Origin of the sequence: Pseudomonas sp. OA65 (assembly GCF_017498305.1) — a bacterium.
Taxonomy (GTDB): Bacteria; Pseudomonadota; Gammaproteobacteria; order Pseudomonadales; family Pseudomonadaceae; genus Aquipseudomonas; species Aquipseudomonas zanjanensis.
In genome coordinates this window covers 1-115343 of record NZ_JAGDEZ010000020.1, presented here as the reverse complement: position 1 = coordinate 115343, position 115343 = coordinate 1, and the positions used below count along the sequence as shown (strand labels likewise).

Annotated in this window: 100 protein-coding genes, 4 tRNA genes and 1 riboswitch (1 of these 105 running past the window's edge); of the genes, 65 read left to right on the top strand and 39 right to left on the bottom strand. The window is 59.9% G+C overall.

Going from position 1 to position 115343, the window contains the following annotated elements:
- A protein-coding gene (locus J3361_RS18185; RefSeq protein ID WP_207965734.1) for a TetR/AcrR family transcriptional regulator crosses the window boundary here: on the bottom strand, nucleotides 1-371 show its 5' portion. 238 nt of this gene lie to the left of the window's left edge; the window shows 371 of its 609 coding nt (coding positions 1-371); it begins with the start codon at nucleotides 369-371; the stop codon falls past the left edge of the window.
- 186 nt (nucleotides 372-557) lie between these two features.
- On the opposite strand from J3361_RS18185, the gene J3361_RS18180 reads away from it, so the two are divergent.
- Entirely contained in the window at nucleotides 558-1616 is a 1059-nt protein-coding gene (locus J3361_RS18180) for an MBL fold metallo-hydrolase (RefSeq protein WP_207965733.1), read from the top strand.
- Nucleotides 1617-1648: 32 nt separating this feature from the next.
- On the opposite strand, the gene J3361_RS18175 is transcribed toward J3361_RS18180, so the two are convergent.
- Nucleotides 1649-1966: a helix-turn-helix transcriptional regulator gene (locus tag J3361_RS18175; protein WP_207965732.1), complete on the bottom strand. Its 318-nt coding sequence runs from the start codon at nucleotides 1964-1966 to the stop codon at nucleotides 1649-1651.
- Between the two features lie 82 nt (nucleotides 1967-2048).
- Nucleotides 2049-2825, bottom strand: coding sequence for a helix-turn-helix transcriptional regulator (locus J3361_RS18170; protein ID WP_207965731.1), 777 nt, complete (start codon nucleotides 2823-2825; stop codon nucleotides 2049-2051).
- A 112-nt stretch (nucleotides 2826-2937) separates the two neighbouring features.
- Here J3361_RS18170 and J3361_RS18165 point away from each other — a divergent pair, with 112 nt between their 5' ends.
- A complete protein-coding gene (locus J3361_RS18165; protein ID WP_207965730.1) occupies nucleotides 2938-3753 on the top strand; it encodes a sulfite exporter TauE/SafE family protein in 816 nt (271 codons plus the stop codon).
- Nucleotides 3754-3759: 6 nt separating this feature from the next.
- On the opposite strand, the gene J3361_RS18160 is transcribed toward J3361_RS18165, so the two are convergent.
- From J3361_RS18160 to J3361_RS18145, 4 genes are all read right to left on the bottom strand, one after another.
- Nucleotides 3760-4743: a hypothetical protein gene (locus J3361_RS18160; RefSeq protein WP_207965729.1), complete on the bottom strand. Its 984-nt coding sequence runs from the start codon at nucleotides 4741-4743 to the stop codon at nucleotides 3760-3762.
- 276 nt (nucleotides 4744-5019) lie between these two features.
- Nucleotides 5020-6225 (bottom strand): methylaspartate mutase, encoded by a 1206-nt coding sequence (locus tag J3361_RS18155; protein WP_186710575.1) that lies wholly within the window; start codon nucleotides 6223-6225, stop codon nucleotides 5020-5022.
- Nucleotides 6226-6264: 39 nt separating this feature from the next.
- Nucleotides 6265-6720 carry a methylmalonyl-CoA mutase gene (locus tag J3361_RS18150; protein WP_207965728.1) on the bottom strand — a complete coding sequence of 152 codons (456 nt, stop codon included), beginning with the start codon at nucleotides 6718-6720 and terminating at the stop codon, nucleotides 6265-6267.
- Nucleotides 6721-6734: 14 nt separating this feature from the next.
- A complete protein-coding gene (locus J3361_RS18145) occupies nucleotides 6735-7859 on the bottom strand; it encodes a fatty acid desaturase (RefSeq protein WP_207965727.1) in 1125 nt (374 codons plus the stop codon).
- Nucleotides 7860-7969: 110 nt separating this feature from the next.
- Here J3361_RS18145 and J3361_RS18140 point away from each other — a divergent pair, with 110 nt between their 5' ends.
- Complete coding sequence (locus J3361_RS18140) at nucleotides 7970-8851, top strand: LysR family transcriptional regulator (RefSeq protein ID WP_207965726.1); 882 nt, start codon at nucleotides 7970-7972, stop codon at nucleotides 8849-8851.
- A 20-nt stretch (nucleotides 8852-8871) separates the two neighbouring features.
- Here the strand turns inward: J3361_RS18140 and J3361_RS18135 are convergent, their stop codons facing one another.
- Together J3361_RS18135 and J3361_RS18130 are read right to left on the bottom strand one after the other, a co-directional pair.
- Complete coding sequence (locus J3361_RS18135) at nucleotides 8872-9858, bottom strand: quinone oxidoreductase (RefSeq protein ID WP_243458919.1); 987 nt, start codon at nucleotides 9856-9858, stop codon at nucleotides 8872-8874.
- Nucleotides 9859-9868: 10 nt separating this feature from the next.
- Entirely contained in the window at nucleotides 9869-10489 is a 621-nt protein-coding gene (locus J3361_RS18130; protein WP_207965725.1) for a LysE family translocator, read from the bottom strand.
- A gap of 222 nt (nucleotides 10490-10711) precedes the next feature.
- Between J3361_RS18130 and J3361_RS18125 the strand changes: the two genes are divergently transcribed.
- A complete protein-coding gene (locus J3361_RS18125) occupies nucleotides 10712-10957 on the top strand; it encodes a type II toxin-antitoxin system prevent-host-death family antitoxin (protein WP_207965724.1) in 246 nt (81 codons plus the stop codon).
- On the opposite strand, the gene J3361_RS18120 is transcribed toward J3361_RS18125, so the two are convergent.
- The 5 genes from J3361_RS18120 to J3361_RS18100 all read right to left on the bottom strand — a co-directional run bounded on the left by J3361_RS18120 (nucleotide 10929) and on the right by J3361_RS18100 (nucleotide 14524).
- Nucleotides 10929-11120: a DNA-binding protein gene (locus J3361_RS18120; RefSeq protein WP_207965723.1), complete on the bottom strand. Its 192-nt coding sequence runs from the start codon at nucleotides 11118-11120 to the stop codon at nucleotides 10929-10931. The two genes, J3361_RS18125 and J3361_RS18120, sit on opposite strands and share 29 nt — an antisense overlap.
- A gap of 251 nt (nucleotides 11121-11371) precedes the next feature.
- Nucleotides 11372-11881: a Bro-N domain-containing protein gene (locus J3361_RS18115; protein WP_207965722.1), complete on the bottom strand. Its 510-nt coding sequence runs from the start codon at nucleotides 11879-11881 to the stop codon at nucleotides 11372-11374.
- Between the two features lie 391 nt (nucleotides 11882-12272).
- The gene (locus tag J3361_RS18110) at nucleotides 12273-13523 is read right to left on the bottom strand and encodes a ribonucleotide-diphosphate reductase subunit beta (RefSeq protein ID WP_030142465.1); all 1251 of its coding nucleotides are present in this window, start codon (nucleotides 13521-13523) and stop codon (nucleotides 12273-12275) included.
- A 489-nt stretch (nucleotides 13524-14012) separates the two neighbouring features.
- The gene (locus J3361_RS18105; protein WP_014339815.1) at nucleotides 14013-14228 is read right to left on the bottom strand and encodes a hypothetical protein; all 216 of its coding nucleotides are present in this window, start codon (nucleotides 14226-14228) and stop codon (nucleotides 14013-14015) included.
- A gap of 32 nt (nucleotides 14229-14260) precedes the next feature.
- Nucleotides 14261-14524 (bottom strand): DUF2790 domain-containing protein, encoded by a 264-nt coding sequence (locus J3361_RS18100; RefSeq protein ID WP_025215112.1) that lies wholly within the window; start codon nucleotides 14522-14524, stop codon nucleotides 14261-14263.
- 530 nt (nucleotides 14525-15054) lie between these two features.
- Between J3361_RS18100 and acs the strand changes: the two genes are divergently transcribed.
- The 13 genes from acs (at nucleotide 15055) to astE (ending at nucleotide 30156) form a co-directional block, all read left to right on the top strand.
- Nucleotides 15055-17010: an acetate--CoA ligase gene (gene acs, locus J3361_RS18095; protein ID WP_207965721.1), complete on the top strand. Its 1956-nt coding sequence runs from the start codon at nucleotides 15055-15057 to the stop codon at nucleotides 17008-17010.
- A 691-nt stretch (nucleotides 17011-17701) separates the two neighbouring features.
- Nucleotides 17702-18475 (top strand): ABC transporter substrate-binding protein, encoded by a 774-nt coding sequence (locus J3361_RS18090; protein ID WP_207965720.1) that lies wholly within the window; start codon nucleotides 17702-17704, stop codon nucleotides 18473-18475.
- A 90-nt stretch (nucleotides 18476-18565) separates the two neighbouring features.
- A complete protein-coding gene (locus tag J3361_RS18085) occupies nucleotides 18566-19255 on the top strand; it encodes an ABC transporter permease (protein ID WP_207965719.1) in 690 nt (229 codons plus the stop codon).
- Nucleotides 19252-19950, top strand: a complete 699-nt coding sequence (locus tag J3361_RS18080; RefSeq protein WP_039591857.1) for an ABC transporter permease — start codon at nucleotides 19252-19254, stop codon at nucleotides 19948-19950. The genes J3361_RS18085 and J3361_RS18080 overlap by 4 nt, the downstream gene beginning before the upstream one ends.
- A 56-nt stretch (nucleotides 19951-20006) precedes the next feature.
- The gene (locus tag J3361_RS18075) at nucleotides 20007-20771 is read left to right on the top strand and encodes an ATP-binding cassette domain-containing protein (protein WP_053124413.1); all 765 of its coding nucleotides are present in this window, start codon (nucleotides 20007-20009) and stop codon (nucleotides 20769-20771) included.
- 113 nt (nucleotides 20772-20884) lie between these two features.
- Nucleotides 20885-21865: a GlxA family transcriptional regulator gene (locus tag J3361_RS18070; protein WP_186612268.1), complete on the top strand. Its 981-nt coding sequence runs from the start codon at nucleotides 20885-20887 to the stop codon at nucleotides 21863-21865.
- 353 nt (nucleotides 21866-22218) lie between these two features.
- Nucleotides 22219-23439, top strand: a complete 1221-nt coding sequence (locus tag J3361_RS18065) for an aspartate aminotransferase family protein (RefSeq protein ID WP_207965718.1) — start codon at nucleotides 22219-22221, stop codon at nucleotides 23437-23439.
- Nucleotides 23440-23693: 254 nt separating this feature from the next.
- Nucleotides 23694-24713 (top strand): arginine/ornithine succinyltransferase subunit alpha, encoded by a 1020-nt coding sequence (gene aruF / locus J3361_RS18060; RefSeq protein ID WP_003178851.1) that lies wholly within the window; start codon nucleotides 23694-23696, stop codon nucleotides 24711-24713.
- Nucleotides 24714-24767: 54 nt separating this feature from the next.
- On the top strand, nucleotides 24768-25793 hold the full coding sequence (astA, locus tag J3361_RS18055; RefSeq protein ID WP_207965717.1) for an arginine N-succinyltransferase: 1026 nt from the start codon (nucleotides 24768-24770) through the stop codon (nucleotides 25791-25793).
- The gene (gene astD, locus J3361_RS18050) at nucleotides 25790-27259 is read left to right on the top strand and encodes a succinylglutamate-semialdehyde dehydrogenase (RefSeq protein WP_207965716.1); all 1470 of its coding nucleotides are present in this window, start codon (nucleotides 25790-25792) and stop codon (nucleotides 27257-27259) included. Before astA ends, astD begins: the two co-directional genes overlap by 4 nt.
- Before the next feature lie 173 nt (nucleotides 27260-27432).
- Entirely contained in the window at nucleotides 27433-28779 is a 1347-nt protein-coding gene (gene astB / locus J3361_RS18045; protein WP_207965715.1) for an N-succinylarginine dihydrolase, read from the top strand.
- Nucleotides 28780-28848: 69 nt separating this feature from the next.
- Complete coding sequence (locus tag J3361_RS18040; RefSeq protein WP_207965714.1) at nucleotides 28849-29136, top strand: topoisomerase II; 288 nt, start codon at nucleotides 28849-28851, stop codon at nucleotides 29134-29136.
- 12 nt (nucleotides 29137-29148) lie between these two features.
- Nucleotides 29149-30156 carry a succinylglutamate desuccinylase gene (gene astE, locus J3361_RS18035; RefSeq protein WP_207965713.1) on the top strand — a complete coding sequence of 336 codons (1008 nt, stop codon included), beginning with the start codon at nucleotides 29149-29151 and terminating at the stop codon, nucleotides 30154-30156.
- A gap of 139 nt (nucleotides 30157-30295) precedes the next feature.
- Here astE and J3361_RS18030 read toward each other — a convergent pair whose 3' ends face one another.
- A complete protein-coding gene (locus J3361_RS18030) occupies nucleotides 30296-30805 on the bottom strand; it encodes a 6,7-dimethyl-8-ribityllumazine synthase (protein ID WP_207965712.1) in 510 nt (169 codons plus the stop codon).
- 98 nt (nucleotides 30806-30903) lie between these two features.
- Nucleotides 30904-31072: riboswitch (FMN riboswitch) on the bottom strand.
- Between the two features lie 271 nt (nucleotides 31073-31343).
- Between J3361_RS18030 and ltaE the strand changes: the two genes are divergently transcribed.
- From ltaE to J3361_RS17995, 7 genes are all read left to right on the top strand, one after another.
- A complete protein-coding gene (ltaE, locus tag J3361_RS18025; protein WP_207965711.1) occupies nucleotides 31344-32348 on the top strand; it encodes a low-specificity L-threonine aldolase in 1005 nt (334 codons plus the stop codon).
- 146 nt (nucleotides 32349-32494) lie between these two features.
- The gene (alaS, locus tag J3361_RS18020) at nucleotides 32495-35119 is read left to right on the top strand and encodes an alanine--tRNA ligase (protein WP_207965710.1); all 2625 of its coding nucleotides are present in this window, start codon (nucleotides 32495-32497) and stop codon (nucleotides 35117-35119) included.
- A 90-nt stretch (nucleotides 35120-35209) separates the two neighbouring features.
- The gene (locus J3361_RS18015; RefSeq protein WP_053124398.1) at nucleotides 35210-36451 is read left to right on the top strand and encodes an aspartate kinase; all 1242 of its coding nucleotides are present in this window, start codon (nucleotides 35210-35212) and stop codon (nucleotides 36449-36451) included.
- A 184-nt stretch (nucleotides 36452-36635) separates the two neighbouring features.
- Nucleotides 36636-36824, top strand: coding sequence for a carbon storage regulator CsrA (gene csrA / locus J3361_RS18010; RefSeq protein ID WP_003178872.1), 189 nt, complete (start codon nucleotides 36636-36638; stop codon nucleotides 36822-36824).
- A gap of 62 nt (nucleotides 36825-36886) precedes the next feature.
- A tRNA-Ser gene (locus tag J3361_RS18005) sits at nucleotides 36887-36977 on the top strand.
- A gap of 107 nt (nucleotides 36978-37084) precedes the next feature.
- Nucleotides 37085-37161, top strand: a tRNA-Arg gene (locus tag J3361_RS18000).
- 72 nt (nucleotides 37162-37233) lie between these two features.
- Nucleotides 37234-37310 (top strand) — tRNA-Arg (locus J3361_RS17995).
- A gap of 40 nt (nucleotides 37311-37350) precedes the next feature.
- Here J3361_RS17995 and J3361_RS17990 read toward each other — a convergent pair.
- A complete protein-coding gene (locus J3361_RS17990; protein ID WP_207965709.1) occupies nucleotides 37351-37854 on the bottom strand; it encodes a cell envelope protein SmpA in 504 nt (167 codons plus the stop codon).
- Between the two features lie 322 nt (nucleotides 37855-38176).
- Between J3361_RS17990 and mgtE the strand changes: the two genes are divergently transcribed.
- On the top strand, nucleotides 38177-39619 hold the full coding sequence (gene mgtE / locus J3361_RS17985; protein ID WP_060741018.1) for a magnesium transporter: 1443 nt from the start codon (nucleotides 38177-38179) through the stop codon (nucleotides 39617-39619).
- Nucleotides 39620-40075: 456 nt separating this feature from the next.
- On the opposite strand, the gene J3361_RS17980 is transcribed toward mgtE, so the two are convergent.
- The gene (locus J3361_RS17980; RefSeq protein ID WP_186707061.1) at nucleotides 40076-40402 is read right to left on the bottom strand and encodes an Arc family DNA-binding protein; all 327 of its coding nucleotides are present in this window, start codon (nucleotides 40400-40402) and stop codon (nucleotides 40076-40078) included.
- Nucleotides 40403-40928: 526 nt separating this feature from the next.
- Here J3361_RS17980 and J3361_RS17975 point away from each other — a divergent pair.
- From J3361_RS17975 to J3361_RS17910, 14 genes are all read left to right on the top strand, one after another.
- Nucleotides 40929-41005: transfer RNA gene (locus J3361_RS17975), tRNA-Arg, on the top strand.
- Between the two features lie 455 nt (nucleotides 41006-41460).
- Nucleotides 41461-43122, top strand: coding sequence for a ShlB/FhaC/HecB family hemolysin secretion/activation protein (locus tag J3361_RS17970; RefSeq protein WP_207965708.1), 1662 nt, complete (start codon nucleotides 41461-41463; stop codon nucleotides 43120-43122).
- Between the two features lie 9 nt (nucleotides 43123-43131).
- Entirely contained in the window at nucleotides 43132-43650 is a 519-nt protein-coding gene (locus J3361_RS17965; RefSeq protein WP_207965707.1) for a toxin-activating lysine-acyltransferase, read from the top strand.
- A gap of 45 nt (nucleotides 43651-43695) precedes the next feature.
- On the top strand, nucleotides 43696-52815 hold the full coding sequence (locus tag J3361_RS17960) for a hemagglutinin repeat-containing protein (RefSeq protein WP_207965706.1): 9120 nt from the start codon (nucleotides 43696-43698) through the stop codon (nucleotides 52813-52815).
- On the top strand, nucleotides 52815-53213 hold the full coding sequence (locus J3361_RS17955) for a hypothetical protein (protein WP_207965705.1): 399 nt from the start codon (nucleotides 52815-52817) through the stop codon (nucleotides 53211-53213). Before J3361_RS17960 ends, J3361_RS17955 begins: the two co-directional genes overlap by 1 nt.
- Nucleotides 53214-53464: 251 nt before the next feature.
- Entirely contained in the window at nucleotides 53465-54850 is a 1386-nt protein-coding gene (locus tag J3361_RS17950; RefSeq protein ID WP_207965704.1) for an IS4 family transposase, read from the top strand.
- A 272-nt stretch (nucleotides 54851-55122) separates the two neighbouring features.
- On the top strand, nucleotides 55123-55749 hold the full coding sequence (locus tag J3361_RS17945; protein WP_207965703.1) for a hypothetical protein: 627 nt from the start codon (nucleotides 55123-55125) through the stop codon (nucleotides 55747-55749).
- A 51-nt stretch (nucleotides 55750-55800) separates the two neighbouring features.
- Nucleotides 55801-56415 carry a GAD-like domain-containing protein gene (locus J3361_RS17940; RefSeq protein ID WP_207965702.1) on the top strand — a complete coding sequence of 205 codons (615 nt, stop codon included), beginning with the start codon at nucleotides 55801-55803 and terminating at the stop codon, nucleotides 56413-56415.
- Nucleotides 56416-57117: 702 nt separating this feature from the next.
- Entirely contained in the window at nucleotides 57118-57630 is a 513-nt protein-coding gene (locus J3361_RS17935) for a hypothetical protein (RefSeq protein WP_207965701.1), read from the top strand.
- Between the two features lie 231 nt (nucleotides 57631-57861).
- The gene (locus J3361_RS17930; RefSeq protein ID WP_207965700.1) at nucleotides 57862-58191 is read left to right on the top strand and encodes a hypothetical protein; all 330 of its coding nucleotides are present in this window, start codon (nucleotides 57862-57864) and stop codon (nucleotides 58189-58191) included.
- Nucleotides 58192-58887: 696 nt separating this feature from the next.
- Complete coding sequence (locus J3361_RS17925; protein WP_186707053.1) at nucleotides 58888-60495, top strand: tetratricopeptide repeat-containing response regulator; 1608 nt, start codon at nucleotides 58888-58890, stop codon at nucleotides 60493-60495.
- On the top strand, nucleotides 60488-61180 hold the full coding sequence (locus tag J3361_RS17920; protein ID WP_186728824.1) for a HAMP domain-containing sensor histidine kinase: 693 nt from the start codon (nucleotides 60488-60490) through the stop codon (nucleotides 61178-61180). The genes J3361_RS17925 and J3361_RS17920 overlap by 8 nt, the downstream gene beginning before the upstream one ends.
- A 342-nt stretch (nucleotides 61181-61522) precedes the next feature.
- Nucleotides 61523-62764 carry a glutamine synthetase family protein gene (locus tag J3361_RS17915; RefSeq protein WP_207965738.1) on the top strand — a complete coding sequence of 414 codons (1242 nt, stop codon included), beginning with the start codon at nucleotides 61523-61525 and terminating at the stop codon, nucleotides 62762-62764.
- A gap of 70 nt (nucleotides 62765-62834) precedes the next feature.
- Nucleotides 62835-64190, top strand: a complete 1356-nt coding sequence (locus J3361_RS17910; protein WP_207965699.1) for an MFS transporter — start codon at nucleotides 62835-62837, stop codon at nucleotides 64188-64190.
- 60 nt (nucleotides 64191-64250) lie between these two features.
- On the opposite strand, the gene J3361_RS17905 is transcribed toward J3361_RS17910, so the two are convergent.
- From J3361_RS17905 to flgA, 4 genes are all read right to left on the bottom strand, one after another.
- The gene (locus J3361_RS17905) at nucleotides 64251-64997 is read right to left on the bottom strand and encodes a flagellar brake protein (RefSeq protein WP_207965698.1); all 747 of its coding nucleotides are present in this window, start codon (nucleotides 64995-64997) and stop codon (nucleotides 64251-64253) included.
- Between the two features lie 92 nt (nucleotides 64998-65089).
- Nucleotides 65090-65557 carry a flagellar protein FlgN gene (locus tag J3361_RS17900; protein ID WP_207965697.1) on the bottom strand — a complete coding sequence of 156 codons (468 nt, stop codon included), beginning with the start codon at nucleotides 65555-65557 and terminating at the stop codon, nucleotides 65090-65092.
- A gap of 47 nt (nucleotides 65558-65604) precedes the next feature.
- Nucleotides 65605-65919 carry a flagellar biosynthesis anti-sigma factor FlgM gene (flgM, locus tag J3361_RS17895; protein WP_207965696.1) on the bottom strand — a complete coding sequence of 105 codons (315 nt, stop codon included), beginning with the start codon at nucleotides 65917-65919 and terminating at the stop codon, nucleotides 65605-65607.
- Between the two features lie 171 nt (nucleotides 65920-66090).
- The gene (gene flgA / locus J3361_RS17890; RefSeq protein ID WP_207965695.1) at nucleotides 66091-66855 is read right to left on the bottom strand and encodes a flagellar basal body P-ring formation chaperone FlgA; all 765 of its coding nucleotides are present in this window, start codon (nucleotides 66853-66855) and stop codon (nucleotides 66091-66093) included.
- Nucleotides 66856-66933: 78 nt separating this feature from the next.
- On the opposite strand from flgA, the gene J3361_RS17885 reads away from it, so the two are divergent.
- The 6 genes from J3361_RS17885 to flgE all read left to right on the top strand — a co-directional run bounded on the left by J3361_RS17885 (nucleotide 66934) and on the right by flgE (nucleotide 72035).
- Nucleotides 66934-67860, top strand: a complete 927-nt coding sequence (locus tag J3361_RS17885) for a chemotaxis protein CheV (protein WP_046062536.1) — start codon at nucleotides 66934-66936, stop codon at nucleotides 67858-67860.
- A gap of 58 nt (nucleotides 67861-67918) precedes the next feature.
- Entirely contained in the window at nucleotides 67919-68746 is an 828-nt protein-coding gene (cheR, locus tag J3361_RS17880) for a protein-glutamate O-methyltransferase CheR (RefSeq protein WP_003178919.1), read from the top strand.
- A gap of 351 nt (nucleotides 68747-69097) precedes the next feature.
- Nucleotides 69098-69505 carry a flagellar basal body rod protein FlgB gene (gene flgB, locus J3361_RS17875; RefSeq protein WP_186707045.1) on the top strand — a complete coding sequence of 136 codons (408 nt, stop codon included), beginning with the start codon at nucleotides 69098-69100 and terminating at the stop codon, nucleotides 69503-69505.
- 3 nt (nucleotides 69506-69508) lie between these two features.
- The gene (gene flgC, locus J3361_RS17870; RefSeq protein WP_039591882.1) at nucleotides 69509-69952 is read left to right on the top strand and encodes a flagellar basal body rod protein FlgC; all 444 of its coding nucleotides are present in this window, start codon (nucleotides 69509-69511) and stop codon (nucleotides 69950-69952) included.
- Nucleotides 69953-69967: 15 nt separating this feature from the next.
- Entirely contained in the window at nucleotides 69968-70690 is a 723-nt protein-coding gene (gene flgD / locus J3361_RS17865) for a flagellar hook assembly protein FlgD (protein WP_207965694.1), read from the top strand.
- Between the two features lie 28 nt (nucleotides 70691-70718).
- On the top strand, nucleotides 70719-72035 hold the full coding sequence (flgE, locus tag J3361_RS17860) for a flagellar hook protein FlgE (RefSeq protein ID WP_207965693.1): 1317 nt from the start codon (nucleotides 70719-70721) through the stop codon (nucleotides 72033-72035).
- Between the two features lie 362 nt (nucleotides 72036-72397).
- On the opposite strand, the gene J3361_RS17855 is transcribed toward flgE, so the two are convergent.
- Complete coding sequence (locus J3361_RS17855) at nucleotides 72398-75289, bottom strand: ribonucleoside-diphosphate reductase subunit alpha (protein WP_207965692.1); 2892 nt, start codon at nucleotides 75287-75289, stop codon at nucleotides 72398-72400.
- Nucleotides 75290-76188: 899 nt separating this feature from the next.
- On the opposite strand from J3361_RS17855, the gene J3361_RS17850 reads away from it, so the two are divergent.
- Together J3361_RS17850 and J3361_RS17845 are read left to right on the top strand one after the other, a co-directional pair.
- Nucleotides 76189-76911, top strand: a complete 723-nt coding sequence (locus J3361_RS17850; protein WP_207965691.1) for a response regulator — start codon at nucleotides 76189-76191, stop codon at nucleotides 76909-76911.
- Complete coding sequence (locus J3361_RS17845) at nucleotides 76908-78518, top strand: ATP-binding protein (RefSeq protein WP_207965690.1); 1611 nt, start codon at nucleotides 76908-76910, stop codon at nucleotides 78516-78518. Before J3361_RS17850 ends, J3361_RS17845 begins: the two co-directional genes overlap by 4 nt.
- Before the next feature lie 132 nt (nucleotides 78519-78650).
- Here J3361_RS17845 and J3361_RS17840 read toward each other — a convergent pair whose 3' ends face one another.
- Both J3361_RS17840 and J3361_RS17835 read right to left on the bottom strand, forming a co-directional pair.
- Nucleotides 78651-79376 (bottom strand): 4'-phosphopantetheinyl transferase superfamily protein, encoded by a 726-nt coding sequence (locus J3361_RS17840; protein WP_207965689.1) that lies wholly within the window; start codon nucleotides 79374-79376, stop codon nucleotides 78651-78653.
- Nucleotides 79377-79580: 204 nt separating this feature from the next.
- Nucleotides 79581-80369: a dienelactone hydrolase family protein gene (locus J3361_RS17835; RefSeq protein ID WP_207965688.1), complete on the bottom strand. Its 789-nt coding sequence runs from the start codon at nucleotides 80367-80369 to the stop codon at nucleotides 79581-79583.
- A gap of 145 nt (nucleotides 80370-80514) precedes the next feature.
- Between J3361_RS17835 and J3361_RS17830 the strand changes: the two genes are divergently transcribed.
- From J3361_RS17830 to J3361_RS17820, 3 genes are all read left to right on the top strand, one after another.
- Entirely contained in the window at nucleotides 80515-81114 is a 600-nt protein-coding gene (locus J3361_RS17830; RefSeq protein WP_207965687.1) for a hypothetical protein, read from the top strand.
- A gap of 101 nt (nucleotides 81115-81215) precedes the next feature.
- Complete coding sequence (locus tag J3361_RS17825; protein WP_207965686.1) at nucleotides 81216-81893, top strand: response regulator; 678 nt, start codon at nucleotides 81216-81218, stop codon at nucleotides 81891-81893.
- On the top strand, nucleotides 81890-83236 hold the full coding sequence (locus J3361_RS17820) for an ATP-binding protein (protein WP_207965685.1): 1347 nt from the start codon (nucleotides 81890-81892) through the stop codon (nucleotides 83234-83236). Before J3361_RS17825 ends, J3361_RS17820 begins: the two co-directional genes overlap by 4 nt.
- 164 nt (nucleotides 83237-83400) lie before the next feature.
- Here the strand turns inward: J3361_RS17820 and J3361_RS17815 are convergent, their stop codons facing one another.
- Nucleotides 83401-84399: an AraC family transcriptional regulator gene (locus J3361_RS17815; RefSeq protein WP_207965684.1), complete on the bottom strand. Its 999-nt coding sequence runs from the start codon at nucleotides 84397-84399 to the stop codon at nucleotides 83401-83403.
- A 333-nt stretch (nucleotides 84400-84732) separates the two neighbouring features.
- Here J3361_RS17815 and J3361_RS17810 point away from each other — a divergent pair, with 333 nt between their 5' ends.
- Nucleotides 84733-86064 carry a dicarboxylate/amino acid:cation symporter gene (locus J3361_RS17810; RefSeq protein ID WP_207965683.1) on the top strand — a complete coding sequence of 444 codons (1332 nt, stop codon included), beginning with the start codon at nucleotides 84733-84735 and terminating at the stop codon, nucleotides 86062-86064.
- Between the two features lie 312 nt (nucleotides 86065-86376).
- Complete coding sequence (locus tag J3361_RS17805) at nucleotides 86377-87558, top strand: CaiB/BaiF CoA-transferase family protein (RefSeq protein ID WP_207965682.1); 1182 nt, start codon at nucleotides 86377-86379, stop codon at nucleotides 87556-87558.
- Nucleotides 87559-87679: 121 nt separating this feature from the next.
- On the opposite strand, the gene J3361_RS17800 is transcribed toward J3361_RS17805, so the two are convergent.
- Both J3361_RS17800 and J3361_RS17795 read right to left on the bottom strand, forming a co-directional pair.
- Nucleotides 87680-88174 (bottom strand): SprT family zinc-dependent metalloprotease, encoded by a 495-nt coding sequence (locus J3361_RS17800; RefSeq protein WP_207965681.1) that lies wholly within the window; start codon nucleotides 88172-88174, stop codon nucleotides 87680-87682.
- A 165-nt stretch (nucleotides 88175-88339) separates the two neighbouring features.
- Nucleotides 88340-88942 carry a Yip1 family protein gene (locus tag J3361_RS17795; RefSeq protein WP_039591896.1) on the bottom strand — a complete coding sequence of 201 codons (603 nt, stop codon included), beginning with the start codon at nucleotides 88940-88942 and terminating at the stop codon, nucleotides 88340-88342.
- 318 nt (nucleotides 88943-89260) lie between these two features.
- Between J3361_RS17795 and ttcA the strand changes: the two genes are divergently transcribed.
- Both ttcA and J3361_RS17785 read left to right on the top strand, forming a co-directional pair.
- A complete protein-coding gene (gene ttcA / locus J3361_RS17790) occupies nucleotides 89261-90085 on the top strand; it encodes a tRNA 2-thiocytidine(32) synthetase TtcA (RefSeq protein WP_003178962.1) in 825 nt (274 codons plus the stop codon).
- 67 nt (nucleotides 90086-90152) lie between these two features.
- Nucleotides 90153-90827, top strand: coding sequence for a DNA-3-methyladenine glycosylase I (locus J3361_RS17785; RefSeq protein WP_207965680.1), 675 nt, complete (start codon nucleotides 90153-90155; stop codon nucleotides 90825-90827).
- Between the two features lie 99 nt (nucleotides 90828-90926).
- Here J3361_RS17785 and J3361_RS17780 read toward each other — a convergent pair whose 3' ends face one another.
- The 3 genes from J3361_RS17780 to arsC are packed head-to-tail and all read right to left on the bottom strand — an operon-like array spanning nucleotide 90927 to nucleotide 92300.
- Nucleotides 90927-91352, bottom strand: a complete 426-nt coding sequence (locus J3361_RS17780; protein ID WP_207965679.1) for a DUF2069 domain-containing protein — start codon at nucleotides 91350-91352, stop codon at nucleotides 90927-90929.
- Nucleotides 91345-91950 (bottom strand): NAD(P)H:quinone oxidoreductase, encoded by a 606-nt coding sequence (gene wrbA, locus J3361_RS17775; protein ID WP_207965678.1) that lies wholly within the window; start codon nucleotides 91948-91950, stop codon nucleotides 91345-91347. The genes J3361_RS17780 and wrbA overlap by 8 nt, the downstream gene beginning before the upstream one ends.
- Complete coding sequence (gene arsC / locus J3361_RS17770) at nucleotides 91947-92300, bottom strand: arsenate reductase (glutaredoxin) (protein ID WP_207965677.1); 354 nt, start codon at nucleotides 92298-92300, stop codon at nucleotides 91947-91949. The genes wrbA and arsC overlap by 4 nt, the downstream gene beginning before the upstream one ends.
- A gap of 114 nt (nucleotides 92301-92414) precedes the next feature.
- Here arsC and J3361_RS17765 point away from each other — a divergent pair, with 114 nt between their 5' ends.
- Complete coding sequence (locus tag J3361_RS17765; protein WP_207965676.1) at nucleotides 92415-92882, top strand: TlpA disulfide reductase family protein; 468 nt, start codon at nucleotides 92415-92417, stop codon at nucleotides 92880-92882.
- 227 nt (nucleotides 92883-93109) lie between these two features.
- Here the strand turns inward: J3361_RS17765 and J3361_RS17760 are convergent, their stop codons facing one another.
- The 4 genes from J3361_RS17760 to J3361_RS17745 form a co-directional block, all read right to left on the bottom strand.
- On the bottom strand, nucleotides 93110-93514 hold the full coding sequence (locus tag J3361_RS17760; protein WP_207965675.1) for an META domain-containing protein: 405 nt from the start codon (nucleotides 93512-93514) through the stop codon (nucleotides 93110-93112).
- The gene (locus J3361_RS17755) at nucleotides 93514-93948 is read right to left on the bottom strand and encodes a hypothetical protein (RefSeq protein WP_207965674.1); all 435 of its coding nucleotides are present in this window, start codon (nucleotides 93946-93948) and stop codon (nucleotides 93514-93516) included. The genes J3361_RS17760 and J3361_RS17755 overlap by 1 nt, the downstream gene beginning before the upstream one ends.
- 192 nt (nucleotides 93949-94140) lie before the next feature.
- On the bottom strand, nucleotides 94141-95130 hold the full coding sequence (locus J3361_RS17750; protein ID WP_207965673.1) for a 2-hydroxyacid dehydrogenase: 990 nt from the start codon (nucleotides 95128-95130) through the stop codon (nucleotides 94141-94143).
- 191 nt (nucleotides 95131-95321) lie between these two features.
- Nucleotides 95322-98072: a response regulator gene (locus tag J3361_RS17745; RefSeq protein WP_207965672.1), complete on the bottom strand. Its 2751-nt coding sequence runs from the start codon at nucleotides 98070-98072 to the stop codon at nucleotides 95322-95324.
- Nucleotides 98073-99139: 1067 nt separating this feature from the next.
- On the opposite strand from J3361_RS17745, the gene J3361_RS17740 reads away from it, so the two are divergent.
- Complete coding sequence (locus J3361_RS17740; protein ID WP_207965671.1) at nucleotides 99140-99550, top strand: hypothetical protein; 411 nt, start codon at nucleotides 99140-99142, stop codon at nucleotides 99548-99550.
- A gap of 416 nt (nucleotides 99551-99966) precedes the next feature.
- Here J3361_RS17740 and J3361_RS17735 read toward each other — a convergent pair whose 3' ends face one another.
- The gene (locus J3361_RS17735) at nucleotides 99967-100167 is read right to left on the bottom strand and encodes a LuxR C-terminal-related transcriptional regulator (protein ID WP_207965670.1); all 201 of its coding nucleotides are present in this window, start codon (nucleotides 100165-100167) and stop codon (nucleotides 99967-99969) included.
- 1395 nt (nucleotides 100168-101562) lie between these two features.
- Here J3361_RS17735 and cysM point away from each other — a divergent pair.
- The 5 genes from cysM (at nucleotide 101563) to J3361_RS17710 (ending at nucleotide 107747) form a co-directional block, all read left to right on the top strand.
- Nucleotides 101563-102465 (top strand): cysteine synthase CysM, encoded by a 903-nt coding sequence (cysM, locus tag J3361_RS17730; protein WP_207965669.1) that lies wholly within the window; start codon nucleotides 101563-101565, stop codon nucleotides 102463-102465.
- On the top strand, nucleotides 102465-103835 hold the full coding sequence (rlmD, locus tag J3361_RS17725) for a 23S rRNA (uracil(1939)-C(5))-methyltransferase RlmD (RefSeq protein WP_207965668.1): 1371 nt from the start codon (nucleotides 102465-102467) through the stop codon (nucleotides 103833-103835). Before cysM ends, rlmD begins: the two co-directional genes overlap by 1 nt.
- A gap of 101 nt (nucleotides 103836-103936) precedes the next feature.
- Entirely contained in the window at nucleotides 103937-106183 is a 2247-nt protein-coding gene (relA, locus tag J3361_RS17720; protein ID WP_186707019.1) for a GTP diphosphokinase, read from the top strand.
- Nucleotides 106184-106347: 164 nt separating this feature from the next.
- Nucleotides 106348-107181, top strand: a complete 834-nt coding sequence (gene mazG / locus J3361_RS17715) for a nucleoside triphosphate pyrophosphohydrolase (protein WP_207965667.1) — start codon at nucleotides 106348-106350, stop codon at nucleotides 107179-107181.
- Nucleotides 107182-107207: 26 nt separating this feature from the next.
- A complete protein-coding gene (locus tag J3361_RS17710) occupies nucleotides 107208-107747 on the top strand; it encodes a DUF2058 domain-containing protein (protein WP_207965666.1) in 540 nt (179 codons plus the stop codon).
- A 205-nt stretch (nucleotides 107748-107952) separates the two neighbouring features.
- On the opposite strand, the gene J3361_RS17705 is transcribed toward J3361_RS17710, so the two are convergent.
- The gene (locus J3361_RS17705) at nucleotides 107953-108147 is read right to left on the bottom strand and encodes a hypothetical protein (RefSeq protein ID WP_207965665.1); all 195 of its coding nucleotides are present in this window, start codon (nucleotides 108145-108147) and stop codon (nucleotides 107953-107955) included.
- Between the two features lie 509 nt (nucleotides 108148-108656).
- Between J3361_RS17705 and J3361_RS17700 the strand changes: the two genes are divergently transcribed.
- Nucleotides 108657-109136, top strand: coding sequence for a hypothetical protein (locus J3361_RS17700; RefSeq protein ID WP_207965664.1), 480 nt, complete (start codon nucleotides 108657-108659; stop codon nucleotides 109134-109136).
- A gap of 280 nt (nucleotides 109137-109416) precedes the next feature.
- Here J3361_RS17700 and J3361_RS17695 read toward each other — a convergent pair whose 3' ends face one another.
- From J3361_RS17695 to purM, 3 genes are read right to left on the bottom strand one after another with little or no spacing between them, the layout of a single operon-like run.
- Nucleotides 109417-110130 carry a DUF3108 domain-containing protein gene (locus tag J3361_RS17695; protein WP_053124294.1) on the bottom strand — a complete coding sequence of 238 codons (714 nt, stop codon included), beginning with the start codon at nucleotides 110128-110130 and terminating at the stop codon, nucleotides 109417-109419.
- 8 nt (nucleotides 110131-110138) lie between these two features.
- A complete protein-coding gene (gene purN / locus J3361_RS17690; RefSeq protein ID WP_207965663.1) occupies nucleotides 110139-110789 on the bottom strand; it encodes a phosphoribosylglycinamide formyltransferase in 651 nt (216 codons plus the stop codon).
- Nucleotides 110789-111847 (bottom strand): phosphoribosylformylglycinamidine cyclo-ligase, encoded by a 1059-nt coding sequence (purM, locus tag J3361_RS17685; RefSeq protein ID WP_207965662.1) that lies wholly within the window; start codon nucleotides 111845-111847, stop codon nucleotides 110789-110791. Before purM ends, purN begins: the two co-directional genes overlap by 1 nt.
- A 365-nt stretch (nucleotides 111848-112212) precedes the next feature.
- Here purM and J3361_RS17680 point away from each other — a divergent pair, with 365 nt between their 5' ends.
- The 3 genes from J3361_RS17680 (at nucleotide 112213) to hda (ending at nucleotide 115250) form a co-directional block, all read left to right on the top strand.
- Nucleotides 112213-113271, top strand: a complete 1059-nt coding sequence (locus tag J3361_RS17680) for a DUF2066 domain-containing protein (protein WP_207965661.1) — start codon at nucleotides 112213-112215, stop codon at nucleotides 113269-113271.
- Nucleotides 113272-113302: 31 nt separating this feature from the next.
- Entirely contained in the window at nucleotides 113303-114376 is a 1074-nt protein-coding gene (locus J3361_RS17675; protein WP_207965660.1) for an AI-2E family transporter, read from the top strand.
- 169 nt (nucleotides 114377-114545) lie between these two features.
- Nucleotides 114546-115250, top strand: a complete 705-nt coding sequence (gene hda, locus J3361_RS17670) for a DnaA regulatory inactivator Hda (RefSeq protein WP_003178999.1) — start codon at nucleotides 114546-114548, stop codon at nucleotides 115248-115250.
- Nucleotides 115251-115343: the final 93 nt, after the last annotated feature.

Genomic DNA, 115343 nt, shown 5'->3' with positions numbered 1-115343 from the left:
ATGTCCTGGGCTCGCTCCGGGGAGTGAATGGTGGCGGCGATGGCGATGCGCGCCAGGTCGAGGAAATTTTCATCCGCCAGCATATGCAGTTTGGCTTGCAGCAACGTTTGCAGTTGCTCCCGTAGCGGCGTCTGCGAGCTGTAGGGCATGTCCTGTTCTGCGGTAATGCTGTTCCATAACCGATTCAGAATTTCGGCGAACAACGCTTCCTTGCTCGGGAAATGGTTGTACACCGTGCGCTTCGATACGCCGGCGGTCGCCGCGATCCTGTCCATGCTGGTGATCTCGAAACCGCTGCTACGGAATTCAGCAATCGCGGCCTGGAGGATGGCTTCGCGTTTTCGCTCGGTAAGGCGCTGCGGTACGGTCATGGGCAATTCGTCGGTTGAGAGGGGAGAACTTACACTCGGCAGTTTACTTGCTCCCGGGATTCATGCAATCTGGAAACTACACCGAGTGGTGTAGATTTTCTGACGGCTATGCGTGCATGCAACGGCCATCCAGCGTCCCACAACGACGAAGCGCAATGGCGACGACGTCCTTGGAGTTATCGCACCATGACCATTTCCTCTCAGTCGACCGACAGCCCGCCTGCCCACGATTCATCACGGCAAGAGCAGGGCAAGTATCGCAATCACGCCTTTACGCCGCGAGAAGGCTTTGGTACCACCCTGCGCATCATCTGGAACATGATCTTCCACAAGCCGCATTCCACCCGCCCTGCAGGTGCCATCGACGTTCAGCCGCTGACGCGCGCCGCGCTGCTGGCCGCGCCGAACCACAGCGTCTTTCGTCTTGGCCATTCCACCGTGCTGCTCAAGCTGCGGGATAAATTCTGGGTGACCGACCCGGTGTTCTCCGAGCGCGCCTCACCCGTGCAATGGGCCGGCCCGAAGCGTTTTCATCAGCCGCCCATCAGCCTGGAAGAGTTGCCACCCATCGAAGCGGTGATCCTTTCCCACGATCATTACGACCACCTCGACCATCAGGCCATTCTCAAGCTAGCGACCAAGACCCGCCACTTCCTGGCGCCCTTGGGTGTGGGCGACACCCTGATCAAATGGGGCGTCGACGCCAGCAAGGTACGTCAGCTGGACTGGTGGCAAGGCACCGAGGTGGACGGCATCGAGTTCATCGCCACGCCCTCCCAGCATTTTTCCGGACGCGGCCTGTTCGACAGCAACAGCACTTTGTGGGCGTCGTGGGTGATGATCGACGGCGGCACGCGAATTTTCTTCAGTGGCGACACCGGTTACTTCGAGGGTTTCAAGCGCATCGGCGAACAATACGGTCCCTTCGACCTGACGCTGATGGAAACCGGCGCCTATAACGTTGACTGGCCCCATGTCCACATGCAGCCGGAGCAGACCTTGCAGGCCCATATCGACCTCAAGGGCCGTTGGCTACTGCCAATCCACAACGGCACGTTCGACCTGGCGATGCATGCCTGGTATGAACCCTTCGACCGCATCCTGGCCTTGGCCTGGGAACGCAACGTTTGCATCACCACACCGCAAATGGGCGAAGCTTTCACCCTGACGCAGCCGCAACGTGGCCGCGCCTGGTGGCTGGATGTGGAGCCTTCGGCCTATCAGGACCAGGCCGGTATCGCCTAGGCTTTGTACGACAAGTGCCTGCGCGGCGGGTGTTACTCGATCATTGCGTAATCGGAGCGCCCCATCGGGTCTGGCGTCGCGCCCTTGATGTTCATGCCGCGCCCCGGTGCGAAGCCGGGGAAAAACACCAGGCCCTCGGCCTCCAGGCGGAACGCCAGGGCCAGGCGCGTCACGTCGAGCAATTCGCCACCGGCCTCAAAGCGGCGGATGGCCTGGACCGAGACGCCGGATTGTCGAGACAGCTCCTCGACACTCCAGCCCAGCATGGCTCGCGCCTGTGCACAGTGGGCGGGGGTGAACTGATAGACAGCGATGCGTTCCAGGGTGGTTTTGATTGCGAGAGAGGCCATGGGGTGCTCCAAAGCTGTGGGATTAAAAAGTACTGTGTTTTTGTACAGTCGTTTTGAATCCCGATCAATCTCATTTTTTTGATCAATGACCGGCGGTCTTCGCCAACCAGGCGCTCGGCGCGTGACCCAGTACCCGACGGAACATGGTGGAGAACGCAGCGGGACTGTCGTAGCCAAGATCCAAGGCGATGCGCGTCACCGAATCCCCTTCGGCCAGGCGGGCCAACGCCGACATCACACACGCCTGCTGCCGCCACTGACTGAAACTCAGCGCGGTCTGCCGGCTGAACAGGCGATTGAATGAACGCAGGCTGATATGCAATAGCGCCGCCCATTCCACGGGCGAGGCATGGGCGTCGGGGTGTTCCAGGAACGCCTGGCACAGGCTGAGCAGGCGAGGATCCTTGGGCAGCGGAAGGTGCAGGGGCAGGTGGGTGCTGCGCAGCAACTCGTGTAGTAGCAGATGAATCAACGCCCCGTCCCGACCCGCCTCGTCATAGTCCGGCGCAAGCTCCACGGCCTCCATCAGCAACTGGCGCATCAGCGGCGACACACTGATGACCTGGCACCGCGTGTCCATGGCCGTTACCGCGGCCGGTTCGATGTACAGGCTGCGCGTACTCACGCCCAGCATCAGCACTGCATGATCGACCCCCGGCGGAATCCACACCGCCCGTTGCGGCGGCACCACCCAATTGCCGTCCGCCGTGCTGACCTGCATGACCCCGGTGGCACCGTAGAGCAACTGCGCGCGGCGATGGCGATGCAACGGCAATACTTGCCCGTGAGCGTAATCGGTGCCGATGGCAACGACGGCCCTGGGTGTCGCATCCAATAAATCGATCGAACTGTTGCGCATTGGCAGGGCATCCAGGATTGGCGTAATCGCAAACATTATTGGCCTGTTTGCTGCTGCAGGCCAAGCTTCGCCTCCCTATGGTAGGCGCCTCCCATTCCACGGATGCGCCTCGATGTTTTATGTATTGCTCGCCTGTTTCGGCTGTCTGAGTGGCATCACCGCCGTGTTGTTCGGCTTCGGCGGCGGATTCGTCGTGGTGCCCTTGCTGTACCGCATGTTGATCACCAGCCACGGTGCCGACGACCCTGTCGGCCAATCGGCGATGCACATTGCCGTGACCACCTCGACCTGTGTGATGATCGTCAACGCACTGATCGCCACGGTGAAGCATCACCGCGCCGGCAACCTCATTCGCCATTATGTATGGCCGTTGGGCGGCTTCATCGGCCTGGGTGCGGTCGTCGGAGCTGTTGGCGCCATGTGGGCGAGCAGCGAAGTCATTCGCTATGGGTTCATCGTTTATCTGGGCGTGACCATTCTGGACTGCTTGTTCAGACGCGGTTTTCTGACACAGTCTGACGGTGCAGTCCCACGGCGATTGGGCAGGGCAGAGGTCTCAGCTGGCGGGATCAGCATCGGCGCCATCGCTACTTTCCTGGGCGTGGGCGGCAGCGTCATGACGGTGCCGCTGTTGCGCCGTTGCGGGCTGAACATGTCGCGCGCGACGTCCATGGCTAACCCGTTGAGTTTGCCGGTTGCGGTGGCCGGGACGCTGACTTACATGGCCATGGCCGGGTTTACGGAGTTTGATTTGGGGCCGTGGTTTGTGGGTTACATCGACTTGATGGCCTTCGCTGTGCTCACACTTGGCGCGCTACTGGGTATTCGTCTGGCAACGCCATGGATCGGACGGATACCGGATAAGGTCCATGCGCGGGTGTATGTGGGATTGTTGATGTTGGTGCTGATCGGGATGTGCCTGAGGTAGGGGGCGTTATTGACCCGCCAACCCCGGCGCCTCCCGAATAATAAAGTGATCCAGGTTCTCGATATTGGCACTGAACACCCCGAACGTTTCTTCGGGGTTCTTCTTGCTCGGCACCTGTTTCAACTCCGGCGTGACGCCATAAAAGAAGCAATACAACGGCGCGTCACTGTCGATGGCGTGCTTGATTTCTTCCAGGAACGCCTTGCGCTTGCGGTAGTTATCGATCAGCTTTTTGCTCAGGTAAACGTTGACCGAGTAAGGCTTCTTCTTCGCCTCGTCCGGCTGCTTGAACCAGACCTTTGCTTCGAAGTCGATGCGAAAACTCAGGGTGTAATCCTTGATCTCCTTGATCTTGCCCCAGTAAATCAAGCCCTTGTTGTCCTGCAAGTATTCGATCTTCTTGAAGAACGATCCATAGGGCGCCGTGTGCTCGCCAATCTTCAGCGGCTTGCGCTTGAGCAGGTCCTTGTTATCGAAATTCGAAACGAAACACTCCACCGGATGGGCGAAGACACTGGTCTTGTCCGGTGTCGAGTCCTGGGCGGAATGAGCGCTATCACCGTGGAAAGATACGGAGGGAGGCGTAGGCCGAGTCGCGTCAACGTCCTTCGATGGGTCGGACGGCTTACGCAGGTACTGACGCCGTGTCAGCAACAGCTCCGACGGAAAATGTTCTTCGCGATCATCCTCCGCCTCAATACTATCCGCATCCAGCCCCGGCGTTTTCGGACTGACATAAGGACAGCCCTCGATATGCTGGGTCGTCGGCTGGTTCTTGAAATGCGGCGTGCGGATGTAATTGACGTTCTTGGCATTGAACGTCGTCAGCCGATTTCCCTCATCAAACGCCGCCCGACAGACATCATTGGGGCACTGAAAGCGCTCCTTGGCCGAATCGAATGCCATGGTCTCGTCGAAATTCAGATCCCGAACGTCATAGATCGAAAGCTTGGCATCGAGGCTGAGGCAATAGGCAGTATCGAATTTCATCGGGGCTCGGGTCCGTGAGAGGAAGTGTATTAATACCGAAGGACGCGGCGGGCTGCACCCAAAGTTTCAACCCACCAAAGAACTCCTGTGGGAGCGAGCCTGCTCGCGATTCCCAAAACCAACCCCGCCATCAAGCCTGCCACCCACCTGCGCCCTGACACCAACTGTGGCGAGGGAGCTCGCTCCCGCTGGGCTGCGAAGCGGCCCCCAATTACAGACTCCCCACAAAAAATCGCCCCCAACGCGTAAGCATCAGCGATCTTCAGTCATCCAGCATCAAAGCACGCAGTCATAGGTGCGGATGTTCTGCCTCAGCGCCGCCAGAAACGAGAAGGCATTTTCCACCCGCTCGCCCTGGAAACCGTGGTAATAGTTTTCCGGTGTCAGCACGGTGCCGGCGCCGCGTTTGTTGTCGGGGTGCAGGCAGTAGGGGATCGACAGAAGACCACTGTCGAAGGCCCCGAGCAGGGCTTCGGACAAGTTGCTGTCGTGGGCCAGCGCGCCTTCGATCAGGCGTTTCGCGCTGCGCAGGACACGCTCGTGTTCCTGGGAATCGAACGGAATCTGCGGTAAAACGCCGTCGGTGTTAAGGCAGTAGTCGCAGTACTCCAGCGCCGCGATATTTTCCTCTACCCGAGGGATGCGCCTTGATTCCACCGGAGTCTTGATAATCACACGCTGCACACCCGTGGCGCGAATCATGGCCAGCGCATCGCCAGTGATTCGGCAGAACCCGCCAAGCGAGCGCGGGAAGAAGCCCATGAACACATAACCGACAAAGTGATAGCTGCCCGGTTCAAAATAGTCGGCCGCAAGTTGTTGGAGAGCTGTCACGGCTGCGCGATCCTGCACCGGCGAGGTGCCTTGAGCGTAGGAGAACGACAGCGTCTTGATGCCATGGGCGCGCAAGAACAATCCTTCAAGGATATTGAGCGCCACCAGGACCACCGGGTCGCACATCTGTCCCATCATGCAACCGGCGAAGCTTTCGATGTGACTGTTGTCGACGCCGCTGGACAGTACCTGACAGGCTTTCTCCCAGTGACCGAACGCCTCGCGCAGCGGCGTGCGACTGTACGGCAGGCAATAGGAAATCGGCCCGCCCTCGGTGGTGGGCAGACCGATTTCGACCATTCGCTCGAAGATGTGCAACGGGTCGGGTGAACCATGACGAACCTGCACCGGCAGGCGGTAGCGGGCATCAATCTGATCGATCAAGGCACGGGTCTGTGCCGGCGGATGGTTAACGATCGGATAACCATTGAGCATCGATTCGCTGTCGATGGCCCGTTGCGCTGCTTCAAGATTGTTTACCCGGGTGAACGCATCAAGCGTGATGGTGCACACCGTGTTCGCGCGGCTCGCGGCTGTGGCTTCCAGACCGGCTTGCATCCGGGCCGGGTCACTGAAGCCCATTCGCGGCTGGAGCACCGGGCCATGGGCGTTGAAGCGTTCGAGAACATGGGTGTTGAAATCGATCATCCTGATCTGCCTTTTCTGCGAATCGGTAGGGGCAACGAGTCAGCGAGCGACCCGTTTTTCCAGGTAATGCTCTGGATACAACTGGGCAGACACCAATTCCTGGAAGGCATCGAAGCTGTTGGCCACGCTGTCGTCGAACACCTCATCGAAACCAGCGGCGCGCAGTGTGGCGCTATGTCGGGCAATGGTCTGGGGATCGTTTTCGGTGCAGATCTTGCCGCCGATATACACCCCGTCGGTGTGTTTGGTTTCGCTACGAATACGCAGAGCGAGTTCAGCGCCTTCGATGTAGCCATGGCCATTGACCGTGCTGACGACAACCATGGCACTGGGGTGGCGGTTGAGCCGCGCGATCACCTTATCCATGGGCGTGTTCGGGCCCAGATTCTCGACCTTGTAGCCAATGTCAGTGAGCAGGAACTCCATGAACACCAGATTCCAACTATGGGAGTCCGAAGGCACAGTGGTGAGCAGAGCGGTTTTGCTGAAAGTCATCGTTAAAGTCCCTTTTAAGTTGCTGTCCTGGTTGCGTAGTACGGGAGTGCCCGCTGGAAGTTGCGAAAGTTGGTGGTCACCGAGTTGATGTAGCCCCAGTTGTCGGCATAGTTCGTGGGAAAGGGTTTGGAACCTTCGATCCTGTCGCGTTCGCGGGCAGTAATGTAGTTTGGCCAATCCTTGGATCGTGGGCGGCGGTGATGAAAGTCGTGGCACGGTGTATCGCCGACCATCACAAACACCCGGACAAACAAGTGGAACGCCAGCATCTTGATCAGCCACACGCTGATATGAGTGAGGCGTCGAACAGTTCCCGCACCTTCGGGTATGCGCAGCTCTTCGCCGATAAACACGCCGGTGGTGCTTTCGCAAATGAAGTCGATGCCGCGCCGTTCCAGCACTTCCACGCTGGGCCAGGTGTGCTCGGCCGCCAGGCGAAATGTGGTGCTGATGTGGTAGCCGGCGAAGACCGGAATCACCCACGCCACAATGAACAGATTGACATGACCCAAGGCGGCCGACAGCAGAGCAAGGCCCGCCCAGAAGACCAGCGTCAATGCTGCAACGCGGCGGTTTGCAGCCGTGGCGGTGCCTTTTAATCGGCCCCAGAACGAACGCAGCACGGCCAGTGGCGAGAGCGCGGTGGAGACCAGTTTGGTCCACATGGCGGCGATGCTGTCGGACGGTTTTAACCCCACCACGCTTTGCAGATAAGAGAGGGTGTCATCATCGTCGGTCAACAGCGTCTTCGAACTGTGATGCAGAGCGTGTTCGCTCTTGTAGGTATCGAAGGGTTTGAGCATCAGGACGCCGGAAATGATCCGGCCAACGGTCATATTGGTCTCGCGCGATTCGAAGACCATGTCATGGGCGCAGTTGTGGCAGATCATCACTTGCATCTGCTTGATGCCACCGGTTGCCAGGACAAAGCCCAGCAGCCACAGCGCAATGCTGGCCTGCGAATAACCGATACCGGCCAACAGCGCGCCGCCGGCTATTAATCCCGCCGACACAACGATATGGTGGAACGGCTTCAGAGGACGGACTTTATCGAGGTCTTCGGGGAGAGGCTTGGCTGTCAGCCAACTCAGAAACGGCTGCATGAACCCTGGAAGGGCGCGCATTGAGTTACGTATCATCCATGTTTCCTCTAGGGTTTTGCTCCATGCAAAAACTGTAACGTGGCCTCTGGATATTTCGAATAGAAATAGGTGGAGATCGATTTTCCATTTTTGGGTATGTCATCAACATGGATTGGGATGATCTGAAGGTCTTTATCTTCGTGGCTAAATCGAACAACGTGACCGAGGCTGGAATCTCGCTCAAGGTTTCGGCCTCGACGGTGTCGCGCAAGATCGCAGCGCTTGAGGAATCGCTCGGTACGGTATTGTTTTCGAAGAAAACCAACGGCTACTTCCTGACTGAGGCGGGAAGGGCGTTGCTGCCATTGGCACTGGAAACGGAGGAGCGTTTCAAACTGATCGAGCGGCAGATGTCGCAACCGGGTGATCGGATGGCGGGACAGGTGCGCATTGACTGCCCGGAGCTCATGGGCACGCACTTGATCATTCCGCAACTTGCGGTATTTCACGATCAGCACCCCGAGATCAGCTTCGACTTCATTAACTCGGCGGTGTCGTCGAAACTCACACAAAGCCACAGCGACATCATTATCCGCTTGCGCAGGCCGGAGAACGGTAACTTCACCATGCGCCGGGTCGGGACACTGACGCAGGGGCTTTTCTGCTCCCAGGCGTATGCCGATGCCAACGGCCTGCCGGCCGAACCCGCCGACCTCAAGCACCACAGCCTGATCGGCTGGACCGAAGAAATGTCGTACATGCCGCTCGCCCAATGGTTGAGCGAAATGGCCGGTGACCAGAGGCTGTGGATGCGCGTTTCAAACCTGAATGCGCAGCTCAAGGCGGTCGAAGCCAATCTGGGGATTGCCGCGTTACCCGTCTATGTCGGACATCAGTCCGGTCTGTGCCAGGTGTTGGCTGATCGCCCTGCGCGGAGCTCGGAAATCTGGTTGTTGCGCAATCAGGCTACCCAGGGTGTGAGCCGCGTTGATCGAGTGGTGGAGTATCTGACGGAGCTGTTTCACGGCAAAGCGGTCGGCCTGCACTGACGGCCGCTTTGACCGCGAGGTCATGGCACCAGGATCAATGAACCCTGGGTTTGGCGGTATTGCATGACGCAATGGGTCTGGGCAGCCAGTGCGAGGGGATAATGCGTTATTCGCGGCAAACGAATCGCGCCGCTGGACATGGCTTGCAACACCCGTGCGGCCGCGTGGGTCAATTCAGCGTCGTCGCCGATGTAGTGCTTCAACGACGGCCGCGTCACATGCAGCGAGCCCATTTGCCCAAGGCGGGACAGGTTGAAGTCCGTCACGTCGCCCGACGCATTGCCAAACAGCACGAGATGGCCGCGCGGGCGCAAACTCGCCAATGACAGCTCCAAGGTCTCTTTGCCGACAGAATCGAACACGACATGAGCGCCTTTGCCATCGGTCAATTCATGGATCGATCCAAGTGTGCCTGGCGCTTCGGCGTCGAGGGCCGCCATGCACCCCGCCTCCAGCACCTGGCGGCGTTTGGCTTCGGTCGAAGCGAGACCAATGACGTGCACCCCGCGAGCGACTAGCCAGCTTGTGGCAATGCTGCCCACACCGCCTGCCGCCGCGTGCCATACCACAAAGTCGCCAGGCGCCAGCGGCACGCAGCGATGCGTCAGATATTCGGCCGTCAGCCCTTTGAACATGACGCCTGCCGCGACTTCGCTCGGCACGTCATCGGGCAGGCGTATCGCCCGCGAAGCGCGAACGACCGCGTGACCGGCGTAGCTACCGGTCGAGCTGTCGACGAAGGCCACTCGATCGCCAATGGCCAGGCTTTCCACCTGCGATCCACATTCGACGACACGCCCCGCACCCTCCATGCCCAAGCCTCTGGGGAAGGCTGAGCCATCGTCCAGCGCGCCGGAGCGCCGGTGCAAGTCGATGAAATTCACACCGGCGGCTTCGATGGCCACTGTGATTTCTTCAGGGCCGACGGTCCGCAGCGGGTATTTGCGCAATTCCATGACGTTGGGTGGTCCGGGGGCGGCGAAGACAATTCCGTGGGTCTGGGTCATGGGAGCCTCCTTAAAGCGGACCGATGCGCAGGAAAATCCATACAGCCACCGCTATCAACATCAGGCCAAACGCAGCGTTCTGGAACATCAGCCATTTGGGGCGCGATTGGATCAGCTTCTGCACGGTCGACCCCATCGACACCCAGATGACGTGCGAGAAGAAGTTCAGCGAAATCAGCGCCGCACTGAGGATCAACACGACGGTGCTGCTGGTCTCGCCGGAAGGCATGAACGTGGAAAACATCACCAGCAACATCACGATCCCTTGCACGTTGCCCAGTTGTACAACAATGCCGTCCCGAAATTGCAGGTGCATGGCCTTGTCGGTAGGCGCCTTCAGTGGCCGACGCAGCATGCGCACACCCAGCCACAAGATGTAGAAACTGCCCACCACTTGCAGCGCCCATACCAGCGTCGGATTGTTCGTCAGCGTGTGATAAAGGCCTAAGCCGACCAGCACGGCGATCAGGAAGTAAGTCATGTCGAGCCCAACGATAAACCGCACCGAACGACGCACACCGCTTTGCGCACCCGACGTCGCCACCATCAAGTTGCCAGGGCCTGCGCTCAGGGTCAGCGGCACCATGGTCGATAGCCAAAGCAACCAGTTGATGCTGAAAATTTCTTGCATGTTGTCTTCCTTAATCACAACGCGGACTGAACTCCGGCAAGTCTAATTCGCGGCTGCTTCTAAGGTTATAGCGAAGAGCGCAAGGCGGTTTCTCATAAATGGGGGGAAGCGTGGTGCGGAGGAGGGTGAACTGCTCGCTATCGGGGATGATGGCGGCTTCACCTCTTTGCACGCCGGTAAAGGATGGCGACAATGGCCCAGGCGAATGAGCGGAGACGGTGTATGAGCGAACAGGTTCAAGTAACCCTGCACGAAGCGAAGTCCCAGCTTTTACAACTGGGAGCACGTGCATGGCAGGGCGACAGGGTGGTGATCACCAAGGCCGGCATGCCTTATCTGGATCTGCTGCCCCATGTCGCTACACCGCAGGCGCGCAAGCCAGGACGGTTGAAGGGGAAGATTCGGATGTCGGCGGATTTCGACCGCACACCTGAGGGCATCATCGAGGGGTTTGCGGGTCGGCTCTGAGTGCAGACGAATCTTCCTGAACTGAGATTTCAGCAGATACCTCAGCCATGCAGGCCTCATCAAACTCTCGCATAGTGGCCGTGTCGATAGCGCCGATTTTCAACAGCGCTTCGACCGAGCTATGAATCGACGCGAAGGCCTCACTTTTGATTTCTTTCGTCATTGCATATCCCATATGTCCTTTTTGGCCCAACAGAAGCTGGGCGTTTCCCGCAACGACTATCCCGCACTGCCAAAGCGTGGGAACCCGCCCGCGATCTTCAAAACAACGCAGCAACCAAGCCCTACACCAACCTATGACCTGACACCTGTGGCGAGGGAGCTTGCTCCCGCTGGGCTGCGCAGCAGCCCCAATTCAATATTCCCAACAAAAAACCGCCGCCCGGACAACGGACGACGGCTTCCGATTGAATCTCAATACCCTCGCAAAACCCGAGAAGCTTTCCGCCACCAGGATTCATGCTGACTAAACGGATCATCCACCAGCACCGCCGGCATATCCCGCAAGCGAATCCATGGCTCATCCTGCCAGTGCAGCATGCAGAGCGACATCTTCGGCCAATCCAGCACGCTTAACGTAGGCCGTTCCACCTTATGCGAGTAGCGCTCATCCCGCAGGGTGGGCACTACCTGATGCGTGATCCACTCACGCAGCAATCGATACTCAGGGCAGTAGTGATAAACCAGCAATGCATAGACGCCTGACTCGCTGAGCATCAGGCGCTCTTCGGCCAAGCCGTGGACATGCACGAGCATCATTCGGCGTTGGTCAGGGTCAAGCTTGCGGGTCATGCGCTCATCGAGATGCTTGCTCATCAAACGACCCAAATCGGATGCGCTGAACCAAGCTTGGTTTTCAACCAGGAGGGCATGCAGATGAATGTTATGGCGAGTGAAAACCGCCGGAATGTAAGCGTCAGGCATGATAAGTCTCCGAGTTATACGGAGAGCAGAGCTGCGTTTTTGTGGGCATAGCTACCTCTACGTTTGACGGTTGACGGCGCGAGCCCGACGTAGAGGATTCAAGAAAATCCCAACGAGCTATTTCTCCCACACAGAACTGCAAATGTCCTTGGACAGTACGCGGCTCTATGTTTGGCGATTAGCTACTACGTTGGGCGTTTCTTAGGCACCTGCGATTAAGATAGGTAACGAGGCGATGTAGCGTCAATACGGAACAATTCTGAGTTTTGCGTAGGGGAACGGTAGGATGCCGGCCTCAGAGTTAAACGCGGTTTTTGGTTCTGTAGAACAAAAAAAACCCCGTTTTCACGGGGTTTCTGTTACGCGTGCAGCCTAGGATTTTTCTGTCGAATCAATCCCAGCTCAAAGCCCCACCCGTCTGATACTCAATCACGCGCGTCTCAAAGAAATTCTTCTCTTTCTTCAAGTCCATGATCTCGCTCATCCAAGGGAACGGGTTAGTCGTACCTGGATACTCTTCTTTCAACCCAATCTGCGACAAACGACGGTTAGCGATGAACTTGAGGTAGTCCTCCATCATCGCCGCGTTCATCCCCAATACACCGCGAGGCATGGTGTCGCGGGCGTATTCGATTTCCAGTTGGGTCCCTTGCAGGATCATCTGGGTCGCTTCTTCCTTCATCTCGGCATCCCACAGGTGTGGGTTTTCGATTTTGATCTGGTTGATCACGTCGATGCCGAAGTTCAGGTGCATGGATTCGTCGCGCAGGATGTACTGGAACTGCTCGGCGACGCCGGTCATTTTGTTGCGGCGGCCCATGGAGAGGATCTGGGTGAAGCCGCAGTAGAAGAAGATGCCTTCCAGGACGCAGTAGTAGGCGATCAGGTTGCGCAGCAGCTCTTTGTCGGTGTCCGGGGTGCCGGTTTCGAACTTCGGATCGGAGATCGAACGGGTGTATTTCAGGCCCCAGGCGGCTTTTTTCGCGACCGATGGGATCTCGTGGTACATGTTGAAGATCTCGCCTTCATCCATGGCCAGCGATTCGATGCAGTACTGGTAGGCGTGGGTGTGGATCGCCTCTTCGAACGCCTGGCGCAGGATGTACTGGCGGCACTCCGGGTTGGTGATCAGGCGGTACACGGCCAGGACCAGGTTGTTGGCAACCAGGGAGTCGGCGGTGGAGAAGAAACCCAGGTTGCGCATCACGATGCGGCGCTCGTCGTCGGTCAGGCCTTCCGGGTTTTTCCAGAGGGCGATGTCGGCGGTCATGTTGACTTCTTGCGGCATCCAGTGGTTTGCGCAGCCGTCCAGGTACTTCTGCCAGGCCCAGTCGTATTTGAATGGCACGAGCTGGTTGAGGTCGGCGCGGCAGTTGATCATGCGCTTTTCATCGACGGCGACACGGGCGGAGGCGCCTTCGAGTTCGGCGAGGCCTTCGGCGACGTCGAGTTTGTCGAGGGCGGCCTTGGCGCGAATGATCGCGGCCGAGTCGCTGGCCGTCACGGCCCGGGCTTCGAGGGCGGCGGCACCGCCGGCGCTGTCGAGGCGGTCCATGTTGGCTTCAGAAGCGTGGCCGGCGTTGGCGCCTTTTACAGCGACTTCGCCACTGTCTTCTTTGTCGAATTCGTCCCAGCTCAGCATGACGTGTCGTCTCCTGCGTGAGGGCCAGATGCCCGATGAAGGCCTACTGGCCGCGGTGGATCTTGAAAAATCGTTTGTTGCAGCAGCTGACGCAGGCAATAAACAGAAAAATGTACGGGTCGTTCTGGAGCGGCGGTGAACGCGGGGAGGCGATTGGCCCCTGCGTCGGCTCCAGGCTGGCGTGATCCCCTGTAAGGGAATATTGCAGGCCCGTTTAAGGCGGCATTATAAGGACTTTTTTGCCTACGTGCTGCGGCGAAATAGCTCACAGAAGGGGCGGCGGGTGGGATATCCGCGTGGGAGCGAGGGTTTACAAGGCTTTGGCCACGTAAGATTTTTTTTGCATGGCGCGGATCGCGGTTTTTTTTGATCAAAAAAACAGCGTTTTTTGCGGTTTTGCACTACATGTTGTGTTTGTGGAGGGTTTTCGGCGGTTCTAGACACAACCAGGCCCGGTCGAAACCGGGCCGTGGAAAATGTCAGTAATGATCAACCGATGCGGGCTGAACGGGTGCGATCATAGCCATCGGCGGCAACGGTAGCAGAGCCGGTGCGGTCGTAGCCGTCTTGCGCGACGGTGGCGGAGCCGGTGTGGTCGTAGCCATCTTCAGCGACGGCGCTACCGGTGCGATCAAACCCGTCGGCGGCGAAGGTATTGGCGGCCAGTACGGACAGGGTCAAGGCCAGGATCAGTTTGGTTTTCATGGTGGTTGCTCCAAGTTCCTTTATCAAGTCGGTCAGCCGTTGGAGCAGCCGTTGCCCATGACGCTATAGCGCAGGATGTGGCGCTGGCCCTTGGAGTCGTCGTATTCCATCTTCGCCGGGACCACTTCGCAGACGTTCGGGATGTCGCTCATGGAGATGACTTTGGCGATGTCCAGGTGGGTGGAGTAGGTGTACTCCTCAATGGCCGGTTTTTGCTGTGCAACATCGGTCGGGACCTCGTCTGCCATCGCGGTGGCGCACAGGCTGCCGAGGACCAGAACCCATAAAGCTTTCATCTAATTCACCTTTCTTGAGGTCGAGTGGGGTCACGCAACCTTTTTGGGGTTGCGTGTGGAGCAAGTGTTGGACGTTGGATTAACGGCCTTCGTGGGGGCTGTGTTGCGCTAATCGTGTTTGCCGGTTGGCGAGGTGGATTTTAGAAGGTGAGGGTGGGGGTAAACAGACTCGGTTTTGATAAACACTGTTGGTTGATCTGGTAATAATCGCTAGAGGTGGTGGGGTGTCTGTGGCATCTGTGTTGGATTTACCACCGTCTTCGCGAGCAAGCCCGCTCCCACAGAGGGTCAGTGTTGGACACAAAATAGGTGTTCACTGAAATTCAACTGTGGGAGCGGGCTTGCTCGCGAAGGCGGCGTTACATCAAAGATTGATATTGGCTGACCCACCGTCATCGCGAGCAAGCTCGGCTCCCACTAGTACCGACATTTTGTAGGGACTTGTTACTACCATCGTCGAATGGTTCTATAGGCCCGCCCCGGGCTACAACGGGATCATACAAAAACAACTATTCACCGAGGTAAGAAAGATGAGTGCGGCTTCTGTGTATCCCGTTCGTCCCGAAGTAGCGGCCAATACGCTGACTGACGAGGCGACCTACAAGGCCATGTACCAGCAGTCGGTCGTCAACCCGGACGGCTTCTGGCGCGAGCAGGCCAAGCGCCTCGATTGGATCAAGCCTTTCACCACGGTGAAGCAGACTTCTTTCGACGATCACCATGTCGATATCAAGTGGTTCGCCGACGGCACCTTGAACGTGTCCTACAACTGCCTCGACCGTCACCTGGCCGAGCGCGGCGATCAAATCGCGATTATCTGGGAAGGCGATGACCCGTCCGAGAGCCGCAACATCACCTATCGCGAGCTGCACGAAGAAGTCTGCAAGTTTGCCAACGCCCTACGCGGCCAGGACGTGCACCGCGGCGACGTGGTGACCATCTACATGCCGATGATCCCTGAAGCCGTGGTCGCCATGCTGGCTTGTGCCCGGATCGGTGCGATTCACTCGGTGGTGTTCGGCGGTTTCTCGCCTGAAGCCCTGGCCGGTCGGATCATCGACTGCAAATCCAAAGTGGTGATCACCGCCGACGAAGGCGTTCGCGCCGGCAAGAAGATCCCGCTCAAGGCCAACGTCGATGACGCGCTGACCAACCCGGAAACCAGCAGCATCCAGAAGGTCATCGTGTGCAAACGCACCGGTGGCGGCATCAAGTGGAACCAGCACCGCGACATCTGGTACGAAGATCTGATGAAGGTGGCCGGCACCGTTTGCGCGCCGAAGGAAATGGGCGCCGAGGAAGCGCTGTTCATCCTCTACACCTCCGGCTCCACCGGCAAGCCCAAGGGCGTGCAGCACACCACGGCTGGCTACTTGCTGTACGCGGCGCTGACCCATGAGCGGGTGTTCGACTACAAGCCGGGCGAGGTCTACTGGTGCACCGCCGACGTGGGTTGGGTCACCGGCCACAGTTATATCGTCTACGGCCCGCTGGCCAACGGCGCGACCACACTGCTGTTCGAAGGCGTACCGAACTACCCGGACATCACTCGGGTGGCCAAGGTCGTCGACAAGCACAAGGTCAGCATCCTCTACACCGCGCCGACCGCGATCCGCGCGATGATGGCTTCGGGCACCGCCGCCGTCGAAGGTGCTGACGGCAGCAGCCTGCGCCTGTTGGGTTCGGTGGGCGAGCCGATCAACCCGGAAGCCTGGGACTGGTACTACAAGAACGTCGGCAAGGAGCGTTGCCCGATCGTCGATACCTGGTGGCAGACCGAAACCGGTGGCGTGCTGATCAGCCCGCTACCAGGCGCCACGGCGTTGAAGCCAGGTTCGGCCACGCGTCCGTTCTTCGGCGTGGTACCGGCACTGGTGGATAACCTCGGCAACCTGATCGAAGGCGCGGCCGAAGGCAACCTGGTGATCCTCGATTCGTGGCCAGGCCAGGCGCGTACGCTGTACGGCGACCACGACCGTTTTGTCGACACCTACTTCAAGACCTTCAGTGGTATGTACTTCACCGGTGACGGCGCCCGTCGTGACGAGGATGGCTACTACTGGATCACCGGTCGGGTGGATGACGTGCTCAACGTCTCCGGCCACCGCATGGGCACCGCCGAGATCGAAAGCGCCATGGTCGCCCACCCGAAAGTCGCCGAAGCGGCGGTGGTGGGTGTGCCGCACGACATCAAGGGGCAGGGCATCTATGTCTACGTCACCCTCAATGCCGGCGAAGAAACCAGCGAGGCCCTGCGCCTGGAACTGAAGAACTGGGTGCGCAAGGAGATCGGTCCGATTGCTTCGCCGGACGTGATCCAGTGGGCACCGGGGCTGCCGAAGACCCGCTCCGGCAAGATCATGCGCCGCATCCTGCGCAAGATCGCCACGGCGGAATACGACGGGTTGGGTGATATCTCCACCCTGGCCGACCCGGGTGTGGTGGCGCACCTGATCGAGACGCACAAGACCATGAACGTGGCCTGACGGTAGCCTGTAGCACCAAAAAGCCCCGCCCGGCAGTGCCGAGCGGGGCTTTTTTTCATGCTGAGTGGCATGCACCTCTGTGGCGAGGGGTTGTGGGAGCAAAGCTTGCTCGCGATGCAGGCGCCTCGGTTCTTGAAAGACCGCATTACCTTCATCGCGGGCAAGCCTTGCTCCCACAGCCACCTCGCCACGGGTTGGTGTGTAGCTGGCTTGGTGTTCGAATAAATATCGGCGTTTAAAGTGGGAGATGTCTGAACGTTACCGGTGTTTCGAAATGTGTAACGAAAGGCGCCATAACGGGGCGATGTGAAACGCGAAGCCCCGTCACAGGGCGGTTCCAGGCGTCCCTGAAAATAAGCCGACACGCTGTGCTTGCCGGATTAGAAGGGTTTGCGAATAATGGGCCCGCTATTTGCAGCATAGATCGGTTACCCTTCTTTTGCTCTTGCATGAATTTGCGGGGCTGTCAATGCGCTCGAACAGCTTTCTCGGTGCTTCTGTAATTTGTTGTCGCATTGAAGAAATATCGACTTCGGGCCTGTCGTTAGAATGCCGATCACTCGCTCGTCGTGGCTCGTGTTGGATAAAGCGTGAGCTTCCTAGGACGCAGCACCAACGTTCGTTTCACCCATTCGCATATTGGGCTGTTGCTCACTCTGCCGTTTTTGCCCTTTACCGATGGAGTCCCAAGATGAAGAAACTTGTGCTGCTTGGCGCCCTGGCACTGTCCGTGCTGTCCCTGCCGACCTTCGCTGATGAGAAGCCCCTGAAGATTGGTATCGAAGCGGCTTACCCTCCGTTCGCCTCGAAAGCCCCGGATGGCAGCATCGTCGGTTTTGACTACGACATCGGCAACGCGCTGTGCGAAGAGATGAAGGTCAAGTGCGTGTGGGTCGAGCAAGAGTTCGACGGCCTGATCCCGGCGCTGAAGGTGCGCAAGATCGACGCGATCCTGTCGTCCATGTCGATCACTGAAGATCGCAAGAAGTCGGTTGATTTCACCAACAAGTACTACAACACCCCGGCTCGCCTGGTGATGAAGGCCGGTACCCAGGTCAGCGACGGCCTGGCTGAGCTCAAGGGCAAGAACATTGGCGTGCAGCGCGGTTCGATCCACGAGCGTTTCGCCCGTGAAGTCCTGGCTCCGCTGGGTGCCGAGATCAAGCCATACGGTTCGCAGAACGAGATCTACCTGGATGTGTCCGCCGGTCGTCTCGACGGCACCGTGGCGGACGCTACGCTGTTGGATGACGGCTTCCTCAAGACCGATGCCGGCAAGGGCTTCGCGTTCGTCGGCCCGGCCTTTTCCGACGAGAAATACTTCGGCGACGGTATCGGTATCGCGGTTCGCAAGGGCGATGCCCTGAAAGACAAGATCAATGGCGCGATCACCGCTATTCGCGAGAACGGCAAGTACAAGCAAATCCAGGACAAATACTTCGCTTTCGACATCTACGGCAAGTAACCACGTCTCGCCACTCGTGCGAAATGGCGCAAGCAACAGGATCTCTGCGGTTTGCGCCATTTTTTCATCCCACTTTCGAGGACCTGAATCATGTTGAAAGGCTACGGGGCTGTGATCCTCGATGGCGCATGGTTGACGCTTCAGCTCGCCTTGTCGTCCATGGCCCTGGCCATCGCCCTAGGGCTGATCGGCGTTGCGTTGCGCCTCTCGCCGGTGCGCTGGCTGGCGTGGCTGGGCGACCTGTATGCCACGGTCATCCGAGGTATCCCGGACCTAGTGCTGATCCTGCTGATTTTCTACGGCGGCCAGGACCTGCTCAACCGCGTGGCACCGATGCTCGGCTATGACGACTACATCGACCTGAACCCGCTGGCGGCCGGGATCGGCACCCTGGGCTTCATCTTCGGTGCGTACCTGTCGGAAACCTTTCGCGGTGCGTTCATGGCGATCCCCAAGGGGCAGGCCGAGGCGGGCATGGCGTACGGCATGAATGGGTTCCAGGTGTTCTTCCGGGTGCTGGTGCCACAGATGATTCGCCTGGCGATTCCGGGTTTCACCAATAACTGGCTGGTATTGACCAAGGCCACCGCGCTGATTTCCGTGGTGGGCCTGCAAGACATGATGTTCAAGGCCAAGCAGGCGGCGGATGCCACTCGCGAGCCTTTCACCTTCTTCCTCGCAGTGGCGGCGATGTACCTGGTGATCACCAGTGTCTCGTTGCTGGCGTTGCGTCACCTTGAGAAGCGCTACTCGGTAGGCGTAAGGGCGGCTGATCTATGATCTTCGACTACAACGTCATCTACGAAGCTTTGCCGCTGTATTTCAGTGGCTTGTTGACCACCCTGAAGCTGTTGGCCCTGTCGCTGTTCTTCGGTCTGCTGGCGGCGTTGCCCCTGGGGCTGATGCGGGTGTCCAAGCAGCCGATCGTCAACATGACGGCCTGGCTCTACACCTACGTGATCCGCGGCACGCCGATGCTGGTGCAGTTGTTCCTGATCTACTACGGGTTGGCGCAGTTCGCGGTCGTGCGCGAGAGCTTTCTCTGGCCATGGCTGTCCAGCGCCACGTTCTGTGCGTGCCTGGCGTTCGCCATCAACACCAGTGCCTACACCGCCGAAATCATCGCCGGCAGCTTGCGGGCCACGCCCAACGGCGAGATCGAAGCGGCCAAGGCCATGGGCATGTCGCGCTACAAGCTGTATCGCCGGATCCTGCTGCCATCGGCCCTGCGCCGGGCGCTGCCGCAATACAGCAACGAAGTGATCATGATGCTGCAGACCACCAGCCTGGCCTCCATCGTGACCCTGATCGACATCACCGGCGCCGCGCGCACGGTGAATGCGCAGTACTACTTGCCGTTCGAAGCCTACATCACGGCCGGCGTTTTCTACCTGTGCCTGACCTTCATCCTGGTGCGCCTGTTCAAACTGGCCGAGCGCCGCTGGCTGGGTTACCTGGCCCCGCGCAAGCACTGATAACGCATCGATCCGATCGACTGCTCAACGACTGACGTTTTGTGAGAACCGACCGCATGTACAAGCTTGAAGTCCAAGACCTGCATAAACGCTATGGCAGTCACGAAGTGCTCAAGGGCGTGTCCCTGAAAGCCGCCGCTGGCGATGTGATCAGCATCATCGGCTCCAGTGGCTCCGGCAAGAGTACGTTCCTGCGTTGCATCAACCTGCTTGAGCAGCCCCATGCCGGCAAGATCCTGCTCAACAACGAAGAGTTGAAGCTGGTGGCGGGCAAGGACGGCGCCATGAAGGCCGCAGACCCCAAGCAACTGCAGCGCATGCGTTCGCGGCTGTCGATGGTGTTCCAGCATTTCAACCTGTGGTCCCACATGACCGCGCTGGAAAACATCATGGAAGCGCCGGTGCATGTACTGGGCGTGGCCAAGGCTGAAGCGCGGGAGAAGGCCGAGCACTACCTGAACAAGGTTGGCGTGGCTCATCGCAAGGACGCCTACCCGGGCCATATGTCTGGCGGTGAGCAGCAGCGCGTGGCGATTGCTCGTGCGCTGGCGATGGAGCCTGAAGTGATGCTGTTCGATGAGCCGACCTCGGCGCTCGATCCGGAGCTGGTGGGCGATGTGCTCAAGGTGATGCAGGCCCTGGCCCTGGAAGGCCGGACCATGGTGGTGGTGACCCACGAAATGGGCTTTGCCCGTGAAGTGTCGAACCAATTGGTGTTCCTGCACAAAGGCATCGTCGAAGAGAGCGGCAACCCGCGCGAAGTGCTGGTGAATCCGCAATCCGAGCGCCTGCAACAATTTCTGTCGGGCAGCCTCAAGTAATCGCTCCCGTTACGCACCTGATTTGGGTCATGCTGCGCACCGCGCGCCAGATGGTCTAATTTGGTTGCAGCCGCTTTTGGCTTTAACACTGTTTTCGCTTCGGATCGCCCGCCATGACTGCCCATCGAATAGGTTTCCTGATTTGGCCCAGCACTAAAGCCTTGACGCTGGCGCTGGCCGAGGAGGCCTTGCGTGTCGCCCAGCGGGTGCATCCGGATGTGGTCTATGAGTTGTCGTTCTTGCAGGCCGAACCACCGGCCGACGGCGCCTGGCAATTGCCGGGCGAGCCTTGGGCCGGCAAGCTTGAGGGTTTGCAGAAGCTGTTCCTGCTGGCCGATGAGCCGCCGACCGCGCTGGCCTCGCCCCTGAGCAGCGCCCTCAAGCAACTGGTGCGTGCCGGTTGTGTGATCGGCGGCTTGTCGGCCGGTGTCTATCCCTTGGCGCAATTGGGTTTACTCGACGGTTACCGTGCCGCCGTGCATTGGCGCTGGCAGGACGACTTCTCCGAACGCTTCCCCAAGGTCATCGCCACCAGCCATCTGTTCGACTGGGATCGCGATCGCCTGAGTGCTTGCGGTGGCATGTCGGTGCTGGACCTGTTGCTGGCGGTGCTGGCTCGCGATCACGGCGCGGAACTGGCCGGTGCGGTGTCGGAAGAGTTGGTGGTCGAGCGCATTCGCGAGGGTGGCGAGCGCCAGCGCATCCCGTTGCAGAACCGTCTCGGCTCCAGCCATCCAAAGCTCACCCAGGCGGTGCTGCTGATGGAAGCCAACATCGAAGAGCCGCTGACCACCGACGAAATCGCCCAGCATGTGTGCGTATCCCGCCGACAACTGGAGCGGATCTTCAAGCAATACCTCAATCGCGTGCCCAGCCAGTATTATCTGGAGCTGCGCCTGAACAAGGCTCGGCAGATGCTGATGCAGACCAGCAAGTCCATCATCCAGATCGGCCTGTCCTGCGGTTTCTCCTCGGGGCCACACTTCTCCAGCGCCTACCGCAACTTCTTCGGCGCCACGCCGCGGGAAGACCGCAACCAGCGACGCAGTAGCAGCCCGTTCGAATTGTCCTCGGTGCCGTCCGAACGCGGCTAAGTGGCACAACACGCTTCTGTGGGAGCAAGGCTTGCCCGCGATGCAGGCGATGCGGTCCTTGGTGAACCGAGGCGCCTGTATCGCGAGCAAGCTTTGCTCCCACAGATTAGTCCCCTCGCCACAAGTGTTTTGCATGGCCGAGGGAAATGTGGAAGCCAGCCCCTCAAATACACCGGCAACGTTTAAACTGCGCCTTTGCGACGCTATTTGTCGCATTGCCGTAAACCCGCGCAAAACGTGGGTTGGCGCTATAAGAAGTTGTCGCTTGGCGGCAAGGCCGGGCTGAAAACTGTCCTTACAATCCTTACCAAGCTCGCCAGTTCCAGGCGGGTGTTCCTCATCAGGAGACTCCGATGTCCGTTGAGCAAGCCGCGGTACAACGCGCCGATTTCGACCAGGTTATGGTTCCCAACTATGCACCTGCTGCCTTCATTCCTGTGCGTGGTGCCGGTTCCCGCGTATGGGACCAATCCGGTCGCGAGTTGATCGACTTTGCTGGCGGTATCGCAGTCAACGTACTGGGCCATGCCCATCCGGCGCTGGTCGGTGCACTGACCGAACAGGCCAACAAGCTGTGGCACGTCTCCAACGTCTTTACCAACGAACCGGCCCTGCGCCTGGCTCACAAACTGGTCAACGCGACCTTTGCTGAGCGTGCGTTCTTCTGCAACTCCGGCGCCGAAGCCAACGAGGCCGCCTTCAAGCTGGCCCGTCGCGTTGCGTTCGATCGTTTCGGCAGCGAAAAATACGAAATCATCGCCGCGCTCAATAGCTTCCACGGTCGCACCCTGTTCACCGTCAACGTCGGCGGGCAATCGAAGTACTCCGACGGTTTCGGCCCTAAAATTACCGGCATTACCCACGTTCCTTACAACGACCTGGCGGCTTTGAAAGCCGCCATTTCGGACAAGACTTGCGCCGTGGTGCTGGAGCCGATCCAGGGCGAGGGCGGTGTGCTGCCGGCCGAGCAGGCCTACCTGCAAGGCGCCCGCGACCTGTGCGATGCCCACGATGCGCTGTTGGTATTCGACGAAGTGCAGACCGGCATGGGCCGCAGCGGCCACCTGTTCGCCTACATGCATTACGGCGTGGTCCCGGACATCCTCACCAGCGCCAAGAGCCTGGGCGGTGGTTTCCCGATCGCGGCGATGCTCACCACCGAAGCGCTGGCCAAGCACCTGGTTGTCGGCACCCACGGCACCACCTACGGCGGCAACCCGCTGGCGTGTGCGGTAGCCGAGGCGGTGATCGACGTGGTCAATACCCCTGAAGTGCTCGGTGGCGTCAAGACCAAGCACAACAAATTCAAGGCGCGCCTGGAGCAGATCGGCGAGAAGTACGGCCTGTTCACCCAAGTGCGCGGCCTGGGCTTGCTGATCGGCTGCGTGCTGAACGACGCCTGGAAAGGCAAGGCCAAGGACATCTTCAACGCCGCCGAACAGGAAGGCCTGATGATCCTGCAAGCCGGCCCGGACGTGATTCGCTTCGCCCCGAGCCTGGTGGTGGAAGACGCCGACATCGACGAAGGCCTGGACCGCTTCGAGCGGGCGGCGGCGAAGTTGACGCAAGCCTGAGTTCAGACTTGACCGGCTCCATTGGGGCCGGGCTTTTGTGGGTGCAGGTTTGTGGGAGCAAAGCTTGCTCGCGATGCGGGTGCCTCAGTTCACCAGGGACCGCGTCGCCTGCATCGCGGGCAAGCCTTGCTCCCACAAGCTTTGCTCCTACAAACCTGGTCTCACATTGAGTCAGTGGGGAGCAGGTCCGATTTTTATTCTCTGTGTATCGACGTGACCGTCGAACCATTTATTTCAAGTTAAGGAGTGACACCATGCTGGTGATGCGCCCCGCGCAAATGGCTGATCTGGGCGAGGTACAGCGTCTGGCTGCGGACAGTCCGATCGGTGTCACCTCCTTGCCGGATGACGTTGAACGCCTGAGCGACAAGATCGCCGCCAGCGAAGCCTCGTTTGCCGCCGAAGTCAGCTTCAACGGCGAAGAGAGCTATTTCTTCGTCCTCGAAGACACCGCGACCGGCAAACTGGCGGGCTGTTCGGCTATCGTCGCGTCGGCCGGTTATTCCGAACCGTTCTACAGTTTTCGCAACGAGACCTTCGTTCACGCCTCCCGTGAACTGAAGATCCACAACAAGATCCACGTGCTTTCCCAGTGCCACGACCTGACTGGCAACAGCCTGCTGACCAGTTTCTACGTGGTGCCGGAGCTGGTGGGTTCGCCATGGTCGGAACTCAATTCCCGCGGGCGCCTGCTGTTCGTCGCCAGCCATCCGGAGCGGTTCGCCGATTCGGTGGTGACCGAGATCGTCGGCTACAGCGATGAGAATGGCGACTCGCCGTTCTGGGACGCCATCGGTCGCAACTTCTTCGACCTCAACTACGCCGCCGCCGAGCGCTTGTGCGGGCTGAAAAGCCGTACCTTCCTCGCCGAGCTGATGCCCCATTACCCGATCTACGTACCGCTGTTGCCGGACGCTGCCCAGGAAGCCATGGGCCAGGTCCATCCGCGGGCGCAGATCACCTTCGACATCCTGATGCGCGAGGGTTTCGAGACCGATCACTACATCGACATCTTCGACGGCGGCCCGACCCTGCACGCCCGCGTCTCGGGCATCCGTTCGATCGCCCAGAGCCGCGTGGTGCCGGTCAAGATCGGCGAACCGGTCAAGGGCGCCGGCCGCCAATACCTGGTGGCCAATGCCCAGTTGCAGGATTACCGCGCCGTGCTGCTCGAGCTCGACTACGCGCCAGGCAAGCCTGTAACGCTGGACATGGAAGCGGCCGAGGCCTTGGGCGTTGGCGAGGGTGCCAGCGTGCGCCTGGTGGCGGTTTAACGCTTTACAGTTGAGTTTCGCGGGTGGCGTGAGCGGCCCGTCTGAGGAGATAGCATGATCGTTCGTCCCGTACGCAGCAGCGATTTACCCGCTCTGATCGCCCTGGCCCGCAGCACGGGCACCGGCCTGACTACCTTGCCGGCCAACGAAGAACGCCTGGCCCATCGGGTCGGCTGGGCCGAGAAGACCTTTCGCGGCGAAGCCGGGCGCGGTGACGCGGACTACCTGTTCGTGCTCGAAGACGATGACGGTCGCGTGGTGGGCATCTCTGCCATCGCCGGCGCCGTGGGCCTGCGTGAACCCTGGTACAACTTCCGGGTCGGCCTGACGGTCAGCGCGTCCCAGGAGTTGAATATCTATCGGGAAATTCCGACGCTGTTCCTGGCCAACGACCTGACCGGCAATTCCGAGCTGTGCTCGCTGTTCCTCCACGCCGACTACCGTAGTGGCCTTAACGGCCGGATGCTGGCCAAGGCGCGGCTGTTGTTCATCGCCGAATTCCCGCAGTTGTTCGGCAACAAGATCATCGCCGAGATGCGCGGCATGTCCGACGACAACGGGCGTTCGCCGTTCTGGGAAAGCCTGGGTCGGCATTTCTTCAAGATGGAATTCAGCCAGGCCGATTACCTGACCGGCGTTGGTAACAAGGCGTTTATCGCCGAGCTGATGCCCAAGTTCCCGCTGTACACCTGCTTCCTGTCCGAAGATGCCCGTACCGTGATTGGCCAGGTTCATCCGGACACCGAACCGGCCTTGTCGATGCTCAAGAGCGAAGGTTTCAGCTACCAGGGTTACGTCGACATCTTCGACGCCGGCCCGGCGGTGGAATGCGAAACCGGCAAGATCCGCGCGATTCGCGACAGCCAGGCGCTGGTGCTGGCCATCGGCACGCCGGGGGATGACGCCACGCCGTTCCTCATCCATAACCGCAAGCGCGAAGACTGCCGCATCACCGCGGCACCGGCGCGCTTTGCTGCAGGCACACTGGTGGTCGATCCGCTGACCGCCAAACGTCTTCAACTCAACGCCGGCGACCAGGTGCGTGCCGTGGCGTTGTCTGCTGCCCGGGAGTCGAAATGATGAAGTCGTTGTACATCGCAGGTAGCTGGCTGGAAGGCCAGGGCGACCTCTTCGAGTCGTTGAACCCAGTGACCCAGCAGGTGTTGTGGTCGGGCAACGGTGCCACCGCGGCGCAGGTGGAATCGGCGGTGCAGGCCGCCCGCCAGGCGTTCCCGGACTGGGCCGGTCGCTCGCTGGATGAGCGCATCCAGGTGTTGGAGGCCTTTGCCGCTTCGCTGAAAAGCCATGCTGACGAACTGGCCCGGTGCATCGGTGAAGAAACCGGCAAGCCGTTGTGGGAAGCGGCGACCGAGGTGACCAGTATGGTCAACAAAGTCGCCATTTCGGTGCAGAGCTACCGCGAGCGGACCGGCGAGAAGAGCGGCCCCTTGGGTGACGCCACCGCCGTGCTGCGCCACAAGCCCCACGGTGTGGTGGCGGTGTTCGGCCCTTACAACTTCCCTGGCCATTTGCCCAACGGCCACATCGTGCCTGCGCTGCTGGCCGGCAATAGCGTGTTGTTCAAGCCGAGCGAGCTGACACCGAAAGTCGCCGAGCTGACGGTCAAGTGCTGGGTCGAGGCCGGTCTGCCGGCGGGCGTGCTGAACCTGCTCCAAGGCGCGCGGGAAACCGGTATCGCCCTGGCGGCGAACCCGGGCATCGACGGGCTGTTCTTCACCGGCTCCAGCCGCACCGGCAACTTGCTGCATCAACAATTTTCCGGGCGCCCGGACAAGATCCTGGCGCTGGAAATGGGCGGTAACAACCCACTGGTGGTGGATGAGGTGGCGGACGTCGACGCGGCGGTCTACACCATTATCCAGTCCGCCTTCATTTCCGCCGGGCAGCGTTGCACGTGTGCGCGCCGCCTGCTGGTGCCGGAAGGTGCCTGGGGCGATGCCTTGTTGGCGCGCCTGGTGGCGGTCAGTTCGACCCTTGAAGTGGGTGCCTTCGACCAGCAGCCAGCACCGTTCATGGGTTCGGTGATTTCCCTGGGCGCGGCCAAGGCGCTGATGGATGCGCAAAACCATTTGCTGGGCAAAGGCGCCGTGCCGCTGTTGGCCATGACCCAGCCGCAGGCCCAGGCGGCATTGCTGACGCCGGGTATCCTGGACGTGACGGCTGTGGCCGAGCGTCCTGATGAAGAGCTGTTCGGGCCGTTGCTGCAAGTGATCCGCTATAAGGATTTCCCTGCGGCGATTACCGAAGCCAACAATACCCAATATGGCCTGGCCGCCGGCTTGCTGTCCGATTCCCAAGAGCGTTACCAGCAGTTTTGGCTGCAAAGCCGCGCCGGAATCGTCAACTGGAACAAACAGCTGACCGGCGCCGCCAGCAGCGCGCCGTTCGGTGGTGTCGGTGCCTCGGGCAACCATCGCGCCAGCGCTTATTACGCGGCCGATTATTGCGCGTACCCGGTGGCTTCCCTGGAGACACCAAGCCTTGTGATGCCGGCTGCCTTGACCCCCGGTGTGCGCATGTCTTGAGACCGCCATCGCGGGCAAGCCTTGCTCCCACAGGAGTTATGCAAAACCTGTGAGAGTAGAGCTTGCTCCCACAGGAGTTATGCAAAACCTGTGGGAGCAAGGCTTGCCCGCGATAGCCGCGACTCGGTTGTTATTGATGCCTATAAAAAACAGATTCTCGTGGAGCCTCGCTGATGAAATCCTATGAAGTCAACTTTGACGGTCTAGTGGGGCCGACCCATAACTACGGCGGGCTCTCGTACGGCAACGTCGCGTCCCAGAGCAACAGCCAGCAGTCCTCCAACCCCAAGGAAGCGGCGTTGCAGGGCCTGGCGAAAATGAAAGCGCTGATGGACATGGGTTTCCAGCAAGGCGTGCTGGCGCCGCAGGAGCGCCCGGACGTGGCGGCCCTGCGCCGGCTGGGCTTTGCCGGTAGCGATGCCCAAGTCATCCAGCAGGCCGCGAAAGAAGCGATGCCACTGTTGGTCGCCAGTTGCTCGGCCTCAAGCATGTGGGTGGCCAACGCCGCCACGGTCAGCCCGAGCGCCGACACTGCCGATGGCCGCGTGCATTTCACCGCCGCCAACCTGAACTGCAAATACCACCGCAGCATCGAGCATCCGACCACCAGCCGTGTGCTGGGGGCGATGTTCGCCAACCAGCACCACTTCGCCCACCACGCCGCTTTGCCGGCGGTGGCGCAGTTCGGTGATGAAGGCGCGGCCAACCACACCCGTTTCTGCCGCGCCTACGGCGAGGCCGGTGTCGAATTCTTCGTCTTCGGTCGCAGTGCCTTCGACACCCGTTACCCCGCACCGCAGAAATATCCGGCACGCCAGACCCTCGAAGCGTCCCAGGCGGTTGCGCGCCTGCACGGGCTGCGGGAGGAGGGCGTGGTCTACGCGCAACAGAATCCGTCGGTGATCGACCAAGGCGTGTTCCACAACGACGTGATCGCGGTGGGTAATGGCGAAGTGCTGTTCTATCACGAGGACGCGTTTCTCGAGACCGACAAGATGCTGGCCGAACTGAGCAGCAAACTCGCCAAGGTCGGTGGGAAATTTCAATCGGTGTGCGTACCGCGTTCGGCGGTCACCGTCGATGACGCGGTTCGTTCCTACCTGTTCAATAGCCAGTTGCTGTCGCGTCCAGACGGCTCGATGCTGTTGATCGTGCCCGAAGAATGCCGTAGCAACGAACGCGTCTGGCAATACCTGCAAGGCCTGACGGGCGCTGGCGGGGTCATCCGCGAAGTGAAGGTCTTCGACCTCAAGCAAAGCATGCAGAACGGCGGCGGCCCCGCTTGCCTGAGGTTGCGTGTAGCGCTGAACGAAACCGAACTGGCGGCCGTCAACCCAGGGGTTATCATGACCGCGCCGCTGTACGATTCGCTGACCCAATGGGTCGAGCGGCACTACCGCGACCGCATGACCGAAAATGACCTGGCAGACCCGCAGTTGCTGCTCGAATGCCGCGGGGCACTGGATGAACTGACACAAATCCTTAAACTTGGCGCGGTTTATCCTTTCCAGATCAATTGAAAGCGCGCGCGACCTGACTACAGTCAAAGCAGGGCGCGTTGCCTTATCCCCAGACGAGAATGTAAAGACATGAGCGATACCCTGCAGCTGATCCTTGAAGACACCGACGGCACCCAACTGGAAACCTCCTGCACCCGCGTCGCGGTGATGTGGCAAGGCAAGGAGCTGTGGATCCAGCAGGATGGCCGCGGTCAACTGCTGATCGGCGTCGATGTCGAGGAAGGGGACGAGGAATACGCCAACCTGTTGTTGCGTCCATTGGCGACCAACCTGGTCAGCCTGCAACTGGAAATGGAACCGGCGGACATCGGCGACGATGACCATGTCCATGGCCCGGATTGCGGCCACGACCACTAAGGAACCCGCGCTATGCTCGCCCTCGGCAAACTGCTTGAACTGACCCTCGCCGGCCGTGAACCGGCGGAGAAGACTCAACTGACTGTCGAAGGCGTACGGATGCGCTGGTTGAGCGAGGGCGCGCTGGAGGTCAAGCCGCCCGAAGCCCGGGATAACGGCCTGGACCTGCTGCTGTCGGCCGGTATCCACGGCAACGAAACCGCGCCGATCGAATTGCTCGACCGCCTGCTGCATGACATCGCCCGTGGGGACCTGAAACCCCGGGCACGCATTCTGTTTCTGTTCGGCAACCCCGAGGCCATCCGGCGCGGTGAGCGTTTCGTCGAACAGGACGTCAACCGGCTGTTCAACGGTCGTCATGAATTGAGCGGCGGTCCTGAAGCGTTGCGGGCCTGTGAACTGGAGCGACTGGCCGCCAGTTTCTTCAGTCGGCCGGAGCGCAGTCGCTTGCATTACGACCTGCACACCGCCATTCGCGGCTCGAAAATCGAGCAGTTCGCCCTCTATCCATGGAAAGAAGGTCGCCAGCATTCACGCCGCGAACTGGCGCGCCTGCGTGCCGCGGGCATGGAAGCGGTGCTGCTGCAGAACAAGCCGTCCATCGTGTTCAGTGCCTATACCTACGATCAGCTCGGCGCCGAATCTTTCACCCTGGAGCTGGGCAAGGCCCGGCCATTCGGGCAGAACGACGGGGTCAACGTTAGCCTGCTGGAGACCGGCCTACACCAGATCATCGAAGGCAACGAGCCTGAGCTGGATGAAGGGCTCGACGGTCTTCAATTGTTCAGCGTCGCCCGGGAAATCATCAAGCACAGCGACAGTTTCCGCCTGAACCTGCCGGCGGATATCGAGAACTTCTCCGAGCTTGAAAAAGGTTATGTGCTGGCCGAAGACATCGCCCAGACCCGATGGGTGATCGAAGAGGAGGGTGCGCGGATCATCTTCCCGAATCCCAAGGTCAAGAATGGCTTGCGTGCCGGCATCCTGATCGTGCCGGCGACTGATGAAAGCCTGATCTAAACCGAATCTTGGACTCAATACATGCCCCCCTGTGGGAGCGAGCCTGCTCGCGATAGCGGTCTATCGGTCGACATTGATGGCGACTGATACTCCGTCATCGCGAGCAGGCTCGCTCCCACAGGGGAAACTGTGTCCAGGCTTAGAGCGCCACCGCCCGCTGCTCACTACGACGCAGCGCCCGGGTCTTGTGCAAGGTATCGGCGCAGGTCTTCGCCGCTTCCTGGCCCTTGTGCACGAAATGCTCGAAGAAGAACTTCTGATGCTCTTCCCCGGCATGGAAGTGATGGGGCGTGAGTACGACCGAGAACACCGGCACTTCGGTTTCCAGTTGCACCTGCATCAGGCCACTGATGACCGATTGGGCGACGAACTCGTGACGGTAGATACCACCATCCACCACCAGGCCGGCGGCAACGATGCCGGCGTAGCGGCCTGACTTGGCCAGCAGCTTGGCGTGCAGCGGGATCTCGAAGGCGCCACCGACTTCGAAGAAGTCGATATCACTTTCCTGATAACCCTGGGTGATCATTTCGGCGACGAAGCCTTTACGGCTCTGATCGACGATTTCCTTGTGCCAGCAGGCCTGGATGAACGCGACGCGCTCGCCCGGATGACTTTTGCTTTTGCTGTCGATTGCAGTGGGTTGCATGTTCTGGTTCCTGTTTGTGTGAAAAACAGGGCGTCATGAATCGAAGGGGATTCGAGGGTACGCCGCGCACGGAGTCGCAGTCGGCCCTTGGGTGTCGATCCCGTTCTCTCTTCATCCGGACTATGACCGTCGGCCCCGGAATCACACCGGGTCTGCTGACCTTGCCGCTACACCCCAAAAAGTGGTGTACCACCAAGCGCTCGCGGGCTATGCACGTTGCGTGCAATTACCGCCGGTGGGGAGTTACACCCCGCCCTGAGAACGTTTTTGCCGCCACGCTTTGTGACGGCGGACGATTTTTAACACATAACCCCTTGTTGGAGCGAGCCGTGGGAGCAAAGCTTGCTCGCGATGGCGTCGGGTCAGGCTGTATTGATGTTGACTGACCCACCGCCATCGCGAGCAAGCTTTGCTCCCACAGCGCGCATACAAGGGTTTGCTGCCCTTTCCGTCGACCGGGCTTGATTATTCTTGCCCATGCCCGCAGTAATTGCCCTTCGAAAGGGATTTCCCTCCACTTGAGCCCGAGGCCAGATTCATGAGTGTTATCGATCTTCGCAGCGACACGGTCACCCAACCTACCGCCGGCATGCTGGATGCCATGGCCAGTGCGCCGACCGGCGACGATGTGTATGGCGAAGACCCGACCGTCAATCGCCTCGAGGCTGAACTGGCCGCTCGCCTGGGCTTTGCCGCTGCACTGTTCGTGCCCACGGGCACCATGAGTAACCTGCTGGGGTTGATGGCCCACTGCGAGCGCGGCGATGAATACATCGTCGGCCAGCAGGCCCATACCTACAAATACGAAGGTGGCGGTGCGGCGGTGCTCGGATCGATCCAGCCTCAGCCTCTCGAAGTACAGGCGGACGGTTCCCTGGACCTGGCGCACGTCGCCGCGGCGATCAAGCCCGATGACTTCCACTTTGCCCGCACCCGCCTGCTGGCCTTGGAAAACACCATGCAGGGCAAGGTGCTGCCGCTGGAATACCTGGCTCGGGCCCGGCGTTTCACCCAGGAACATGGCCTGGCGCTGCACCTGGACGGGGCGCGGTTGTACAACGCCGCGGTCAAGTTGAATGTCGATGCCCGGCAGATCACGCAACATTTCGATTCAGTGTCGGTGTGCCTGTCCAAGGGCCTTGGCGCGCCGGTGGGCTCGGTCCTGTGCGGCAGCGTCGAGCTGATCGGCAAGGCGCGCCGGCTGCGCAAGATGGTCGGTGGCGGCATGCGCCAGGCCGGGATTCTCGCGGCGGCGGGGCTGTATGCCCTGGACCATAACGTCCAGCGCCTGGCCGGTGATCACGCCAATGCCCAGCGACTTGCCGAGGGCTTGCGCGCGGCGGGCTACGAGGTCGAGCCGGTGCAGACCAACATGGTCTACGTGCAGATGGGCGAGCGGGCCGAGGCGATCAAGGCGTTTGCCGATGAGCGGGGCGTCAAGCTCAGCGCGGCGCCACGCTTGCGAATGGTGACGCACATGGACGTGAGTGCGGCGCAAATCGACCAGGTGGTCGCCACTTTCGTCGAATTTTCCCGCCAATGACCCGGCAACCGGGCCAATTGACAGTTTCTATTGCATAAACACGCTGTACCCCACGCGCGGGGCCGATATAATGCGGCCCTTTGCCGTTGCTTCGTCTGTTGACGTTTTGCACAGGCCTTTGGCCGCAGCCTCCGTGGAAGAACCTAATGAAAAGCGCAGAAATCCGTGAAGCCTTCCTTCGCTTCTTCGAAGAGCAAGGCCACACTCGAGTAGCCTCCAGCTCTTTGATTCCGGGCAACGACCCGACCCTGCTGTTCACCAACGCGGGGATGAACCAGTTCAAGGACTGCTTCCTGGGCCAGGAAAAACGTGCCTACACCCGTGCAGTGAGCAGCCAGAAGTGCGTGCGTGCCGGCGGCAAGCACAACGACCTGGAAAACGTCGGCTATACCGCACGTCACCACACCTTCTTCGAAATGCTGGGTAACTTCAGCTTCGGTGATTATTTCAAGCGCGACGCCATCACCTTCGCCTGGACCTTCCTGACCTCCGACAAGTGGCTGAACCTGCCCAAGGAGAAGCTCTGGGTAACGGTTTACGCCACTGACGACGAAGCCTATGACATCTGGACCAAAGAGGTCGGTGTCCCGGCAGAGCGCATGGTGCGTATCGGCGACAACAAAGGCGCGCCTTACGCCTCCGATAACTTCTGGACCATGGGCGACACCGGCCCATGCGGCCCTTGCACCGAGATTTTCTACGATCACGGCGCCGACATCTGGGGCGGCCCACCCGGCTCGCCGGAAGAAGACGGCGACCGCTACATCGAGATCTGGAACAACGTGTTCATGCAGTTCAACCGCACCGCCGATGGCGTGTTGCATCCGCTGCCAGCGCCGTCGGTGGACACCGGCATGGGCCTGGAGCGGATCAGTGCGGTGCTGCAGCACGTTCATTCCAACTACGAAATCGACCTGTTCCAGAGCCTGCTGAGCGCGTCGGCCAAGGCCATCGGTTGCACCAACGACAACCAGGCTTCGCTGAAAGTCGTCGCTGACCACATCCGTTCCTGCGGTTTCCTGATTGCCGACGGTGTACTGCCTTCCAACGAAGGTCGCGGTTATGTGCTGCGCCGGATCATCCGTCGCGCCTGCCGTCACGGCAATAAGCTGGGCGCCAAGGGCAGCTTCTTCTATCAGATCGTCGGGGCGTTGGTGGCCGAGATGGGCGAAGCCTTTCCGGAGCTCAAGTCCCAGCAGGCGCACATCGAGCGCGTGCTCAAGGCTGAAGAAGAACAATTCGCCAAGACCCTAGAGCAAGGCCTGAAGATCCTCGAGCAGGACCTGGCCGAACTCAAGGGCAACGTGGTCCCGGGCGACGTGGTGTTCAAGCTGTACGACACCTACGGTTTCCCGATGGACCTGACCGGCGACATCGCCCGCGAACGCAACCTGACCCTCGACGAGGAAGGTTTCGAGCGGGAGATGGAAGCCCAGCGGGTGCGCGCGCGTTCCGCCAGCTCCTTCGGGATGGACTACAACAGCCTGGTCAAGGTTGACGTGGCCACCGAATTCACCGGTTATGCCGGCACCACCGGTTCGGCCAAGATCGTTGCCATCTATAAGGACGGGCAGTCGGTGGACATCTTGAGCGAAGGCCAGGAAGGCGTGATCGTGCTGGACAAGACCCCGTTCTACGCCGAATCCGGCGGTCAGATCGGTGACAGCGGTTACCTGCAAGCGGGCAGCTCGCGTTTCGACGTGCGTGACACCACCAAGACCGGCGGCGCCTTCCTGCACCACGGCGTGCTGGCGTCGGGCAGCTTGATGATCGCTGCTCCCGTGGCTGCCCATGTCGATGCCGAGGTTCGCCACGCGACATCGCTGAACCACTCCGCCACGCACTTGCTGCACGCAGCGTTGCGCCAGGTGCTGGGCGAGCATGTCCAGCAGAAGGGCTCGTTGGTGGACAGTCAGCGCCTGCGCTTTGACTTCAGCCATTTTGAAGCCATCAAGCCTGAGCAGATCAAGGCGCTGGAAGACATCGTCAACGCCGAGATTCGCAAGAACTCTCCGGTAGAGACTGAGGAAACCGACATCGAGACCGCCAAGCGCAAGGGCGCGATGGCGTTGTTCGGTGAGAAATATGGCGACAATGTGCGCGTGCTGAGCATGGGCGGTGATTTCTCCGTGGAGCTGTGCGGTGGTATCCATGCCAATCGCACCGGCGACATCGGTCTGCTCAAGATCATCAGCGAAGGCGGCGTCGCCTCCGGCGTGCGGCGTATCGAGGCAGTCACTGGCGCAGCGGCGCTGGCGTACCTCAACGCGGCGGAAGAACAACTCAAGGAAGCGGCAAGCCTGATCAGGGGCAGCCGCGACAACCTGATCGACAAGCTGTCGGCTGTGCTGGAACGCAACCGCCTGCTGGAAAAGCAACTCGAGCAGTTGCAGGCCAAGGCCGCCAGCGCCGCGGGCGACGATCTGTCGGCCCAGGCCGTGGACGTCAAGGGCGTGAAGGTGCTGGCCGTGCGTCTGGACGGCCAGGATGGCAAGGCGCTGTTGGCGCTGGTCGATCAACTGAAAAACAAACTCGGCCGCGCAGTGATCCTGCTCGGCAGTGTCCATGAGGAAAAGGTCGTTCTCGTCGCAGGCGTGACCAAAGACCTGACTGGCCAACTCAAAGCCGGTGATTTGATGAAGCAAGCCGCTGCGGCAGTGGGCGGCAAGGGCGGTGGTCGTCCGGACATGGCGCAAGGCGGTGGTACCGACGTCGGCGCACTGGACGCGGCACTGGCCCAGACCGTTGCATTTGTAGAGCAGGGTATTTAAGGCAGTGTCGCGGGCTCGTGGTCTAGTGACGAGCCCGCGCGCTGCTGATTGAATTATTGGGCGCCCTTCATGGGCAGAGGCGGCTTTGAAATGGCTTTGATCGTACAGAAATTTGGAGGCACCTCGGTCGGCACTGTCGAGAGAATCGAACAAGTCGCCGACAAGGTTAAGAAATTCCGTGAAGCGGGCGATGACCTGGTGGTTGTGCTGTCGGCCATGAGCGGCGAGACCAACCGTCTGATCGATCTGGCCAAGCAAATCAGCGGCGACCAGCAACCGGTTCCCCGCGAGCTGGACGTGATCGTTTCCACCGGCGAGCAGGTGACCATCGCCTTGCTGGCCATGGCGCTGATCAAGCGTGGTGTGCCGGCGGTGTCCTACACCGGTAACCAGGTGCGCATCCTGACGGACAGCGCGCACAACAAGGCGCGTATCCTGCAGATCGACGACCAGAAGATTCGCGGCGACCTGAAGGCTGGCCGTGTCGTGGTTGTCGCCGGTTTCCAGGGCGTGGACGAGCAGGGCAATATCACCACCCTTGGTCGTGGCGGTTCCGACACCACGGGCGTGGCGCTGGCAGCGGCTCTCAAGGCTGACGAGTGCCAGATCTACACGGATGTGGACGGTGTCTACACCACCGACCCACGGGTCGTGCCTGTGGCCCAGCGCCTGGACAAGATCACCTTCGAAGAGATGCTGGAAATGGCCAGTCTCGGCTCGAAGGTATTACAGATCCGGGCGGTCGAATTCGCTGGCAAGTACAACGTTCCGCTGCGCGTTCTGCACAGCTTCAAAGAGGGTCCGGGCACCCTCATTACTATTGATGAAGAGGAATCCATGGAACAGCCGATCATTTCCGGCATCGCTTTCAACCGCGATGAAGCCAAGCTGACCATCCGTGGCGTGCCAGACACCCCCGGCGTGGCGTTCAAGATTCTCGGCCCGATCAGCGCCGCGAACATCGAAGTCGACATGATCGTGCAGAACGTCTCGCACGATAACACCACCGACTTCACCTTCACCGTGCACCGCAACGACTACCAATCCGCCGAAGCGATCCTGAAAAAGACCGCTGGCGAGATCGGTGCCCGGGAAGTGGTGGGCGATACCAAGATTGCCAAGGTCTCGATCGTCGGCGTCGGCATGCGTTCCCACGCAGGCGTGGCTAGTCGCATGTTCGAATCCCTGGCCAAGGAAAGCATCAATATCCAGATGATCTCTACCTCGGAAATCAAGGTTTCCGTGGTCATCGAAGAGAAGTACCTGGAACTGGCCGTGCGCGCCCTGCACACGGCTTTCGAACTCGACGCTGCTGTCCAACAGGGCGAGTAAAGCGTTGTCTTGAGGGCGCGGCTGGACCGCGCCCTTTGTTTTTCTGAATGGCGCGTCCCAAAACTGTTCTTTTGCCCGCGCTGGTCAATACTAGGCCTGTAGGCTTCGACCGTTTCGGTTGTAGGTCCAATGCCTTTTTTTTGCAGACTGTTGTCCCTTAAGTGAATTGCGTGAGGAGAAAGGTATGCTGATTCTGACCCGTAGGTGTGCAGAAAGCCTGATTATTGGCGATGGCGAAATCACCGTGACCGTGCTCGGCGTCAAAGGAAACCAAGTGCGTATCGGCGTCAACGCCCCGAAAGAGGTTGCTGTACACCGGGAGGAAATCTACCTGCGTATCAAGAAAGAGAAGGACGACGAACCAAGCCATTAATTTTTATCGATTTTTATGTTTGCAAACGGGGATGAAGGTGGTTAATATACGCCCCGTGTTGCGGAGAGCTGGCCGAGTGGCCGAAGGCGCTCCCCTGCTAAGGGAGTACACCTCAAAAGGGTGTCGGGGGTTCGAATCCCCCGTTCTCCGCCATTATTCGTTTAGTGCGTCAAAACCTGGCTTGATCAGTAAGTGATTGAAATTACTGAAAAAAGCGCTTTACAAAAGGAATTGACGACCTATAATGCGCGGCAACAAATGCACTCGTAGCTCAGCTGGATAGAGTACTCGGCTACGAACCGAGCGGTCACAGGTTCGAATCCTGTCGAGTGCACCATTTAAGAGTTGTTTGCAGCAATGCAAATAACTTGGCTTCAACCAGTTGTGATCTGGTATAAAACCACAACTTGCACTCGTAGCTCAGCTGGATAGAGTACTCGGCTACGAACCGAGCGGTCACAGGTTCGAATCCTGTCGAGTGCACCAAACACCAAAAAGCCCGCGTTTAACGCGGGCTTTTTGCTGTCTACGATTTGGCCTTCACGCACCCCTTCTCATCGAACACGACCTCGGCGCTGCGACCGTTCTTCGCCTTGTAGGTATAACGTGTGCTCGAATTCCTGACCTTGATCGAGTCGGGCTTGCCCAGGGCGCTCTCTACGTCTTGTTGGCTCATGCCGGCGACGATGCGTCGCGCCAGGATGGCATCGCGCCGTTGCCTGGCATCGATGAGGTTCCCGCAGCGGTCCTGGGACTGGCCAACTATGGTCGGCTCCCTGCGTATGTTTGTGTTGCGGAATGTTTGCCAGCGTTCCGCTTCGGGCAGCATCGCCTCGGTCGCTGGATCGGTCGAGCCGGGGCTGTACGGATGGATCTGCTGCAGCGACAGGGCCTCTCCCGGGCCGCAGCTCAAGGTGGTGAATGTCACGTGCCCCGCGATGCTTTCGCAGCGATGCACAGACTGCCCGGCTGCCCACAACGGCAGGCAGGGCAGGGCGGCGAGCAGGAACAGGTAGTGGCTGACGGGCATCCGGTCGTCCTCCTTGACGGTGCAGGAGAAAAGGGTAGTCGCTGCATCTCTGCTGGCGGGTGTGTTTTCTTTTCTGGATAAGTCGTCCTAGAGGGACAGGTTCAGCCTGTGTTCAGGTTTGTCTCGCAAGCGCTTGTTCTTGCCATGATTTTTTAGCGTTTTAAAGCGTCAAGCGGTGTATGATTGCGCCCGTCAGCCCCGCCGGGGCTTTGGAATATCTCCATGGACTTACCCAGTAGTTACTCAATATTTAGTTTTGCCAATCATGAATTAACTGATTGAACCTTCCGGCGTGCCCCACTGCTGGGAGTGGAGTTCGCCTATGACCCAAGTAGAAGTCAAAAAAACGCAGGAAAGCCTTCAGGATCGCCTCGCTCAAGTCGTTGAGCTGCTGCAGCGCCAGCGGGTCGTCGAAGACCTGACGCATCGCCAGGAAGGCCCGAATCATGACCGGGTCGAGAACCTGGTCCACCGGCAGAACCTCGTCGAGCTGCAACGCAAGCTCGATGACCTGCACTCCGCCGACGTCGCCTACATTCTTGAAGCCCTGCCACTGGAAGAGCGCCTGACGGTCTGGCAGTTGGTCAAGGCGGATCGCGACGGTGACATCCTGCTCGAAGTGTCGGACTCGGTTCGGGAAACCCTGATCGCCGACATGGATGATCACGAGTTGCTGGCGGCGGCCAAGGAAATGGACGCCGACGAACTCGCCGACCTTGCGCCCGAACTGCCACGGGACGTTGTCCACGAACTGATGGAAGCCCTCGACGGCCAGCAGCGTGAGCGTGTGCGCTCGGCGTTGTCCTATGACGAGGAGCAAGTCGGTGCGTTGATGGACTTCGAGATGGTGACGATCCGCGAGGACGTCAGCCTTGAAGTGGTCTTGCGTTACCTGCGCCGTCTCAAGGAACTGCCCGGCCATACCGACAAGCTGTTCGTGGTCGACTACGACGGCGTGCTCAAGGGCGTGCTGCCCATCAAGCGTCTGCTCGTCAACGACCCGGAGAAGCAGGTCGCCGAAGTCATGGCCAGCGACCCGGTGAGCTTTCACCCGGACGAAGACGCCTACGATGCGGCCCAGGCATTCGAACGATATGACTTGATTTCTGCACCGGTGGTCGACAAGAACGGCAAGCTGATCGGCCGTCTGACCATCGACGAAATGGTCGACTTGATTCGTGAGGAAAGCGAAAGCGAAGTCCTCAACATGGCCGGTCTGCGCGAAGAAGAAGATATCTTTGCCTCGGTCTGGAAATCCCTGCGTAACCGCTGGGCCTGGCTGGCGATCAACCTGATCACGGCGTTTGTCGCTTCCCGGGTCATCGGCCTGTTCGAAGGCTCCATCGAGAAGCTGGTGGCGCTTGCGGCGCTGATGCCCATCGTTGCTGGTATCGGTGGCAACTCCGGTAACCAGACCATCACCATGATCGTCCGTGCCATGGCGCTGGACCAGGTCAGCACCGGTAACACATCGCGATTGATGCGCAAGGAACTGGCTGTCTCCTTGATCAATGGCGTGATTTGGGGCGGTGTGATTGGTGTGGTGGCTTATCTGCTTTATGGCAGCTGGTCACTGGGTGTGGTCATGACGGCCGCGATGACGCTCAATCTGCTGCTGGCAGCATTGATGGGGGTCTTGATCCCCATGACCCTGGCCCGTATGGGCCGTGACCCTGCCATGGGTGCCAGTGTCATGATTACCGCGGTGACCGACAGTGGCGGGTTCTTCATCTTCCTGGGGTTGGCGACGATTTTCCTGCTTTGAGCATTTATCGGGAAAGCCGCCTGTTGGCGTAATACTGTTCACTCGGAAAAACGGCGCTTGTTTCAGAAATGAAAAGCGCCGTTTTTTTTTGAAAAGTCTAATCGCCTTTTTCCAAGCGGGTGGTGCGCATATCCGTTTCTGCGGTAACGGCTGCTTAGGGTTCTCCGAGGCGGCCTGGTAGCCGACCTGGCTCTTGATGAGACCGCGTTCTCCTGTGGGAGCGAGCCTGCTCGCGAAGAGGTCGGCATATCCAGCATCTTCATTGGCTGAGCCACCGCTATCGCGAGCAAGCTTTGCTCCCATAGGGCTGACAGGTGTAAGCGCCATTTCCTTATGTGCGCAGCATTAACCTGCTTGGCGGGGCTTTTGTGTGGTCACGAAAGAAGGGGGGGAGGAGGGCCAAACGCCAGGCATAAAAAAGCCAGCACGAGGCTGGCTTGAGAATTTTGTGTGTAATCAGCTCGGCTCTGCGGCCATCTCTACATCATGGGCAATCAGCGAAACGAGAGCGTTCTGCTGGCGGTGGGAAAGTTGTCGGAAGCGTTGAAGCAGCTCGCGCTCATGCAAAGACAGCTCTGGGCTGTCCAGGCGCATGCTCAACTCTTCACCCAGTGCACCTTCCTGAATCAGGCTTTGCTCCAGGCGCGCAATGATTTCAGAGTTCATGCTGCGATGATGATTACGAGCCACCTCGGCAATGCGTTCCCGCATTCCGTCTGGCAGACGTACGACGAACTTGTCAGCCGTACGGCTGGAATAAATTGCCTGTTTCATTGGGCGCATATTTATTTAACCGGTTAGTTCAGGGGAGCGGTTCTTGGGATTGGCCGCAGGATGTCGATAGGACAAGCCCCATTGCCAAATGTTCAACCTGAATTGTTAAGAGGCCCGCATCATGCCTCAAAATTGCCAGATCATTGGCGCCAATTCTGTGACAAATTCTGATCCGGGTAAAGGCGTTATGCCAGCACCTTTCATCAAAAAAATGCGGACTGGTTGGAAAAAACAACAGGTTCGCATTTTGTGACCGTCAGATTGTGTCGATGTGCCATACCGTTTGGCGGATAACGGAAATCGACCAAAACGCTTGCCGTCCCTGTCTTGTACAGGATAGTGGCAAATGGCCGATTTACTAGGGCGAGCAAGCCAGGGGCAGATGAATGGTGGCCGAGGCATGGCTGTCTGGCCTATCCAGCCTCTGAGCGGTACCATTTACCTACACTTAAAAAAAGGGACGACATGACAAACGCAGGGCAGGTCGTTAACATGCACGCCGTTCCGCGCACCGCATTCCTCGTGGTCGACTCGTGTCTCAGTAGCTCAATTGGATAGAGCATCCCCCTCCTAAGGGGAAGGTTGGCAGTTCGAACCTGCCCTGGGACACCATTATAAACAGTGGGTTAGTGAAATTGCCGCTCACTTCCTCTGCTCGTTTTCCCCTCCCCGAACGATCATCTTCGGCTTCAGCGCGCCATTCGCGCCTTACGCAGCGCTTCATTTCCTCAAGCTGTGATCGATTACCCATTTTTACTTCTTTTTATTGAGCCTGTTTCGGTAACGCGAAACTTTCTCCCCCCTCTGCTATCTGACCGTCTCGGTACGCTGTAGGACTTTTCCTCCGTTGCCGGTGGAATACGTACCTCTTTTTTACCTATGTCGTCGGTGCCGCATTTCGCAGGCCTGACCCACCGTGTCTTTGATTCAGGCCACAAGGATGTGACATGCAGCCAGCCGCACCCTGCCGAACGCGTAAACCGAGCAGCCCCCGCCGTTGTGTTGACGCAACCCGTTCATCTGCACAGAACGCCAGGCGTCTCACGCTGCTGTTGATGGCGGCCTGGATGACGGGCGCGTGGAGCGCCGCACAGGCGGCTGGGCCTGAAGAAGAACTGCTGCGCCAGCAAGAACGCGAACGGGTGTTGAGGGAGCAATTGGAGTCCCGGCCCGACGTGCGCTTGCAGGCGGCACCCGTGGATGAAGGTGTCGAGCGTTTGCCGGCCAAGGAGAGTCCCTGCTTCGCCATCAATGACATCCGCCTGATCGGCGAGGCGTCGGAACAATTCCAGTGGGCGTTGCGCGCCGCCAACCCCAAGGATGATCCGGCCATTGGCCGTTGCCTCGGTGGCGGCGGGATCAACTTGACGATGAAGCGCATGCAGAATGCGATCATCGAGGCCGGCTACGTCACCACGCGCGTACTCGCCGAAGCCCAGGATTTGAACAGTGGAGTCCTGGTATTGACCCTCGTGCCGGGGCGCATCCGTGAGATTCGTTTCGAAGAGGGCACCAGCTCCCGAGCCAATGCCTGGAACGCGATGCCGGCCAATCCTGGCGATCTGCTCAACTTGCGCGACATCGAGCAGGCGCTGGAGAACTTCAAGCGCGTGCCGACCGCCGAGGCCGACATCAAGATCGCCCCGGCCCGTGCCGCCGACGCCAAACCTGGTGAGAGCGACGTGGTGATCGCCTGGAGCCAGCGGTTCCCCGCCCGCGTGAGCCTGTCGGTGGACAATTCGGGCAGCAAGACCACGGGTAAATACCAGGGCAACGTGTCGCTGTCCTTGGACAACCTGCTGTCGCTCAACGATTTGTTCTACGCCAGCGTCAACCATGACCTGGGCGGTGGCGAGTCCGGCCATCGCGGCTCCGATGGCAGCACGCTGCATTATTCGCTGCCGTTCGGCTATTGGCAGTTGGGGTTCACCAGCAGCGAATATAACTACGAACAGTCGGTCGCCGGTGCCAACCAGACCTATCAGTACCGGGGCGAGAGTCGCAACAACGAGCTGCGCCTGTCACGCCTGCTGTACCGCGACGCCGTTCGCAAGACCACCGCCTGGGGCAGCTTGTGGACGCGTTCGTCGGAGAACTTCATCGACGACACCGAAGTCGGCAACCAGAAACGCCGCATGGCCGGTTGGCAGTTGGGATTGGACCATCGGGAGTTCATTGGCGCTTCGATTCTTGACCTGGGCGTCGCCTATCGTCGCGGCACTGGTGCCCACGACGCGCTCAGGGCGCCCGAAGAAGATTTTGACGCCGGCACGTCACGCTCGCAGATCATCACCGCCGATGCCCAATTGCAGGTGCCGTTCCTGATCGGCGATCAGCGCCTGCGCTACATCGGCGGCTGGCGCGCGCAATGGAACCGTACGCCGCTGGTGCCACAGGATCGTTTCTCCATTGGCGGGCGCTACAGCGTGCGCGGTTTCGATGGCGAAAACATTCTGTCCGCCGACCGTGGCTGGACCCTGCGCAACGAAATCGGCCTGTCCCTGGGACAGACCGGACAGGAGCTCTACACCGGTATCGACTATGGCGAGGTCAGCGGCCAATCCAGTGAATTCCTGATCGGCCAGCGCCTGGCGGGGGCCGTGGTGGGTATACGCGGCGGTTACAAGGGCCTGTCCTATGACTGGTCGGTGGGTACGCCGTTGAAGAAGCCCGATGGTTTCGAGACGGCCAACGTGACCAGCGCGTTCACCGTCATTTGGTCATTCTGAGGTGATCCCATGCAGTTCGAGACGCTAGACATTATCGCCCCCGGCCTGATCGACGAACCCTGGAGCGAAGCCGCAGTGTTCGGCTCCGCCACCTGGTTGTGGATGCACTCCAAGGCCCATCGCGATGCGCCGTTGCACAGCTTACCAACGCTGCTGCTGCCGGCCCTCAAGCATCGTCAGTTCGTGCTTGGCTCCGAACACGGCAAGCCGGTGTTCTACCTGTCCTGGCTCAACCTCGACGAGGCGGCGGAGCAACGCTACCTGCGGCAGTCGCCGCTGACGCTGACCCAAGACGACTGGAACAGCGGCGAGCGACTCTGGCTCAACGACTGGGTCGCTCCCTTTGGCCACACGGCGGTATTGAGCCGCTTGTTGCAACGTCATCTTTTTATCGATCGCTGCGCCCGTGCCCTCTATCACCGAGGCGACGAGCGTGGCCTGCGGGTCAAGACATTCCAAGGGATCGGGGTCATTCCCGAACAGGCCCAGGCCTGGTTTGCCGCCCACCCGCTGGCAATCGAAGCGTAACTCCAACCACTGCTCGTGCGGGCTGGCTCCGCAAATGGAATTGCTATGAACAAGCATCTGTACCGAATCGTTTTCAACAAGGCTCGCGGACTGTTGATGGTAGTGGCCGAGAACGTTACCAGCCAAGTCAAGGCGCCGGGGACTCGTTCTGGCCCGGCGGCGGGCGCAGCGGCTTGCACGGCGACACTCGGAGCGTTGCGCTTTGCCTTGATGACAGCGATTGGCCTGGTGTCCTTGAGCGTGGCGCCGACCTGGGCCGGCACCATCGTCGCCGACCCGGGTGCGCCGGCCGGCCAACGACCCGTGATCATACAAAGCGCCAACGGCACGCCGCAGGTGAATATCCGCGCGCCTAGCGCTGGCGGTGTCTCGCGCAACACCTACAACCAGTTCGACGTCGACGGCCGGGGGGTAATCCTCAACAACGCCACGGGCAATAGCCAGACGAAACTGGGTGGTTGGATCGAAGGCAACCCGATGTTGGGCAATGGCAGCGCGCGGGTCATCCTCAACGAAGTCAATTCCAGTAATCCCAGCAAATTACGCGGTTACGTCGAAGTCGCCGGCCAGCGCGCCGAAGTGGTGATCGCCAACCCGTCCGGTATCACCTGCAACGGTTGCGGCTTCATCAACGCCGATCGGGCCACCCTCAGCACCGGCCGGGCGCAGTTGGAGAACGGTCGCATCACCGGCTACACCGTGCAGGGCGGGACCCTCAACATCGAAGGCAAAGGCCTGGACGCCCGCGAAGCTGACTACACCGATCTGATTGCTCGTTCGGTACAGGTCAACGCCGGAGTGTGGGCCAACGACTTGAAGGTTACGGCCGGACGTAATCAGGTCAATGCCGACAACACCGAGGCCACGCCGCTGCCAGGCGCAGAGGGAGAAAAACCTACCGTTGCCATCGACGTGGCCAAGCTCGGCGGCATGTATGCCGGGAAGATCATGCTGGTGGGCACCGAATCCGGCGTGGGAGTGCGCAACGCCGGACAGATCGGCGCCATGGCCGGCGAGGTGGTCATCAGCGCCGACGGCAAGTTGCAAAACCAGGGCGCGATCAGCAGCGCAACGGCGACCCGGGTTGCTGCCACCAGCGTTGAAAACAGCGGCACGCTCTACGCCAAGGGCGACCTGAGGCTCGACATCACCGGTGACATCGACAACAGCGGCACCGTTGCCAGCCAGACCCACACCACGCTGACCGCCAAGGCTATCCGCAGCACCACGGCGTCGAGCCTGGCGGCGGGCGTCGGCGCGGACGGCAAACTGGGCAGCAGCGGCAACCTCGCGCTACGGGCCGCCACGGTCAAGGCGCAGGGCCAGAATCTTGCTGGCGGCGACGTCAGCGTCGAGGCCGCTGACCTGGACCTGAGCGGCAGCCAGACCCTGGGCCGCAACGTGACCCTGACGGCCAGCGCCGGCGATGCCAACCTCACTGGCAGTCGGGTCGATGCGACCCAAGTGCTGAATGCCAAAGCGGCCAAGACCTTGCGCACCGATACGGCCAAGGTCACCGCAGGTAACCTGCAAATGCGCGCGCGGGATATTTCCAATGTCGGCGGCGAGCTGGTGCAGACCGGCACGGCCGACACGTCGATCAAGGCCACCGACACGTTCGACAACAGCGACGGCCGGATTGCCTCCAACGCCACCAACCTGAAGCTTGGCGCCAATCGCCTCGACAACAGCAAGGGCAAGGTCGAGCACGCCGGCAAAGGCACCCTGGACATCCAGGCCACCCAGTTGGCCGGCAGTAAAGGTACCTTGGCGAGTAATGGCACATTGAGCATCAAGGCCCGCGAGGTGGTGGTCGATAATGGCCTGACCCAAGGCCAGCAGATCACGCTCGACACCACGACGTTGTCCAACCAGCGTGGACGCATTCTCCAGACCGGCGCGCAACCGTTGCAGGTCACCGCCCGTGGACGCTTCGACAATCAGGCCGGGCAAGTCAGCAGTCCCGGTGCAGTGGTGCTGAAGGTCGGCACGCTGAACAACCAGGGCGGTAAAGTCCTCGCCACCGAGGGCGGTGCCTTGACCGTCACGGCCGACGAAAAGGTCAACAACGGCGGTGGCACGCTGGCCGCCAGCGGGACGACAAAAGTCAGCGGCAAGGCACTGGATAACGCCAAAGGCACCGTAAGTGCCGGCGGTGAGCTGCACGCGACGTTCGACCGCTTGGACAATATCGGCGGCACGCTCGCCGCCACCCAGCGCATGGAGATCATCGCCGGACAGTTGAACAACACCAACGGCGTGCTGGGGTCGGTGAAGTCCGGGTTGCAGGTCACCGTCTCGGCGGATGCGCTGAACAACAGCGGCGGACGCCTTGAAGCGCTGGGCGATATCACGCTGTCGGCCGAGGGCCTGAACAACCAGCGCGGGGTCATCAGTGGCCGAGCCTTGGACCTGGACAGCCGCGGCCTGCTGACGGACAACAGTCAAGGCACGTTGAATGCCGGCGCGACCCTGGACCTGCGCAGCGGTGAATTGCGCAACGCGGCGGGCCTGATCCAGGCCAAGGGCAAGCTGTTCATCGACACCGGCACCCAGGCGCTGAACAACCTTCAGTCCGGCACCACCCAAGGCATCAGCGGCCAGGACACGGTGGAAATCCACAGCGCCCATTTCAACAACAGCGCCGGTTTCCTCGGTGCCAAGGGCGCGCTGGTGCTCAAGGCCACCGACGTTACCAACGGCAGCGGCGGCCAGATCATTGGCCAGAAGAGCGTACAGGTCGAAGGCGCCCGGGTGGATAACCGCGGCGGTCAATTGCAGGGCCTCGGCGATGTCCAGTTGGCGCTGGGGGATACGCTCAGCAACCAGGGCGGACTGGTGCGCAGCGCGGGCACCTTGGGCGTGACTGCCGGCGTGCTCGACAACAGCGCCACCCAAGGTGCCAATCAGGGCCTTGAAGGCGGTGCCATGAGCCTGGTGCTCGACACCTTCGGCAACCAGGCCGGAGCCGTGCGCGCCGACCAAGGGTTGTCCATCGGCGTCAGCCAAGCGCTGGATAACCAGGGCGGCCTGATTTCCTCGGGGGCCGGCCTGACCATCACCGATCGCGATCCGGCGCAACGTCGCCAGGCGGTGCACAACCTCAATGGGACCTTGCTCGCCGGCAGCCTGTTGTCCCTCAACGCCGCCTATTACGCGGGCACCGGCCGCGCCCTGAGCCTGGGGGACCTGACGTTCAGCCTGCAAAATGGCCTGGACCTGAGTGGACAGATCCAGGCCAATGGCAAGGTTGACCTGAGCACCGAAGGGGCTTTCAACAACAGCGGAAAACTGCTGGCGGGCAATCTCCTGCTGGTGCGCTCGCAAACCCTGGACAACGCCGCCAGCGGCGAGATCAGCGCCGGCCAGGTTCGCCTGACCGTCAACGACAGCCTGACCAACCGTGGCCTGATCGACGGCCAGCAGGTACGCGTGCAAGCGCAGTCGCTCAACAACCTGGGCACAGGGCGTCTGTACGGTGATCGACTGGCGATCGCCACCTCGGCACTGAGCAACCGCGATGAAAACGGTGTCGCCGCGACCATCGCCGCCCGCGAGTCGCTGGACATAGGCACCGGCACCCTGGACAACCGCGAGCAGGCGATGATCTTCAGTGCCGGGGACCTGGCCATCGGCGGTGCGCTGAGCGCCACTGACAAGGCTCAGGACCGGGCCCAACTGCTGACCAACGCCAGCGCGACCATCGAGGCCCTCGGCAACCTGTCGCTCGATGTGCAAAGCGTGCGCAACACCAACGAACACTTCAGCACCCAACAGGTGGAAGTCAGCCGCACCGCCTTGCAGGAATTCCAGCTCAGCGGTTCGCCGAACCGCTACCAGGGCAACCAGATTTCCGTGGGCCACGACGAGGTTGATTACCTCTACACACCTGAGGGGCGCAAAGACAACTGGAACCGCTACGATTACACCCGCGTGGTCCAGGAGACCCAGATCGCCACCTCGGCACCGGCGCAGATCCTCTCTGGCGGGACGATGCAAATCAACGCAGGCGATGTGCTCAACGACAAGAGCCGCATCATTGCCGGTGGCTTGTTGCAGGCCAACATTACCAGCCTGACCAACACCGAACTGACCGGCCAGCGCACCACCACCGACAGCGGCACCGCAACGAACTTCTACCGCATCCAGCGCAAGGGCCGGGACCGGCAAGGAAGGGCCGTCACGGCCTATACGCCCGCCCCTTTGATCCAGGACATCAGCCTGCAACCGACGGTGTTCGCCCAGAACGCCGCCGGCAACGGTACCGGCACCCAGATCAGCGCCCGCGCCACCCAGGGTGTCGGCGAACAGATCGCCGCCACGGGCACGGTCAGCGCTCCGGTCGACAGGACCTTTCAAGTAGCGCCCCTCGTGCAGGTCGCGGCCCAGACCACCCTCAACAGCAAGGGTGTGGCCGAGCAGATCCGCAGTGGCGGGCCCTCCCTGGCATTGCCGAACAACAGCCTGTTCAACACCAACCCCCAGAGCACCAGCCGCTACCTGATCGAAACCGATCCGCGTTTTGCCAGCTACCGCACCTGGTTGTCGTCGGACTACATGTTGCAGCGCCTGCAAGTCGACCCGGCACTGACGCAACAACGTCTGGGCGACGGCTTCTATGAACAGAAATTGATTCGCGAACAGATCGCGCAACTCACCGGCCGACGTTTCCTCGACGGCTACGCCAATGACGAAGCGCAATACCGTGCCTTGATCGACAATGCCGTGACCGTCGCCAGCCAATGGCAACTGGTGCCCGGCGTGGCCCTGACCTCCGCGCAGATGGCCCAGTTGACCAGTGACATCGTCTGGCTGGTGCAAAAGCAGGTCACCCTGGCCAACGGTGACACCCGCAACGTGTTGGTGCCGCAAGTGTACGTACGGGTCCAGGAGGGCGACCTCAACGGCTCCGGCGCCCTGATCGCCGGGCAGCAGTTGAACCTGAGCATCGCCGGCGACCTGGTCAACAGTGGCAGCCTGGCCGGGCGCAGTGTCATGGCGATCACTGCGCAGAACATCGAAAATCTCGGCGGGCGCATCCAGGCCGACAAGGTTTCGCTCGCCGCGCGGGAAAACCTCAACAACCTCGGCGGCCTGATCGGTGCCGTGGACAGCCTGTCGCTCAAGGCCGGGCAGGACGTCAACGTCATCTCCAGCAGCCGGGACAGCAGCAGTGCCCAAGGCACCCGCACCCACCTGTCGCGGGTGGCCGGGCTGTTCGTCAGCGGCGCCCAGGGGACGATGGGCGTGAGTGCCGGCAACGACCTCAACCTCACCGGGGCCCAAGTGGTCAATGCCGGCAAGGGCGGCAGTACCTTGTTGGAGGCGGGCAAGAACATCAACCTGGCCACCGTCGGCGAAGCCCACGAGCAAGCGCTGACCTGGAACAGCAGCAACTGGCGCAAGGACGCCAGCCAGACTGAGGTCGGCTCCCAGATCCAAGGGCAGGGCGACGTGCGCTTGAGCGCCGGCCAAGACCTCAACGCCCGCGCCGCCCAGGTCACCAGCGAGCAAGGCGCGGTGTTTGCCGAGGCCAAGCGCGACGTCAACCTGACCGCCGGCCAGAACTACCAGTTCGCCGATGAAGCCCACAAGGTCAAGGGCAGCAATGGGATGTTCTCCAGCAAGACCACCACCACCCGCGACACCATCAGCCAGACCTCGGTCGAAGGCTCGACCCTGAGCGGCGAGCAGACCTATGTGCAGGCCGGTCGCGACATCAACCTCAAGGGCAGCAACGTGGTGTCCACGACCCAGACGGTGCTGGTGGCGGACAACAACGTCAACATTGAGGCCGACACCGCCAGCAGCAGCGAACGCCATGACAAGTCTGTGAAGAAAAGTGGCTTGTTCAGCGGCGGTGGCATCGCCGTGACCATGGGGACCCAGCAACAGAGCGTCAAGGACCTCACCACGGAGCATACGGCCGTGGCGAGCACGGTCGGTTCGACCACCGGTGATGTGCTGATCGAAGCGGGCAAGGGCTATCGCCAAGTGGGCAGCCAGGTATCGGCACCACAAGGCAACATCGACGTCACGGCGCAGACCATCGACGTCGTCGAGGCGCGCAACACCCGCGAGCGCGAACGGGAAACCCTATTCAAGCAGACCGGGTTCACTCTCACCGTGACCAACCCGGTGATCAGCGCGATCCAAACGTCCCAGCAAATGAAACGGGCGTCGGAGAAAACCGACGACGGACGCATGAAGGCCCTGGCCGCCGCAACTGCCGTGCTGGCGACCAACAATGCCGCTACCGCCGTGGCGATGGACCCGGGCGCGGTGGGTGGGATCAACATCAGCCTGTCGCTGGGCACCAAGAAGAATGAAAGCACCACCACTTACACCAGCGACAGCGCGGCCGGCTCGACCATGACCGCTGGCAACGACGTTCGCCTGCGCGCCACGGGAGCTGGCGCCGCGAGCGACATCAACGTGCAAGGCAGCGATATCAAGGCCGGCCGCAACGCCAGCCTGTTGGCGGACGGTGACATCAACCTGCTCGCCGCGCGCAATATCGACAAACAGGAAACCGACAGCAAAGGCAGCAGCGCCAGCATCGGCATCGGCTTCTCCCTAGGTGCTCGCAACGGTTTCACCTTGGACCTGGGGGCATCCGGCACTCGCGGCCAGGCGGATGGCGATGGCCTCACCCACACCAATACCCATGTCCAGGCGGGCAACCAGTTGTTGCTGTCCTCGGGCGGTGACACCAACCTCAAAGGCGCGGTGGCCAGCGGCAAGCGAGTGTTGGCCGATGTTGGCGGCGACCTGAACATCGAAAGCCTGCAAGACACCAACACCTACGTGGTCGATGAGAAGAGCCTGGGCGTTGGCATCAGCCTGTGCATTCCGCCGTTCTGCTTAGGCATGAGTACGATCAGTGGTGCCAGCGGCAGCTTCGGTGCCACGGATATCGACTCCAACTACGCCAGCGTGACCGAGCAATCGGGCATCAAGGCCGGGGACGACGGCTTTGACATTCGCGTGGGGGGCAACACCGACCTGGTCGGCGCTGTCATCGCCAGCAGCGACAAGGCCGTGCAGGACGGCAAGAATCGCCTGGTCACCGCCAGCCTCACCAGCCGCGACATCAAGAACAAAGCCGAGTACGACGCCAGCACCGTCAGCGTCGGTGGCGGCTATCGCGAAGTCGGCAAGGACCAACAGGGCAACGCCACCAGCGGCGGCACGCAAACCCCGGGCACCGACCTGCCGAAGAACGACAACGACCTCAGCGCCACGATGCCGATCGCCATCAGCGCCAGCGACGACGCCAGCAGCGTCACCCGCAGCGGCATCAGTGGCGGCACCATTGTCATCAGCAACGACGCCGAGCAACAGAAGCGCACCGGCAAGAACGGCGAGCAAACTATCGCCAGCCTCAACCGCGATGTCTCCAGCGATCGCGACACCACCAACACCCTCAAGCCGATCTTCGACGAAGACGAAATCCGTGCCGGTTTCGAGATTGTCGGGGCGTTCTCCAACGAAGCCAGCACCTTGCTCGCCAACAAGGCCAAGGAAGTCGACCTCAAGCGCAAACAGGCCAAGGAAGCTCAGGCAGCGGCCCTGGACCCCAACGCCAAACTCACCGACACCGAACGCTTGGCGCTGCTCGGCAGCGCTCAGCGCCTGAATGCCGAAGCCAGCGGCATCGCCGACAAGTGGGGCGCGGGCGGCACCTACCGGCAGATCACCACCGCCCTGGTCGGCGCGGCCAGCGGCAACATCAGCGGCGGCAACAGCGCGTTCGTTCAAGGGCTGGTGGTCAACTATCTGCAGCAGCAGGGCGCCGGCTACATCGGCGACCTGGTGGCGGACGGCAAACTCACCGAAGGCTCGCCACTGCACGCCGCCCTGCACGGCGTGGTTGCCTGTGCGGGTGCCGCCGCCAGCAGCCAGAGCTGTGGCAGCGGAGCCGCCGGCGCGGCGGCATCGAGCCTGCTCACCGGTCTGTTCTCCGAAGCCAGCCCCGATGAAAGCGAAGCCCAACGTGAGGCCAAGCGCAACCTGATCGTCAGCATCGTCACCGGGCTGGCCGCCACCAGCTCCTCGCTCGACCCGGCTACCGCCAACAGTGCGGCGGGCGCTGCGGTGGACAACAACTGGCTGGCGACTCAGCAGTGGGTTCAGGCGGAAAAGGAATACAGCGAGGCTGACTTGGCGGGCAAAGCGAAGGTGGTTGCCAAGTGGGGGTTCATTTATCAAAAACAAGAAATGCTGACCCGATTCGGCATCGGCAAAGGTTTGGCGCAGGCGGGTTGGAGCGATGTCGAAGGCGTGGCGCAGTTCCTCCTCAATCCGGTTGAAGGGATCAAAGGTATCAAAGCCTTGATCGACGATCCCGAGGCGGCCCAGAGATTAGGCGACGAAATGGTCAATGGCGCCAAAGCCAAAATCGCACGTATCGAAGACGCCCTGGAACATGGCGGCGACGAACGTGCCGTGCAACTGGGCGAGGATATTGGCGAACTGGTCTGGCAAGTCGGCACCATCGCCACGGGCGTGGGCACGGCGGCCAAGGGCGGCGTGGCGCTGGCGAAAACCGGGATCAAGGTGGGGGCCAAAGAGCTTGAAAAAATGGCCGATATGGCCAACATTGCCAAAGCTGAAGCCGCTGCTGGTAAGCCGATGCAGTGGAGCAGCGTGGAGGGGGCGTATAGCAAGAAACTTGAGGGGGGGTATGGCACTGTCACGACGACGGTCAATGGCAAGATTGTTGAGAATGCGGGGGAGTACAGTGTAGGGGCAAAAGTAACTGCTCCGAAGGTAAAGGCGGAGGGTGAGGTTAATGGCCAGGTGTTCACCGATGTTAACCAGACGGCCAGACCTGGCTCTCAAGCAAAGCCTGATCAACCGACATTGATAGCTGATCGTGTAAATACAAAAATAGAATCATCTGGTAAACCTTTGCCAAACGCAAATATGGCAACTGCACATGCGGAAATTGGGGTCATACAGCAAGCGTACGATGCCGGGAAAACCCAAGGGGCCGCTATGACTCTAAAAGTTGAGGGGCAAGCTGTGTGTGGCTATTGCCGAGGAGATATTGCAGCGGCCGCGGAGAAGGCCGGCTTAAAGTCTCTTGAGATTAATGAGATTGCTACGGGTAAAACTTTATATTGGAGGCCTGGCATGCGTTCTATTAAGGAGTCAAATTAATGAAGAACTGCACTTTGTCGTGGGTGTTTGGTGCCGGTGACCAAGCGAGTGGGGGAAATAAAATGCTGCCTGCTTGGCAGGATGTTGAATTTTATTTGGATGAAGTTAAGAGGAGGAACGGTTCTCTAACTTTAAATGTTGTTGATGGTCCAGACGTAGGGCCGCAGTTGTTGCAAGTTTTTTCGGATAATGGTAAGTATGTTTTGTCTTTGGGTGAAGATGATGGCGAAGACTATATTGTGCGTTCTTATTTGAACCCAGAGCTTAAAGGTAGTGAATATGAGATTCTAGGTAATACTTGGGGCGGTGAGTTGGTCTGCTTGGATTTTTCCGTCGTAAACGATGCGTTTGAAGAGTTTTTTCTGACCGGTAACGTTAGTCGAAGTTTGTTGAGTTGAGTCGACTAAGGAAGTAGGTGTTATCTTTTCATAATGGGTGACGTTGCTCTGGAAAAAGGGGCGGATTTATTTGTTAAAAAAGGGTGGATTTATTTAATTGTTAGGCTCCTAGGTTTTCAAGTAAGTCTGCCCCGAATGGCACTTACTTAACGGCTAACTAGCTGATACGCCTGAAAAAAATGAAAAAAGGCTGGCCTTGGTCTACGGTGATAGTTGCGAACACACACCGATCAAGCAAGGACACAGCCCGAGTGAATCGTAGACGCCAAATCGTCCGACATCAACAGCACCGTATGCGCCAGCACGCCACGAATAGCAATGCTCATGCTTTCTTCAAGCTGCTCACCGATCCAGAGCTACTGCAGGGTGTCGAATCGTCGATACCCAAGCATCGTCAACGGCTGTTCCCGCCGACCGAAACACTGTCCATGTTTCTGTCCCAGGCGATGAGCGCCGATCGCTCCTGCCAGAATGCCGTGAATGATTTTTCGATCAAACGCTCCTGCGAGGGTTTGAAACCCAACAGCATTCATACCGGTGCTTACTGCAAAGCCAGAGCGCGGTTGCCGGTGGAAATGGTTTCAACCTTGTTGCGCTCCACGGGGTCATCGATGAGCAACCGGGCTCCATCATCATGGCGTTGGAGGGGGCGACCAGTACGTCTCGTGGATGGCACTACGGTCACCCTGCCGGATACGCCGGCCAACCAAGAGGCCTATCCGCAATCTCGTGGGCAGAAAGCCGGACTGGGCTTTCCCATCTGCCGGTTGGTGGGAATTGTTTGCCTCGCCAGCGGTGCTGTTTTGGATGCCTCGTTGGGACGTTTTCGCGGTAAAGGCGGTGATGAGCAGACGCTGCTTAGAACCATGCTCGATACCTTGGAACGAGGTGACATTGTGCTGGGCGATGCCTACTACGCAACCTACTTTTTGTTGTGTGAATTGCAACATCGAGGCGTGGACGGGGTGTTCGAACAATACGGCGCTCGACGGCGTAGCACGGACTTTCAGTTGGGAAAGCCCTTGGGGTCGGAAGATCATTTGGTTGAGTTGAAAAAGCCCAAGGCAAAGCCGTCCTGGATGAGTCAGGCCTATTACGACGAGGCACCTGAAACGCTGACAGTACGTGAGCTGAAGGCCGGAGGGAAAATCCTGGTCACCACTTTGAATTGTCCACAGCAGGTGCCAAAAGCGGCCCTTAAATCACTGTTCAAAGACCGATGGCATGTGGAGCTGGATCTGCGCAACCTCAAGACTACGCTGGGGCTTGAAGCACTGAGCTGCAAGACGCCAGGTATGGCCGTCAAGGAGTTGTGGGTCTACTTGCTGGCCCACAACCTGATACGGATGCTCATGGCGCAATCAGCTCTGCTAACCGACTGTCTGCCTCGCGAACTGAGCTTCAAGCATAGCCTTCAGCTGTGCCTGGCGTTGAGGCAGTACGGGGCTCAGGAGCAAGAGGATCGGCTGCTGAATCTGCTTGAGCTGATTGCCCAGAAACGTGTCGGAAAGCGTTCTGGCAGGATTGAGCCGCGCGCGATAAAACGAAGACCCAAGCCTTACCCCATGCTGATGAAAACACGTCGATCAGCAAGGGCCGAGGTCAGGAAAAATGGACACCCGAAGAAGGTTAAGTAAGTGCCATTCAAGTCTGCCCCCTTTTTTTGGCGAAGAAACACTCCTCTGCTTTCGAAGGCGGTGTTATTTATCATACGAACAGCCGAAAACTAGCTAGTTAGGTGTGAGATGAGTAGTGATCGGGAAACGTTAGTAAGGGAAAGGGGGCAGATTTATTTATTGGAAAGGGCGGATTATTTAATTCCTGGATTTCCAAATAAATCTGTCCACTTTTCTTAATCTGTCCCCTTTTTTCTATTATCGCCTCTAGCAAAGGCTGGAGGGAAATAGGTATGAAGTCTTTATTGTCCGACTGGTGCGCCTTCTGTGAAGGCAGGGCAGTCTTCGATAAATCTCACTTTTTGGGATTGTTGAAAGCGCACAGTGGTTCCGAGGAGCTTCGACGTATATTCAGCTATTTTCCGTTTTCGGAAGAGCTGGTTGATAGAGCCGAGCGCGTTCTAGCCTCTGGAGATATGGAGAAGTCTCTGTATCTCTTGCCAAAACTTAAAGTTGGAGAGGGCGAATTAATTCAGCTAGGCCGGGAGTGGCTCAAGGAACAAGAAAGAGTATGCGGGGCGCTCGGTGACTCTGAAGTTCTAAAGATTTGTGAGAATGCCCAGGTGCTTTTTGTTGATGGTCCCGATATGGATCACTGGCTTCAGCAAGATATTCCTCATTACTGGTTGTTTGATGAGGTTGGGGATGCAATCAGGGGGAGCAGAGTTTCTGATACTGAGCAGATTTATGCGCTGTTTGAGGCGTTCTATGGATTGGCTGCGGACTACTATCTCGCTTGGTATATTGGGCAGCCGTTGTTTAAATTTGATATTGATTTGGCGTCCTATTTTATATTCTGGGGGGCTGGCGGAAGGTGTGCTCTCACCGAAAGCGGCTTCTTAGTGGCTAACCAGGAATAAGGCGGCCAGGTCAGTAAATAAAATTTGGTGTTGAGCTACGGGAGGCACAGGGTGCGCGACGAAGATTTTGAGTGTTTCATTGGTGTAATGGGTGAAGCAACATCACATCGGCAGGTGCCTGGCTCCCATATTGTGAAATATCGGGGGATACTACCGGACGCGTTGCTCACCTATTGGCAGAAAGAAGGTTGGTGTGGGTATGCCAATGGACTTTTCTGGACGGTGGATCCGGACGATTACAAACACCTGCTCGATACGTGGTTAGCCGATACTGAGTTTTCGCTAATAGATAATTACCACGTTATTGCCCGGAGTGCTTTTGGAACGCTGTATGCTTGGGGCGAGAAATACAATCAGAAAATTGTTGTTTCATGTCCGACGGGGTCTATCGTCGCGTTGATGAATAAACTGAATGTACCTAATAAAGATCCAGATCTAGCTATTCAGACATTTTTCGCTATGTCTGATAAGGAACGTTATGATCTGGAGGATAGTCAAGGTGAGTTTTTATTTGAGCGAGCCCTGGAAAAGTTGGGTGCACTTGACGAGCACGAGGTCTACGGTTTTGAGCCAGCATTGTTTGTTGGAGGAACGGCTTCGCTGGATCAGTTGGTTAAGTGCAATTTGGGGGTTCACTTAACGAGCCTTCGACAGATGCGTTCCTGAGTGAGCACGGTAAGGGACGGGAAAGGGGACAGATTATTTATTGGAGAGGGCGGATTATTTAATTCCTGGATTCCAAATAAATCTGTCTCCTTTTTCAAACAAGGGGAGGTGGAATGTGAATTCTATTGAGCTCGGTAGTTTTAACGATGAGTTGATGGTCTTCGTCATTACTTGTCTATTTTGTGGGGCTATTAGCAAAGAAGAACTAAATGTTTGGTGCGCTCAAGCTTTATCGCTGAATAAAGTCCCACCATATTTATATGGCTTGACGGATTTTCATGATGAGATTTTCAAGGTGTATAAGGTAATTGGCTATGTGCCCCATTGGGAACATTCGGGAAAGGGGAGGGAAAGGGGACAGATTTGAATGGCGCTTACTTAACGGCTAACTAACTGATACGCCTGCAAAAAAGAAAAAAGGCTGGCCTTGGTCTACGGTGATAGTTGCGAACACACACCGATCAAGCAAGGACACAGCCCGAGTGAATCGTAGACGCCAAATCGTCCGACATCAACAGCACCGTATGCGCCAGCATGCCACGAACAGCAATGCTCATGCTTTCTTCAAGCTGCTCACCGATCCAGAGCTATTGAATGGTGGAATTTGCATCCGGTGCCGGGTGGAAGTGCTCACCAAGGTGGAGTTCATGCCCCAGCAAGTCCAACTACTACATCATTTCCGCAGAATCCCCCGAGGCTACCATGACCATGTACGAAAATTTAGAAGCCTTCAACGCACTGGGATGCGCGCTATTGGAGCGGCTGACACCTGTTTCTTCTGGTGATGTGAGTGTGATGCGACAGCAGTGGCCAGCGGCTCCCGATGAGTACTTTGCTTTTATGCAGGAGCGGGGGCATGGTGAGATAAAGGAGGACGACTGCGCGCTGCCGCTTTTGACGATTCAACCCACATTGCGTCCTGCGGCAGACTACTTTGGTGATGATGGGTTTTATAAAGACGGGCCCTATGAACCGGGCGCCAAGGGCGAGGTGTTGCTGTTCGGCTGGGATAGCACCGGGACTGCTTTCGGTTTCGATAGCGGAGACAACTGGCGATTGTTGGAAGTCGACAATATGCGTTGGATAACGCGACTTGACTTGTCGTTTTGTCAGTTCGTCGAAGGGCTGTTGGTTTGTTATCCTCAGCGGCCGGTAAGCTTTGCGGATGGAGTTTGGCGCGACTCGGGAGATGTTTCCTACACCGTATCGGTGTAGGCGTAAGAGCCTGCCGAGCCAAAAAATAGTGGATAAAATAGGCGCATTTATCAGGTGCAAAAGCAAGATATTGTCTTGATCTTGAGCGAGCAGGGCTGGACGAGAAAGGGGACGGATTTATTTAATCGCAGTCACTAGCCTCAGATCAGATAGGTTCAATGTTAGAAACTCGATCGATGGAGGACGTCCTGTGATTGTTGTTTTTAATAATGCGCCTAAAGGTGATAACTAATGAGTGAACAGGAACTGTATCAAAAAATTGGCCAGCTTTTGTTAGACGCTGGTCCGTCGGAGGCTCAGAAAATAGTAGTTAGAGCCAGGCTTTTTGCTGAGGGCGATGGAGGAAGTTATGAATTCGATTATTTTGATAAGGCAAACCGCTCAAGCTGGTTTGATCCAGATAGCAAGGCTGTGGGCGATTTGACAGAATTGTTGGTTGAGCTTCGGGGTTGTTATATTGGAAATGGTTTGTGCCAAGCTGGAACAACCTGGTCTTCGTGCACGGTTACCTTGGATGTGGAGAAAATGAAAATTTGCATTGATTACAATTATGATGATTGAGTGGTTTTTGAGCTGAAATGAAGTATTACTTATTGCGGGAAGACGTGCGGTTTCCTGAGCGCTGGTATCTGGGCGATATCAAACATTGCAACAACTGGCTCTTCATCGACCCCCTTCTGAGTACATGGAGCCGTGTACCTACGCCCTTGAGGTACGTGAGGAAGGTGTGAATCTGGATTTTTCCTTGGCTGGATATGCCTCTGTGCCGATCCTGAGCGAAAAAGCCAGGACTGCATTGCATTGATCGTTAGCGAGGAGGTGAAGCTTCGGCTGGAGCGAGCGGAGCTCTCTGGAATGTTATTCGAGGGCGTGAATGGCGAGGGAGAGGTTATCTGCTGATCGTGGCGAGGGCGCTTGCTCCCGCTCGGTTACGCAGCAGCCGTCAAACAAACAGGTCCGCTGCGCGGCCCAGCGGGAGCAAGCTCCCTCGCCACGGGTGTTCGACCAGTCCTCCGGACTTGGTTTCTCCACATGTTCCTCTTAACGGAACGCCATCGCCTGCCGATAACCTGATGAGCCCGGTTGTTTCCTGCGTTCCGGCTCGCAATGTGCGTCACGACACAGCCAGGCCAAGCGGGTGCTGAAATCCCTTGAACGTTGCTGGCTGGTGACTATCATCTGCGCGTCTCGGGGTTGTGACACGGCGTTTCGTTGTTATGCCATTGGGTTATTTTCTTACTTGCCTGGACATCCTCGATGCTGGCGTACCACCAAAAAAGTTTTCTGATCGTCGATGATTTCTCGGATTTCCGCAGTTCGATCCGCTCCATGCTGCGTGAGCTGGGCGTCAAGGACGTGGACACCGCCGACACCGGTGAAGTGGCGCTGCGCATGTGCTCGCAGAAGCGCTATGACTTCATCCTGCAGGACTATCACCTGGGCGACGGGCGCAAGAATGGCCAGCAGGTGCTGGAAGACCTGATGGTCGAAAAATTGATCAGCCATGAAAGTGTTTTCCTCATGGTGACCGCCGAGACCAGCCAGGCGATGGTGCTCAGTGCCCTCGAGCACGAGCCGGATGCGTACCTGACCAAGCCATTCAACCGCTCCGGCCTGGCCCAGCGGCTGGAGCGGCTCGAGCAGCGCAAGACCTTGCTCAAGCCGATCCTGCAAGCCCTCGACCGTGGCAAGCCGATGGAAGTGCTCAATGCCTGCATCGCCCTGTGCAAGCAGGACCCGCGCTACGGGCCGTTGTGCCTGCGTTATCGCGCCGATGCGTTGCGCGACCTGAATCAGAACGAGGCCCTGGAGCGGCTGTACAACTCGATCATCGCGGATCGCCCGTTGCCGTGGGCCTACGCGGGGTTGGGTAAGTTGATGTTCAAGCGCGGCCAGGTGACGCAGGCCAAGGCCGTTTATGAAAAAGCCCTGAAAGTCTTTCCAATGATGCCGGCGTTGTACGACGGCATGGCCGAAGTATTGATGGCCGAAGGCGACACCAAGCAGGCGCAGCACGTGCTGGAAGAGGCGGTGCGCCTGTCGCCGCTGGCGGTGCGCCGCCAATCGTTGCTGGGCAAGCTGGCGATGACCAACGAAGACTTCGACACGGCGTCCCGAGCCTATCGCCAAGCGGTCGGGCAAGGCGCGCAGTCGCGCTTCAAGGACCCGGAAAGCAACCTCGGCCTGGCCCATGCGCTGATCAGCAAGGGCAGCGAAAAAGGCCTCGACACCCGGACGCGGCTGGAGATCAACACGACCCTCAGCGCCGTGGCGAAGGAGAACCTCAACGACCCCGGGTTGCAGGTCCGGGCGCGGTTGATGAAGGCCACCAGCCTGTTGCTCAACGACGCCGAAACCGCCGAAAAGCTCACCGAACAGGCCTTGCAGCGCCTCGATGGCATGGAGCAATTCATGAGTGCCGAGGCCGCGTTGCTGGTGGCCAAGCAGTTGCAAATGCTCGGCCAGACCAGCGCCGGCGAGTCGATGCTCAAGAACTGCGCGGAGATCTACGGTGATGACCCGACGGTGATGCAAGGCATCGCCAAGCTCACCGATGACCCGAACATTCTCAACCAGGGCAATGCCGCCGCCGAGTTGAACCGCGAAGGCGTGCGGGTCTACAAGACTGGTGCATTGCCGGAGGCGCGAGAGCTGTTCCGTCGCGCCCTGAAGATGCAACCGAAGAACATCAGTATTGCCCTGAACATGGCGCAATCGCTGCTGCATGGCACCGACACCACTGTGGAGTCGGAACTGCTGCAGGAGTGCCGCGCCTGCCTGAAACTGGTGGGCATGATGCCCGACACCGATGCGCGTTTTGCGCGTTATCAAAAACTGCGAAGCAAGGCATTTGGCGATGAATGACAGCGAACAGGCACTCGATTTTTCCACGGTGATCGCGTCGACCGTGCATGACATGAAAAACTCCCTGACCTTGCTCATGCAGGCGCATGGGCAATGGCTCGAGCGCTTGCCCGAATCCGAGCGACAGACCTCGGAGCAGGGCGTCATCGAGTTCGAGTTCGCCCATCTCAATGGCCTCATGGTGCAGTTGCTGGGGCTGTACAAACTCGGCGTCAACCAGTTGCCGTTGCACCCGGCCTACCATGAGCTGGATGACTTCATCGAGGCGCAACTGGCTGGCCATCAGGATGTATTCCGCAGCCGTGGGATCATGGCCACCTTCGACGTCGATCCGCTCAGCCCGCTGGGCTTTTTCGATCGCGAGTTGGTGGCCTCGGTGCTCGACAACTGCATCAACAACGCCATTCGCCATGCGCGCCAGGCGCTGTTGATCAGTGTGAGCGACGAAGCCGGGCAACTGGTGCTGACCATCAACGACGACGGCGAGGGTTACCCGCCAGAGATGATCGAGCGTCAGGCCGAGTATGTGCAGGGCATCAACCACAGCAGCGGCAGCACCGGGCTGGGCCTGTATTTCGCCGCACGGATCGCCGGACTGCACCAGCGCGGCGGCGTGAGCGGGCGGACCGAGATTGCCAATGGCGGTGTGTTGGGCGGTGGGGTGTTCCGGCTTTACTTGCCCTGAGCGTGCCCTCCACAAATCCCCTGTCACTACAAATCCCCCCTGTGGGAGCGAGCCTGCTCGCGATGGCGTCGGCTCAGCCAATATTGAGTTGACTGATACACCGCCATCGCGAGCAGGCTCGCTCCCACAATGTATTCCAAGGCTTGTTGTTTATTTTTGCAGGTGCTTGATATTCCGAACAGCCGGAGCCTATTTTGTACGGGTTGCCGTTCGCGGCTCGCACATAACAAGGATTGCGTCATGACAACCGATGGCCAGCGTTCACTCGCGCAGCGACTGACGGGCATTGATGAGATTGAATGTGTCACGCCGGATTTGAATGGCGTGCCGCGGGGCAAGGTGATGACCGCCGAGGGCTTCCTCGAAGGCCGGCGGTTGCAGTTGGCGCGGGGCGTGCTGCTGCAATGCATCATGGGCGGTTATCCGCCGTCGCGTTTCTACGGCAGCGATGATGGCGACCTGGCGCTGGTGGCCGATCCGAAACAGATCCACCGCCTGCCCTGGAGCCAACAGCCCCGTGCCCTGGCGATCTGTGACGCCGACGAACTGACTGGTGAAAGCTCCCGGCTCTCGACACGCGGCCAGCTCAAGGCAGTTGTCGCGCGTTATGCCGCCCTTGGCCTGGCGCCAGTGGTCGCGACCGAGCTGGAATTTTTCGTCTTCGCCCCCAACCCGGACCCGACCCAGCCGTTCCAGCCGCCGCTGGGCTTGGATGGACGTCGCGAAGACGGCCAATCGGCGTTCAGCATCAGTTCCAACAATGGCCTGCGCCCGTTCTTCAGCGAAGTCTATGCCTGCATGGCGGCGCTGGGCTTGCCTCGCGACACCTTCATGCACGAAATGGGCGTGAGCCAGTTCGAGATCAATCTGCTGCACGGCGACCCTTTGTTGCTGGCGGACCAGACCTTCCTGTTCAAGCACCTGCTCAAGGAAGTCGCCCTCAAGCACGGCCTGACCGTGGTCTGCATGGCCAAGCCCCTGGCCCACACGCCGGGCAGCTCGATGCATATCCACCAGAGCGTCGTCGAGGCGGACAGCGGCCGCAACGTGTTCAGCGACGACGCGGGCGAACCGACGGCCGCGTTCCGGCATTTCATCGGCGGGCAACAGGCGTGCCTGGCGGACTTCACCGCGTTGTTCGCGCCGAACGTGAATTCCTACCAGCGCCTGTGCCACCCGTTCGCTTCGCCGAACAATGCTTGCTGGTCCCATGACAACCGTTCGGCCGGGTTGCGGATTCCCGCCAGTTCGCCGGTGGCCCGACGGGTCGAGAACCGCTTGCCCGGGGCCGATGCCAACCCCTACCTGGCGATTGCCGCCAGCCTGGCCGCCGGGCTGTACGGGATCGAACATCGCCTGGAGCCGAGCGCGGCGATCCAGGGCGAATTCGAAGTGCCGGATAATCTGTCGCTGCCATGTACCTTGCATGCCGCCCTGGAGCGTCTGAAGCGTAGTCATCTGGCGAAGGAACTGTTCGGTACGGAGTTCATCGAAGGCTACATCGCCTCCAAGACCCTGGAACTGACCAGTTTCTTTGACGAAATCACGCCCTGGGAGCGGCGTGTTCTCGCGGCCCAGGCCTAATCAACCGTCGCATTCGGGCTATCTTTATCGGATAGCCCTTACTCACCTCAAGGAGCCGCTCGGAACGCCGATGCGCCAAATCTGGAAACCTTTTCGAGCGCTTTATTTCGCCTCGCTGATGATGTTGATCGGCTCGGGCCTCTTGAGTACTTACCTGGCCTTGCGCCTGGCCGCCGACCATGTGGACAGCCTCTGGGTCGGTGCGCTGATGGCCGCCAACTATTTCGGCCTGGTGCTGGGGGGCAAGATCGGTCACCGGCTGATCGCCCGTGTCGGGCACATTCGTGCCTACTCGGCTTGTGCGGGGATTGTCGGGGCAGCGGTGCTGGGCCATGGCCTGGTGGACTGGTTGCCGGCCTGGATCGTGCTGCGGATGATCGTCGGCCTCGGCATGATGTGCCAGTACATGGTCATCGAGAGCTGGCTCAACGAACAGGCCGACGCCAAGCAGCGCGGGGTGGTGTTCAGCGGCTACATGATCGCCTCGTACCTGGGGTTGGTGCTGGGGCAGTTGATCCTGGTCATGCACCCGGCCCTGGGCCTGGAGTTGCTGATGCTGGTGGCGCTGTGTTTCGCCCTGTGCCTGGTGCCGGTGGCGCTGACCCGGCGGATTCACCCGGCGGCGCTGCATCCGGCGCCGATGGAGCCGCGTTTCTTTATAAAACGCGTGCCACAGTCTTTGACCACAGTGTTGGGCTCTGGGCTGATCGTCGGTTCCTTCTACGGTCTGGCGCCGCTGTACGCCTCCCAGCAGGGCCTGAGCACCGAACAGGTCGGCCTGTTCATGGGTAGCTGCATCTTTGCCGGCCTGTTGGTGCAGTGGCCGCTGGGCTGGCTATCGGATCGTTATGACCGGGCACTGTTGATCCGCTGCTTCGCTCTGGCCCTGGCGGTGTGTGCATTGCCGCTGGCCATCCTGTCGAAGGTGCCGCTGGAAATATTGTTCGTCGCGGGGTTCTGCTGTTCGTTGGTGCAGTTTTGCCTGTACCCGCTGGCGGTGGCGTTTTCCAACGACCACGTCGAGGGCGATCGTCGGGTGTCACTCACGGCGATGCTGTTGGTGACCTACGGCGTGGGCGCCAGTATCGGCCCATTGGTGGCCGGCGTGCTGATGAAGCTGTTCGGCAGCCAGATGCTGTATGGCTTCTTCGCGTTGTTTGCGTTGGTGCTCGTGTGGCGGATTCGGCCGAAAGCGGTCACCAATTTGCATCAGGTCGATGATGCGCCGCTGCACCATGTGGCCATGCCGGACAACATGACCAGCTCGCCCTTGGTGGCGTGCCTTGATCCGCGGGTCGACGAGCAGGTCGTGCAGGAGCAGATGCAGACATCGCCCAATCCGGACGGGGAGCCTGAGCCAGCCGCCGAAGCCGCTGCGGAAACCGAAGGGCCCGAGGGCCCGAGTTTTACCCAGGCCAGGCCTTGAAGCAGGCATAAAAAAACGGGCAGTCACCGCAAGGGACTGCCCGTTTTTTATGCTTGAGGATCAGAGGTCGTCTTTGTCGAAGCGGCGGGCTTCGCGCTGGAGCTGGTAGACGAACCGCTCGACTTGCCGTTGCACCAGGCCGCTGATGTTGTGGAAGCGTACGCCGGCGAAGGTGGTGTTGAATCGTTCTTCGAAGTGCAGGTAACGCAGTTCCACGGGGGCAGTCATGTTGCCAAACGGCAGGGCTGCGACGAAGCGCTCGTACACTTGGCCCAATTGCAGTCGCTCGGTGATATCGCCGTCGAAACGCAACTTGCAACCGGTGGCGGAGATGTCCAGCAGCTTGCCGTCTACCGGGGACTTCATCTTGTCGCCGCCCAGTTCAACGCTCACCAGTTGTGCCAGCTTCAAGGCGGCGCGGAAGGCGTTGCGACGTTGATGGTAGACCACTTCGTCGGGCAGGGCGCCGCGGTAGCAGCGACCGTCGTGGGACTCATCGATGGTCAGTGGGCCCTTGCCTTCCCAGGCGATGCGCACGCCGTCATGGAAACCCTCGACGCGAAACGGCTCGCCGGCCAGCAGGAAACGCTCGCCGTCCCGGGGAATCATCTCATCCAGGGCGATGGAATGGGTTTCGCGATCGACATTGACCAGATAGCTCTGGAAGCGCTGGGTACGTTCATGGAAGGTAATGATCAGCGGGTCGTGGCTCTCTTGCAGCATCCGCAGGTTGCCGGAGATTTCCAGGGGCGTGGTGAGGACCTTGGGTGGCTGCGGAGCATCATCCGCGTTTGAGGCATTGAACACGGTGGGTCAATCTCCAGGCAAAATACGACTACGAGTGGCCGGCATTTTGCCAGCATGTTTCGCGCGTTGATAGAGCGAAGGCATAGTTCGTTTCATGCCTGGCTGAGCGGACGATGCTTGACCATTCTGGCCGTCGAACCGCTGGCGTCATACAGTGTCGGGATCTCGCCACCGTTGAGAATGCGCAACTGGTTGGCGGTGGCGGCCTGCTGCATCTGGATCGACTGACCGTTGCGGGCGTTGGTCGCCTGGCACTGGGCGAGCAGGTCGTTGAGCACTTTGCTCTGGGACCGCAACTGATCGCCGATGGTCGACTGACTGGCCAATTGCTCGAGGCCGTCATGATTGGCGGGCAGGTTGAGGCTGGCGAGGATCTCGCTGCGCTTGCGGCCATGCTGGTCGAGCAAGATGATCAGTGCCTGTTTCTGCGCCAGGATGTTTTCCAGCAATGGCATGTCACGACCGTGCAGTGCCACGGATTCGGCCTGCAATAACTCCAGCAATTGTTGCGCTGGTACGAAGTCGTCGATGATCAGTTGCAATAATTGAGTGTCGTGCATGGCTGGCCTTGGGTCTTAGCGTCCAAAAGCCTGGCGCAGGCGGCGGCCTAGCGCTGGGCTTCGAAGTTGAGCAGTTTGCTGGCTACGCGGTTGCTGTCGACTTTGTAGCTGCCATCGGCGATGGCTGCTTTCAACTCGGCCACGCGGGCGTTGTCGACGACAGGTTGATCGCGCAGCTTGTCGGTGAGCTTCTGCAACTGCTGAGCCTCATTGCTGAGGTGTACCGACTCCCCGTTGCTGACTTCGGTTGGCGTGGACAGCGGCGCGGATTTGTCGGTTTCGACGGTTTCCTTGGTGGCGCTGGTACGCGTAGTGCCTGTCAGCGGTGAAGAGCTGTTTAAACGATTGAAATCGATGACCATGGTAAAAACCTCTGGGTATTTGGACGCTTGCCATGTTTTCGGCCATTCCCAAAAAAACTTTAGGCTCATTTATTCAATGAACGTGCGCACGTCTGCGCTTGCCTTTGCATAAGGCACAGTCTAGGGAACACCGGGATCAAGCGCCAGCTTTCTACCTCCTCTACCAGGTCATTACATCGCCACCTCCACTTGGCCTGGGGCAATCACCTGCGCCTTGATGACGCGCTGGGAATTAAGGTTTTTCACCCGTATCTGTTCACGCATGCCGCCGTTGGCCAGGGCCTCGCCGGGCATCCGCACGGCCAGGGAACCACTGCGGGCGGTGATGACCACCTGATCGCCCTTGCGGACCACCTCGGCCTGTTCCAAGTGCACCAGGGTCACGACCTGATCGGCGACCATTGGTCGGACAAGTTTCTGCCCGATGGCTTGATCGACCGAGGTCAGGAAACCCTGCGTGATCTGGCTGATGTCTCGCTCGCGCAACATGACGTCCTGGGGCTCGACGATCCCGGCCCGTTTGAGCGGACGAGTGGTGGTGACAATTTCCCGGAACAGGCGCACTTGAGCGGGCACGAACACTGTCCAGGGCGAGGCGCTGTCGCAACGGACCTTCACCGTGACGCGACCCAGGGGCCGGGCCGGGCTCTCCAGGGAAGCAGTCAATTCTCTGTCACACATGGGCATGCGCAGGCGCGGGTCGAGCTGGTTGACTTCGATTTCGTAACGACCTTCGGTTTGACTGGTTGCCAGATAGTCTTCTACGGTGAATTCAAGAAAGCCCTGAGTGACGCCGATAAGGAGATCAGGCAAGGTAACCGGAACCGCCGCAAGGGCAGGACCGCCCGAGGTGAACAGGCAGGCAGCCAACAGTGCACCGAGCCAGTGGCGGCAGTGAGTGGTCAGGCGTCGAGAAAATGTCGTTTGTGCGTTCATGCCGGTTCAATAGCAAGCCCCGTGCCGTTTAGTGATGAATGCGCGTCGGACACATTAGCGTTAGGTAGGAGTCAGGGCATGGCGGGAGTAATGGATTCGGTAAACCAGCGCACGCAGCTGGTCGGTCAGAATCGCCTGGAGCTGTTGTTGTTCCGTCTCGACGGCCAACAAATGTATGGGATCAACGTGTTCAAGGTCCGCGAGGTGCTGCAATGCCCCAAGCTGACCCTGATGCCCAAATCCAGCCCCGTCGTGTGCGGTGTGGCCAATATCCGGGGTGCGACCATCCCGATTCTCGACCTGGCGATGGCGACCGGTTCCGGTCGGCTGCTGGACCAGAGCAATCCGTTTGTGATCATCACCGAGTACAACACCAAGACCCAGGGTTTCCTGGTGCGCTCGGTGGAACGCATCGTCAACATGAACTGGGAAGAGATCCATCCGCCGCCCAAGGGCACCGGTCGCGACCACTACCTGACGGCGGTAACGCGGGTCGATAACCAGTTGGTGGAAATCATCGACGTGGAGAAAATCCTCGCCGAAGTGGCACCCACGCCGGAAGCGATCTCCGCGGGCGTGGTGGACGCCGAGACCCAGCACAAGGCGATTTCGCTGCGGGTGCTGACCGTCGACGATTCTTCGGTGGCCCGCAAGCAGGTCACTCGTTGCCTGCAAACGGTCGGCGTCGAGGTGGTGGCGTTGAACGACGGGCGACAGGCGCTGGATTACTTGCGCAAGCTGGTCGACGAGGGCAAGAAGCCCGAGGAAGAATTCCTGATGATGATCTCCGACATCGAGATGCCGGAGATGGACGGGTACACCCTGACCTCGGAAATTCGCAGCGACCCGCGTATGCAAAAGCTGCACATCATCTTGCATACTTCGTTGTCGGGTGTTTTCAACCAGGCGATGGTCAAGAAGGTCGGTGCCGACGATTTCCTGGCGAAATTCCGCCCCGATGACCTGGCTTCCCGGGTCGTCGATCGGATCAAGGCAGCAGAATAAAGTAGAGGTCGGGCGCGTTGTGCGCCCGGCAAGTCAACACGATGAAAGAGGCGGTATCTTGTCTACGGGTAATTTGGATTTCGAACAGTTCCGGGTCTTCCTGGAAAAAGCCTGTGGCATCCTGCTTGGTGAAAACAAGCAGTACCTGGTGTCGAGCCGTCTCAATAAATTGATGGAGCAACAGGGCCTCAAGTCATTGGGCGAGCTGGTGCAGCGTATCCAGACCCAGCCGCGCAGCGGCTTGCGCGAGATGGTGGTGGACGCGATGACCACCAACGAAACCCTGTGGTTTCGTGACACCTATCCATTCGAGGTGCTGAAGAACAAAGTTCTGCCGGCGGCCATCAAGGCCAGCCCGGGCCAGCGCCTGCGGATCTGGTCGGCGGCCTGTTCGTCGGGTCAGGAACCCTATTCGTTGTCGATGTCCATCGATGAGTTCGAACGGACCAACCTGGGCCAGTTGAAAGGTGGCGTGCAGATCGTTGCCACCGACCTGTCCGGCACCATGCTCAATAACTGCAAGACCGGTGAATACGACAGCCTGGCCATCGGCCGTGGCCTGTCGCCGGACCGCCTGCAACGCTACTTCGACCCGAAAGGGCCGGGCAAGTGGGTGGTCAAGGCGCCGATCAAGAGCCGGGTGGAGTTCCGTTCGTTCAACCTGCTGGACAGTTACGCGAGCCTGGGCAAGTTCGACATCGTGTTCTGCCGCAACGTGCTGATCTACTTCTCCGCCGAAGTGAAGAAAGACATCCTGCTGCGCATCCACAGCACGCTCAAGCCGGGTGGCTACCTGTTCCTCGGCGCCTCCGAGGCGTTGAACGGTTTGCCGGATCATTACCAGATGGTCCAGTGCAGCCCGGGGATCATCTACCAGGCGAAGTGATTGGTTTGGTTTCAGAAAAAACGGGAGTCCCATGGGGCTCCCTTTTTTGCCCGCTAATTTCCACTTACCACGGTTCCTTGTGGGAGCGAGCCTGCTCGCGAAAGCAATATTCCAGGCGATATCGATGTGGACTGACACACCGCCTTCGCGAGCAGGCTCGCTCCCACAATGGGATGCATGCATGTGGCGAAAGCGGCAGAAAAGCGGCAGCCAGCGGAAGCCGATTGCCGCTTTTCTGGCATTGCCGCTTTGCCGATCCCCGCAAAGCCCCGGTTTACGGGGTTTCTGAAAGTGGCACGACGCTTGCTAAAGCCATCGTACGTACATTCTGGTCACCCAAAGGTTTCCGACATGAGCATCAGCTTCGATAAAGCGCTCGGTATCCACGAACAGGCCCTGAGCTTCCGCGCCCAGCGTGCCGAAGTCCTGGCCAACAACATCGCCAACGCCGATACCCCGAACTACAAGGCCCGCGACCTGGACTTCTCCAAGGTGCTCGCCGAGCAGAACGAGAAGACCAAGAACGGCCACTTCGCCTTGAACATGACCAACAACCGTCATATCGAAGCCGAAGGCGTGGGCAGCGGCGACGAATCGCTGATGTATCGCACGCCGATGCAGCCCTCCATCGACCAGAACACCGTGGACGCTCAACTGGAACAGTCCAACTACGCGGAAAACTCCGTGAACTTCCAGGCCAGCTTCACCCTGCTCAACAGCAAGTTCAAAGGGCTGGTATCGGCCCTGCGCGGAGAATAAGCCATGTCGATCGCCAGCGTATTCAACATTGCCGGCAGTGCCATGAGTGCCCAGACCACTCGCCTGAACACCGTCGCCAGTAACATCGCCAACGCCGAGACCGTTTCGTCGAGCATCGACCAGACCTACCGCGCCCGCCACCCGGTATTCGCCACCATGTTCCAGGGCGGCCAGTCCGGCGGCAGCGACTCGCTGTTCCAGGACCAGGACGCAGCAGGACAGGGCGTGCAGGTGCTCGGCGTGGTCGAAGACCAGAGCAACCTCGAAGCCCGTTACGAGCCAAACCATCCGGCCGCGGACGCCAAGGGTTATGTCTACTACCCGAACGTCAACGTCGTCGAAGAAATGGCCGACATGATTTCCGCCAGTCGTTCGTTCCAGACCAACGTCGAAATGATGAACACCGCCAAAACCATGATGCAGAAGGTCCTGACCCTCGGTCAGTGATAAGGGGCGATTCACATGAGCGTCACTAACACAACCAGCGGTTTGAGCCTTAACGAGATTCTGGCCAACTCCTCGGTCAAGACCAACACCACCACCGATACCCTGGGTACGGTGACCGGCACGGCGACCGGCAAGAAGGAATTGGGCAAGGATGCGTTCCTGCAACTGCTCGTGACCCAGCTGAAAAACCAGAACCCGCTGGAGCCACAGGACAACGGTGAATTCGTTGCCCAACTGGCGCAATTCAGCAGCCTGGAAGGCATCACCACGCTCAACGATACCGTGAGCGGCATCGCCGGCAACTACAACTCGTCCCAGGCGTTGCAGGCTTCTTCGCTGGTCGGTCGGTCGGTGATCGCGCCCGGCGACAAGGCTGTGGTCGACACCTCCAAGAGCCTCAACGGCACGGTGGTGGTACCGACATCGGTGTCCTCCGTCGCCGTCAAGATCGTGGACAAGGACGGCAAGACCGTTCGCACCATCGACTTGGGCAGCCAGAACGCCGGCAATTCCGCGTTCATTTGGGATGGCAAGAACGATGCGGGCACGGTCGTTGAATCGGGCACTTACACCTTCGCGGCCTCGACCACCATCGACGGCAAGGCCACGTCACTGATCACCAACCTGCCGGCCACGGTCAGCAGCGTGACGATCAGCCAGACGGGCGGTGAGCTGATGCTCAACCTGGCCGGGCTGGGCAGCATTGCCCTGTCCAAAGTACAAACTATTGGTATGTAGAGCCGACTAACCGGCAAAAGGAGTCAACATGTCTTTCAACATCGGCCTTAGCGGTCTCTATGCAGCCAACAAACAGCTGGACGTGACCGGCAACAACATCGCCAACGTGGCGACCACCGGTTTCAAATCGTCCCGCGCGGAATTCGAAGACGTCTACTCGGCCACCAAGCTGGGTTCGGGCAGCAAGACCGTCGGCAACGGCGTGCGCCTGGCCAACGTTTCCCAGCAGTTCGGCCAGGGTGACGTGAACAACACCGGCAACGTGCTGGACATGGGCATCCAGGGCCAGGGCTTCTTTGTCCTGAGCAACGACGGTTCCCTGAGCTACACCCGTGCCGGTACCTTCAAGACCGACAAGGAAGGCTTCATCACCAACAGCGATGGCACTGCGCGCTTGCAGGGTTATGGCGTGGATGCCAACGGCAAGATCCAGAACGGTATCCTGACCGACCTGCGCATCGACACCTCGAACCTGCCGCCGACTGCCACCAGCCTGGTCTCCTCGACGATCAACCTGAACTCGACGGCGACGCCGATCACCGCCGCGTTCAACCCGGCCGACACCGCTACCTTCACCAAACAGTTCACCACCCCGGTCTATGACACCCAGGGCAACCAGCACTCAATGGACCAGTACATGGTCAAGACTTCCGGCAACACCTGGAATGTCTATACCTTGATCGATGGTCGTAACCTCAATGGCAGCGCGCCGACCACGACCGGTGCGAACGCGCCGATCCCTTCGACCATGTCCTTTGATTCGAGCGGCCGGTTGACGCAGGTCAGCACGCCGCCAGTGCCGCCTGCCACTACGCCGACCATCAACAGCGATCTGGTATTGACTGGTTGGGTTCCTGGCACCGTGACCAATGGCACATGGACCGCCAACGGCGCTGCCAGCGCGCCGACCATCACGATTTCCATGGGCAACACCACCCAGTTCAACGCCGACACCGCCCGCTCGATCCCAACCCAGAACGGCTACGCCACTGGCCAGATCACTAACCTGACCATCGACGGCAGCGGTGTATTGCTAGCCAACTTCAGCAACAACCAGACCAAGCCGATCGGCCAGCTCGCCCTCGCCAGCTTCACCAACGAGCAGGGCCTGCAACCCGTAGGCGGCACCAGCTGGAAAGAAACCTTCGCCTCGGGTATCCCGGGCTACGATGCGCCACAAACCGGCACCCTGGGTTCGATCGTCTCCAACTCCCTGGAAGAGTCCAACGTCAACCTGACCAACGAATTGGTCGAGCTGATCAAGGCGCAGAGCAACTACCAGGCGAACGCCAAGACCATCTCCACCCAGAGCACCATCATGCAGACCATCATTCAGATGGCTTGATGCCGATGGCTGTTTGAAGGCTGCACAAGAAGCCCCTCGCAAGAGGGGCTTTTTCATGAGCTTCAGTTTTGTATTGTTTGGGCCTGCCTCATCGTCGGATCGCCGCCCGGAGCAAGCTCGCCACATTGGTTCTGGGGTGTTCATAGGTCCTGCGTTCACCATCATCCCTTGTGGGAGCTGAGCTTGCTCGCGATAGCGGTGGGTCAGCTTGCACCCATATGAGGTGTGTCACCGTCATCGCGGGCAAGCCTTGCTCCCACATTTGTCTTGGGGATTCCTCCAGGCAAAAGAAAACCCCCGATAAACCAGCGGTCTATCGGGGGCTTCTTCAGCGGGCGCTTTTACACGCCCACCCGCTCAGCTTATTGGCAAGCTTCGCAATCCGGCTCGTCGATCGCGCATGCCTTTGGCACTGGCGCAGGGCCTGCTGGAGCAGCCAGGACCGAATCGTCACCGTGGTTGCCGCCGCTGGAAACCGCGTTCAGCTTACCGGTGTTGATGGTCGACTTCTCGGTGCTGGTGGCGGCCAGGGCACGGAGGTAGTAGGTGGTTTTCAGGCCACGGTACCAAGCCATGCGGTAGGTCACGTCCAGCTTCTTGCCCGAGGCGCCGGCGATGTACAGGTTCAGCGACTGAGCCTGGTCGATCCACTTCTGGCGACGGCTGGCGGCGTCGACGATCCACTTGGTGTCCACTTCGAACGCGGTGGCGTAGAGCGCTTTGAGCTCTTGCGGGATGCGTTCGATCTGCTGCACCGAGCCGTCGTAGTACTTCAGGTCGTTGATCATGACCGAGTCCCACAGGCCGCGAGCCTTGAGGTCGCGAACCAGGTACGGGTTGATCACGGTGAATTCGCCCGACAGGTTCGATTTCACATACAGGTTCTGGTAGGTCGGTTCGATCGACTGCGACACGCCGGTGATGTTGGCGATGGTGGCGGTCGGTGCGATGGCCATGATGTTGGAGTTACGGATGCCTTTCTGCACACGGGCGCGAACCGGTGCCCAGTCCAGGGATTCGTTCAGGTCAACGTCGATGTACTTCTGGCCGCGCTGGGCGATCAGGATCTGTTGCGAGTCCAATGGCAGGATGCCCTGGGACCACAGCGAACCCTGGAACGTCTCGTACGAACCGCGCTCGTCGGCCAGGTCGCAAGAAGCCTGGATCGCGTAGTAGCTGACCGCTTCCATGGACTTATCGGCGAACTCGACGGCAGCGTCCGAACCATACGGAATGTGCTGCAGATACAGCGCATCCTGGAAGCCCATGATGCCCAGGCCGACCGGACGGTGCTTGAAGTTGGAGTTCTTCGCTTGCGGCACCGAGTAGTAGTTGATGTCGATCACGTTGTCGAGCATGCGCACGGCGGTGTTGACGGTGCGTTGCAGCTTGGCGGTGTCCAGCTTGCCGTCGACGATGTGGTTCGGCAGGTTGATCGAGCCCAGGTTGCAGACCGCGATCTCGTCCTTGTTGGTGTTCAGGGTGATCTCGGTGCACAGGTTCGAGCTGTGGACCACGCCCACGTGCTGCTGCGGGCTGCGCAGGTTGCACGGGTCCTTGAAGGTCAGCCATGGGTGGCCGGTTTCGAACAGCATCGACAGCATCTTGCGCCACAGGTCTTTGGCCTGGACGACTTTGAACAGCTTGATCTTGTTGTACTCGGTCAGGGCTTCGTAGTACTCGTAGCGCTCTTCGAAAGCCTTGCCGGTCAGGTCGTGCAGGTCCGGCACTTCGGATGGCGAGAACAGGGTCCACTTGCCGTCATCGAAGACGCGCTTCATGAACAGGTCCGGGATCCAGTTGGCGGTGTTCATGTCGTGGGTACGACGACGGTCATCACCAGTGTTCTTGCGCAGCTCGATGAACTCTTCGATGTCCATGTGCCAGGTTTCCAGGTAGGCACAGACCGCGCCCTTGCGCTTGCCGCCCTGGTTGACCGCAACGGCGGTGTCGTTGACCACTTTGAGGAACGGCACGACGCCCTGGGATTTGCCGTTGGTGCCCTTGATGTACGAGCCCAATGCGCGAACCGGGGTCCAGTCGTTGCCCAGGCCACCGGCGAATTTCGACAGCATGGCGTTGTCGTGGATCGCGCCGTAGATGCCCGACAGGTCATCCGGAACGGTGGTCAGGTAGCAGCTCGACAGCTGCGGACGCAGGGTGCCGGCGTTGAACAGGGTTGGGGTCGAGGCCATGTAGTCGAAGGACGACAACAGGTTGTAGAACTCGATCGCACGGTCTTCGCGCTGCTTCTCTTCGATGGCCAGGCCCATGGCCACGCGCATGAAGAAGATCTGTGGCAGTTCGAAACGCACGCCATCCTTGTGGATGAAGTAACGGTCGTACAGGGTTTGCAGGCCCAGGTAGGTGAACTGCTGGTCGCGCTCGTGGTTGATCGCCTTGCCGAGTTTTTCCAGGTCGAATTCGGCCAGGACCGGGTTCAGCAATTCGAATTCGATACCCTTGGCGACGTAGGCCGGCAGGGCCTTGGCATACAGGTCGACCATTTCGTGGTGGGTTGCGCTCTCGGCGACTTCCAGGAAGCTCAGGCCTTCGGCACGCAGGGTGTCCATCAGCAGGCGGGCGGTCACGAAGGAGTAGTTCGGCTCGCGTTCCACCAGGGTCCGCGCGGTCATCACCAGCGCGGTGTTGACGTCCTTGAGGGCGACGCCGTCATAGAGGTTCTTCAGGGTTTCGCGCTGGATCAGGTCGCCATCGACTTCTTCCAGGCCTTCGCAGGCCTCGGTGACGATGGTGTTCAGGCGGCCCATGTCCAGCGGCGCCAGGCTGCCGTCGGCGCGGGCGATGCGGATCGAAGGGTGGGCCTGGACCGGGGCGTCGGCAGGGGAGCGGGTAGCACGTTCCTTGGCGCGGGAGTCACGGTAGATCACGTAGTCGCGGGCCACTTTCTGCTCGCCGGCACGCATCAGGGCCAGTTCGACCTGGTCCTGGATTTCTTCGATGTGGATGGTGCCGCCCGACGGCATGCGACGCTTGAAGGTCGCGGTGACCTGTTCGGTCAGGCGGGCCACGGTGTCGTGGATTCGCGACGAAGCGGCAGCGGTGCCGCCCTCAACTGCGAGGAACGCTTTGGTGATGGCGACGGTGATCTTGTCATCGGTGTAAGGAACGACAGTGCCGTTACGCTTGATCACACGCAGTTGGCCCGGCGCGGTGGCGGACAGATCCGGGCTCGAATCGGCGGCCAGCGGCGCGGTGCCCTGCGGGTTCTCGCGAGTTGTGTCGGTGTGCATGGGTGTCTCCACGTTCTCTATGTTTGTTTGGGCACCATCACGGTGCCCACCGTTCCGTCCTGAAGCACTACAACCGACTGGCGCCGGGCATAACAACTTCGGGACAGTAGGAAGCAGGCGTTTAATGCCGCTTCCATCCGAAGTTCTCAGGTTGCGAGCGAGGCTCGAAACCGGCTTGCCGGGGTGGCAGCAATTGACTGCAACACCCGTACCGTTTCGGTCGTTTCGGACCTTGAAACAGTTGCCATCCGCAGGGGCGGTCTGGGCTTGGGGAAATGCGATGTTTCAGTTGGACAGAAGCAAGAAAAGCGCTTGAATTCTCTGCCCGACTTGTGTTTGGTTTTTGGCCTGAAACCCTACATGTAGGGTTTTTTACGCGGCGGGCTACAAGATAATGCGTTTTCGGGGGGTATGCAACGTACTACCTGTGGATAAGCCTGTGCGTAATTTGTGTGCGAAACGTGGAACGGCTCTGTAGGCCGCGACCTAGCTGGAGTGGACCTTTTTTCGTCGGTTTCGACGGCTCGAAAACAGCCCGGCAGTTTTTGCGGGCGCGGACGTTACCACAGAAAACCCACCCGACCGAAACGTATTTGTCTGCTTGTTTTCTGCGCAGGCGACGTTTATACAATCGGCCCATGCATGGGTGTGTTTATCCTCCTTTAACATGACAAAAAGACGGAGGAGGGTCTGTATTCGAAGCGGGCACTTGTGGCGAGGGGATTTATCCCCGCTGGGCTGCGCAGCAGCCCCCCATTGGCGACCGTGCGTGTCAGACAGAACGCAAGGGGCCGCTTCGCGACCCAGCGGGGATAAATCCCCTCGCCACAGGGTTTTGTGTTCGCCACAGGGTTTTGTGCTGATCCTTCCTTTTATATTCGCAGCAAGAAGAGGCCCCAGTGGAACAAGAAGCCTGGCAGGTATTGATCGTCGAGGATGACCAGCGTCTGGCCGAGCTGACCCGGGAATACCTCGAAAGCAACGGGTTGCATGTCGCCATCGAAGGCGACGGTGCGGTGGCGGCGGCGCGGATCATTGCCGAGCAGCCGGACCTGGTGGTCCTCGACCTGATGCTGCCCGGCGAAGACGGCATGAGCATCTGCCGCAAGGTGCGCGAGCACTATGACGGGCCGATCCTGATGCTCACCGCCCGCACCGACGACACCGATCAGATCCAGGGCCTGGACCTGGGTGCCGATGACTACGTCTGCAAGCCGGTTCGCCCGCGTCTGCTCTTGGCGCGCATCCAGGCCCTGCTGCGGCGCAGCGAGCCGGAGCCGAGTACGGCGCAGAAGCCGCGGCGCCTGCAATTCGGCCCGCTGGTGGTCGACGACGCCCTGCGCGAAGCTTGGTTGCAGGGCAACGGTATCGAGCTGACCAGCGCCGAATTCGACCTGCTGTGGCTGCTGGTGTCCAATGCCGGGCGCATCCTGTCCCGGGAGGAAATCTTCACCGCCTTGCGCGGCATTGGTTATGACGGTCAGGATCGCTCCATTGACGTGCGCATTTCGCGCATCCGCCCCAAGATCGGCGACGACCCGGACCATCCACGATTGATCAAGACCATCCGCAGCAAAGGCTACCTGTTCGTCCCTGAAGCCTGCGTAGACCTGGCGCCGTGAATTCGATCTTCCTGCGTATTTACGGCGGCATGTGCGCGGCGCTGGTGTTGGTGGCGGTCCTGGGTGTGCTGGCCCTGCACCTGCTCAACCAGACCCGCGGCGAGCAATACCGCGAGCGCCTGGCCCACGGCACGTTTTCGTTGATGGCCGACAACCTGCGGCCGATGAACGACACCGAGCGCCGCCGGGCGCTGGCAGTGTGGGAGCGCCTGCTGGGTATTCCCCTGGCGTTGCAGACCTTCACCCAGACCGACCTCGACCTCGGCCAGCGCACCCGCGTACTGCGCGGCCAGGCGCTGGTCGAGCAGACCGGGCCGCACGCGGCAAAAGTCTACCGGCTGGTCAATGATGCCGAGCAATTGATGTTGGTCGGGGAAGTCCAGCAGATCAGCGAGCAACTGGCCCGCGCGACCATTTACCTGTTGGCCGACGAGCTGGTGCGTTACCCGGTGGCCGAACAACCCAAGCGACTGGCGCAACTGGAGCAGGAAAAAGGCTTTGGTTTCGACCTGCGGCTCATGACCGCCGAGCAGGCTGACATGGACGAAGACCAGCGCCGTCGCGTGTCCGAGGGTGACACGGTGATGGCCCTAGGCAAGGGTGGCGACTCCATCCGGGTCTTCGCCGGCATGGTCGGTACGCCGTGGGTGCTGGAAATCGGCCCGCTGTACCAGATGAACCCTTATCCGCCGCAATGGCTGGTGCTGATCGCGGCGCTGGGCTTGAGTCTGATCGGCTTGATCGTCTATCTGTTGGTGCGTCAGTTGGAGCGACGGCTGCGAGGCCTGGAGTCGGCCGCCACCCAGATCGCCCAAGGCAGCCTGGAAACCCGGGTGCCCGCCCGAGGCGCCGACTCGGTCGGGCGGCTGGCCGCGGCGTTCAACGGCATGGCCGAACACCTGCAGCAACTGCTGGCGATCCAGCGCGAGCTGGTGCGGGCGGTGTCCCACGAATTGCGCACCCCGGTGGCGCGCCTGCGCTTCGGCCTGGAAATGCTCGGCAGCGCCACCACGCCCCAGGCCCGGGATAAATACCTGGCGGGCATGGACCACGACATCGAAGACCTGGATCGGCTGGTGGACGAAATGCTCACCTACGCGCGGCTGGAACAAGGCTCACCGGCCTTGAATTTCCAGCGGGTGGATCTGGATGCGCTGGTCAATCAGGTGATTGATGAACTGGGACCGTTGCGGGCCGGAGTCATCGTCGAGCGCGGCCTCTGCCTGTCGGCCGCTGATTGCGACGGCGCCTGGGTCGAGGCCGAGCCACGCTTCCTGCATCGCGCGTTGCAGAATCTGGTGGGCAATGCCATGCGCCACGCCCATTCCAAGGTGACGGTCAGTTACCAGGTGGGCCAACTGCGCTGCCGGGTGGACGTGGAAGACGACGGGCCGGGCGTGCCGGAAGCGGCGTGGGAGCGGATTTTCAAGCCGTTCCTGCGCCTGGACGACAGCCGCGCCCGGGCTTCGGGCGGTCATGGGCTGGGGTTATCGATCGTGCGGCGGATCATCCACTGGCACGATGGCCGGGCATTGATCGGCAAGAGCAAGAGCCTGGGTGGGGCGTGCTTCAGCTTGAGTTGGCCGAGGCATCAGGACAGGTCTTGATATATGCGGCGTCTGATCGACCGCCATCGCGGGCAAGCCTTGCTCCCACAGCAAACCACACTTAAATGAGGGAGCACTGATTTGTGGGAGCAAGGCTTGCCCGCGATGAGGCCCTAAAAAGCAACACAGCTCTCAGGCCTTGATCCCCACCAGGCTCAACAACTGCCCATCCTTCACCCCAAACTGCGCCTGCAACTCACTGCCATGGCACCACTCGGCCGACAGGTCCGTCAGCAAGCGCAGTCGAACCTCGCCGTCGTGTGTCCAGTCCAGCACCTCGGCATGCTCGAAATAAAACCGCTGCCTGACGATGGGGTACAGCGCCTTGAACAGGCTTTCTTTCACTGAAAAGGTCAGGGTCACCAACAAGGCCTGGTCATCACGGGCGAGCCGGGCCATGCGTTGCAGCTCTGGCGAGGTCAGGATTTCACCGGCCAGGCGCTCGGCGCGTTCGGGGTCGAGCAGGTTTTCCACGTCCATGCCCAAGCCTTGCCAGTGGTCTTTTTTCGCGACGATGGCCGCTGCCCGGCCCGTGCTGTGGGTGATCGAGCCGCTGATATGCCCCGGCCACACCGGGGCGCGGTCTTCGCCAATGGCCGGTACGCAGATCTGGCCATCGAGTCGCTGCAACGCCGCTCGAGCGCAGATCCGCCCGGCCAGGAACTCTGCCTGACGCTTGGCCACCGAACGCTGGATGCTCGCCGGTGGCTCGATGACGCTGTTGGAGAAGTCGGCGCCCACCAGCAACAACGGGTCGAAGCGGGTGCTCAGCAGCACCGTATCGGGCAGGGCGTCGGGCAATAGCCAGTGCTCATCCAGGGGCGAGCAGCAAGCGGGGAGGGTGGGGAGTGTCTTCATGCCGGGCATTTTGCCGGGTTGGTGGGAGGCTGGGTAGTGGGGGGGGGCGTGTGTATGGGGCAGAGGCTGGCTTTTGTGGCGAGGGAGCTTGCTGTGGGAGCAAGGCTTGCCCGCGATGAAGGCAATGTGGTCTTCCAGAAATCGAGTCGCCTGGGTCGCGAGCAAGCTTTGCTCCCACAATCCCCCTCGCCACAGGGGGATGTACTAGAAGATTTTCTTGAAGAACTTCTGCATATCCGCCCACGACTTCTCATCGGCTTCCTTGTTGTAGCCAATGTCCGGTCCGCCATGCTCGCCGTGGCTCAAACGGTCGGCATCGGGGTTGCTGAAACCGTGCTTGGCGCCTTCGAGGTTGACGAATTCATAGTCGGCACCGGCCTTGTCCATCTCGCTCTTGAACGCGGTCACGTTGTCCTGGGTGACCATGCTGTCCAAGGCGCCATGCTCCACCAGCACCTTGGCCTTGACGCTGCCTGGCGTGGCCGGGGTATTGGTCACCAGCGCACCGTGGAAGCTCACCACGCCGGCCAGCGGCACACGCTGGCGCGCTGCATCGAGCACGACCTTGCCGCCGAAGCAGTAGCCGATGGCGGCGAGTTTGTCCGGATCGGTCTGGGGCTGTTTCTTCAGCAGGTCGAGACCGGCCTGGAAACGGGCGCTGGCCGCCTTGCCGTCCTTGAGCGCCGCCTGCATGAAGGCCATGGCGTCCTTGGGATGCTCGGTGTTCTTGCCGTCGCCGTACATGTCGATGGCCAGGGCGCTGTAGCCCAGGCCCGCAAGATCACGGGCGCGGCGCTTGGCGTAATCGTTCAGCCCCCACCATTCATGCACCACCACCACGCCTGGGCGCGGGCCCTTGATGGCGTCGTCATAAGCGTAATAACCGATCAGCTGGGTGCCGTCGGCACTGGTGTAGGGGATCTCCTGGGTCTGGATGGCGGCGTGACTCATACCGCTCATGGCCAGAAGTACAACAGCAAGCAGCCTGCGCATGACGGATCTCCTTATAAAAAGTGGTCCGCACAGATTAGCCGATTCATTCAGCGCCGGTTCAGAGAACGTTCAAGGGGTGTTCAGGGACCGCTGGTTAAGGTGACGGCGACTTCACAACACATCCACGCTGCAAAGGAACTTGATCATGACTGCTATGAAAAAACTGCTGCTGGCTTTCACCGTGCTGGGCGCCAGCGCCATGGCCCACGCCGATGACAATTTCGCCAGCCTGACCCTGGGCCAGACCAGCGACAAGGTGAAGAAATCCGACGCCTTGAACAGCGCCCTGAACAACCCGAACGCCGACGGCATCATCGGCAAGGACACCACCTATGGCCTGCGCCTGGGCAGGCAGAACGACCAGGGCCGCTACTACGCCACCTACGACAACGTTTCGGGCACCCACAACGGCATCAAGTTGCGCCAGGAAAACCTGTTGGGCAGCTACGATGTGTTCTATCCGGTCACCAGCAGCACCAAACTGTTCGGCGGCGGCACGGCGGGCCTGACCAAGTTGACCCAGGATTCGCCTGGCTTCAGCCGCGACAGCGACATCGGCTACGCAGTGGGCTTGCAGGGCGGCGTGCTGCAACAAATTTCGCAGAACACCTCGGTTGAACTGGGTTACCGTTACCTGCGCAGCAACGCCAGCACCGAGATGAGCCCGCACGGTGGCGCCAAGGTGGGCTCGCTGGACCTGACCAGCAGCGCCCAGACCTACCTGTCTGCCAACTACGCGTTCTAAGGGCCAGGGGTGAGTATCCAGCCGGATCGGCGAATGACGATCCGGCACCTTCGTTGAGGTGCGCCGCGCACGATTGTTTGATTTGCCTGGGGAGAGGCTCCATGAAATTACTGGTCGTCGAAGACGAAGCGCTGTTGCGTCATCACTTGCAAACCCGGCTCACCGACAGCGGCCATGTGGTGCAGGCCGTGGCCAATGCCGAAGAAGCCTTGTACCAGGCCCGGGAATTCAACCATGACCTGGCGGTGATCGACCTGGGCCTGCCCGGCATCAGCGGGCTGGAGCTGATCCGCCGGCTGCGCGCCCAGGACAAGACGTTTCCGATCCTGATCCTGACCGCCCGCGGCAACTGGCAGGACAAGGTCGAAGGCCTGGCCGCCGGTGCCGACGACTACGTGGTCAAGCCGTTCCAGTTCGAGGAGCTGGAGGCCCGGTTGAACGCGCTGTTGCGCCGCTCCAGCGGTTTCACCCAATCGACCATCGTCGCCGGGCCGTTGCTGCTGGATCTCAACCGCAAGCAGGCGTCTCTCGGCGAGGAGCCGCTGGCGTTGACGGCCTACGAATACCGCATCCTCGAATACCTGATGCGTCATCACCAGCAGGTGGTGGCCAAGGACCGCTTGATGGAGCAGCTGTACCCCGATGACGGCGAGCGGGATCCCAATGTCATCGAGGTGCTGGTAGGGCGCCTGCGCCGTAAATTGGAAGCCCCGGCCGGCTTCAAGCCGATCGACACCGTGCGGGGCCTGGGTTATCTGTTCAACGAGCGCTGCCAGTGATTCGTTCGCTTCGGCTGCGGCTGATGCTGGCCGCCATGACCCTGGCGGTGCTGTTCATGCTGGCCTTGTTGCCGGCCATGCAAGGTGCGTTCAGCCTGGCGTTGCAGGAGTCCATCGAGCAACGCCTGGCCTCGGACGTGACCACGCTGATTTCCGCCGCCCGGGTGGAAAACAACCGCTTGAAGATGCCGGCGCAGTTGCCCGATGAACGCTTCAACCTCGCCGACGCCCGCCTGCTGGGCTATATCTATGATCGCGAGGGGCGGCTGGTCTGGCGGTCGAAGGCGACCCAGGAAGAAAACATCAACTACACGCCGCGCTATGACGGCCAGGGCAACCAGTTCGCCCGCATTCGCGAGAGCAATGGCCAGGAATTTTTCGTCTATGACGTCGAGGTCAAGTTGCTCGGCGGCCAGAGCGCGGCGTTCAGTATCGTCACCCTGCAACCGGTGCGCGACTACGAAGTGACCTTGCAGGGCCTGCGGGACAATCTCTACCTGGGCTTTGGCGCGGCCCTGGCGGTGTTGCTGGCGCTGTTGTGGATCGGCCTGACCTGGGGCCTGCGGGCGTTGCGGCGCCTGAGCCAGGAGCTGGACGAAATCGAAAGCGGGGCCCGGGAAAGCCTCAGTACCGAACACCCCCGGGAGCTGTTGCGCTTGACCGGCTCCCTCAACCGTTTGCTCCACAGCGAGCGAGAACAGCGCAGCCGTTATCGCGACTCCCTCGATGACCTGGCCCACAGCCTGAAAACCCCGCTGGCGGTGTTGCAGGGCGTCAGCGAAGACATGGCCCGGCGCCCCGAGGACCGTGGCCAGGCCTGGGTGCTGCAAACCCAGATCGAGCGCATGAGCCAGCAGATCGGCTACCAATTGCAGCGCGCCAGCCTGCGCAAAAGTGGGCTGGTGCGCCATCAGGTGCGCTTGCGCCCGGTGCTGCAAAGCCTGTGCGACACCTTGGACAAGGTCTATCGCGACAAGCGGGTCACCGTCAGTTTCGATCTGCCGGAGCACTGTCAGGTGCCGATCGAACAGGGCGCCTTGCTGGAAATGCTCGGCAACCTGCTGGAGAACGCTTATCGGCTGTGCCTGGGCGAGGTGCGCGTCAGCGTGCACCAGACCCTCGGCGGCACGGAGTTGAGTGTCGAGGATGACGGGCCGGGCGTGCCGCCGGACCAGCGGGCGCGGATTCTCCAGCGTGGCGAGCGGCTGGATCGCCAGCACCCGGGGCAGGGCATTGGCCTGGCAGTGGTCAAGGACATCATCGACAGCTACGGCGCCCGCTTGACCCTAGGGGATTCAGAGCTGGGCGGGGCGGCGTTCCGGATTCACTTTCCGGTGGTTTGACTGAAGTACTTTCGGTGTGTGTGCTGGCCTTTGTGGCGAGGGAGCTTGCTCCCGCTGGGCTGCGAAGCGGCCCCAAAAACTTGCGAGCGCTGCGCACTCGAGCGGGAGCAAGCTCCCTCGCCACAGGAGACGGTGGATACACCACAGAAGTTGGATGTGATCACTCAGCACTCCAACTCCCGATAAGCCCCCGGCGTCAGCCCCGTCCACTTCTTGAACGCCCGGTGAAACGCCGAGGGTTCGGAGAAACCCAACTGCTCGGCAATCTGCTGCAACGACAGCTCGGCGCGTCCCAGGTGGTAGATGGCGATATCCCGCCGCAGCTGATCCTTGAGTTCCTGGAAGCTGGTACCTTCCTCCCGCAGATGCCGGCGCAAGGTCTGCGGGCTGATGTGCAAATGGGCGGCGACGGTGTCCAGATCGGGCCAGCGTGCCGTGTCGCGGCTGAGCAGGCGGCGCAGTTGGCTGCTGAGGCTGTGGCCATCGTCCGGGCGTGACAGCAGGTCGGCGGGGGAGCGTTCGAGGAAATGCTTGAGGGTGCGTTCGTCCTGCAACAGCGGCATGTCCAGGTAGCGGCTGTGGAACAACAGGCTGCTGCCGGGGGCGTCGAACACCAGCGGGCAGGGGAACAACAGGTCGTATTCGGCGCTGTGGGCGGGCTTGGCGTAGCCGAAGGTCACCTGCTCCAGGCCGATCCGCTGGCCAATCAGCCAACTGGCGAGGCGATGCCAGACCACCAGCAGGCTTTCAGTCAGGAAGTGATCCGGGTCCCACAGGGTCGAATCGTCCAGCACCAGTCGCACACGTTCGCCTTCGGCTTCCAGCGTCAGGCGCGGGGCGTCGGGGAATAAACCGTAGAACAGCAAACCGCGGTGAAGGGCCTTGCCCAGGGTCCGACAGTGGATCAACGCGTGACACATCATCGCAAACGTCCCGGGTTTGCTCGCCGCCCGGCCGAATCCCAAATACTCGTCCTCCATTGCCAGCCACAGAGCCTGCAACAGACGGGCGAACTGCTCCGGCGCAATCCGCGCGCGCGGCTCATCCAGAAGCTCCGGGCTGATGCCCAGCTGTTGCAGTAAGGGCAAATAGTCGAAGCCTTGCCGACGCGCACCGCCCAAGGCGGCGCGGGCGAAGTGGCTGGCGATCGTGCGTTGGCGCATGGCAGAAATCCGTCCGTTAAGCGGGCGATGGTAGGCAGAGGGCAGAGGTTGGGCAAGGCGGATATCCGCCAAATCCCGGAGTGATAAACACCCCGTTGGCGGAAATCCGCCATCTTTCGCCGCCGTATTAAACCGTTGAGGAATCCACAACGCCTTCTGTAATAACGGTTGTAGGGCTTTTCCAAAAAATGGCACGGGCTTTGCGATAGAGCCTGCAGGTCTGCCGCGTGCAGCCGAACAAAACAAATCCCTCCAGTGCAGGAGGGTTCGCAATTGAGGTGCCGTGGACGACAGGTGGAAGTCGTCATGCGGGACTCTTGAGGAAGGTTTGCCATGACGACTCGTCAGCCACTGTACAAATCCCTGTATTTCCAGGTGATCGTAGCCATTGCCATCGGCATTTTGCTCGGCCACTTCTACCCGCAGACCGGTGTTGCCCTCAAGCCATTCGGCGACGGGTTCATCAAACTGATCAAAATGGTCATTGCTCCCATCATCTTCTGTACCGTCGTCAGTGGTATCGGCGGCATGCAGAACATGAAATCGGTGGGCAAGACCGGCGGCTACGCGCTGCTGTACTTTGAAATCGTCTCCACCATTGCCCTGCTGATCGGCCTGGTCGTGGTCAACGTCGTGCAACCGGGCGCCGGCATGCACATCGACGTGTCGACCCTGGACACCAGCAAGATCGCTGGTTTCATCAATGCCAGTAAAGACCAGAGCATCATCGCCTTCATCCTCAACGTGATCCCGAACACCATCGTCGGCGCGTTCGCCAACGGCGACATCCTGCAAGTGCTGATGTTCTCGGTACTCTTCGGTTTCGCCCTGCATCGCCTGGGTGCCTACGGCAAGCCGGTGCTGGACTTCATCGATCGTTTCGCCCATGTCATGTTCATCATCATCAACATGATCATGAAGCTGGCGCCTATCGGTGCGTTCGGTGCCATGGCCTTCACCATCGGCGCCTACGGTGTCGGTTCGCTGGTGCAACTGGGCCAGCTGATGATCTGCTTCTACATCACCTGCGTAGTGTTCGTGCTGGTGGTACTGGGCGCCATCTGCCGCGCCCACGGCTTCAGCGTCGTCAAGCTGATCCGCTACATCCGTGAAGAACTGCTGATTGTGCTGGGTACTTCCTCGTCGGAATCGGCCCTGCCACGCATGCTGATCAAGATGGAACGCCTGGGTGCCAAGAAGTCGGTCGTAGGCCTGGTCATCCCGACGGGCTACTCGTTCAACCTCGACGGTACGTCGATCTACCTGACCATGGCTGCGGTGTTCATCGCCCAGGCCACCGACACCCCGATGGACCTGACTCACCAGATCACCCTGCTGCTGGTGCTGTTGCTGTCGTCCAAAGGTGCCGCTGGCGTGACCGGTAGCGGCTTCATCGTATTGGCGGCGACCCTGTCGGCTGTGGGCACCTTGCCGGTGGCTGGCCTGGCACTGATCCTGGGTATCGACCGCTTCATGTCCGAAGCCCGCGCCCTGACCAACCTGGTGGGCAACGCTGTGGCCACGATCGTGGTTGCCAAGTGGGTCAAGGAGCTGGACGAAGACCAGTTGCAGACCGAGCTGGCTTCCGGCGGTCGTGGTATCTCCGACGTCCGTGAAGATGACGACGTGCTGGCAAGCGCTGAAACCGCAGTGCCAACGAAGTAATCTCAGGCTGCAATGAAAAACCCGCTTCGGCGGGTTTTTTTATGGGCTCAATTTTGAAGCCGGCGTGCTTCTGTGGCGAGGGGGTTTATCCCACACTCTGTGGGAGCAAGGCTTGCCCGCGATGAAGGCGATTCGGTCTTTCAGGAATCGAGGCGCCTGTTTCGCGAGCAAGCTTTGCTCCCACAGCCTAGTGTTGCCACAAGGATCTGTGCCAGCCGTGAGCACAATCGTCATTCAAAGTAACGGCTACGGTAATTGCCCCGCCACCAACCCCTGCCTAGTCTTTCACCATCACCCTCTCGGAGATCGCCCATGCAAGGTCCACTGGCATCGCTCAAGGTTCTGGACTTCTCGACCCTGCTACCCGGCCCGTTCGCCTCGCTGTTGCTGGCGGACATGGGAGCCGAGGTGTTGCGCATCGAGTCGCCGACCCGCCAAGACCTGCTGCGGGTGCTACCCCCCCATGACCAAGGCGTATCGGCCAGCCATGCCTACCTCAACCGCAACAAGCGCAGCCTGGCCCTGGACCTCAAGCAGCCGGAAGCGTTGGAGGTGGTCACGCGGTTGCTGGGGGAGTACGACATCCTGCTAGAGCAGTTCCGCCCCGGCGTGATGGAACGGCTGGGCTTGGGCTACGAGGCCTTGAAGGCCATCAATCCGCGGCTGATCTACGTGTCGATCACCGGCTACGGCCAGACCGGCCCCTATAAGGACCGCGCCGGTCACGATATCAACTACCTGGCCCTGGCGGGGCTGGCCAGCCACACCGGCCGTGCCGGCAGCGGGCCGTTGCCGCTGGGGATCCAGGCGGCGGACATCGCCGGTGGTTCATTGCACGGCGTGATCGGGCTGCTAGCGGCGGTCATCGCCCGTCAGCAGAGCGGGCAGGGCCAGCACCTTGACGTGAGCATGACCGACTGCGTGTTCAGCCTCAACGCCATGGCCGGTGCCGGTTACCTGGCCTGCGGCGTGGAACCGGGTTGGGAGAATCAGATGCTCAACGGTGGCAGCTTCTATGACTATTACCGCACCCGCGATGGCCGCTGGATGTCGGTGGGCAGCCTGGAGCCGGCCTTTATGCAGGCGTTGTGCGGCGCTTTGGGCCGGCCGGAGCTGGCGACCCAGGGGTTGTCGCCCAAGCCTGAACTGCAATACGCCCTCAAGCAGGTGCTGCAGGCTGAGTTCGAAAAGCGCGATTTTGCCGAGCTGTGCAGTTTGTTTGCCGGGATCGATGCGTGTGTCGAGCCGGTGCTGAGCCTGGAGGAAGCCGTGGGGCATCCGCAACTACAGGCTCGGGAACTGGTGACACAGGTGCCCCGTGGGGATGGTTCAAGTCAGGCGCAGATGGCTTGTCCGTTGAAGTTTTCCGAAGGGTTGCCCGAGCCTCGGCATATTGGCGCGGGGGTGGGGGCGCATACGGATCAGGTGTTGGGGGCGTTGGGGTTCAGTGTTGAGCGGATCGCTCAATTGCGCAGTGCCAAGGTGGTTTTGTAGTGCCCTCAATGGCCCCTTCGCGAGCAGGCTCGCTCCCACATCGGATCTCTGGCGTTTGCAAAGACCCTTGTGGGAGCGGGCTTGCTCGCGAAGGGGCCAGCCCTGACACCACATAAACCTGCTATTCCACCCTGGTCTCCCCACTGAACACCAAGGTATTGCGACAGCTGCGGCACAAATACCGCCGCCCCTGGCGAACCAGGCTGTGGCGTTGGGCTGTGAACGGGAAGTCGCTGCCGTCGCAAGGGCATTTGTAGATGTAGCGGGTTGCGGTGCGGCGTTTGATTTCGTAGGTGTGACAACGGTTGGGCGGCAGTTCGTACACCCCGCGCATGATCAGTTGCCATTCTTCGCCATGGGCTTGGATACGGTCGCCAAACAATTGGTGGGCGATCAGGTGCGCGACTTCGTGGGCGACGGTTTGCTTGAGGAAGTCTTCGGCGTTTTCCCGGTACAACTGAGGATTGAAGCGCAGCAGATTTTCATGCAAGTGCGCGACACCGGCCTTCTGGCCGCGCAATTTGAAGCTGACCACCGGGCGTTTGAAAGGACGTTTGAAAAAGGCTTCGGCTTGTTGGTAACACTCTTCGACGCGGGTATTGAGTTGCTCGAGCATGCTTTACGGGTCTCCAGAAGCCCGAGTATGCCGCAAGCGCCGGCCGTTGCGAATCGTCCAGGCGCCCAGTGGTCCTTCCGCACACAGGAAGGCCGCCTTGCGGCGGCCTGTGTCGGCAGATCCTGCTTTTTTATTGGAGGGTACTATCGGGACCGTTTCATCCCTTCAATTGGTATAGACCGGGCCGACGCCCAGTCCCCAAACAATCACCGTGAACGCCATGATGGCCACCAGCACCACCAGGCCGACGGCGAGCACCGAGCTGGAAAACAGAAAACCTTCGTCCTGGGGAATGTTCATGAACGTCGGCAGGCCGACGTACAGCAGGTAGACGGTGTAGCAGATCGCCGCGGTGCCAACGATCATCCCCAGCCACATGTGCGGGTAGAGCGCCGCGAGGCCGCCGATGAACAACGGTGTTGCAGTGTAGGTGGCGAACGCAACGCAACGGGCCAGGCTCGGATTGGCGTCGTAGGTGCGGGCCATCCAGTGGATGAAGGCACCCATTACCGCCACGCCGCCCAACATGGCCAGGTACGACATGATGGTCATCCACAGCGCGCTTTCCTGGGTGAGCATGACCGGTGGACGATTGCCGATGACCCATCCCACTTGTGTGGTGCCGATGAACGCCGAAACCGCGGGAATGGCCGCCAGGATCAGCGTATGGGTGAGGTACATGTGGCTGATGCTTTCCTCCTGATCGCCACGGATTTCTTTCCATTCTTGATCAGGGTGGGTAAAGAGCCCCACGACATGATGGATCATAATCAGTCACTCCTTTGTTATTGCCATCGCCCCCCAACGGAGCGCCTACGGGCCAAAGCGGCCAAGTAAGTAAAGGTCTGGATATGTGTGCGACCTTATGTCGCAGTATAGGAAGGAGTTACCGCGAGGGGGATGGGGGGCTTAGAGCAAATCGCGCTGTAGGGGAGGCTGCTGATAGCTAAAAGCTGCAAGCCGCAAGCCGCAGCCGCAAGCCGCAAGAAAAGCACCGCGCCTGGCTTGCAGCTTGTGGCTTGTAGCTTGCAGCTGCTTGAAAAGCTAAAATGCCGGCCTTTCGTCACACCTCACGGATTTCGCGTCATGGGCACTCTTACGGTCAACCAGAACAAACTGCAAAAGCGCCTGCGCCGCCTGGCCGGTGAGGCGGTCGCCGATTTCAACATGATCGAGGACGGTGACAAGGTCATGGTCTGCCTGTCCGGCGGCAAGGACAGCTACACCTTGCTCGACGTACTGATGCATTTGCAGAAGGTTGCGCCGATCAAGTTCGATATCGTCGCGGTGAACATGGATCAGAAGCAGCCCGGGTTCCCCGAGCATGTGCTGCCGGCCTATCTCGAGTCGCTGGGCGTTGAATACCACATCGTCGAGAAAGACACGTATTCGGTGGTCAAGGAACTGATCCCCGAAGGCAAGACCACCTGTTCGCTGTGCTCACGCCTGCGCCGCGGCACGCTCTACACCTTCGCCGACGAGATCGGTGCGACCAAGATGGCCCTGGGGCACCACCGCGACGACATCGTCGAGACGTTCTTCCTGAACATGTTCTACAACGGCTCGCTCAAGGCCATGCCGCCGAAGCTGCGTGCCGATGACGGACGCAACGTAGTAATCCGCCCGCTGGCCTATTGCAACGAGAAAGACATCCAGGCCTATTCGGATTTCAAGCAGTTCCCGATCATCCCCTGCAACCTGTGCGGCTCCCAGGAAAACCTGCAACGCCAAGTGGTCAAGGAGATGCTCCAGGAGTGGGAACGCAAGACCCCGGGTCGCACCGAGAGCATTTTCCGTGGCTTGCAGAACGTCATTCCGTCGCAACTGGCGGACCGTAACCTGTTCGACTTCACCAACCTGCGCATCGACGAAAACGCCACGCCGCGGTTCGTCAACGTAGTGAACCTCTGACGGTCGCAGAGAAATTTCCTTACGGCGCTTGCGAGCGCCGTTTTCTTTTTCAATACCAGGAGAGGGCATGCGCGATTACAAGTGGCTGCACGAGTATTGTCTGAACCGCTTCGGTTCGGCGGCTGAACTGGAAGCCCACCTGCCTGTTCCCAAGACCCCGGCGCAACTGCGCAAGATCAGCGACGACCGCTATCTCTCGACCATGGCGCTGCGAGTGTTTCGTGCCGGGCTCAAGCACAGCCTGGTGGACGCCAAGTGGCCGGCCTTCGAAGAGGTGTTCTTCAAGTTCGACCCGGAAAAAGTCGTACTGATGAGCGCTGAGCACCTGGAGCGGCTGATGCAGGACGCGCGGATCATCCGGCACTTGGGCAAGCTCAAGAGCGTACCGCGCAACGCGCAGTTGATCTTGGACGTGGGCCATGAAAAGGGCAGCTTCGGCGCGTTGATCGCCGACTGGCCAGTGACCGACATCGTCGGCCTGTGGACCTACCTGAAAAAGCACGGCCATCAATTGGGCGGCCTGTCGGCACCGCGCTTCTTGCGGATGATGGGCAAGGACACCTTCGTGCCCAGTTATGACGTGGTGGCGGCGCTCAACGCCCAAGACATCATCGACAAAGTCCCCACCAGCCTGCGGGACCTGGCGACGGTGCAGAATGCCTTCAACCAGTGGCATGAACAGAGCGGTGGGCGGCCGATGTCGCAGATTTCGATGATGCTGGCCTACACAGTGAATCATTGAGACCGCGTCGCGCCCTTCGCGAGCAGGCTCGCTCCCACACTGGATTTGTGCACGCCGCTAATCCCCTGTGGGAGCGAGCCTGCTCGCGAAGGCGGTATATCAGGCGACGGAGGGCCCGCCTTCGCCAGCCAACCGCCGATTCAACTGAAACCGCCAGCGCACATACAGCAAGGCCGAGCAGAACACCGCCACGCTCGCCGCCATTTCCAGCACGCCGAACAGCTGCCGGTTCGGGTCATAGGCCGCCAATGCGCCCTTGATGAAATACAGGTTCACCACGAAGCACATCCACGAATGTCCACGGGCGCTGCCGCTGAGCATGCCGGGCGCGAGTATCAGCAGCGGCACCAGTTCGATCAGCAGAATCACCCAGGGCCGAGCGCCGTGCAGGTCGGCGATCAGCAGGTAATACGCGCTGAGCAACCCCACCAGACCGAAAAAGCACAGCAGGCTGAGGACGCGGGCCAGGCGTACGCGCGGCTCCAGCCATTGGATCGAAGGCAGGATCTTCGGCTTCTTAGCCACGGCCGTTCTCCAGCAACAGGGCGGTTTTCGCCAGGCGCGAACCCAAGGCCCGGCAGAGAGCGACTTCATGCTCGTTCAAGCCGCTTTTCCCGTCGGCCCCGGCGTGATGGCTCGGGCCGTAGGGCGTACCGCCACCTTGGGTGTCGATCAGGGCCGACTCGCTGTAGGGCAGGCCGGTGATCAGCATGCCGTGGTGCAGCAGTGGCAGCATCATCGACAGCAGGGTGGTTTCCTGGCCGCCATGCAGGCTTGCCGTGGAGGTGAAGACCCCGGCCGGCTTGCCCACCAGCGCGCCGGTCAGCCACAGATTGCTGGTGCCATCGAGAAAATACTTGAGCGGCGCGGCCATGTTGCCGAACCGGGTCGGGCTGCCCAAGGCCAGGCCGGCGCAGTTCTTCAGGTCATCGAGGCTGGCGTAGAGGGGGCCTTGCTCCGGAATGTCTGGCGAAACCGCTTCGCACTCGGTGGAAATCGCCGGCACCGTGCGCAGCCTGGCTTCCAGCCCGGCCTGCTCGACACCACGGGCGATCTGCCGGGCCATTTCGTTGGTGGAGCCGCTGCGGCTGTAATACAGCACCAGGATGTACGGCGTGGTCACGGCAGGATCTCCAGGATCTTTTCCGGCGGACGGCCGATCACGGCCTTTTCACCGGCTTCCAGAATCGGTCGTTCCATGAGTTTCGGGTGGGCGGCGATGGCGGCGATCAGTTGGCCCTGGCTCAGGCTTTCGTCGGCCAGGTTCAATTCTTTGTATTCGTCTTCACCGGTGCGCAGCAGTTGCCGGGCGCTGATGCCGAGCTTGGCCAGCAGACGCTCCAGTTGCGCAGCGTCGAGCGGGGTTTCCAAGTAGCGGACCACAGTCGGCGCCAGGCCGCGGGCCTCCAACAGTTCCAGCGCACCGCGGGATTTCGAGCAGCGCGGGTTGTGATAAAGCGTCAGATCGGTCATGAGCGGGTCGCATCTTGCGTAAGGTGGCGGCTATTCTACTGTGCCGCGAAGTCCCTAGCACCTGAGAGAGGCGATGGGTCGCAGCAACGTTCACATTCAGACAAGGATAGGCACATGGCAAGGCGATTGATGGCGGCACTGACATTCTTGGGCATCCTGTTGCTCGCCGGCTGCGGAAACGACTACGGGGTGGACCAGAACGGCCAGGCCATCGCCTCGCAGCGGCTGGACAAACAGTGGGTGGTGCTCAACTACTGGGCGGAGTGGTGCGCGCCGTGCCGCACCGAGATCCCGGAGTTCAATGCCCTGGCCGAACAGCTGAAGGGGCGCAACATCGGCGTGTTCGGGGTCAACTTCGACCAGGTGCAGGGCGAAGAGCTCAAGAGCGCCAGCGACAAGATGGGGATTCGTTTCACGGTGCTGGCCCGGGATCCGGCCGAGATCTTCGACCTGCCGCGCAGCGAAGGGCTGCCGGTGACTTACATCATCGACAACCAGGGCAAGGTGCGCGAGCAGTTGTTGGGGGAGCAGACGGCGGCGGGGGTGATGACCAAGCTTGAGGCGTTGCAGGCACTCAAGTGATCCCGAACTGACATAGGGCGTTTGGTTATATAGGTTCTGTGACAGGGAGCTTTTGTGGCGAGGGAGCTTGCTCCCGCTGGGCCGCGAAGCGGCCCCAGATGTACCTGTCACTTTGATGTGTCAGACAGAATGGAGGGGGCCGCTGCGCAGCCCAGCGGGAGCAAGCTCCCTCGCCACAGGGTCAACCATGTCCCTGGTCCAAACTGGGGTGTCTGCAGGCTCAGGCCTCAGCCTTCCTCCAGCCACCACCGCAACGGCTTGCCCTGGGCCGGCCAGAAGCGTATCTGCTCGATGGGCGAGATGTCCCAGCGTTCGACCTTTTCCAAGGCCTGCAAGAAGCGCGTCTCCTGCTCCATCAGCGCCGGAGCGCAGAGTTTGCGGGTGCTACCGATCTTGCCGAAGCTCAAGCGGCGGCCTTCCAGGGTGTAGGGCGCGAACCAGTGGTTGCAGCCGCCGTTGCCGTAGGCGCGACCGTCATCCCCGAGGGTGATGGTCAGGTGGCTGTAGTCCATCAATGGCCGTTCGCCGATCCACTCCAGGATATAGCTGCGGTTGTGTTGCAACGGCACCGGCTCGCTGGCGCAACCCATCAGGCCAGTACCGATCAGCGCGGCCAGGACCAGGCGTTTCATCAGGCGGCTTCCTGGCATTTCGGGCACCGGTGTTTTTCGCCCACGGTGGTCCAGCCCAACTCGGCGATCCGCGCGGTGGCGGCCGGTTTCTCGGCCTTGGCGCCGAGCTTGGCATCGACGGCGAATTCGAAGCTCAGTTCTTTGGCGCAGCTATCGCAGTTGACCTGCCAGGTATGGATCGCCAGTTCGCCGAACACCGGGCCGGTGGTCATGGCGGTCCATTGACCCATGGGCTTGAGCAGGTGCCGCACGGTGTCCACGGTCAGGCGCATGGACAAGTCCTTGCTGCCCTTGAGCGTGACGAGCAACACATCGTTGGCCTGGATCGAACCGCCATTGCCGGTGACCTGGTAGCGGCCCGGCGCCAGGGCGCGGACTTCGGTCAAGGTGTGCTGCGGGTTCATCAGGGTGTAGCGGAAATCGTGTTCGGCCATGGGTCCTCCAAATAGGCGCGACATGCTAGCACGGGGCATGGCTTGGGATGGTTCCTATGCTGGTCAGGCGACGAAATCCACTGTGGGAGCGAGCCTGCTCGCGATAGCGGTGTGTCAGTCAACATCAATTGGAATGTGGCCGGACTCATCGCGAGCGGGCTCGCTCCCACAGGGTTTGTGCTGGCTCGAGGTTTAGCTATCCACCAGGTTCTGCGGCGTGCCAGCCGCCCAGGCAGCGATGTTGTCCAGGGTGGTCATGGCAATGGCGGCCAATGCCTCATGGGTCAGGAACGCCTGGTGGGCGGTGACGATCACGTTGGGAAAGGTCAGCAGCCGTGCCAGCACGTCATCCTGCAAAGGCAGGTCGGAGCGGTCCTTGAAGAACAGCTGCGCCTCTTCTTCATAGACATCCAATCCCAAATAGCCGAGCTGGCCGCTTTTCAATGCGGCGATCAAGGCCGGTGTGTCCACCAGACCGCCGCGCCCGGTGTTGATCAGCATGGCGCCGCGTTGCATCGCGGCCAGCGTTCGGGCGTTGATCAGGTGTCGGCTCTGTTCGTTCAGCGGGCAGTGCAGGCTGATGATCTGCGCTTGCGCCAGTAGGTCGTCCAGGGGCAAGTAGCGGGCGCCCAAGGCTTCGACCTGTGGGTTGGGGTAGGGGTCGTAGGCCAGCAACTGGCAGCCGAAGCCGGCCATGATCCGTGCGAACGTAGCGCCAATCTGTCCAGTGCCGATTACCCCGACGGTCTTGCCCACCAGATCGAAGCCGGTCAGCCCGTGGAGGCTGAAATTGCCGTCCCGGGTGCGGTTGTAGGCCCGGTGCAGGCAGCGATTGAGGGCCATGATCAACGCCACGGCATGTTCGGCCACGGCGTGGGGCGAGTAGGCCGGCACCCGGACGATGCTCAGGCCCAGGCGCTTGGCAGCGAGCAGATCGACATGGTTGTAGCCGGCCGAGCGCAGGGCGATCAGCCGCGTGCCGCCTGCGGCCAGCCGCTCCAGCACCGGTGCGCTGAGGTCATCGTTGATGAAAGCGCAAACCACGTCATGCCGTTCGGCCAGGGCCACGGTGTCCAGGTCCAGGCGGGCGGGCTGGAAGTGCAATTGAAGGCCCATGGGTGCCGGGGCCTGGGTGAAACTGTCGCGGTCGTAGGTCTGGCTGCTGAAAAAGATCACGCGCATGGCGGCCTCCTGGCAGAAAAAACAAGCCCGTAGGAGCTGTCGAGTGCAACGAGGCTGCGATCTTTGCGCTGACCATTGAATCGCAAGTGAAAGATCAAAAGATCGCAGCCTCGCTTCGCTCGGCAGCTCCTACAGTCCGGGATAGGAGCATGGATTTTTAGCGATCCCGGTTCCGAGGGTATTGCCCTGGATCAGGCACTGATACGCGCCTCGCTGGCCAGGCGATTGATGGCGTGCTCCAGTTCTTCCAGGGCGGCGGCGGCCTTGGGGTCCTGTTGCTTGAGCAGGGTTTCGCTGCGCTGGCAGGCCGCACGCAATTGCGGCACGCCGCAGTAGCGGGTGGCGCCGTGCAGACGGTGGACCCGTTCAATCAGCGCGTTGTGATCGTTGGCCTCGCTGGCCTGGCGGATGGCTTCGCGGTCGGCTTCCAGGGACGCCAGCAGCATCGCCAGCATGTCCGCCGCCAGGTCGGCCTTGCCGGCGGCCAGGCGCAAGCCTTCTTCGTGATCGAGCACCAGCAGCTCGCTGGCACCCTGGGCATCGTTGCTGCGCTCCGGCGACTGGTTGCGCAGGGCCAGGCCGGTCCACTTGAGCACCACCTGGGCCAGTTGCCGTTCGCTGATGGGTTTGGTCAGGTAGTCGTCCATGCCGCTTTGCAGCAGGGCGCGCTTTTCGTTGGCCATGGCGTGGGCGGTGAGGGCAACGATCGGCAGCGGCGTGCAGTGCCGCTCGCTTTCCCACTGGCGGATTGCCTCGGTGCTCTGGCGACCGTCCATGCCAGGCATCTGCACGTCCATCAACACTAGGTCGAAGGTTTCCTTCTGCACGGCCTTGACCGCCGCGTAGCCGCTTTCCACCGCCAGCACCTTGGCGCCCATGTCTTCGAGCAGGGTCTGCACCAGCAACAGGTTGGCCGGGTTGTCGTCCACGCACAGCACTTTCGGGGCGCGGCTGGAAACCGGCTCGCTGGGTTCGCTGCGGGTCGGGCGCGGGTTGACCAGGTCGGACAGCGAACGACGCAACTTGCGGGTGCAGGCCGGCTTGGCCTGCAACTGGCTGTGGGGGTTGGGCACCGAGAGGTGGTACAGGGTCTGTTCGGTGGTGGGACACAGCACGAGCACTTTGCAGCCCAGGTGCTCAAGGTCCCAGATGTGCTGGTTGAGGCGCTCCGGCGGCATGTCGTTGCTGGTGATGCCCAGCACGGCCAGATCGATCGCCTTGTCGGTCTGGTGGGCGACGGTGATGCCGTTGGTCAGGCTCTCCAGGGTGTTGAACGGCGTCACTTGCAGGCCGCAGTCTTCGAGTTGGTGCTGCAAGGCCTGGCGGGCCAGTTCATGATTCTCCAGCACCGCCACGCGCCGGCCCAGCAACGGCGGGCCCGGCAGATCCTCGGCATCGTCACGGGTCTTGGGCAGGCGCAGGCTGATCCAGAACTCCGAGCCTTCGCCCGGCGTGCTGTCGACGCCGATCTCGCCGCCCATCTGTTCCACCAGACGCTTGGAAATCACCAGGCCCAAGCCCGTGCCACCCGGTTGCCGCGACAGTGAGTTGTCGGCCTGGCTGAACGCTTGGAACAGCGCCCGCACGTCCTGGTTGGACAGGCCGATGCCGGTGTCCTGGATGCTGATGCGCAACTGCACGCTGTCTTCGTGCTCATCTTCGAGCATGGCCCGGGCGACGATGGTGCCCTCGCGGGTGAACTTGATGGCGTTGCTCACCAGGTTGGTGAGGATCTGCTTGAGGCGCAGTGGATCGCCCACCAGCGACAGCGGCGTGTCTCGGTAGACCAGGCTCACCAGTTCCAATTGCTTGGCGTGAGCCGCGGGGGCGAGGATGGTCAGGGTGTCCTGCAGCAGGTCCCGCAGGTTGAACGGAATGTTGTCGAGCACCAGCTTGCCGGCCTCGATCTTCGAAAAGTCGAGGATCTCGTTGATGATGCCCAGCAGGCTGTCGGCGGATTTCTCGATGGTGCCCAGGTAGTCGAGCTGGCGCGGGGTCAGTTCGCTTTTCTGTAAGAGGTGGGTAAAACCGAGGATACCGTTGAGCGGCGTGCGGATTTCATGGCTCATGTTCGCCAGGAACTCGGATTTGATCCGGCTCGCTTCCAGCGCTTCCTTGCGGGCCAGGTCCAGCTCGATGTTCTGGATCTCGATGGTTTCCAGGTTCTGGCGCACGTCTTCGGTGGCCTGGTCGATGCTGTGCTGCAATTCTTCCTGGGCGTTCTGCAAGGTGCTGGCCATGCGGTTGATGCCCGAGGCCAACTCATCCAGCTCCTGGCTGCCCAGTGGTGGCAGGCGGGTTTCCAGGTGGCCGTCCTTGAGTTGCGCCACGGCTTGCTTGATCTGGCTCAGCGGACGGTTGATCGTGCGGCCCATGCGCAAGGCCAGCAGCGCGGTCAAACACAGGCCGGCGCCGATCAGCAACAGGCTGGCGAACAGGCTGCGATAACCGCGCAGCAACATGCCGCTGTGGGACAACTCCAGCTCGACCCAGCCCAGCAGGCGGTCGGCCTCTTCGGGGATCAGCTCGCCCGCCAGGTTGCGGTGCTTGCCGAATACCGGCAGCAGGTAGCGCGTGGCGTCATTGCCGGTGCGTTGCAGCAACTGCGTACCGTTGCCCTCCGGCGCCCGGTTGAGCATGGTCGGGCCGGCGTGGGCCAGCGGCGCGCGGTCAGGGGCGAGGAAGGTCACGGCGCGCACGTCCGCTTGCTCGAGGGACTGCGTGGCGACGCGCTCCAGCAGATCGGTGTCCTGGCGGCTCATGGCCGGAGCGACCAGCGGTGCCAACTGTTCGGCGATCATCTCGCCCCGTTGCAGCAATTGGGCATGCAAGTCCGCTTGCTGCATCCAAGTGAAATAGCCGCCCAGGACCAGCGCCATCAGGCTGGTCGGCAACAGGGTCAGCAACAGCACACGGCCTTTGATTCCCAGTTTCTTGAGCACACTTGTCTCCTGCATCCAGCGGTCTGATTGAACTGTGCGCGCATCCGGCACGCACCACCTGCGCAGTGTAGCGATTTGCGGGCGGGGGATCTTTGTAAAAATGGTGTCTGCTGTGCATCGGTTCGACCGGAGGCTTGTTGCAGTGGGATCTGCAATCGTTTGGTGGGTGTTCGCTGGCAGACCAGGAATGCAACCGTATCTTCGATCTGCTCACGCGCCTCGATGCTCCCGCCCAGGGGGACGGCTGTGGGCGCGGAATGGCAGGAGGGGGTGATTGATCCATGGGTTGGTGCTCAGTCGTACGAAAAGATGAGCAGTCATGCTGTGGATGGAAGTGCAAGCCTAGGCAATCGGCTTTCTTTGATTGAAAATTTTTCAGCTCAAGTCTCAGAATCACTTTCTAAGTTGCTTAGGTAACGTGTGAGGCTTTTTCTTACATTGGTCTGTTGAAGATCTTGGAAAGTTATGCCGTACCGCGGCGGGACGTAGATCTTCTCATGGGCGTCCGTTTGGGTCACCCCTACATGTGTAGGGTGCAGATTTTTGTATTTGGTCGCTATCGTTGAATCGAAGGTGCTGGTCGGCGCAGCATAGATAGGTTGAGCGATCTATGGAAAATATAAGATTTGCACGAATTCTTCGTGGGTTTCAAAACGGAAAAAATACATGCATTTTTGTTGCGATCTTCAAAGTAAATTTTTATTTTTTATCGGGCTATTAATTCGGTCGGCTACGTAGTTTTGAGCGCGGCGGTGTTCTTTTAAGTAGGTGAAATATGGGGTGTATACTGTTCTCGGTTCTTCTTTCTCTTGGGGGTGGTTGTGTTTTAATGGGGGCGATTGAGGCTTTTGCTTATGTTCTAAAATATTGGTGTGGGTATGTGCTTCCCAAAATGTATAAGCATCTGGTTGTACTGCCGTTTGTTGTGTGGTTCGTTATATTTGTGGTGCCTTCGTTAATGGTGGGTTTTGGTTGCTGAATTTGCGATGTTACAGGGGGGCGGTGTTTGATTGAAGTCGTGGTTGGCGCTGTAAGCTGTGATCTGGTGTTTTGATTAGGAGGGTGGTGTGAATAATGAAGTGGTATTGAGTTATTTTGATTTCTCTGTCTATTTGGTGGGGAGTGTATTGATTCTTAATGTTTTAAGTTTTCTTAAGGTGGGTTTGTGGTTGGTCTTGCTTGTGGTGTTTATTTGGCTTTTGTTTATTTTGATGTTGTGTTTTAAGGGGCGTAGATTGTTCTGGTTGGAAGGAGAATATATTTGCTTTAGACGTGGATTTAAGACGGTGTCGTTTGATCGAGGTGTTGTTGAGGTGAGTGTTAGAAATTGTGTGTTTGCACCAATTGAGGTAGTGATAAATATGCCTGGGCGAAGGGAGGTTTTTTTACTGCCAAGGTTTATACCTGAAGAGCAGCGAGAGTTTGTGATTAAGATGATTGAAAGGTTTTGCTTGGAGCATAATATAACTTATCTGTGATTTTGTTGGGTTTGAGCCTCGGGTTGTCGATATTTTACTTCAAATGAGTGAGGGTAGGCTGATGTTAAGTGTCTAGCTCCTTTGTATTGGTGTGGTTTGTGTGTTCGATTGCAATGGAGAGATGTCTATGTTGTTGGAAGGTGTGACAGGGGCTGTGGCGGGTTTAGCAATAGGGTTGTTTTTTAAAGGTATTGAATTCATCTTGAAAAGAGTGTGTGGTTATGTTGTCTCGGAGGGATATAAGCAGTTGTACTTTTTTTGGGAATTATGTTCATGGTTGTGTATGGGTTGCCTGCTTTGTATGCTTATATTGATGTCAGTTAAGTTTTGTGCTCAGGAGATCCCGTCTGCGTAAGTGGTTTGATTCTATATCTTTAATGGCGCGATACTGAAGGGGTGTAAAGCGCGTAATGCTTTTAAGGTTTGTTTAGCTTCTCCGAGAATAACTTCCCTCTGGAATTTACCCCTTTCTTTCGTAAAATTGAGGAGACGTATTCTCGCACCGTGAAATCGCTAATGCCGAGCGCTAAAGCTATTCTTTTGTTTGTTTCGCCTTGCAGAAGCAACTGCAAAACTTCGTGCTCTCGCTTTGTTAAGTCTTTATTGTTTTTCTTCAATTGTCTGTTCCTTGGCTAAGATCGAGCGCTGAATTGCTTGGTAATAATATTATCGGTATATCTGATGACTCGCTAGTTCATGGATGTCTCGATGAGTCGCGGGAAAGATCCGATAAAAAATCGTGTTCCTACAGATTTTTATGTGTTGCGAGGAAAGAACTTCCCTTGTGGGGTAATAAGTACTACAGAAAGAGGCAGGTCTGACAGTTGGATGGAGCGAATATGGAGGAAATAGCTCTCTATATCTTCTCCCTGTTCGAATACGTTCCTGTCGTCCTGGGGCTGCGTTGGGTCAGGTAACGTAACGTCCCATAAATCATCGAGCGGGGCCTCCATGGCGAGGAAGCTTGCTCTCACCGGGGCGCAACTTTCATCTCCAGCTCGAGCGGCGCAGCCAGGCTGTCAATGGATTTACGGAAGTCGACGGGGTTGGGGTGTGGATAGGCTTTTCGACTTGGGTGTCGGGTCGATCATGGCGGATGGGCTTCAGAAGGGGGGCGGGAGCGCAGCATTCGAGATCAGATGGAAGGTTTGAAGGCGGGGTTTTAACTTTATGTATAAGTCAACGATTAAAGCCTTGGCGCAGGGACAGGTCTGGCCACCCAGTTAGCCATTGATCACAACCAGCGTGCCGGCAGCCAATTCGCGTTTTCCATTCAGGCAAGGAAAGCCGAGGAGTGGGGGAGCGTCGGGGAGGGCGCACCAGTCCCAACCCCGCGAACCTGTTAGATCCTCTCCTACTCTCGACGTATATCACGTGCCCGCTCACCCTCCCCAGTCACCAGCCACGCTTCACTGACACTCAGCAAACGTGCCAACGGCTCCACCCGCGACCGAGGTATACCCCGCGTGCTCCAGTTCGTCAGGCATTGAGGGCTGATACCGAGCACCTTGGCAAACCCTGAGGGAGAGATGTCGTATTCTTCCAATAGATTGCGCAAGCGTTGCCCGCAAGTCCGCCGGGTGTTGGGTTGTGGATCCTTTTGTTTCGCGTCGACCATCGTTATTGCTCACATCTACTAATACGTTTAGCGGTACAACTTAGAGAACACGGAGCAAAGCCAGATACCCCTGACCGCTTGGTCATCAATACAAAAGGAAAGAGCCCACAGACAGGCAGGAGGAGTGCTTACAGACGATGCTTACAACAGAATGCATCGGCGATTTGAGCGCTAGGGTCTGTAGGAAAAGGATTGCGTGGTGTACCGAATCGACTCCATGGGCCTGAGCATCACCCGCGCGCGAGGATCCGGTGGCGAGTGATCAAGCTCCTCCGCAAAGCAGCACACGCCTCGCTTATTCCCATAAGCCATAACCCCCTCACTTTGCGTGATATGGCCTCGCCGGGTTTGCCGGTATGATAGGCGCCCCCGCAGCCCGGATTGCGAATACGCCATGACTTTGCAGTACCCCACCATCGCCGATTGCGTCGGCAACACTCCGCTGGTCCGCTTGCAGCGCCTGCCCGGCGTGACCACCAATACGCTTTTGCTCAAGCTCGAAGGGAATAACCCGGCGGGTTCGGTCAAGGACCGGCCAGCGTTGTCGATGATCACCCGTGGTGAATTGCGCGGGCAGATCCATCCCGGCGATACGCTGATCGAGGCAACTTCCGGCAACACCGGTATTGCCTTGGCGATGGCGGCGGCGATCAAGGGTTACAAGATGATCCTCATCATGCCCGACAACTCCAGCGCCGAGCGCAAGGCGGCGATGACGGCCTATGGCGCCGAGTTGATCCTGGTGACTCAGGAGGAGGGCATGGAAGGCGCCCGGGACCTGGCCGAGCGCATGCAGGCCGAGGGGCGCGGCAAGGTGTTGGATCAGTTCGCCAACGGCGACAATCCCGAGGCCCACTACACCACCACCGGCCCTGAGATCTGGCGCCAGACCGACGGCACCATCACCCATTTCGTCAGCTCGATGGGCACCACCGGCACCATCATGGGCACCTCGCGCTACCTGAAAGAACAGAACCCCAATGTGCAGATCATCGGCCTGCAACCGATGGAAGGCTCGGCCATCCCCGGCATTCGCCGCTGGCCAGAAGAGTATCTGCCGAAGATCTACCAGGCCGACCGGGTGGACCGGATCATCGACATGGCCCAAAGCGAAGCCGAGGATGTGACCCGTCGCTTGGCTCGCGAAGAAGGCATCTTCTGTGGCGTGTCTTCGGGCGGTGCCGTAGCGGGGATGCTGCGCTTGTCCAAGGAATTGGAGAATGCGGTGATTGTCGCGATCATCTGTGACCGTGGCGACCGTTACCTGTCGACCGGCATTTTCGACGCGCCCAACTGATGGCCAAGCATGAAAGAGGCTTGCGCTTCCAGCCCAGCGGCGGAAGCCGGGCCCCGCAAGTGCCCACCGGTAAAAAGCAGCGCTTGACCATTGAACGCCTGGCCAACGATGGCCGGGGCATTGCGTTTGTCGACGGCCGCACCTGGTTCGTCATCGGCGCCCTGGCCGGTGAAGAGGTCGAGGCGCGGGTACTCGGAGCTCACGGCAAAGTGGTCGAGGCGCGCACCGAGCGCGTATTCCTGTCCAGCGAACTGCGCCGCCCAGCGCCGTGCATTCATGCCGGTCGTTGCGGCGGATGCAGCGTCCAACATTTGCCCCATGACGAACAACTCGCCCTGAAACAGCGCATGCTCGCCGAGCAACTGTCGCGGGTGGCCGGTGTCGAGCCCGATGAATGGGCGGCGCCGTTGAGTGGGCCGGAGTTTGGTTATCGACGTCGCGCCCGGGTGGCGGTGCGTTGGGACCAGAAGGCGAAAAACCTCGAAGTGGGTTTCCGCGCCGCCGGCAGCCAGGACATCGTCGCCATTGGTGATTGCCCGGTGCTGGTACAGCCCTTGCAGCCGATCATGAGCCGCCTGCCGGACATGCTGCGACGCTTGAGCAAACCCCAGGCGCTGGGGCATGTGGAATTGTTCGCCGGTTCGTCCCTTGCGGTACTGCTGCGCCACATGGCGCCGCTGTCGGAGGCCGACCTGATGATCCTCAAGGATTTCTGCGCGTTTCATGAGGCCCAGTTGTGGCTGCACGGTGAAGGTGAGCCGCAACCGGTCGAGCCCGGGCAAGCGCTGGGGTTTCGCCTGGATGCCTGGGATCTTGAGCTGGCGTACCGGCCCGGGGATTTCATCCAGGTGAACGCCGGGGTCAACGAGGCGATGATCGCCCAGGCCCTGCAATGGCTGGCGCCGCGCCCCGAGGAACGGGTGCTGGATCTGTTCTGCGGCTTGGGCAACTTTGCCTTGCCGCTGGCCAAGAGCGTGCGCCAAGTGGTGGCCGTCGAAGGCGTGCAAACCATGGTGGACCGTGCGGCGGCCAATGCCGTCAGCAACAATTTGAATAACACTGCCTTTTTTCAGGCCGATTTATCCCAGCCTCTGGCGGATGTCGAATGGATCGGCGAAGGCTTTTCTGCGGTACTCTTGGACCCACCCCGTGACGGTGCTTTCGAGGTGGTGCGCAAGCTGTCGTCCCTGGGTGCCAAACGGTTGGTTTATGTATCGTGCAACCCGGCAACTTTGGCCCGGGATACGGTCGAACTGATCAAGCAGGGCTACCGGTTAAAACGTGCCGGGATTCTCGATATGTTTCCTCAAACGGCGCATGTCGAGGCCATGGCGTTATTTGAAGCGAGCCAGGATGGCTTGTCCGACTGACCCGTTCGTGCCAACCCGCCATAGCCTTGGGCGGAAACACGGACAGCGAAGGTCAGCGAAGTTGACGCATTGAATCTGCGTCGTAGGGAAGGTAAGTAAAGATGGTACAGGTGAGAGCACACCAGCCGATCAACACCGACGGCAGTATCAATCTCGAGGCTTGGCTCGATCACGCGGTCAGTATCGACACGGCACTGGATCGCGAAGCCTTGAAGGCCGCCTGCGAGTTTGCGCGCGAGGCGGAGCAGCAACACAACGCGGCGAAGAACCTGTGGTCCGAAGGCACCTCGAGTTTCCAGACGGGCCTGGAGATCGCCGAAATTCTCGCTGACCTCAAGCTCGACCAGGACTCCCTGGTGGCGGCGGTGCTGTACCGCGGCGTGCGCGAAGGGCAGATCCAGCTCCCGGTGGTCAGCCAGCGCTTCGGCACCGTGGTGGCCAAGTTGATCGACGGCGTGCTGCGCATGGCGGCCATCAGCGCCAGCCTCAGCCCGCGCCAGTCCATGGTGCTGGGCACCCAGGGCCAGGTGGAAAACCTGCGCAAGATGCTGGTGGCGATGGTCGACGACGTGCGCGTCGCGCTGATCAAGCTGGCCGAACGCACCTGTGCGATCCGCGCCGTGAAGTCCGCCGATGACGAAAAGCGCAATCGCGTTGCCCGGGAGGTGTTCGACATCTATGCGCCCCTGGCCCACCGTCTCGGCATCGGCCACATCAAGTGGGAGCTGGAGGACCTGTCCTTCCGCTACCTGGAACCCGACCAATACAAGCAGATCGCCAAGCTGTTGCATGAGCGGCGCCTGGATCGCGAGCGCTTCATCACCGATGTGATGACTCAGTTGCGCGAAGAGTTGCAGGCCACCGGCGTCGAAGCCGACATCAGTGGCCGGGCCAAGCACATTTACTCGATCTGGCGAAAAATGCAGCGCAAGGGCCTGGAATTCAGCCAGATCTACGACGTTCGCGCCGTTCGCGTACTGGTCCCGGAAATGCGCGACTGCTACACCGCGCTGGGGATTGTCCACACGTTGTGGCGGCACATTCCGAAGGAGTTCGACGACTACATCGCCAACCCCAAGGAAAACGGCTATCGCTCGCTGCACACCGCGGTGATCGGCCCCGAGGGCAAGGTCCTGGAAGTGCAGATCCGCACCCACGCCATGCACGAGGAAGCCGAGCTGGGCGTCTGCGCCCACTGGAAATACAAGGGCACCGACGTCAAGTCCGGGTCCAACCACTACGAAGAGAAAATCTCGTGGCTGCGCCAGGTGCTGGAGTGGCATGAGGAACTGGGCGACATCGGTGGCCTGGCCGAACAGCTGCGCGTCGACATCGAGCCGGACCGGGTCTATATCTTCACGCCCGACGGCCACGCCATCGACCTGCCCAAGGGCGCGACCCCGCTGGACTTCGCCTACCGCGTCCACACCGAGATCGGCCACAACTGCCGTGGCGCCAAGATCAACGGGCGGATCGTGCCGCTCAACTACAGCCTGCAGACCGGTGAACAGGTCGAGATCATCACCAGCAAGCACGGCACGCCGAGCCGCGACTGGCTGAACCCGAACCTGGGGTACATCACTACGTCCCGGGCGCGGGCGAAAATCGTCCACTGGTTCAAATTGCAGGCCCGCGACCAGAACGTCGCCGCCGGCAAGACCCTGCTCGAACGTGAACTCGGTCGCCTGGGCCTGCCGCAGGTGGATTTCGACAAGCTGGCCGAAAAAGCCAACATGAAGACCGCCGAGGACATGTTTGCCGCGCTGGGTGCCGGCGATCTGCGCCTGGCGCAGTTGGTCAACCTGGCCCAGCAACTGGTGGAGCCGGAGCGGGGCAACGAGCAACTGGAGCTGATCCCGCGCAAGGCCACCGGCTACAAGCCAGGCAAGCGCGGCGATATCCAGATCCAGGGCGTGGGCAACCTGATGACCCAGATGGCCGGCTGCTGCCAGCCATTGCCGGGGGATGCGATCGTCGGCTACATCACCCAGGGCCGTGGCGTGAGCATTCACCGCCAGGACTGCGCCTCGGTGCTGCAACTGGCCGGTCGCGAGCCGGAGCGGATCATCCAGGTCAGCTGGGGCCCGGTACCGGTGCTCACCTATCCGGTGGACATCGTCATCCGCGCCTACGACCGATCCGGCCTGCTGCGCGACGTCTCCCAGGTGTTGCTGAACGAGCGGATCAACGTGCTGGCGGTCAACACTCGTTCGAACAAGGAAGACAACACTGCGCTGATGTCCCTGACCATCGAGATTCCGGGGCTGGATGCACTGGGGCGGTTGTTGGGGCGGATTTCCCAGTTGCCGAATATCATCGAGACCCGGCGTAACCGGACGCCGGGTTAAAGGTCTGGCGTGGTCCAGGAATGTGAGAGCTGGCCTGTGGGAGCAAAGCTTGCTCGCGATTGGGGGTGGACCCAGCCTATATGGAGACTGACCCACCGCTATCGCGAGCAAGCTTTGCTCCCACAGGTTTGCTCCACAGGGATTTTTTTGTGGTGGGATGATTGATGTACAGCCTCGAAGACCTGCTCCACCTGATGAACCGCCTGCGGGACCCGCAGTACGGCTGCCCGTGGGACATCAAGCAAACCTACGCCACCATCGTCCCTCATACCCTGGAAGAAGCCTACGAAGTGGCCGATGCGATCGAGCGCGGCGATTTCGATCACTTGCAAGGCGAGCTGGGCGATCTGTTGTTCCAGGTGGTGTATTACAGCCAGTTGGCCGGGGAAGAAAACCGCTTCGAATTCGCCGGCGTGGTCGACAGCATCACCCGCAAGCTGATTCGCCGTCACCCCCATGTGTTTCCTACCGGAGATCTGTATGCGCCCATGGACATCCCGCGCCTGAGCGAAGAGCAGGTCAAGCAGCGCTGGGAGGAAATCAAGGCCGAGGAACGGGCCGAGAAGGCCACGGCGCCCGAGCAGTTGTCGCTGCTCGACGATGTGCCGGCGGCGCTGCCAGCCTTGTCCCGTTCGGCAAAATTGCAGAAGCGGGCCGGCCAGGTCGGTTTCGACTGGCCAGGTCCTTTGCCGGTGCTCGACAAAGTCCGGGAGGAACTGGACGAAGTGCTCGAAGCCATGGCTGACAACGACCCCGTGGCCATCAGCGACGAGATCGGCGATCTGCTGTTCAGCGTGGTGAACCTGGCGCGCCACCTCAAGGTCGACCCGGAAACCGCGCTGCGCGACGCCAACGGGAAATTCGAGCGACGCTTCCGATTTATCGAACAGGCATTGCGCGACACCCATCGCCCAATGGAAGATTGCACCCTCGAAGAGTTGGACGCCTTATGGGGCGAAGCCAAACGTCAGGAAAAGAATTTGCCCAGCTGTGGCTGAGGCCGTTGCCTAAGTGAGTAAGCACCATGAGCCTTTCCCTTCGCGACCAGTTGCTCAAAGCAGGGCTGGTCAACCAAAAGCAGGCCAAGCAGGTCGGCAAAGAGAAACAGAAGCAGCAACGCCTGGCCCACAAAGGCCAGATCGAACTGGATGACTCCCAGCAGCGCGCCGCCCAGGAGGCCATGGCCGAAAAGGTCAAGCGCGACCAGGAGCTCAACCGGCAGCAGCAGGAAAAGATCGAGCAGAAGGCCCGGGCCGCGCAGATCAAGCAATTGATCGAAGTCTCGCGCCTGCCGAAGCTGACCACCGAGGATTACTACAACTTCGTCGATGACAAGAAGGTCAAGCGCATCTCGGTCAATACCCTGATGCGCAACAAGTTGAGCAGTGGCTCCCTGGCGATCGTCCATCACGCCGGTGGTTACGAAGTGATCCCGCGTGAGGCGGCCCTGAAAATCCAGGAACGCGACCCCAAGCGCATTGTCCAGCTCAACACCCAGACCGAAGAAGTGGATGCCGACGATCCGTACGCGGCGTATCAGATACCTGATGATTTGATGTGGTAAGCAAGACAGCAAGCTAAACACAAAACCTGGACATCAATGTTGAATGTGCCGACTGCAGAGGTCTCCAGGAAAACTGTGGGAGCCTGTGGGAGCAAAGCTTGCTCGCGATAGCGCAGTATCAGGCAATATTGTTCTGTCTGACACAGCGCTATCGCGAGCAAGCTTTGCTCCCACAGGCACAAGTACCATAGCGGGTTTGTGTCGTTCAGGATTCTGCCATTTCACGCGAGCGCTGCCGTTCCTCTCGCTCCAGCTCAGCCTTGTAGCTATGGGCGTCCGTCTCGGAGTGGAACATCCCTACCAACAAATCCTGTTGATGCACGTCCCAGATCCGGATGCCGGCGGCAATGCCTTCGTGGGACATATGGGCGTCGTCGCGTTCAGTTACTTTCACAGTCATCTTGCAAGCTCCAATCTCTGTTATCTGCAGCAAGGCGTGTGCAGGACTTTGTTATAGGTTTGGATAGCGTGCTAAGTAAATGCCCTGGTTCGTTAAGAAGATTTCATGGAAAGTGCAACGATCCCGCAGGCTAGGCGGTGCGCGGCATTCGGTCGCAGGTGGCGTTCATGAAGAAGGTTTCATGTGGCAGCGCCAATCCTTGAGTGAGCGCAAACCCCCTGTGGAAGCGGGCTTGCTCGCGAAGAGGCCAGCCCAGGCAACAACAATTCCCCGCAAAGCGAAGGCTCAAGTCGTCGCACCGAGCCCGACGAATGGCATGCCTGCAAGAGATTTATTTAAGTGCACCTGTCAACTCTGACAGTTACCCCACTCCCCAAAATCTTGTTTACTTCTATCCAGCGCGGCGCGACTGGATGTGTTTGGGTGATGGTCGACAGTGCCTGGTCTGTTTTTCGAGATGAAACAGTCGTGGACGTTCATGGCGGTGTGGCAATCAAAGAGGACATATGATGAGTATTTCCAAGATGATATTTGTTGGATTTATGGCTGTATTCGGTTGTCTAGGTAACTCAATAATGGCGGCGGATATGCCCCAGGGAATAATTAAACTATCTGCAAATGAAGATGGGGGCGGTAAGTCATGTGCGTTGATAATTAGAGAGGGAACGGCGGTGCAGAATTTTTATATGGGAAATACTGCTTGTGCGAATGATGAAGCGAGATATTTTGCGCTTGAAAATGTACCTTCGGCCACACTAATACGATTTGATGATTCACCTTGCGACAAATATGCTGATCAGTATATGTTTACGATAAAAACAATTGTTCATCCTACTGAGACTCGTCGGATAGGTCTCAGGGAGTTGAAGGATGCTAGGGTGGATTCAATTATAGTTAGGGGGGTTCAGCTTGTAAAAAAAGAGAACGAGGGTGGATTTCAAGACGGAAAGTTGAGTTGTGTTAAGGTTTGGCGTTCCGCGTTGCCCTGAATTAAACCAGAGCTGATTGGCTTCAGAAGGGCGCTCGGCACTTATGTTCCATACGTATCGGATGATATTTTTAAACTCTGTATTTATTGTTTTTGATGTTTTTCTTTGGTGAGAACGAGCTTGCTCTTTGAGAGCTTGATAATCAGTGTCACTGCTAACTAATGTACCGTTGTCGCGGGCAACTCGTTCCCACAAGTTTATTGCCAACAGGTTCACGGGGGGCTTGAATCCGCGCATAAAAAAACCCCGCATCTGCGGGGCTTGATGTGACCGGTGTGGATCAACTGCCTTTCACAGCCTTGCCATTGACCGTACCGTCCTGGAGCATGATGTTGTACTCCTTGCCGTCGGTCTCGACCTGTTGCAGGCGCACCAGCAGGTAGTCCCAGTCCTTGGCGAACCAGAGCACGGTAATGCGCTTGCTTTGTGTCGGGTCGCGCACGCGCTCGACCTTGATCGCGTCGATCTGGCCGGCCTTGGTGTCGACCTTCTCCGAGCCCAGGACGCGGAAGTCATAGGTATCGACTTCGCCATCGTCCACGACCTGATAGCTCATGCTTTTTTTGCCGGCTGCCACATCGTGCTGCAGGGCCAACTGGTAAGTGGATTTATCGACCATGCCCCGGTTGAGCGGCAGCTTGACCGCGTCACCGCGATCGGTGCCGGTGACCATCTTGGTGTTCCAGTCGAAGTCCAGGTCGGCCTTCTTGGCCTTGCCCAGACCACCCCGTTCGAAGTGGTAGGACTGCGGCAGCAGGGTGTCCTTGTCCAGGGTCAGGGTGCTTTCTTCGGTCAGGCTGGCGATCATCATCGACGCCTTGAAGCTCAGCTTCCAGGTGCCGTTGGCTTCCTTGGTCAGGCTGCGTTCGGCAGTGCCGCTCATGGGCAACTGCTTCCAGTCGGCGGTGTAGCTGGCGGAGAACGGTTGAAGGTCTGCGGCCTGTGCCAGGGGCAAGGCAAGCAGAGCGCAAGCGAAGAGCAGGGCGCGACGCATAAAATCTCCTAGTATCGAATCAAATGGCCGCTGGCGGCGAGCAACTGGCCGTCCAGTGAGGCACCGCGATCGTCGAGGGTCAGCCTTCCTTCGGCAAACCAACGCACGGCCATCGGGTAGATCTGGTGCTCGCGGGCATGAACCCGTTGCGCCAGGCTTTGCGGCGTGTCGTGCAACTCTACCGGTATTACTGCCTGTACGACCAGTGGTCCGCCATCGAGTTCCTCGGTGACGAAGTGCACAGAGCAGCCGTGCTCTGTGTCTCCGGCCTCCAGCGCGCGCTGGTGAGTGTGTAACCCTTTGTATTTGGGCAGCAGCGAGGGGTGGATATTGAACAGGCGGCCCTGGTAGTGACGCACGAAGCCAGCGCTGAGGATGCGCATGAAACCAGCGAGTACGACCAGTTGCGGATTGAAGGTGTCGATCTGTTCGATCAGCGCGGCGTCGAAGGCTTCGCGGCCCTCGAACGCCTTGTGATCGAGGACGCGGGTGTCGATGCCTGCGTCCTTGGCACGTTGCAGGCCGTAGGCATCGGCGCGGTTGGAAATCACCGCGCGGATACGGACCGGGCTGTCGCCGGTCCGCGTGCTGTCGATCAAGGCCTGCAAGTTACTGCCGGTGCCGGACAGCAGCACCACCACGTTACAGGTTGCGGACATCAGTGCGCCTTAAGGTTTTTCAGCTCGACCTGTGCAGCGCCTTCGGCCGCGGTGGCGATCTGGCCGATGACCCAAGGCTGCTCGCCGGCTTCACGCAGGACGTTCAGGGCGATCTCGACGTGCTCCTGGGCCACGCAGATGACCATGCCCACGCCGCAGTTCAGCACGCGGTGCATTTCGGTTTCATCGACGTTGCCTTTCTCTTGCAGCCAGTCGAACACGGCCGGGCGGGTCCAGCTCGCCACGTCGACCACGGCCTGGGCGCCTTTTGGCAGAACGCGCGGGATGTTGTCCAGCAGGCCACCGCCGGTGATGTGGGCCATGGCCTTGACGGCGCCGGTGTCCTTGATCAGCTTGAGCAGCGGCTTGACGTAGATACGGGTCGGGGCCATCAGCAGGTCGGCCAGCGGCTTGCCGTCGAGCTGGGTGTTTTCAATGTCGGCACCCGAGACTTCGATGATCTTGCGGATCAGCGAGTAGCCGTTGGAGTGCGGGCCGGAGGACGGCAGGGCGAGCAAGGCATCGCCGGCGGCGACTTTCGAGCCGTCGATGATCTCGGCCTTTTCCACGACGCCGACGCAGAAGCCGGCCAGGTCGTAGTCTTCGCCTTCGTACATGCCGGGCATTTCAGCGGTTTCGCCGCCGACCAGGGAGCAGCCGGACAGTTCGCAGCCGGCGCCGATGCCGGTCACGACCTGGGCGGCGGTGTCGACGTTCAGTTTGCCGGTGGCGTAGTAGTCAAGGAAGAACAGCGGCTCGGCGCCGCAGACCACCAGATCGTTCACGCACATGGCCACCAGGTCGATGCCGATGCTGTCGTGCTTGTTCAGGTTCAGAGCCAGGCGCAGCTTGGTGCCGACGCCATCGGTGCCGGAGACCAGGACCGGTTGCTTGTAGCCGGCCGGGATCTCGCAGAGGGCGCCAAAACCGCCCAGGCCGCCCATGACTTCCGGACGCGCAGTGCGCTTGGCGACGCTCTTGATGCGTTCGACCAATGCTTCACCGGCGTCGATGTCTACACCGGCGTCCTTGTAGCTCAGGGAGGGTTGCTTGCTCATGATCCAGGCCTTTAGGGGGGATTTCTGGGTAACGACCGACGCCGGGGCCATTGAATAACCGTTGTACGAATTATTCCGGGAGCCCAGCCATTGCCGGTCTGCGAAGGCGCGCGATTTTATCAGGCTTGAGGGGCAGCGGCCATCCTCGCGCCGACGGGCAGGGACATAATCCTCGGAAAAAAACCGATATTTCTTATATTGGTACTGCGCAACGCCTCTGTATAAGGTGTAGCGGTAACCGGTTATGGTGATGACCGTGCGAAACTTCCACCGGGCGTGTGAATGTTTTGCCGGGTGCTGTGGTCTCAGCCATGCTCAATCTTCTTCACACGGCCTGTTCCAGCCGTTATGTCCGGGAATCTTCCATGCGTTTGTTCAAATTCTTGTCCGTGGGCTGCTTGTCGCTGATCAGCCTGGCGAGCCATGCCGAAACCGTCAATGGCCTTTATCAAGTGCTCGAACCGGTCACCAGTCAGACGCCGGAGGAGCGCAACCAGGCGACGTTGCGCGCCCTGGATACGCTGGTGCTGCGCCTGACCGGCGATGCCAAGGCGGCCCAGAATCCCGGGTTGGCGGCCATCCGCCAGGACCCGCAACAGATCATTCTTCAATATGGCTACGACGCCGGCCCGCCGGAAAGCCTCAAGGTGGACTTCGACCCGGCGAGCACCGACCGGGCGCTGCGCTCGGCAGGCTTGTCGCTGTGGAGCGCTAACCGGCCATCGATCCTCGGTTGGTGGCTGAGCGATTCGGCCGAAGGCTCCAGCCTGGTGGGCGATGGCCAGGCCAGCGCCACGCCGCTGCGGCGTGCTGCACAGCATCGGGGCCTGGCACTGCACCTGCCGCTGGCGGATCTGAGCGAGCAGATCGTCGCCACCGCGCCGAACCTGGAAGGCAACGATCCGGCACCCTTGCGTGATGCGTCGGAGCGCTACGCGACAGACGCCTTGCTGGCGGTCCATGCCAAGGAGGAGGGCGGGCAGTGGCAGGGAACCTGGCGCCTGTGGCTGGGGGACCAACGTGAGCAGGGCACTGCCCAGGGCGCCGATCCTGCGGCCTTGGCCGATGCAATCATGCTTGCGGTGAGCCAGCGCCTGGCGCCGAGTTTCGTCGCCAAGCCGGGTGTGGCCACCGAACAACTGTTGGAAGTGCAGGGCATGAACCTGGAGCGCTACGCGGCGCTGGGGCGTTTGCTCGAACCGTTCGGTGGGCAGTTGCAGCGGGTCGAAGCGGATCGGATCGTCTATAAGGTCAACGGCAGCGCCGAGCAACTGAAGGCGCAATTGGCCCTGGCAAAACTGCAGGAGGTTCCACCCGGCGAGGCTGTCGCGCCGGTGCCGATGGCTCCGCCCGCCGCCGATGGTTCGGCCCCGGTTGCAGCACCTGCGCCTGCACCGGCCGCCAATCTGCGATTCCGCTGGTAGGTTTCTTTCTTTATATAGCTAGGAGTGGTTCATGGGCGATACGCGGCGTTGGTTCTGGTTGGGTGGGGTCGCCCTGCTGTTCGCGTTTATCTATCTGCTGCACCCGATCCTCACACCGTTCCTGGTTGCGTTGCTGTTGGCCTACCTGTTCGACCCGGTGGTGGATCGCCTGGAAAAACTCGGCCTGTCGCGGACATGGGGCGTGGTGACGGTCTTTGCGTTGTTCACCTTGATCGTGGTCGCGTTGCTGCTGGTGCTGATCCCGATGCTCGCCAAGCAACTGTTGCGCCTGTACGAATTGGCGCCGCAGATGCTCGATTGGTTGCAGCACAGCGCGGTGCCGTGGGTGCAGTCGAAATTGGGGCTGGCCGACGGCTTCTGGAAGTTCGACAAGGTTAAGGCGGCCATCAGCGAGCACATGGGCCAGACCACCGATATCGTCGGCGTGGTGTTGAGCCAGGCCACGGCCTCGAGCCTGGCGTTGATGGGCTGGCTGGCGAACCTGGTGCTGATTCCCGTGGTGGCTTTCTATTTGCTGCGGGACTGGGACTTGATGATGGCCAAGATTCGCAGTCTGCTGCCGCGTCATCGCGAAGAACGCATCATGACCCTGACCGGCGAATGCCACGAAGTATTGGGAGCGTTCGTGCGCGGGCAACTGCTGGTGATGGTGGCCCTGGGTTTCATCTATGCGGCAGGGCTGATGCTGGTCGGGCTGGAGCTAGGGCTGTTGATTGGCTTGATCGCCGGGCTGGCGGCTATCGTCCCGTACATGGGCTTTGTGATCGGTATTGGCGCGGCATTGGTCGCCGGGTTGTTCCAGTTCGGCGGAGACTTGTACCCGATGGTTGGCATCGTGGCGGTGTTCATGGTCGGGCAGGCCTTGGAGGGCATGGTGCTGACGCCGCTGTTGGTGGGCGACCGCATTGGCCTGCATCCGGTGGCGGTGATCTTTGCGATCCTGGCGGGGGGTGAGTTGTTCGGCTTCACCGGAATCCTGCTGGCGCTGCCAGTGGCGGCGGTGATCATGGTGCTGGTGCGGCATATGCACGATCTTTATAAAGATTCCGATATCTACAGTGGCGTCGAAGACCCCGATCTATAGGGCAAATGGCAGGCGGGGTGTCAGGGAAACTGACGCTCCGCCCCCTTGCCGCTGCAAACCTTTGATTTTGCTCGTGGTCCGGCGCATTGTGCGGTCCGCGTCACGGGTATAAACTTTGCGCACTTTACACAGAGGCCACTAACGGTTCCCGAGGAACTGTTCAGTCAGCATGAAACCGATTCAGCTGCCCCTAGGTGTGCGTCTGCGTGATGACGCCACCTTTATCAACTACTACCCAGGCGCCAATGCCGCTGCACTCGGCTATGTCGAGCGGCTTTGCGAAGCCGACGCCGGCTGGACCGAAAGCCTGATCTATCTGTGGGGCAAGGACGGGGTAGGGCGCACGCACCTGTTGCAGGCCGCGTGCCTGCGGTTCGAGCAATTGGGTGAACCGGCGGTGTACCTGCCGTTGGCCGAGTTGCTCGATCGCGGCGTCGAAATCCTCGACAACCTCGAACAGTACGAACTGGTGTGCCTGGACGATCTCCAGGCCGTGGCCGGCAAGGCTGACTGGGAAGAAGCGCTGTTCCATCTGTTCAATCGGCTGCGCGACAGCGGTCGACGCTTGCTGATCGCGGCCTCGACCTCGCCTCGGGAGCTGCCGGTGAAGCTGGCGGATCTCAAGTCCCGTCTCACCCTGGCGCTGATCTTCCAGATGCGCCCGCTGTCCGACGAAGACAAACTCCGTGCCTTGCAACTGCGCGCTTCCCGTCGCGGCCTGCACCTGACCGACGAAGTCGGGCATTTCATTCTCACCCGCGGCACCCGTAGCATGAGCGCATTGTTCGAGCTGCTCGAACGCCTCGACCAGGCCTCGCTCCAGGCCCAGCGCAAGCTGACTATTCCTTTTTTGAAAGAAACCCTGGGCTGGTAAAAATTTTTTGGGCGAGATCTTTTGTGGCGAGGGAGCTTGCTCCCGCTTGAGTGCGAAGCGCTCACAAAAGGGGCCGCTGCGCAGCCCAGCGGG

Excerpts from the sequence above, each read along its gene's own strand:
- relA (WP_186707019.1), top strand. The coding sequence starts at position 103,937 with ATGGTACAGGTGAGAGCACACCAGCCGATCAACACCGACGGCAGTATC.
- J3361_RS18030 (WP_207965712.1), bottom strand. The coding sequence starts at position 30,805 with ATGCAACCCACTGCAATCGACAGCAAAAGCAAAAGTCATCCGGGCGAG.
- J3361_RS17700 (WP_207965664.1), top strand. The coding sequence starts at position 108,657 with ATGAGTATTTCCAAGATGATATTTGTTGGATTTATGGCTGTATTCGGT.
- J3361_RS17805 (WP_207965682.1), top strand. The coding sequence starts at position 86,377 with ATGCAAGGTCCACTGGCATCGCTCAAGGTTCTGGACTTCTCGACCCTG.
- J3361_RS18170 (WP_207965731.1), bottom strand. The coding sequence starts at position 2,825 with ATGCGCAACAGTTCGATCGATTTATTGGATGCGACACCCAGGGCCGTC.
- J3361_RS17795 (WP_039591896.1), bottom strand. The coding sequence starts at position 88,942 with ATGATCCATCATGTCGTGGGGCTCTTTACCCACCCTGATCAAGAATGG.
- J3361_RS17925 (WP_186707053.1), top strand. The coding sequence starts at position 58,888 with ATGCTGGCGTACCACCAAAAAAGTTTTCTGATCGTCGATGATTTCTCG.
- astE (WP_207965713.1), top strand. The coding sequence starts at position 29,149 with ATGCTCGCCCTCGGCAAACTGCTTGAACTGACCCTCGCCGGCCGTGAA.
- cysM (WP_207965669.1), top strand. The coding sequence starts at position 101,563 with ATGACTTTGCAGTACCCCACCATCGCCGATTGCGTCGGCAACACTCCG.
- ltaE (WP_207965711.1), top strand. The coding sequence starts at position 31,344 with ATGAGTGTTATCGATCTTCGCAGCGACACGGTCACCCAACCTACCGCC.
- J3361_RS17910 (WP_207965699.1), top strand. The coding sequence starts at position 62,835 with ATGCGCCAAATCTGGAAACCTTTTCGAGCGCTTTATTTCGCCTCGCTG.
- hda (WP_003178999.1), top strand. The coding sequence starts at position 114,546 with ATGAAACCGATTCAGCTGCCCCTAGGTGTGCGTCTGCGTGATGACGCC.
- J3361_RS17970 (WP_207965708.1), top strand. The coding sequence starts at position 41,461 with ATGACGGGCGCGTGGAGCGCCGCACAGGCGGCTGGGCCTGAAGAAGAA.
- J3361_RS17980 (WP_186707061.1), bottom strand. The coding sequence starts at position 40,402 with ATGCGCCCAATGAAACAGGCAATTTATTCCAGCCGTACGGCTGACAAG.
- J3361_RS17840 (WP_207965689.1), bottom strand. The coding sequence starts at position 79,376 with ATGAAGACACTCCCCACCCTCCCCGCTTGCTGCTCGCCCCTGGATGAG.
- J3361_RS18150 (WP_207965728.1), bottom strand. The coding sequence starts at position 6,720 with ATGACTTTCAGCAAAACCGCTCTGCTCACCACTGTGCCTTCGGACTCC.
- J3361_RS17755 (WP_207965674.1), bottom strand. The coding sequence starts at position 93,948 with ATGGCCGAACACGATTTCCGCTACACCCTGATGAACCCGCAGCACACC.
- J3361_RS18180 (WP_207965733.1), top strand. The coding sequence starts at position 558 with ATGACCATTTCCTCTCAGTCGACCGACAGCCCGCCTGCCCACGATTCA.
- J3361_RS18155 (WP_186710575.1), bottom strand. The coding sequence starts at position 6,225 with ATGATCGATTTCAACACCCATGTTCTCGAACGCTTCAACGCCCATGGC.
- J3361_RS18125 (WP_207965724.1), top strand. The coding sequence starts at position 10,712 with ATGAGCGAACAGGTTCAAGTAACCCTGCACGAAGCGAAGTCCCAGCTT.
- J3361_RS17920 (WP_186728824.1), top strand. The coding sequence starts at position 60,488 with ATGAATGACAGCGAACAGGCACTCGATTTTTCCACGGTGATCGCGTCG.
- J3361_RS17835 (WP_207965688.1), bottom strand. The coding sequence starts at position 80,369 with ATGCGCAGGCTGCTTGCTGTTGTACTTCTGGCCATGAGCGGTATGAGT.
- J3361_RS17965 (WP_207965707.1), top strand. The coding sequence starts at position 43,132 with ATGCAGTTCGAGACGCTAGACATTATCGCCCCCGGCCTGATCGACGAA.
- J3361_RS17800 (WP_207965681.1), bottom strand. The coding sequence starts at position 88,174 with ATGCTCGAGCAACTCAATACCCGCGTCGAAGAGTGTTACCAACAAGCC.
- acs (WP_207965721.1), top strand. The coding sequence starts at position 15,055 with ATGAGTGCGGCTTCTGTGTATCCCGTTCGTCCCGAAGTAGCGGCCAAT.
- J3361_RS17830 (WP_207965687.1), top strand. The coding sequence starts at position 80,515 with ATGACTGCTATGAAAAAACTGCTGCTGGCTTTCACCGTGCTGGGCGCC.
- J3361_RS17810 (WP_207965683.1), top strand. The coding sequence starts at position 84,733 with ATGACGACTCGTCAGCCACTGTACAAATCCCTGTATTTCCAGGTGATC.
- J3361_RS18160 (WP_207965729.1), bottom strand. The coding sequence starts at position 4,743 with ATGAAATTCGATACTGCCTATTGCCTCAGCCTCGATGCCAAGCTTTCG.
- purM (WP_207965662.1), bottom strand. The coding sequence starts at position 111,847 with ATGAGCAAGCAACCCTCCCTGAGCTACAAGGACGCCGGTGTAGACATC.
- J3361_RS17900 (WP_207965697.1), bottom strand. The coding sequence starts at position 65,557 with ATGCACGACACTCAATTATTGCAACTGATCATCGACGACTTCGTACCA.
- J3361_RS17945 (WP_207965703.1), top strand. The coding sequence starts at position 55,123 with ATGAAGTCTTTATTGTCCGACTGGTGCGCCTTCTGTGAAGGCAGGGCA.
- J3361_RS18085 (WP_207965719.1), top strand. The coding sequence starts at position 18,566 with ATGTTGAAAGGCTACGGGGCTGTGATCCTCGATGGCGCATGGTTGACG.
- J3361_RS17855 (WP_207965692.1), bottom strand. The coding sequence starts at position 75,289 with ATGCACACCGACACAACTCGCGAGAACCCGCAGGGCACCGCGCCGCTG.
- J3361_RS18065 (WP_207965718.1), top strand. The coding sequence starts at position 22,219 with ATGTCCGTTGAGCAAGCCGCGGTACAACGCGCCGATTTCGACCAGGTT.
- J3361_RS17785 (WP_207965680.1), top strand. The coding sequence starts at position 90,153 with ATGCGCGATTACAAGTGGCTGCACGAGTATTGTCTGAACCGCTTCGGT.
- mgtE (WP_060741018.1), top strand. The coding sequence starts at position 38,177 with ATGACCCAAGTAGAAGTCAAAAAAACGCAGGAAAGCCTTCAGGATCGC.
- J3361_RS18165 (WP_207965730.1), top strand. The coding sequence starts at position 2,938 with ATGTTTTATGTATTGCTCGCCTGTTTCGGCTGTCTGAGTGGCATCACC.
- J3361_RS17930 (WP_207965700.1), top strand. The coding sequence starts at position 57,862 with ATGAGTGAACAGGAACTGTATCAAAAAATTGGCCAGCTTTTGTTAGAC.
- flgA (WP_207965695.1), bottom strand. The coding sequence starts at position 66,855 with ATGAACGCACAAACGACATTTTCTCGACGCCTGACCACTCACTGCCGC.
- J3361_RS17675 (WP_207965660.1), top strand. The coding sequence starts at position 113,303 with ATGGGCGATACGCGGCGTTGGTTCTGGTTGGGTGGGGTCGCCCTGCTG.
- J3361_RS18140 (WP_207965726.1), top strand. The coding sequence starts at position 7,970 with ATGGATTGGGATGATCTGAAGGTCTTTATCTTCGTGGCTAAATCGAAC.
- astB (WP_207965715.1), top strand. The coding sequence starts at position 27,433 with ATGAAATCCTATGAAGTCAACTTTGACGGTCTAGTGGGGCCGACCCAT.
- J3361_RS17955 (WP_207965705.1), top strand. The coding sequence starts at position 52,815 with ATGAAGAACTGCACTTTGTCGTGGGTGTTTGGTGCCGGTGACCAAGCG.
- alaS (WP_207965710.1), top strand. The coding sequence starts at position 32,495 with ATGAAAAGCGCAGAAATCCGTGAAGCCTTCCTTCGCTTCTTCGAAGAG.
- flgD (WP_207965694.1), top strand. The coding sequence starts at position 69,968 with ATGAGCGTCACTAACACAACCAGCGGTTTGAGCCTTAACGAGATTCTG.
- J3361_RS18115 (WP_207965722.1), bottom strand. The coding sequence starts at position 11,881 with ATGCCTGACGCTTACATTCCGGCGGTTTTCACTCGCCATAACATTCAT.
- J3361_RS17750 (WP_207965673.1), bottom strand. The coding sequence starts at position 95,130 with ATGCGCGTGATCTTTTTCAGCAGCCAGACCTACGACCGCGACAGTTTC.
- flgE (WP_207965693.1), top strand. The coding sequence starts at position 70,719 with ATGTCTTTCAACATCGGCCTTAGCGGTCTCTATGCAGCCAACAAACAG.
- J3361_RS17935 (WP_207965701.1), top strand. The coding sequence starts at position 57,118 with ATGACCATGTACGAAAATTTAGAAGCCTTCAACGCACTGGGATGCGCG.
- J3361_RS18100 (WP_025215112.1), bottom strand. The coding sequence starts at position 14,524 with ATGAAAGCTTTATGGGTTCTGGTCCTCGGCAGCCTGTGCGCCACCGCG.
- astA (WP_207965717.1), top strand. The coding sequence starts at position 24,768 with ATGATCGTTCGTCCCGTACGCAGCAGCGATTTACCCGCTCTGATCGCC.
- aruF (WP_003178851.1), top strand. The coding sequence starts at position 23,694 with ATGCTGGTGATGCGCCCCGCGCAAATGGCTGATCTGGGCGAGGTACAG.
- J3361_RS17695 (WP_053124294.1), bottom strand. The coding sequence starts at position 110,130 with ATGCGTCGCGCCCTGCTCTTCGCTTGCGCTCTGCTTGCCTTGCCCCTG.
- ttcA (WP_003178962.1), top strand. The coding sequence starts at position 89,261 with ATGGGCACTCTTACGGTCAACCAGAACAAACTGCAAAAGCGCCTGCGC.
- J3361_RS18120 (WP_207965723.1), bottom strand. The coding sequence starts at position 11,120 with ATGACGAAAGAAATCAAAAGTGAGGCCTTCGCGTCGATTCATAGCTCG.
- J3361_RS17825 (WP_207965686.1), top strand. The coding sequence starts at position 81,216 with ATGAAATTACTGGTCGTCGAAGACGAAGCGCTGTTGCGTCATCACTTG.
- J3361_RS18110 (WP_030142465.1), bottom strand. The coding sequence starts at position 13,523 with ATGCTGAGCTGGGACGAATTCGACAAAGAAGACAGTGGCGAAGTCGCT.
- J3361_RS18015 (WP_053124398.1), top strand. The coding sequence starts at position 35,210 with ATGGCTTTGATCGTACAGAAATTTGGAGGCACCTCGGTCGGCACTGTC.
- J3361_RS17710 (WP_207965666.1), top strand. The coding sequence starts at position 107,208 with ATGAGCCTTTCCCTTCGCGACCAGTTGCTCAAAGCAGGGCTGGTCAAC.
- purN (WP_207965663.1), bottom strand. The coding sequence starts at position 110,789 with ATGTCCGCAACCTGTAACGTGGTGGTGCTGCTGTCCGGCACCGGCAGT.
- J3361_RS18040 (WP_207965714.1), top strand. The coding sequence starts at position 28,849 with ATGAGCGATACCCTGCAGCTGATCCTTGAAGACACCGACGGCACCCAA.
- J3361_RS17990 (WP_207965709.1), bottom strand. The coding sequence starts at position 37,854 with ATGCCCGTCAGCCACTACCTGTTCCTGCTCGCCGCCCTGCCCTGCCTG.
- arsC (WP_207965677.1), bottom strand. The coding sequence starts at position 92,300 with ATGACCGATCTGACGCTTTATCACAACCCGCGCTGCTCGAAATCCCGC.
- J3361_RS18070 (WP_186612268.1), top strand. The coding sequence starts at position 20,885 with ATGACTGCCCATCGAATAGGTTTCCTGATTTGGCCCAGCACTAAAGCC.
- J3361_RS18175 (WP_207965732.1), bottom strand. The coding sequence starts at position 1,966 with ATGGCCTCTCTCGCAATCAAAACCACCCTGGAACGCATCGCTGTCTAT.
- J3361_RS17815 (WP_207965684.1), bottom strand. The coding sequence starts at position 84,399 with ATGCGCCAACGCACGATCGCCAGCCACTTCGCCCGCGCCGCCTTGGGC.
- J3361_RS17705 (WP_207965665.1), bottom strand. The coding sequence starts at position 108,147 with ATGACTGTGAAAGTAACTGAACGCGACGACGCCCATATGTCCCACGAA.
- J3361_RS17765 (WP_207965676.1), top strand. The coding sequence starts at position 92,415 with ATGGCAAGGCGATTGATGGCGGCACTGACATTCTTGGGCATCCTGTTG.
- flgM (WP_207965696.1), bottom strand. The coding sequence starts at position 65,919 with ATGGTCATCGATTTCAATCGTTTAAACAGCTCTTCACCGCTGACAGGC.
- flgB (WP_186707045.1), top strand. The coding sequence starts at position 69,098 with ATGAGCATCAGCTTCGATAAAGCGCTCGGTATCCACGAACAGGCCCTG.
- J3361_RS17680 (WP_207965661.1), top strand. The coding sequence starts at position 112,213 with ATGCGTTTGTTCAAATTCTTGTCCGTGGGCTGCTTGTCGCTGATCAGC.
- rlmD (WP_207965668.1), top strand. The coding sequence starts at position 102,465 with ATGGCCAAGCATGAAAGAGGCTTGCGCTTCCAGCCCAGCGGCGGAAGC.
- J3361_RS18145 (WP_207965727.1), bottom strand. The coding sequence starts at position 7,859 with ATGATACGTAACTCAATGCGCGCCCTTCCAGGGTTCATGCAGCCGTTT.
- astD (WP_207965716.1), top strand. The coding sequence starts at position 25,790 with ATGATGAAGTCGTTGTACATCGCAGGTAGCTGGCTGGAAGGCCAGGGC.
- csrA (WP_003178872.1), top strand. The coding sequence starts at position 36,636 with ATGCTGATTCTGACCCGTAGGTGTGCAGAAAGCCTGATTATTGGCGAT.
- J3361_RS18130 (WP_207965725.1), bottom strand. The coding sequence starts at position 10,489 with ATGCAAGAAATTTTCAGCATCAACTGGTTGCTTTGGCTATCGACCATG.
- J3361_RS18075 (WP_053124413.1), top strand. The coding sequence starts at position 20,007 with ATGTACAAGCTTGAAGTCCAAGACCTGCATAAACGCTATGGCAGTCAC.
- J3361_RS17760 (WP_207965675.1), bottom strand. The coding sequence starts at position 93,514 with ATGAAACGCCTGGTCCTGGCCGCGCTGATCGGTACTGGCCTGATGGGT.
- J3361_RS18080 (WP_039591857.1), top strand. The coding sequence starts at position 19,252 with ATGATCTTCGACTACAACGTCATCTACGAAGCTTTGCCGCTGTATTTC.
- flgC (WP_039591882.1), top strand. The coding sequence starts at position 69,509 with ATGTCGATCGCCAGCGTATTCAACATTGCCGGCAGTGCCATGAGTGCC.
- J3361_RS17915 (WP_207965738.1), top strand. The coding sequence starts at position 61,523 with ATGACCGCCGAGGGCTTCCTCGAAGGCCGGCGGTTGCAGTTGGCGCGG.
- mazG (WP_207965667.1), top strand. The coding sequence starts at position 106,348 with ATGTACAGCCTCGAAGACCTGCTCCACCTGATGAACCGCCTGCGGGAC.
- J3361_RS17885 (WP_046062536.1), top strand. The coding sequence starts at position 66,934 with ATGGCGGGAGTAATGGATTCGGTAAACCAGCGCACGCAGCTGGTCGGT.
- J3361_RS17960 (WP_207965706.1), top strand. The coding sequence starts at position 43,696 with ATGAACAAGCATCTGTACCGAATCGTTTTCAACAAGGCTCGCGGACTG.
- J3361_RS18090 (WP_207965720.1), top strand. The coding sequence starts at position 17,702 with ATGAAGAAACTTGTGCTGCTTGGCGCCCTGGCACTGTCCGTGCTGTCC.
- J3361_RS18135 (WP_243458919.1), bottom strand. The coding sequence starts at position 9,858 with ATGACCCAGACCCACGGAATTGTCTTCGCCGCCCCCGGACCACCCAAC.
- J3361_RS18105 (WP_014339815.1), bottom strand. The coding sequence starts at position 14,228 with ATGAAAACCAAACTGATCCTGGCCTTGACCCTGTCCGTACTGGCCGCC.